Raw genomic sequence first — 115,343 nt, 5'->3', positions numbered from 1 at the left:
CGAGAATGCCTTCGGTCGGATCTGTCGACTCTGTACCGTCGTTCGACGTATCGTTCATCGTATCTCCCTGTCCGAAGACTCCGTCCACACCGTACGAATCTTCGGATCCTTGCATGGTCCGCGATGGACCGAAACCTGTGGATGGCACGTGAGGCTCGCGCTCAGCGCGTAGGCCCTCCGTGCTGCCTCATCTTGTTGTCGACCTGCGAGGTCATACCCTCGACTCGGTGGAGGCACTTCTCCTGTTCGGTGTGAGAACAGGTATCCGTCAGACCATTATGTCACAGAAGTGCTTCTGCGCTGAGGTTTCTCGTGGTACGGGGTTTGCTGCGCTGGACACGGCGAGGCATTCTTGAGGGGTGAACACCACATTGACTCCTCCCGATGATCGTCAGACCGCCGGCACCACCTCGTCGTGGGTGGTCAGATCCGCTCCGTTCGGGATCTTCCTCATCATCGCCTCGGTCATCGGCTTCCTCGCCTCGTTCTCGCTGTCGGCGGAGAAATACGACAAGCTCGCGAATCCCGACGTCGTGCTCTCCTGCGACCTCAACCCCTTCTTCTCGTGCGGTTCGGTCATGGAACATGCCGAAGCAGAGCTTCTGGGCTTTCCCAATCAGCTCATGGGCATCGCGGCCTTCGTCATCCCACTGCTGCTCGGAGTGCTCATTCTGTCCGGGACCCGCCTGCCCCGGTGGGTGATGATGGGGCTGAACATCGGGCTGGGCTGCGGCGTGGCGCTGGTGATGTTCCTCTTCTATGTCTCGATATACAAGATCGGAGTCGGCTGCCCGTGGTGCATCATCGTGTGGACCGTGACGATCCCGATGTTCATGGCCGTCACTGCCCGCAATCTCCTCACCGGAGTCTTCGGCCGCCGGACAGCCGACAATGCGGTGCTGAGGGTCCTGGCCAAGGAGAACATCGCCCTGTCCGTGCTGTGGATGCTCATCATCTTCGCGTGCATCGTCGTACAGTTCTGGGCGTTCTTCTCCAATCTGCTCTGATAAGACGCACGCAATCGGGATCCGAGCCGGCAGATGCCGGCGTGGTCTCGATGTGTGAAATCAGTGAGGGCGCCCTACCGACTGGTGGGGCGCCCTCACTGCATCCGACCGGCGCGGCTCGGATTTCGGCCGTGCGCGAACTTCGCCCGGCCGTCAGTCGTCGGCCGGGTACCAGATCCCGATCTCGCGTTCGGCCGATTCGGTCGAGTCGGAACCGTGGACGAGGTTCTTCTGCACGTTCTCACCCCAGTCGCGGCCGAGGTCGCCGCGGATCGTGCCGGGAGCCGCAGCCGTCGGGTCGGTGGCTCCTGCCAGCGACCGGAAGCCGGGGATGACACCGTGTCCGGAGGCGATGATCGAGACGATCGGTCCCTCGGACATGAAGTCGACCAGCGGCTGATAGAAGGGCTTGCCTTCGTGCTCGGCGTAATGGGCTGCCAGTTCGGCGGCGGTGGCCGAACGGAGATCCAAGGCGTCGATCGCATAGCCCTTGGCTTCGATGCGGGCCACGATCTGTCCGACGAGTCCGCGAGCGACTCCGTCGGGTTTGATGAGGATGAGCGTACGTTCCATTCCGGTCCTTCCGATTGCGTGTGGACGTCGGTGGACAGTCTACCCGGGCGCCCAGGCGGTGCTCGCCTCGGCGCCCTCACAGGTCAGCCCCGCGCTGCGACCTCACGATCGATGCGCGCCGACCAGTAGACGGCCACTGCCCACAGTGCGATGAAGAGAGCTGCGACGAAGAACATCGAGGTGAGCACGAAGCCGGAGGCCAGCAGCAGTCCCTGGACGACCCAGCCGATGATCACGCCGGGGCGTCTCTCACCGATCCGACGCGGCAACAGGATGACGGCGATGATCGCCAGCACAGCGACGATCGAGGCTCCGATGAGCAGCTGGGCCAGGGTCAGGGTCTGCGCAGACTTCACCGACAGGCCGAATGTCGTGAGCACGGCGAAGTAGACGACGACGAGTTCGCAGATGAGGATCGATCCGCACAGGACGGGATACTTCGATTTCACTGCTCCTCCCCCCGTCCGAGGAGCAGACGGGCCTCGGCCACTGTATAGATGGAACCTGTGACGACGATCCCGGGGCTCTTCGCGTCGACGCTGTTGGCCAAGTCGATGGCCTTCATCAGGGCGGCATTGAGATCGGAGGCGACGATGACCGAATCCTCGTCGACCCATTCCCTGACCGCCTCGGCGAGCTCGCCTGCCGGCAGCGACCGGGAGTTGAGATTCTCGCTGACGACGAACACATCGGCGCTGCGGTGAAGCTCTTCGATGACACCGTCGCTGTCCTTGTCGGCCAGCATCGCCAGCACTATGACGACGTAGTCGAAGTCGAACGCCTCGGTGAGGGTCTCAGCGAGCACATGGGCGGCATCCGGGTTGTGGGCGCCGTCGACGACGACGCTGGGCCCGGTGCGCACGAGCTCGGCACGGCCCGGCGAGGACACCCGGGCCAGCCCCTCGGCCACGGTCTCCTGGTCGAGCGGCTTGTCTTCGGCGCCGAGGAAGGCTTCGGCTGCGACGATCGCGACCGCGGCATTGTGAGCTTGGTGGATGCCGTGCAGGGGAAGGAACAGGTCGGAGTAGATGTCCCTGCGGCCCTGCACGGTGATGAGCTGACCGTCGACGGCTCGCTGCCGATCGAGGAGACGGAAGTCCCGGTCCTCTGCGGCCAACGGAGCCCCGCGACGAGCGGCTTCCTCATCGAGGACGGCCTGGGCGGCTTCGTCCTGGACGGCAGACACGGCGACGGGGTCCGGGGCCGGGCTGTCTGCGACGCTGCGATCGAGGATGCCGGCTTTGGTTGCGGCGATCTCCTCGATGGTGTCGCCGAGGAACGCCTGATGATCGAGTCCGATCTTCGTGAAGACGCACACCTGAGCATCGGCGACGTTCGTCGAATCCCAGGCTCCGCCCATGCCGACCTCGGTGACGACGACATCCACGGGGGCATCGGCGAACACAGCGAAGGCCAGGACGGTCAGCGCTTCGAAGTAGGTCAGCGTCGCACGGCCTTCGGCCTCGAGCTGGGCATCGACGATCTCGAGATACGGGGCGATCTCGTCATAGATGCGCACGAAGGTGTGAGCCGACACGGGGGCACCGTCCACGGAGATCCGTTCCGTCACCGAATGCAGGTGAGGGCTGGTGAACCGGCCGACTCGGAGCTCGTGAGCGGTGATGAGCGAATCGATCATCCGCGCCGTCGAGGTCTTCCCGTTGGTTCCCGTGATCGTGATCGTCGGGGCCGCGGTGTGGACATCGCCGAGGATCTCACATGCCCGCCGGGTCGCGTCGAGGCGCAGTTCGACCTGGGTCTCCCCCGCCCGGGCCAGCAGCAGAGCGTAGACGCGGGCGAGTTCGGCGCGAGTGGCCTCATCGACGACCGGCTCCGGGACGGGCTCCGGCTCCGTTTCGTCACCGGACTGCGGAGCTTCGACAGCGGCCAGCAGCTCCTCGGCTGCAGTCAGCGGATCCTCGGCTGAGGTGTCGTCGCTCATGCGCGCTTCACCGCCAGACGGGTGCCGCCGGGAAGCTCTTCGGGACTGAAGACCGCGGCGTCGGACTCGGCCGGGCCGAAGGCCAGCGACGTCGTCAGTGTCTCGCCGGCGATGAGGTCGGCGTGGGGTTCGAGGGCGGCGACCGCCTCGGGGCCGGCTTCGACGGTGACGGCGATCCGGTCGGAGATGTCGAGGTCGAGCTGCTTGCGGATGCCCTGGATGGCACGCACGGCATCTCGGGCCATGCCTTCGGCTTCGAGTTCCGGGGTGACTCGCGTATCGAGGGCGAGGAAGCCGGAGTCGAGAGCTGCGAGCTCCATGCCTTCGGTGCCGGACTCGGCGACCGATTCGAGGGTGTATTCGCCGTCGACGAGCTCGATTCCGCCGCTGATGACGGTGCCGTCGGCAACGGACCAGTCTCCGGTCTTCGAGGCCTTGATGACCTGCTGGACCTGCTTGCCCAGACGGGGCCCCGCGGCACGGGCGTTGACGACGAGATTCTGCGACAGGGAGAATCCGGCGGCCTCCGCCTCGGCGACGTCGAGGACCTCGACGGTTCGCACATTGAGCTCATCGGCGATGATCTCGGTGAAATCGGAGCTCAGGTCCGTGTCGGTGGCGACGGTCAGCTGCGACAGCGGCAGACGCACGCGCAGCTGATTGGCCTTGCGCACCGAGGAGGCCGTAGAGCAGATATCGCGGGTGAGATCCATGGCCGCGACGAGGTCGGCGTCAGCGGGGAAGACATCGGCATCCGGATAGTCGGCCAAGTGCACCGACCGTTGCCCGGTCAGACCCCGGTAGATCTCTTCGACCGTGAACGGCAGCAGGGGTGCAGCCACTCGGCAGAAGGCCTCCAGGCAGGTGTAGAACACGTCGAAGGACTCGTGCGTCTCGGCACCACCGTCCCAGAACCGGCGGCGCGAACGGCGCACGTACCAGTTCGTGAGCATGTCGAGGTAGCTGCGGACGAGTTCGCATGCCGCCCAGATGTCCAGGTTGTCCATCGCCTCGGCGAATTCGCTGATGAGGTCGTGCGTCTTGGCCAGCAGGTACCGGTCGAGGACCTGAGACGAGTCGTAGCGGGACTGTGCCTGGTAGCCGGTCTTCTCCCCCGCCGGACCGTCGGCCGCGTTGGAGTAGGTGGCGAAGAACTGCCATGTGTTCCACAGCGGGAGCACGACCTGGCGGACACCGTCGCGGATGCCCTGTTCGGTGACGACGAGGTTGCCGCCGCGCAGGATGGACGAAGCCATGAGGAACCAGCGCATGGCATCCGAGCCGTCGCGGTTGAAGACTTCGTTGACATCGGGGTAGTTGCGCAGAGACTTCGACATCTTCTGCCCGTCGGAGCCCAAGACGATGCCGTGGGAGATGCAGTTGGTGAATGCGGGCCGGTCGAAGATCGCTGTGGCCAGGACGTGCAGAAGGTAGAACCAGCCGCGGGTCTGTCCCACGTATTCGACGATGAAGTCGGCCGGGAAATGGTAGTCGAACCATTCGGAGTTCTCGAACGGGTAGTGCACCTGGGCGTAGCTCATCGAGCCGGAGTCGAACCAGACGTCGAAGATCTCCGGGATGCGCTGCATCACGGAATTGCCCGTGGGGTCGTCCGGGTTCGGGCGGGTGAGGTCGTCGACCCACGGGCGGTGGAGGTCGACCTCGCCGGAGTCGTTGCGCGGCAGACGTCCGAAATCGGCTTCGATCTCGGTCAGAGAACCGTAGACATCGGTGCGCGGGTAGGCCGGGTCGGAGGAGATCCACACCGGGATCGGCGAACCCCAGAAGCGGTTGCGGGAGATCGACCAGTCGCGGGCGTTTTCGAGCCATTTGCCGAACTGTCCGTGCTTGACGTTGTCGGGCACCCAGTTGATCTGCTCGTTGAGTTCGACCATGCGGTCCTTGAACTCGGTGACGCGGACGAACCAGGACGACACGGCACGGTAGATCAACGGATTCCGGCAGCGCCAGCAGTGGGGGTAGGAGTGTTCGTAGGACTCGTGGCGGACCAGCAGCGCATTCCGCGACTCCATCGGTCCTGTGTGGTTGCGCAGGTCCTTGATGATCGCCTTGTTCGCGTCGAAGACCTGCTGCCCGGCGTAGTCGGCAACGGTCGTGTCGAAGCGACCGGCGTCGTCGACCGGACGGGCGGCGGTGATTCCGAAGGAGTCGGTGAGCTCCTTGTCCTCTTCACCGAAGGCCGGCGACTGGTGGACGATTCCGGTGCCGTCGTCGACGGTGACGAAGTCCGCAGCAAGGATCGTGTGCATCCTCTCGCCGAATTCGTCCTGCCGGTCCTCGAAGTAGGGGAAGGCAGGTTCATAGGCGGCGCCGACGAGTTCGCTGCCGGGGAAGGTGCGCAGAACCTGGGGTTCGGCACCGAGCTCACGGGCGTAGGCGCCGAGCCGCGCCTCGGCGAGGATGAGCGTCTTGCCCTGGAGCTCTTCTGCTCCGTCTTCTCCGGGAACGACCGCGACGAGCGGGATCTCCGGGTTGACGGCCACTGCCTGGTTCGACGGAACCGTCCATGGCGTCGTGGTCCAGATCAGGACCCATTCGTCGGAGTCCTTGAGCTTGTAGCCGATGGTCACGGCCGGATCCTGACGCATCTTGTACACGTCATCGTCCATGCGCAGCTCATGGTTCGACAGCGGCGTCTCGTCCTTCCAGCAGTAGGGAAGCACGCGATAGCCCTCGTAGACGAGGCCCTTGTCCCACAGCTGTTTGAACGCCCAGATGACGCTTTCCATGTATTCGACATTGAGCGTCTTGTAGTCGTTGTCGAAATCGACCCACCGACCCTGACGGGTCACGTACTCTTCCCACTCCTGGGTGTAGCGCAGCACCGAGGAGCGGCAGGCGTCGTTGAAAGCGGCCAGACCCATGCGGCCGATCTCGGACTTGTCTGTGATGCCCAGCTGACGTTCGGCTTCGAGCTCGGCCGGCAGACCGTGGGTGTCCCAGCCGAACCGGCGGTCGACCTTCTTGCCCCGCATCGTCTGGAAGCGCGGGACGACGTCTTTGACGTAGCCGGTGAGCAGGTGGCCGTAGTGCGGCAGGCCGTTGGCGAAGGGCGGGCCGTCGTAGAAGACGAACTCGTTCTCGCCGTTGACACCGGCGTCGCGCTGGGCGATCGACTCCTTGAAAGTGTCGTCCTCCTGCCAATAGCGCAGCACAGCGTCTTCGATGGCAGGGAAGTTCGGGGACGACGAGAGGCCGAACGTCGAGGTCGACACCTTGGGATAGAGAGGCTGAGTCATGAGCGTCCTTCTGGGTCACTGCGGTCACTGTCACGAGGACGACAGTCTGCCGCGGTACCACCTCGCTTATCCGCAGGTCTGGCCGTTGAGGTCAGTCTGAGGATCGCTCATTGACTAAGACGATGACGGGTCCACCCGTCCGGGTCTACTGAGAACGCAGCGATCAGGACGCTGGTTCCGTTCTTCCGGATGCTCCCCGGTGATGGCCGGATCGACGCAAGACAATCGTATACCGTCGACTCCGCCCGAGACCACCCGGCGGGCTACTGCCGAAGTTCAACCCCGAGGCGGCCGCGGGCAGAAGCCGTGAGCGCTCACAGTCCCCGATTGCGGGCGACCTTGTGCTGGGCGGCCTGGGCGATGGGCCTGATGACCATGAGATCGACGTTGAAGTGGTGAGGCCGGGTGAGCGTATACACGATGGCATCGGCGACGTCGTCCGCGGTCAGCGGATTCACGACTCCTTCGTAGACCTTCGCGGCCTTCGCTTCGTCACCGCCGACACGTTTGTAGGTGAACTCATCGGTGGCGACCATTCCGGGGGCGATCTCGATGACGCGCACGGGTTCGCCGGCGAGTTCGAGTCGCAGGGTCGCCGCAACGGAGTGGGTGCCGTGCTTCGCAGCGACATAGCCTCCGCCTCCCTCGTAGGCCTGATGACCCGCGGTCGAGGACATGACCACGATGTCTCCGCGGCCGGAGTCGATGAGCGCCGGAAGCAGGGCCTTGACCACGCGCAGCACACCGAGGACGTTGATATCGAACATGTCGCGCCACCCGTCGACCGATGCCTCGGCGACGGTGTCTGTTCCGAAGGCGGCCCCGGCATTGGCCACGAGGGAGTGGACGACTCCCCCGGCGAGCACCTGCTCGGCCATGGACGCCACGGCGGCGTCATCGGTGAGGTCGGCGACGATGTAGTCGGCTCCGGTCTCCTCGGCGAGAGCCTTGAGCTTGTCCTCACGGCGGGCTACCGCCACGACGTCCCAGCCCTGATCTCGCAGCTGTCTGACCGCGGCGGCACCGATTCCGGAACTGGCTCCTGTGACGACTGCTCTGAGCGTTTCCATCTGAGTTCTCCTCTGTCGGGTCTGTCGGTGGGTGATGAGTCGGGATTCCGGTGACGGGATCTCCTGTCCGGATCTCAGTCTACGGAGTCGGCTCTCGTCCGGCATCGGTGTCGTCTGAGCCGAGATCGCTGTCGGCAGGTCGTCTCCGGGCAGGATCGGGCGAGTCGGGTGCGACCGGGGTCATCGGCGTGCTCGGTCGGGGGTGCGGATTGCGCGACCCGCCTTCGCCGAAGACGGCGCGCAGACCTGGGATCTTCACGGCCAGCCAGGTGAATGCGGCGCAGACGAGCGCGTAGGCGATCGGCATGATCACGGCGTGGAGGACGACGCCGGGCACGGTGTCCGGCAGGCCCATGGCGTTGCGCACCGGGTAGAGCAGGAGCGGATGGAGGAGGAACACTCCGAAGGAATACGGGTAGAACCGGTGCAGCGGTCCGAATCCAGTGCGCATATGGAAATGCAGAAGGAGATACGCAGCGATGGAGGCGATGACGACTCCGGGGGCGAGATATTCGTAGGGGAACATCCACGGCTTCTCCCCCGGTCCCAGACCGGCCCAGACGGCGGTTCCGGCGGCCGCGATGGTGAAGCTCGCCCAGGCCACGATGGCACCCCTGGCGGAGAGGACGATATCGCGCAGCACCCACCCGAGGATGTAGAAACCGGCCATCGGCAGGAACCGAGTCGCGATATTGGCTTCGCCGACGTCGAAGATCATCGACACCCACTGGTCGGTCATGCCGATGCCGAGGAAGATCAGCCCGGTCCCCCACTGCAGACGGCGGGAGCCGTGCACGCTCAGGAGGCGGAAGAACGGGGTGAGCAGGGTCAGTCCGCCGAGAACGTAGAGGAAATAGAGCTGGACGAAGGGTGAACCGGTGAGGATCGCGATGCCTGGATTCCATGCCTGGTCATCAGGCTGGAGGTAGAAACGGCGGAACAGAACATAGACGATGGTCCAGAACACGAGAGGGATGCCGATCCGCCAGACCCGCTTGGACAGGAACGTGCGCGGCTTGCCGCCCCGGTCAGGATCGAGGGCCAGCGCGCCGGAGATCATGATGAACACCGGCACCGACCACCGGCAGGCGGAGTCGACGGCGTTCGCCAGCCACCAGTCGGGGCCCATTCCTGCGAAGTTCTCTTCGACGACGGTTCCCAGGGAATGGATGGCCACGACGGCGATGATCGCGATCGAACGTGCCGGATTCATCCACGCGGTCGACGTGGGCGGCGGATTCTCTGTCGGAATTCGGTCCAGGGGCGCCATGCGTCCATCATGTCATTGCCTGCGGCGCAGTCGACTCACTGCGCTTTCAGGGTGTGAGCTCTCCCATGCCGCCGGCCGAGGCCCGGCTGCAGGCGAGAGTGCAGCGCTTGTGCTCCGGTGAGGCTTCGCCCGGCTGCAGGCGCGAACCGGTTTGGCCGATCGCGGACCGAGTGAGAAAATCAGCAATTATGAACACACCTGCCTTTTCGGACTCGACGCACGAGTCAGTGAACCTGCCTGACAAACCGGCCCTCGAGGGCCTGCGGGACAAATGGGACGCCGCGTGGAGCGAGCAGAACGTCTACGCCTTCGACGTCGACACCGATCGCGAGCAGGTCTACTCGATCGACACTCCCCCGCCCACAGCATCGGGGTCGCTGCACGTGGGACACGTGTTCTCGTACACGCAGACCGACATCATCGCCCGCTATCAGCGGATGACCGGCAAGAACGTGTTCTACCCGCTGGGATGGGATGACAACGGCCTGCCCACCGAACGACGGGTGCAGAACTACTACGGAGTCACCTGCGATCCCAGCCGGCACTACGATCCGGACTTCCATCCGCCGGAGAAGGCACCGAAGAATTCGCGCGACTTCGTCAAGGTCTCTCGCCAGAACTTCATCGAGCTGTGCGAGAAGCTCTCGGCCGAGGATGAGAAGGTGTTCGAGGACCTCTTCCGCTCCACCGGGCTGTCGGTGGATTGGAAGTACACGTACCGCACTATCGATGACGATTCTCGTGCGGTGAGCCAGCGGGCGTTCCTCACCGACCTGCAGAACGGCCATGCCTATTCGCAGGACGCCCCGACCATGTGGGACGTGACCTTCGGAACCGCTGTCGCGCAGGCCGAACTCGAAGATCGTGAACGCGAGGGTGCCTATCACAAGGTGAAGTTCTTCCCCGAAGGCGCCGACGGCCTGGCCGACACCACGGCGGAGCCGATCATCATCCTCACCTCCCGCCCTGAGCTCATTCCCGCTGTCGTGGCGCTCGTCGCCCACCCCGACGACGAACGCTATGCCTCGCTGTTCGGCACCAATGTCGTCTCACCGCTCTTCGGCGTCAGCGTCGAGATCCGCTCCCATGAGCTCGCGAAGTCCGATAAGGGCACGGGCATCGCCATGGTCTGCACCTTCGGCGACCTCACCGACGTGACCTGGTGGCGAGAGCTGGATCTGCCGACCCGCGCGGTCATCAACCGCGGCGGCCGCCTCAACCTCGAGGTGCCCGAGTGGATTGCTCAGTCGCCGAAGCCCGACGCTGTGGCCAACTATGAGGCACTGGCCGGAAAGACCACCTTCTCCGCCCGCAAGGACATTGCGCAGATGCTCGTCGACTCCGGTGACCTCATCGGTGAGATCGAGCCGATCACTCATCCGGTCCCGTTCTATGAGAAGGGCGACAAGCCCCTCGAGGTCGTCACCAGCCGTCAGTGGTACATCCGCAACGGCGGCCGTTCGGCCGAGCTGCGGGATGCGCTCATCGCCCGCGGCCGCGAGATCGAATGGCACCCGGCGTACATGCGCTCCCGCTACGAGAACTGGGTGGAGAACCTCAACGGCGATTGGCTGGTCTCCCGGCAGCGCTTCTTCGGCGTCCCGATCCCCCTGTGGTACCGACTCGATGCCGACGGCCAGCCCGACTACGAGAACCCGATCGTTCCGGAATCGCTGCCCTGCGACCCCATCGCCGAGGCTCCTGCCGGGTTCACGGAAGACCAACGCGATGTGCCCGGCGGGTTCACCGCAGATCCGGACGTGCTCGACACCTGGGCGACGTCGTCGCTGACCCCGCAGCTGCTCGGCGGCTGGTCGCGGGACGAAGAGTTCTTCGACAAGGTCTTCCCGTTCGACCTGCGCCCACAGGGCCACGACATCATCCGCACGTGGCTGTTCTCGACCGTCGTCCGGGCGAACTCGCTCAATGATGCGGCACCGTGGAGACATGCCGGTCTCTCGGGCTGGATCCTCGATCCGGACCGGAAGAAGATGTCGAAGTCGAAGGGCAATGTGGTCGTGCCCTCCGACATCCTCGCCGAGGCGAAGCCCGGCTTCGGCCCGGATGCCGTGCGCTACTGGGCCGCCAGTGCGAAGCTCGGCGCTGATACCGCCTATGACGTCACGCAGATGCAGATCGGACGCCGTCTGGCCATGAAGCTGCTGAATGCGTCGAAGTTCGCTCTCGCACAGGGCGTGCACGCCGGTCTCATCGGTCAGCTCGGGGCTGTCACCCACGACCTCGATCGGGCCCTGCTGGCGAAGCTGTCCGGTGTCGTCGCACAGGCGGGAACGCATATGGCCGCCTATGACTACGCTCACGCTCTGCGTGTGACCGAGAGCTTCTTCTGGGAGTTCACCGACGACTACGTCGAACTCGTCAAGGATCGCTCGTATGGCTCATCGGGCACCGACGATCAGCTGTCCGCCCACGTCACCCTGGCTACGGCCCTGGACGTGCTGCTCCGTCTCTTCGCACCCTTCACACCGTTCGTCACCGAAGAGGTCTGGTCCTGGTGGCGCACCGGTTCGGTCCACCGTGCACAGTGGCCGGCCGATGAGGCTCTGAGCCACCCGGGCTCGACCGTCGATCCCGAGCTCCTGGCTGCGGTGGCTGCGGCACTGACCGAGATCCGCCGCACGAAGACCGAGGCCAAGGTCTCACAGAAGACCGAGGTCGCTTCCGTGACCATTCAGGCGCCGGCCTCCGTCGTCTCCGCGATCAAGTCGGCAGAAGGCGACCTCAGGGCCGCGGGCCGTATCAAGTCCCTGAGCACCGAGGAAGCCGGCGAGGAGATCACCATCGCCGCGATCAGCTTCGTCGAACAGAACTGAGCCGAGGACGAGCCGGACCTCCGAGCCGGTCTGAGTCCCGGTCGGGTCGTACAGAGCCCCACGACAGCCGCTCCTCCGCAGAGTCGGAGCAGCGGGTGCCGTGGGGCTCGTCGCATGTTCCGGAACGGACACACGAACGGAAGGGGTTCTGCGGTCTCTGCCCAGTAATATGGTTCTCGACCACCGACGCACCACCGCAGTCCTCCTTGAACGAAAGGCTCCCAGAACCGTGAGAAGCGAACTGTTTTCCAAGCGCAACGCCGAGATCCAGAACCAGGAGCGGTGGACGCTCCAGTCGAACAAGATGCTGCGTTCGGTGGTCACGCCGAACGCTCCGATGATCGCCACCAAGGGCGCCATGGTCGCCTACCAGGGAGATGTCCACTTCACCCACCAGGGGTCGAAGTCGGTCGGCCAGTTCATGAAGAAGGCGGCCACCGGGGAGGGCGGCAATGTCATGCGCGTCGAGGGACACGGTGAAGTGTTCTTCGCCCGGGAGGCGTCGAACATCTTCATGATGGCGCTCGAAGGACCACAGGACGCGCTGACCGTCAACACCGCTAATCTGCTCGCCTTCGACGACGCTCTCAATTGGGAGATCAAGCGCATCAAGGGCGGAGTCGGTGCCATGGTCAGCGGGTCCGGACTGTTCAACCTCGAACTTGCCGGGCAGGGCACCGCCGCCATCTGCTGCAAGGGCGAGCCCATGGTCCTCGACTGCTCGCAGCAGCCGACCTTCGTCGACCCGCAAGCCGCTGTGTGCTGGTCCTCGGCACTGGCCCCGCAGATCAAGACCGACGTCAGCGTCGGCACCTTCTTCGGTCGCGGTTCCGGTGAGTCCGTGCAGCTGGCCTTCCACGGGCCCGGCTTCGTCGTCGTCCAGCCCGCGGAGAACGCCGTCTACTCGGCTGCCACCAGCTGACACGCCAGGCGGCCGTCCGCGGCCTGACCACGCACCCTCGACCTGCTGCTTCGGCAGCGGGTCGGGGGTGTCGTCGTCTCTCCCGCGCAGCTCCCCGTGTCGCCGCATCGCTCACCCCTCACCCGTCGTCTCTGAACCCACCGGTGCAATAGGGTGTTTTGTCAGGACGGGTGAGGGATACGGTAGCACCGGGAGGTTCTACCGCTGTCAGTGTGGCGTGAGAGCAGCGGTGGGTGTTGCTGTGGCAGATGTGCTCCCGCCTGGACATCACGGCAGAAGATCAGGCGGTGGGGACAGTGTGTTCGCGGCCGCCGCGTTCGACCCGATACTTTCGGAATGTCGGAAAGATCGCCGCGCAGGCGAGCACGAGAACGATGACGGCAATGCCGCCGCCCGCCGAGGCGACCGTGGTGTCGGTGACGGCCGCGACGGAGCCGTGGAGGACGTCAGCAATACGAGGTCCGCCGGCGACGACGACGATGAACACTCCCTGCATCCGACCGCGCATCGCATCGGTGGCGGCCTCCTGGAGCATCGTCTGCCGAAAAGCACCGGAGACGATATCGGCTCCTCCGCCGACCGCCATCGCAGCCAATGCGACGACGAGCGCGGTCAGCCAGAACCCCGCCGCCAGCTCAAGCGACAGCCCGAAGACCGTCATGGCCGCGCCCCAGACGACGATGGCGACGATGACGGCGAGCCCCTGACGCTGCACGCGGGAGACCCATCCGGAGAAGATCCCGGCCAAGGCGCTGCCGCCGGCCAGAGCGGCGAAGAGCAGCGAGAACACGATGCCGCCTTCGGGTGGGCCGTCGAAGGTCTCGGCCGCGATCTGCGGGAACAGTGCCCGCGGCATTCCGAAGACCATCGCAATGATGTCGACCAGCAGAGAGACCATGACGACGGTGTTCGTCCGCAGGTACCGGAATCCATCGACGATGCCTTTGAGTCCCGACCGTGTATCGGGCTGCTTCTGCGGCAGCAGCGACGGCAGTCGGACCACCGCATAGAGCGTGGCGAAGAGGAACACGGCATCGATGACGTAGAGCAGCTGGTACCCGAACAGCGGAATCAGCGCTCCGCCGACGACAGGGCCGACGACGGCGCCCACAGTCATCACGGTCATATTCAGAGAATTCGCCGCCGGCAGCAGATCGAGCGGGATGATCGAGGGCAGCAGAGCACCCCTCGCCGGCTGGTTCAGCCCGAAGAATGCCTGCTGCATTGAAAACACCGACAGCAGCAGCCAGACGTTGTCGACGCTGAGCACCGCGATGAGTGCGAGTATCGCGCTCGTGACGATCAGCCCGACGGTCGAGATGACGAGCAGCCTGCGACGGTCGATGACATCGGCCAGGGACCCGCCCCACAGCCCGAAGACGATGAGCGGCACCAGACCGAACGCACCGGCGAGCCCGACGTAGCCGGACGATCCGGTGATATGGAAGATCTGCGCGGGAATCGCCACCACCGTCATCTGCGCACCGATGACGGTGACGATATTGGCCGACCACAGCCGTCGAAAGGACGCGTACCGCAGCGGGCGCGTGTCAGCCAGGAGTCTCATGCGTTGAGAGACTCAGGCAGACTTCTTATTCGTCCTGTTCCGTGACTTCGGCACGAGGGTCGGGGCGACGTTCGATTCGACGACGTCCTTGGTCACGACCACCTCGGCGATGTCCTCGCGCGAGGGCACATCGAACATGACCGGCTGCAGGACCTCCTCCATGATGGAGCGCAGTCCGCGCGCACCGGTACCGCGCAGAAGAGCGAGGTCGGCGATGGCCTCGAGCGCCTCGGTCTCGAAGGTCAGGGACACATTGTCGAACTCGAACATCCGCTGATACTGCTTGACCAGCGCGTTCTTCGGCTCGGTGAGAATCGACATCAATGCGGCACGATCGAGGTTCGACACGGTGGCCAGCACCGGGAGGCGACCGATGAATTCGGGGATGAGTCCGAACTTGAGCAGATCCTCCGGGAGGATGTCCGCGTAGAGGTCCTCTTCGTCGTTCTTCGACTGCAGAAGGGCACCGAAGCCGATCCCGTGCTTGCCCTTGCGGCCGGCCACGATCTCTTCCATTCCGGCGAACGCGCCCGCGACGATGAAGAGCACGTTGGTCGTGTCGATCTGCAGGAAGTCCTGATGCGGGTGCTTGCGTCCGCCCTGCGGCGGAACCGACGCCTGGGTGCCTTCGAGGATCTTCAGCAGCGCCTGCTGCACGCCCTCGCCGGACACATCACGAGTGATCGACGGATTCTCCGACTTGCGGGCGATCTTATCGATCTCGTCGATGTAGATGATGCCGTGCTCGGCGCGCTGGATGTCGAAGTCCGCGGCCTGGATGAGCTTGAGCAGGATGTTCTCGACGTCTTCGCCGACGTAGCCGGCCTCGGTCAGCGCGGTGGCGTCGGCGACCGCGAAGGGGACGTTGAGACGTTTGGCCAGCGACTGGGCGAGGTAGGTCTTTCCCGACCCGGTGGGTCCGACGAGCAGAATGTTCGACTTCGCGATCTCAACCTCGGAGTCGCTGGAGCCGAGGGTCTTCTCGTCACCCGACTGCAGCGATCGGATGCGCTTGTAGTGGTTGTAGACGGCTACTGACAATGCCTTCTTCGCCGGTTCCTGACCGACGACGTATTCCTGGAGGAAGTCGAAGATCTCGCGGGGTTTGGGCAGTTCGAGCTCGGCCTGCTCCGGGCTGGATTCGCTGAGTTCCTCTTCGATGATCTCATTGCACAATCCGATGCATTCATCGCAGATGTAAACACCAGGTCCGGCGATGAGTTTCCGAACCTGCTTCTGAGACTTCCCACAGAAGTTGCATTTGAGCAGGTCTGCTCCGTCCGCACTGCGAGCCACTGTCACAACCTTTCGCCAGGACGCTTGGTCCCAACTCTACCGCTCGTGTTTCCTGTACCTCAATAGCTTCCCATACGTGGCGGACACGAGCCCCCAGCCACGTCTCGGTGTGTCGGCGGGCAGAACCGGGAACGGGTCCGCACGATCGCAATCGCACGGACCCGTTCTCAGCGCTGATCAGCGCTGACAGCGGTGATCAGTTCGCGTCCTTGCGCGAAGAGAGCACCTGATCGACGAGACCGTAGTCCTTGGCCTGAGCGGCCGTGAGGAAGAGGTCGCGTTCGATGTCGTTCGAGATCTGCGTGGCTTCCTTGTTCGAGTGCTTGGCCAGAGTTGCCTCGAGCCATTCGCGCATCCGCAGCACCTCCGCGGCCTGGATCTCGAGGTCGGAGGCCTGCCCCTGCCCCTGGCCCTGCATCGCGGGCTGGTGGATGAGCACACGCGCATTCGGCAGTGCGAGTCGCTTACCAGGAGTTCCTGCGGCCAGCAGCACGGCGGCGGCGGAGGCGGCCTGCCCGAGGCAGACGGTCTGGATCTCGGGCTTGACGTACTGCATCGTGTCGTAGATGGCCGTCATCGCGGTGAACGAACCACCGGGCGAGTTGATGTAGAGAGTGATGTCGCGGTCCGGATCCTGCGATTCGAGCACCAGCAGCTGAGCCATGACATCGTCGGCGGACGTGTCATCGACTTGGGCGCCCAGGAACACCACACGATCGTCGAAGAGCTTGGTGTAGGGATCCTGGCGCTTGAAGCCATAGGGTGTGCGCTCTTCGAACTGCGGCATGACGTAGCGCGACTGGGGCATGTTCGACGCCGTCGAACCCGGCATAAAGTTCATTGCATTCATTCTTCCCTCACTCCTGCTCAGTTGTTCTCGACGTCGGACGCGCGGGTGACCATCTTGTCGATGAAGCCGTATTCGAGCGCTTCCTCAGCGGTGAACCAGTGGTCACGATCGTTGTCCTTGAGGATCTGCTCGAGCGACTTGCCGGTCTGCTGAGCGGTCAGTTCCGCCATCTGCTTCTTCATGTGCAGGATCAGTTCGGCCTGGATCTTGATGTCGGTGGCCGTTCCGCCGATGCCGCCCAGCGGCTGGTGCATGAGGATACGGGCATGCGGGGTGGCGTAGCGCTTTCCCGGCGTGCCCGAGGACAGCAGGAACTGTCCCATCGAGGCGGCCATGCCCATGGCCACGGTGGAGACATCGGGCTTGATGTACTGCATCGTGTCGTAGATGGCCATACCCGCGGTGACGGAACCGCCGGGCGAGTTGATGTAGAGCGAGATGTCCGCGTCAGGATCTTCGGCGGCAAGCAGCATCATCTGCGCACAGATGGCGTTGGCGTTGTCGTCACGCACCTCCGAACCGAGCCAGATGATGCGCTCCTTGAGAAGGCGATTGAAGATGTGGTCGTCCAGACCCATTCCCCCACCGGCGTCGAGGCCGACGGGAGCTGTCGTGTCGTATGCGCTCACGTTTCACTCCTGTGTTCTGTGGATGGCTTGATATGGACTCTAACCGCTCGCCCCCGGGTTTTAGTCCGCGGCGAGGCCAGTGTTCGCCCTCAGCGTGATCGGGACCTGGGCAGATGCAGAGACGGTGGGTACGGATCGCGATCCGTACCCACCGTCTCATCAGGATTCCATCGCCGAGGCGGCTGACCCTCAGTTCTCTTCGGCGGCCTCTGCAGGTGCTTCGGCGTCAGCTTCCGCGCTCTGCGCATCAGCGTCTGTGTCCTCGGCATCGTCTCCGGCGGAGGTGAAGGCCTCCATGTCGACGACGTTTCCAGCGGTGTCCTTGACCGTGGCACCGGCGAGGACGGCGGCCAGAGCCTTACGGCGCGAGACCTCGCCGACGAGGGCGTTGACCTGGCCGGAGCTGTCGAGCATCTGGGCGAACTCGTTCGGGTTCATTCCGTACTGCTGCGACGCGGAGATCAGGTACTCGATGAGTTCGGGCTGGCTGACCTCGACATTCTCGGCTTCGGAGACGGCGTCGAGGATGAACTGGGTGCGCAGGTTGCGCTCGGTCTCCTCGGTGACCTCCTTGCGGTGCTCGTCATCGTCCGAACGGTTCTCGGACTCGAGGTGACGCTCGACCTCGTCGGTGACGATCTTGGCCGGGACCGGGACTTCGAGGGTCTCGATGAGGTGTTCGAGGACCTTGTCGCGTGCCTGCACGCCCTGCTCGGTCTCCTTGGCCTTGCCGGCCTGGACGCGCAGGTCCTCGCGCAGTTCGGCGATCGTGTCGAACTCGCTGGCCAGCTGAGCGAAGTCGTCATCGGCCTCGGGCAGTTCGCGTTCCTTCACAGCGCTCAGGGTGATCTTCACGGTGCCCTGTTCGCCGGCGTGCTCGCCGCCTGCGAAGGTGGTCTCGAAGGTCGTGGTCTCTCCGGCAGAGAGTCCGTCGAGGGCCTCGTCCATGCCTTCGAGCATCGTTCCGGCACCGACCTGGTAGGAGATGTCGGAAGCGGTGTCGATCTCCTCGTCACCGATGGTGGCAACGAGGTCGAGGGTGACGAAGTCGTCCTTGGCCGCGGGGCGGTCCACGGCGACGAGGGTTCCGAAGCGGGTGCGCAGCTGCTCGAGCTCGGCATCCACATCGGCATCGGTGACGTCGATCGGGTCGACCTCGATGGTGATTGAGTCGTAGGCAGGCAGTTCGACTTCGGGACGCACGTCGACCTCGACGGTGAAGCCGAGTTCGCCGTCTTCGGTTCCGTCGAGACCGGGAACCTCGGAGATCTCGACCTCGGGCTGGCCCATCGGCTTGAGGTCATGCTCGTCGACCGCGTTGCGGTAGAACTCGTCAAGACCGTTGTTGATGGCTTCCTGGATCACGGCAGGACGACCGATGCGCTGATCGATGATGCGCGCGGGGACCTTGCCCTTGCGGAAACCGGGGACGGTGACCTGGCCACCGATGGTCTTGTATGCCTCGTCGACGCTCGGTTTGAGTTCGGCGTATGGGACTTCCACGCTGATCTTGACCCGGGTGGGGTCGAGTTGCTCGACGGAGCTCTTCACAGTGTGACCTTTCAGATTCGACAGTCATGCATTTTCGGTCATCTCCGACCTGATCATCCGGGTTCGTGACCGCTGGCGGCCATCTCACAGCCTGATCGGTCATCTCGTGACCTTAGAGGGAGCGAAAGTCCACGAATAGTTCGCGCACGTCCGCAAGACGCAATCACCTATGTTACGCGAAACCCCGCCCGTTACGCGAAACCGGGGTGATTTCACGGGGCCGCTCCACCTCGGTGCCCGTAGAGCTCGTCGAGGGTGATGATGACGTTGGCCGCCGTCCATGACAGCGGGGCCACGGAGACCGGGTTGCCGTCCGCGCTGATCTTCTCCGGCAGAGACCCTGCGCTGGTGCGGTGTTCCGTCAGCCAATCGAGGACCGATTCGGCCCGGTCACTGAGCCCGAGGCGCGCGAAGCCGAGGCCCATGAGGGACGTCGACGGCGTCCAGCTTGAGCGGTCGATGATCCACCCGTGACCGGGCTTGATCCCGCCGGCCGGCTGCTCGAGACGATCCCAGACCCCGGCGAGGAGCTCGGGGTCGAGTGCGTAGATCCCGTCCGCCGTGTCCGGCACGAGTCCGGCGGCGGGCAGGTAGGCGATGGCCGAATCGGATCCGCCCGAGGTGGGATACCGCTGCATCCCGTTGGCGCCGAAGGTCCGAGCGAAGGTGGCACGATAGTCCTCGACGGCGCGCCAGACATCAGCCTCTCCCCCGCCGAGGCGGCTCCACAGCCCCGGATCCGCCTTCGTCAGTGCGGTCAGTGAGTTCATCCCGACCAAAGTAGGTCCGGCCAAGCCGAGTGTGACCTGTGATTCTCCGACCTCCCAATAGTCGGGTCCGACCGGAGGCAGGCGGCGACCGCGGGCGGTGAGGTCGATCAGGCGCGAACTGGTCCGCCGCAGCAGGTCATCGAATCCCCCGAGACCGGAGCGGCCGGTCGTCACCGTGGAGACGGCATGCACCTCGGAGACCGCCCAGAGGACGAGGCCGAGAGAGTCGAACTGCGACTCACGATCATCCGGTGCCAGTCCGGACACCGGGTCGACGCGAGCGGCGAACGACCCATCGGGCGCCTGCACGGACTGAAGGTAGTGCAGATGGCTCCACGCCAGGTCCGAGAGCCCGACTCGCGCCAGAGCCACTGCACAGAAGGCGGTATCCCGCGGCCAGACATAGCGCCACGCACCCGCCCACCCGGCGACCGGGGCGGGCAGCTCGTCACTGAGCACCCACAGGTCGAGCAGAGCCGAGACCGCGAGTTCTCGGCGGTCGGCGGGCAGGGACCCCAGCCACGGTTCGCAGCCGTCGAGGAACTCCTGCTGCCTCCGCGCCGGGCCCGGACCGGCACGAGTCGGCATGACTCGCGACTGCGCGGGCAGGATCTGCGCGGATTCGGCGTTGAGAGCCTCCCGCAGACCCGAACGAGTGTAGGCGGCGGTGACCGAGCGGACGGGATCCGGTTGGGCCGCCTCGGCGAGGGCTGCGGTGATCGCCGAACCGAGACCGATCGCACCGATCCCGGCGACCGCTCCGGTGAGCATCGCTCGCCGGCTGGGCCGGGCTGTGGCACGCTCACCGCGCGGGAGCGTGCCGCGTGGCGTCCGAACGGCAGTGGTCATGAGGAGGATCCTACCCGCCCGGGCATGAGAAAACCGGCCTGACCATCTGGTCAGACCGGCTCGTGGAGGGGATGACGGGAATCGAACCCGCACCATCAGTTTGGAAGACTGAGGCTCTACCATTGAGCTACATCCCCGTGTTGCGAGTTCGACTATAGTCGAGAACTTCCTCGACCGCCAAATCGACATTCGGTGACCTGCGTCACCTGCCCGGTCACCCACCTGACGGAACTGTGAGGTGTGTCGCATTGACGGGTTTGCCTGATTCGCAAGGTGCGAGTCGCGACCCGCCTGTGGTTAGATAGGAGCCGTCGCGGGATGTGGCGCAGCTTGGTAGCGCATCTGTTTTGGGAACAGAGGGTCGCAGGTTCAAATCCTGTCATCCCGACAGACTCCAGCCGCCCGGACCAATCGGTCCGGGCGGCTTCTTCATGCCCTGTTTCGTCTGAGGGTCGTAGACCGAAGGTGCGCGTCAGCACTCGCGGGTTCAAAATTCATACGCCTTGACCAGAATCACCTCATATGAATTCTGAAGCCGCTCGTGCAGACCATTCGGCCGCTTGCCTAGGCTCCGAAGTCGATGACCTGTCGGACTACGGTTCCGTCGGAGAGCGCGTCGAAGGCCTCGTTGAGCTCGCTGAGCTCGATCGTATCGGAGATGAGTTCCTCGACGGGCAGCTTGCCCTCCCGCCACAGCTGGGCGTAGACGGGGATATCGCGACTCGGCACCGCCGACCCCAGATAGGAGCCGATCACGGTCCGGGCCTCAGCGGTCAGGGTCACCGGGGTGATGTGGGACTGCGCATCCGGGGCAGGCAGACCCACGGTCACGGTCGTCCCGCCGACTGCGGTGGCAGAGAACGCCGTCTCAAAGGCACGCGCATGTCCCACGCACTCGATGACGATCGGAGCCTTCCTCTCCCCCAGCTGTTCGGGGGTGAAGACCTCAACGGCACCGAGTTCCTTCGCCCGCACGAGCTTGTCAGGATTCGCGTCGACGCCGATGACTCCGGCGGTCTCAATGGACAGCGCCGTGATGAGTGCGGCCATACCGACCCCGCCGAGACCGACGATCATCACCTCGTCGTCCGGTCCCGGCCGTCCCGCGTTGAGCACCGCTCCCCCGCCGGTGAGCACGGCACAGCCGAGCACCGCGGCGATCGAGGCGGGAACATCCTCGTCGACGGGGACGACGGATGCTCGGTTGACCACCGCGTGAGTGGCGAACACGGAGGCACCGAGGTGGTGGAGCACCTCGGCGCCGGTGTCGTCGTGGAGTCGCACCTTGTGACCGTCGAACGGCAAGGTTCCGGCCCCGTTCGTCGCGCTGCCGGGGGTGCAGGGAAGTTTGCCGTCGGTGCGGCAGTTCGGGCAGTCCCCGCAGCGGGGCAGGAACACTGTGACGACCTGTTGGCCGATCTCGAGGTCATCGACGCCGTCGCCGAGCTTCTCGACGATTCCGGCTCCTTCGTGCCCGAGCAGCATCGGCAGCGGGCGGGGACGGTTGCCGTCGACGACGGACAGATCCGAGTGGCAGACCCCGGCGGCCGTCATCCGGATGCGAATCTCCCCGGGACCCGGCTCATCGAGTTCGAGCGTCTCAATCGTGATCGGCTGCGACTGAGCGAAGGGCCGAGGCCGTTTCATCTCCCGCAGCACAGCACCGTCGATCTTCACAGCCTCAGCCCTTTCCGTCCTCGGCAGGTCACAGAGCCTGCTGGCCCTGTTCCTCGTATTTCGCCATGATGTCGATGCGGCGTTCGTGACGCTCATCGCCGGAGAACGGCTCGGCAAGGAAGGCGTCGACGATCGCGATCGCTTCGGCTTCGGGATGCTGACGGGCACCGACGGCGACGATCTGCGCGTTGTTGTGCGCACGAGCCAGTTTGGAGATCTCCGGATTCCAGGCCAAAGCAGTGCGGGCGCCCTTGACGAGGTTCGCAGCCATCTGTTCGCCGTTTCCCGAGCCGCCGATCACGACGCCGAGGGCATCGACGCCGGCGGTCTGATCATCGACGACGGCCTGGGCCGCGGCGATGCAGAACGCTGGGTAGTCATCGAGGGCGTCGAATTCGTGAGCGCCGTGGTCGACGATGTCGTGCCCAGCCGCCTCGAGGTGAGCCTTGAGGATCTCTTTGAATTCGAATCCGGCGTGGTCGGTGCCGAGGTGAACCTTCATGTGTCTGCCTTTCGGTGGGATCTGTAGTTCGGTTGCGCCCGCTGCGCGAACGGGTTGCTGAGTCGAAGCCGCTGATTCGGCCCGACTGACTCAGTCGAAGATCGGGCCCTGGTCGCGCGTGCGCTTGAGCTCGAAGAAGCCCGGCGTCGAGGCGACCGCGAGGACTCCGTCGAAGAGCCGTCCGGCGTCCTCTCCCTTCGGAGCGGGGGTGACGACAGGACCGAAGAACGCGGTTCCGGCGACACGGCAGATCGGTGTGCCGACGTCGTCGCCGACCAAGCTCAGTGCCTCATCGTGGGAAGCCTGGAGCCGTGCGTCATAGTCCTCGGTCTCGCCGTACTTCATGAGATCCGCCGGCAGGTCGAGCTCGGCCAGCGCCTCGGAGACAGCCTTGTCGAAGTCCTTCTCCCCACCCGGGTGGATGCGATTGCCGATCGCGGTGTACAGCGGTTCGGCGATCTCGTCTCCGTGTTCGGCGATCGCGGCGGTGACGATGCGCATCGGGGCCAGTGCCCGGTTCATCAGTGCCCGGTAGTCGTCCGAGATGTCCTTGTCACGGTTGAGGAAGTTCAGGCTCATCGGGTGGAACTTCACCTCGACGTCGCGGACCTTCGCCACTTCGAGTCCCCACCGTGAGGTCATCCATGCCCACGGGCAGGCCGTGTCGAACCACAGATCGAGTGTTTCTCTGCTCACTGTCTCTCCTCTGTCATAGGCGTGCGGGCCCCATGCCGGGTACCCATCGTGTCGGTGTTCAATCTATCAAGAGCGGCCGAGAGCGGGGAGAGCGGTCGAATCCCGATCAGTGGTGCCGATATCGCACGAGGAGCGAATGTCCATGAAAGAATGACCGAGTACACCCGGTTCCCGAAGCAAAGGTCGCCTCACAGTGCCGCAACACAACCTCACCCGCGACGAAGCACGCGAACGCTCCGCCATCGTGGACGTTTCGAGCTACGAGCACACCCTGATCCTCACAGGAGTTGGTGAGAGCTTCCGCGTCCGCTCACGTATCCGCTTCACTGCAGCACCGGATTCGACGACGTTCATCGATGCCATCACCGCCAGTGTCGAGCGTGTCCGCCTCAACGGCACCGACCTCGACCTCGCCGAGGTGGTCGCACCGGCCCGTATCACCCTTCCCGGCCTCGCCGCTGAGAACGAACTCATCGTCGACGCCCACTTCACCTATATGAACACCGGAGAGGGCCTGCACCGGTTCGTCGACCCGATCGATGACGAGGTCTACCTCTACTCCCAGTTCGAGGTCCCCGACGCTCGCCGTGTCTTCCCCGTCTTCGAACAGCCCGATATCAAGTCTCCGTACTCCTTCACCGTCGTCGCACCGGAGAAGTGGACCGTCGTCTCGAACTCGCCCACTCCGACACCCAGCGACCCGAAGGAGACCTTCACCGAACTCGGAGAGGCCCAGCAGGACGGCATGGCGGTGTGGCAGTTCGCCCCCACCACACCGATCTCGTCATATATCACCGCGATCATCGCCGGCCCGTACGAGTCCGTGCATTCGCAGCTGACATCCTCCGACGGGTCGATTGTGCCGCTGGGCCTCTACTGCCGCGCATCCCTGCTCGAACACCTCGATGCGACGAAGCTGTTCCGGATCACGAAGGCCGGCTTCGAGTTCTTCGAACGCGAATTCGGCGTCTCCTACCCGTTTGAGAAGTACGATCAGCTCTTCGTGCCCGAGTTCAATGCCGGAGCCATGGAGAATGCCGGTGCCGTGACGATCCTCGAGAACTACGTGTTCCGCTCCCGCCCCACAGAAGCACTGGTCGAACGCCGCACGGTCACAATCCTCCACGAACTCGCTCATATGTGGTTCGGCGACCTGGTGACCATGCGCTGGTGGAACGATCTGTGGCTCAACGAATCCTTCGCCGAGTTCATGTCGACCCTGGCCACGGCCGAAGCCACCGAGTTCGCCGATGCGTGGACGACCTTCGCCACGATCGAGAAGTCCTGGGCCTACCGACAGGATCAGCTGCCGAGCACACACCCCATCGTCGCCCCGATCGAGGACCTCGCCGACGTCGAGGTCAACTTCGACGGGATCACCTATGCCAAGGGCGCATCGGTGCTCAAGCAGCTCGTGGCCTGGGTCGGTCCGGACGAATTCTTCGCCGGACTGAGGAGCTACTTCGACAAGCATGCGTGGTCGAACACCGAGCTCTCCGATCTCCTCACCGAGCTCGAGGCCACCTCGGGCCGGGATCTGGAGCGCTGGTCGAAGCTGTGGCTCGAAGAATCCGGGGTCAACCTCCTCGAGGCCGTGATCACCACCGCGGACGGTGAGCCGGCAGCAGAGGAATCGGGGGCGGACGAACAGACGATCGCGACCCTCCAGGTGACTCAGCGGCCCTGGTCGATTCCGGGACAGCCCACCCCGTCCCTGCGACCTCACCGGCTGGCCGTCGGCTTCTATTCGGACAACGGGCAGGGACGTCTCGAGCGCACCCATTCGTTCCCCCTCGACATCGATGGGGAATCCGCCGACGTGGACGAGGCCCGAGGCCTGCCCCGGCCGGATGTCATCGTCGTCAACGACGCGGACCTCAGCTATGCGAAGGTCCGCTTCGACTCCCGCAGCATGGATACGGCGGCTCGCAGGCTGGGCGACTTCGACGATTCGCTCACCCAGCTGCTCGTTCTGGCCACCCTGTGGGATGAGGTCCGTGACGGTGAACGTCCTGTTCAGGATTACATCGACACGGTGCTCACCCACCTTCGAGCCATCACCCATTCGTCCGGACTGCTCACGCAGATGCGACAGCTCGACACTGCGGTCGCCTCCTATCTGCCGCCACAGGAGCGGGAGACGATGCACGCCGAGGTGGCTGACCGTTTCATCGAGGTGCTCGAGACGAGCGAAGAGGGAACGGATCAGGCCTTTCAGCTCGTACGCGGGTTCATTCGCCATGCGACCACACCCGGTCAACTGGACCGTCTGAAGTCCTGGCTGCGGCCGGAGACGGAACGCGTCTGTGGGATCGCTCTGGACACCGACCTGACGTGGGAGATCATCATCGGGCTGTGCTCGAACGACGCAGTCGACGATTCCGCAGTCGAAGAGATGAGCCGGAAGGACCCCAGCGCCACCGGTGTGCGCCACGCCGCGACCGCACGGGCCAGTCGCCCCACCTCGTCGTCGAAATCGCGAACCTTCACCCGCATCGTCGACGATGCCGACCTGCCGAACTCCGAACTCGGGGCACTCGCACTCGGCTTCGGAACCGGCCTGCAGACGGCCTCCGGCGAGCTCATCGCCGCCGAGGCACCGCTGAGGACCTTCACCGAGGAGTACTTCGCCCGGGTGGCCGGCTGGTGGGAGACGCGCACGCTGGAGATGGCGCAGACGATGACTCTGCGGCTGTACCCGCCGGTGAGTTCTGCCACAGTCGACGCCACCTCCCTGTGGCTCGACGATCATCCTTCCGCGCCGAAGGGCCTGGTGCGGCTGATGCGGGAGAACCTCGCCGACGCCCAGCGCGCACTGGAAGTTCAGCGTGTGTCCAGCACTTCCAAGCGATCATTGAACCTTCACAGCTAGTCTCGAAAAATCATGACAACCGATGCAATAGATTCCACTGTTCAGAATGCAAGTGACTTCGACTGGGGAACCTTCCTCCTCGGCGCGCCGCTGAAGATCACCGTCATCATCATCGGCGCCATCGTCGTCAACCTCATCATCCGACTCTTCATCCGCCGGTTCACCACCGCGGTGGCCAAGGGCACCGTCGGCAGCGAGAAGGCCGAAAGCGCCGGCCGGACGAAATTCTCGGCCACAGCGCTCGAGGCGCAACGGACCGGGATCGACGAGCAGACGATCAAGCAGCGCCGAGCTCAGCGGGCGAAGACCGTGGGTCGGATGCTCTCATCGGTGACGACGATCCTCGTCAGTGTCATCGCGATCCTCATGATCCTCGATGCGCTGAGCTTCAACATCGCCCCGATCCTCGCATCCGCCGGCATCGCCGGTGTGGCCATCGCCTTCGGTGCTCAGGAGCTCGTCCGCGACTACCTGTCCGGATTCTTCATCGTCATCGAAGACCAGTACGGAATCGGTGACACCGTGGACCTCGGCGAAGCCGTCGGCGAAGTCGAGGACGTCGGCCTGCGTCGCACTCAGATCCGTGACCTCACCGGCACCCTGTGGCATGTGCGCAACGGTGAGATCCTGCGTGTGGGCAATCTGTCCCAGGGGTGGGCTCGCGCCGTCCTCGACATCCCCATCGACTACCGGACCTCGATGGATGAGTACCGTACGATGACCGCTGACATCACCCGCTCTCTGCGGAAGGATCCCGAGCTGTCCAATGCGATGCTCGAGGATCCGGAGATCGCCGGAGTCCAGTCGCTGTCGGGCTCCCACCGAGTCATCCGCACCATGGTCAAGACCAAACCGAACCTGCAGTGGATGGTCGAGCGTGCCTTCCGCGCCGAGCTGATGACCCAGCTGGCCAAGCGCGGCGGACAGATCGGTATGGTGCAGGAGACGGTTCTGCGCACTCTGCCCTCCGAGGAGAAGACGATGGGTCCCGCGGTCGCCACCGACTCCGAGAATCCTTCGCCGCTGCCGGGTGACCAGGAGATCCGCAGCACCGTCCAGGAAGACTCCCCCAGTGAAGGATCGAGTGATGTCGCAGACAACTGACGGTTCCATCTTCGAAGCCGTCGGCGGGCATGACACGTTCACCCGCCTCGTCGACGTGTTCTACCAGCACGTCGACGCGGATGCCGAGCTCATTGCGATGTATCCGGACGGCCATGAGCTGGAGGGAGCCAAGCATCGTCTGCAGATGTTCCTCGAACAGTATTTCGGCGGTCCGTCGACCTATCAGGAGCAACGAGGTCACCCGAGACTGCGGATGCGGCATTTCGACTATCCGATCGATTTCGATGCCCGGGACCGCTGGCTGCGCTGCATGCGCGCAGCCCTCGACGATGTGAGCCTGCCGCCGCTGTACGACGAGATGTTCTGGGACTACTTCCAGCGGGCGGCGACCGCGATGGTCAACACGAATCCGAACATCCGCTGATCACCGGCTCCGAGCGCGTGTGAGCAGATGACCGCCCGGGGCGACGAGGCGCAGCCAGCCTCCGGACTCCATGATGCGCAGCTGCCGATCGTCATCGCGACCAGCGGGCGGGATGAAGCGCAGAGCAGCGGCGGCGAAGGCCAATCCACCGGGCATCGCGGTGGACTGCTCACCGAGCATCTCGCGTGACCACACTCGAGAGCGCAGGGCCTTGACCGCGTGCCCTCCGGATCCCTCGGGCGCACCGGTGCTGATCTCTGCGATCCCTGCCTCCGCCGTCTCGTGGAGCCGTCCGACCGTGGTCGTGTCGTATTCGCCCCAGCCTCCGCGCGGAGGTGCGATCCCCGTCCACGACACGAGGACGGAGTTCGGCGGCACCGGCAGAGTGGTTCCGTTCTCGTCGCGTGCAAAGCGATCGAGGAGATTCGACAGCGGCACCGCCTCGTCGAAGCCGTCCTGTTCGTGGTCGTCCAGGCGCAGCATCCGCATGGCCAGCACCAGCGGCGTCGAGTCGCCGAGCCCATGTGGGTAGAGCGGGGCCACCGTGGCGGCAAGGACGTCGGAGACGACCTGCAGGCGCATCGCGCCGTCGGCATCCGCCCGGTGCGCCAGCGAAGCGAACGCGGAGAGATCTCGCATCGCCAGCGGGTCGTTGATGTGCAGATCAGTCATCGGCCTGCCCTCCGCAGCGGCGCGGGCGTGCCGAGCACCGACTCCATGGCCGCGGTCTCGACATCGCTGAGTCGTCGGGGCCGGCCGCTGCTGATATCGATGAAGACGATGACGGTTTCCGCGACCGTGTAGGTGCGCGAACCGTCCGGTTCGCAGATGACATAGCCCACCGTCACCGAGGCGGGTCGCACATCGCTGATGACGAGATCGACGGCGATGGGTCCGGTGCGATAGGGAATCGGAGCGCGGTATTCGATCGCATGGGACGCGACGAGCAGTTCGGTCGTGGCCGAGGCGGCGGCGAAGATCGTCGGGATCTCGACTCCGCTGACCGTCGCGGACACCCCGTGCTGCCCCGGCGTGGTCGGCGCGTCGGAGCTGTGGGTGGGAGAGCCGAGGGCCCGGACTCTCGCCTCCTCCAATAATTTGAGCTGAGTGACGTTGTTCACGTGGCCGTAGGCATCCATATCACCCCATCTCAGTTCCAGCAGAACGCGGGTGAATTCGTCGAGAAGGGGGTTGGTGGCGCCGGAATGCATGCAACCCATCATGCCACCTTCATCACGCCGATGCCGCACGCGATAGGATCGTGACTCGTACGCACGATTGGCCCAGTCATCCGAGGGAGAAGCCCATGACCGACGAAGCATCCACCGAAGCGGAGGCGAACGTAGCGACCTTGCACGAGATCCTCGCCTTGCGCAGGCTCGAGTTCACCGCGGCCTCCAGCGAAACGGATTTCTTCATCGGTCACAGCCAATACAAACCAGACGGTCGGGTCTTCGGCGGGCAGGTGCTCGCACAGTGTGTCGTGGCGGCCGCTGCCACGCTTCCCAGCGACCGCCTGATCCATTCGCTCCACGGATATTTCCTGCGCGCCGGCGATGTCAGCGAACCCATCGAGTTCGGAGTCGAGCGGCTGCGCGACGGCCGTTCGTTCTCGGCCCGCCGAGTCCACGCGTATCAGAAGGGTGCGCCGATCCTGTCGCTGAGCGCGTCTTTCCAGGACGAGCAGCCCGGCCTCAGCCATGCCGAGCAGATGCCGACCGATCTGCCGGCTCCCGAGGACTGCTTGGAACTGCTCGACTACCTCGGCGACGAGGATTCTCCGCTCGTCAGCGATTGGCTGAAGAAGCGTCCTTTCGAAGTCCGTCCGATCGAGCCGTCCCTGCACACGTCGGGCGTGTCCGATCCCTCCATCACCGAACAGCATTCCTGGTTCCGGGCCGGCGCGAATTTCGGAGACGATCCCGTGCTCAATGCCGCCGCTCTGGCCTATGCCAGTGACTTCAATCTGCTCGAGCCGGTGCTGCGTCACCACGAACTGACCTGGCGGACCCCGGGTCTGCGCGTGGCCAGTCTCGACCATGCCATGTGGTGGCACCACCGAGTGCGCGTCGACGAATGGATGCTCTATGTGCAGGAGTCTCCTGCTGCGCAGGGCGGACGCGGGCTCGGCTACGGGCGCATCTTCGCTCAGGACGGAACCCTGCTGGCCACCGTGGCACAGGAGGGCATGGTCCGGGTCAAGGACGTTCCGTGACGCGTCAGGAGCCGACGATGATGGATATCATCGGCACCATCCTCAGCCGACTGGTCAACGTGGCGCTGTTTCTCGTCATCGGGCTGCTCAGCCTCGTGGCGTTCATGGGACGCACGGATCTGCATGTGGCGATCTGCGGGCTGCTCGCCGTTCTGTGCGGAGTCATCGGCACGATCCTCCTGCGTCTCCTGTTCAGAGGGATCGCGCGCCTCGGCGGACTCACCAGCCGCTCGCAGGACTGACTCACAGCCCGGCTCACCCACACGGCCTCATCGAACCCGGACGCACAGACGGGTCGGCCTGGTTCGGGACTCAGGTTCCGCGGACAGACCCAGAGTTTGTGGACAGCCCCAGTGTACGCAGAGAATCGAATCAGCACAGGCACAGTGATGCCCCGGTCGGATCGGCGGGTTCTAGCGATCCCCGCAACACCTTGAACTTCAAGGAGTTGCGGGGATCGTGTCGTTCAATGAGTTGAAAGAGAAGTTTCTCGAGACGCTGAGGCGTTCGGACATCGGGATCTCAGCCGCCGCTCGCGAGGTCGGTGTCAACCGGAACACCGCGTACGGGTGGGCACGGCGGGTCGGGATCCGTGGACGTGGGGTCAGGGGAAACGGTCCTCACCCTCGTAAGTCTGAGTACATGCAATTACGCGCCGATGGCATGTCGCAATCAGAAGCAGCGGCCAGAGTTGGCGTCAACGTGCGCTCAGCGCGGGACTGGGACCAGGGTGTCCGGCATGTGAGTAACTCGCGTATCTATCCCGATGGCACCGTAATCGATTACAACACCGGTATGACTATGCAGGTAGAAGTTCCCGCCCTGCCGGCGGTGGAGGCCGTGCTCCATCCCCGGTATCTCTCGCTCGAGGAGCGGGAGACGATCGCTGACCTGTATCGCAGTGGCATGAGTCTGCGCGCGATCGGTCGCGTGCTGGGAAGACCTGCCTCGACGATCAAGCGTGAGCTCGATGCTCGTTCTGAGGAAGGCCGCTATCAGCCCTACGTCGCCCATCGTGCCTGGGCAGCGTCGAGGTCCAGGCCGAAGTCCTCGAAGCTCGTCACCCACGTGTCGTTGCGGGAGTACGTGCAGGAGAAGCTGTCGGTACGGTGGTCGCCGGAGCAGATCAGCCACACTCTAAGGAAGGAATTTCCCGACGACGAGAGTATGAGAGTGAGCCCGGAGACGATCTATCAGGCGTTGTACATCCAGGCCCGCGGTGGGCTCAAGCGCGAGGTCGCGGAGGCACTGCGGACCGGGAGGACACGCCGGAAGCCGCGCAAGCATCCCGGCCAGCGCACGCCCAGATTCATCGACGAGATGGTGATGATTTCGGAGCGGCCGCCCGAGATCGAGGACCGCGCGGTGCCTGGCCATTGGGAAGGCGATCTGATCGTCGGGCCAGGCAGTGCTTCGGCGATCGTGACGCTGGTGGAGCGAACGACTCGATACGTGCTCCTGGGGCATCTACCCGGCGGGCACACCGCCGGGGAAGTCCGTGACGTGCTCACCGGGTTGATCGGTACGCTGCCAGAGCATCTGCGGGGGTCACTGACCTGGGACCAGGGCACCGAGATGGCAGCGCATAAGCAGTTCAGCATCGCGACTGGGGTTCCGGTCTATTTCTGTGATCCGCACTCACCCTGGCAGCGGGGCAGCAACGAGAACACAAACGGGCTTCTGCGCCAGTACTTCCCGAAGAGCACGGACCTGCGGCCGTACGGGCCTGAAGACCTTGAGCACGTCGCTCAAGAGCTCAATGGTCGTCCACGCAAGACGCTCGACTGGGATACCCCAGCCGAGCGTCTTCGTGATTTACTGATGATGTCTTAACCATCAGGTGTTGCGAGGACCCCTAGAAACTGCCATCGACCGGGGCATCACTGTGCCTGCGAAGGACGAGTCGGAACCCAAGCGGCTCAGACCGGACTGAGATCAGTCTCGGGTGAGACGGCGGTGGGTGACTCGATGCGGACGGGCCGCGTCTTCGCCGAGACGTTCGACCTTGTTCTTCTCGTAGGCTTCGAAGTTGCCTTCGAACCAATACCAGTTCGCCGGGCTCTCCTCAGTGCCTTCCCACGCGAGGATGTGGGTGGCGACGCGGTCGAGGAACCAGCGATCGTGCGAGACGACCACGGCACAGCCGGGGAACTCGAGGAGTGCGTTCTCCAGAGAGCCGAGGGTTTCGACGTCGAGATCGTTCGTCGGCTCATCGAGCAGGAGCAGGTTTCCGCCCTGTTTGAGTGTGAGCGCGAGGTTGAGGCGGTTGCGCTCACCGCCCGAGAGGACTCCCGCCTTCTTCTGCTGGTCCGGGCCTTTGAATCCGAACGCGGAGACATAGGCGCGGGAGGGCATCTCCACCTTGCCGACCTGGATGAAGTCGAGTCCGTCGGAGACGACTTCCCACAGGTTCTTGTCCGGATCGATTCCGCCGCGGGACTGATCGACGTAGGAGATCTTCACAGTCTCTCCGACCTTGAGGTTTCCTCCGTCGAGCTCTTCCATACCGACGATCGTCTTGAATAGCGTCGACTTGCCGACGCCGTTGGGGCCGATGACACCGACGATGCCGTTGCGCGGCAGTGAGAAGCTGAGCCCGTCGATGAGTGTGCGCCCGTCAAAGCCCTTTTCGATCTTGTCCGCTTCGATGACGACATCACCGAGGCGGGGGCCGGCTGGAATCTGGATCTCTTCGAAATCGAGCTTCTGCGTCTTCTCCGCTTCGGCTGCCATCTCTTCGTAGCGCGCCAGACGGGCCTTCGACTTCGTCTGCTTCGCCTTCGGGTTCGAACGGACCCATTCGAGTTCGTCCTTGAGTCGCTTGGCGAGTTTCGCGTCCTTCTTGCCCTGGACCTGGAGGCGCTCCTGCTTCTTCTCGAGGTACGTCGAGTAGTTGCCCTCATATGGGTAGAGGTGTCCGCGGTCGACTTCGGCGATCCATTCGGCCACGTGGTCGAGGAAGTACCTATCGTGCGTGATCGCGATGACAGCGCCCGGGTAGGTCTTCAGGTGCTGCTCGAGCCAGAGCACCGATTCCGCGTCGAGGTGGTTGGTCGGCTCGTCGAGGAGCAGCAGGTCGGGCTTCTCGAGAAGCAGCTTGCACAGCGCCACCCGGCGGCGTTCGCCACCGGAGAGAACAGAGACGTCCGCGTCCGGCGGTGGGCACCGCAGAGCGTCCATCGCCTGTTCGAGCTGGGAGTCGAGATCCCAAGCATCTGCGGCGTCGATGGCCTCCTGCAGTTTGCCCATCTCTTCCATGAGGGCGTCGAAGTCCGCATCGGGGTTGGACATCTCCTCGGAGATCGCGTTGAAGCGGTCGACTTTCGCCTTGATCTCGCCGACGCCTTCTTCGACGTTGCCGAGGACGGTCTTCTCCTCGTTCAGCGGCGGTTCCTGCATGAGGATGCCCACCGAATACCCGGGGCTGAGTCGAGCTTCACCGTTGGAGGGCTGCTCGATTCCCGCCATGATCTTGAGAATCGTTGATTTGCCGGCGCCGTTGGGGCCGACCATACCGATCTTCGCTCCGGGATAGAACGACATCGATACATCGTCGAGGATGACTTTGTCACCGTGCGCTTTGCGCGCCTTGTGCATGGTGTAGATGAATTCGGCCATAGTGCACTCAGGCTATCGGTTCGGCGCACCCCAGCGCTACTTGGCGCTCGGCAGACCCCGGGGTTGTTCACCAGCCGCCGAGGCGGTGCATCGACCGTGTGGGACTGTTCAGCCGCCGCCGAGTGAGGGGGCTTCGCCGGAGGAGTCGCCCTCGTTCGAGGTCTCCCCGGATCCGCCTTCCCCGGATGTCCCGTCGGTGCCTTGGGAACTGTCCGAACCCTCGGCCCCTTCGGAGCCCGCAGTCCCTTCCGCTCCCCCGGTGCTCGCCGACTCAGAGTCGTCACCGCTCGGCGTTGGACTCTCGGTCTCACCATCTTCGCCGTTGATATCCTCGCCGGGCAGGTGGCCGGCACCGTTGGAGTCACCGTCTTCGTCGCGCTTCTCACCCTTCGGCGCTTTGACTCCCTTCGGCCGTTCGACCTCGCCGAACAGGCAGGAGCCGGTCGATTCGGTCGGCTGGACGAGGTCGGCGGTGGCTTTGCCCTTGCGTATCTCGCCGACGACACAGCCTTTGTCGGTCTTGACGCCGAACATCTTCGAAGGAACCTCATTGCCCAGGGGAGATTCGTCGATCGTCGCCTCGAGCTGCTCGGGGTCATATCCGGCGTCGAGCATCGTGGTGAAGAACTTCTTCGTCGACGGCACCGCTTCCTTGTCGCCCGTCAGCGGCTTGAGTGCCTTGAGCACCTTGTCGACTTCGGCAACGGGCTTCGCCTGGGTCTGTTTCGGCTGCGGCTGCGAGTCATCGGCGCCGAAGCCGAGAAGTGAACAGCCTGACAGTGCCAGAGTCAGTGCTGCGGCACCCAGCACAGGAACGAGACGCATCTGAATCCTCGGCGAGAGGGGACGATTGACAATCTCACTGTAGCGGATCGCGCGTACCGAGCGCGGCAGCAAGTCGACCTCGGACCGTCGAGTCCATGTGGTCAGAACGGCGCTGCGGCGTTCGCAGTCTCACGTGCGATCGGATCGTCTTCGTCTCCCGTCTTGCTGTCTGCCCCCACAGCTTCCGGGGAATCGATGGTGACGTCGCGTTCGGTCCCGCCATCGGCTTCGGTCCCGCGATCGTCCTCCCCGCCTGTCCCGGTCGCCCTGACCGGCCCCCGCGGGGCGAGGCTCTCGCTGTCTCCGGTGCCGGTGTCCGGCGGGGAGGGTTCCAAGACGTCCCAGACCGCACCGGGCGAGCCGGCCGACGCGGTGGTCGTCTGTGTGGCAGGCGGCTGAGAGCGATCGGTTGCCTTCGCCCGCTTGTAGTGAGCAGTTCCGTATCTCAGATCGGGGCCGATGTGCTCGGCAACCACAGTCGGCGAGATTCCGCTGCGCTCCTCGGTGGCCCATTCCCGGTTCCTCAGACTGCCCGTCACGATCACCGCAGCCCCGGTGGTCAGCGACATCGCGGAATTGCTGGCCAGCTCGCCGTAGCAGTCGACGCCGAACCACGAGGTTCCGTCGTCGATGAATTCGCCTGTGCTCTTATCGACTCTCCAATGATTGACGGCCAGCCTGAAGGAGGCGCAGGCACGTCCGGAGGGAAGTGTGCGTGCGGTCGGTTCTGTGGCGATGGTGCCGGTGACGGTGATCGGGATTGCGGACATCGGTGTCTCCAAATCGGTGTGATGAAACCATGCGGTCTGCGGTGTCCGCATGGATCTCCAGTCAGCCCGATCCTCCGGTCCGCTGTCCAGGGTCAGAAAATGCCCTGTGGACAGTGGTTCTGTGTCCACAGGGCATCAGGGTCGAAGTCGCACACGTTGTGAGTTCGAGTCGAAGGTGCGTGTCTGCGACTCAGTCGAGCATCTCGTAGGCCCGTCGATGCTCTCCGATGACGGTCTTCACCGGATTGAGATACGAGCTCTCAGCGACGCCACCGACCGCGTCTCGCAGCCTGCCGTCGACTTCGGCGGCGGCCTCTTCGGCACCTCTGGCCCGCGCGGACTTCGCCATCAGCGAAGTCACGAAGGAGCCGATGCAGCCGATCACGAACAGACCGCAGCTGACGATCCAGCACCATGCCGGCAGGGCACCCGACCCGATCGCGGCGACGAGTGCGGAGACGATGATGCCGAGGAGACCGATGAGCGAGGCGACGAAGAAGATGATCTGCAGGGTATGTGCCAGCGACCACCAACCGGGACTCTGCCGGGTGATCTCCACAGCTGTCACGGCCGAGTCGAGGTTCTGAGACAGTTCGTCCGTGCTCTTCTTCTCCGCCGCCGCGGCCTCGTTCTGCCAGGCCTGCGGCATGGTCGACACGGATTCTGCGATGAGTTCGTGAGCCATGAGACGGACATGGGAGCTCTGGGCCCTCGTCGTCGCCGGCACCGAGGCGCGGACGAGCTCGTCCCGGTCCTGACCGTGCTTGGCACCCAAAGGGTCGGGCGCGTTGCGCTGTGCCCATGCGAGGACAGGGTAGCCGGTCTTCCGATAGGCACGGCGGATGTAATCGTCGTGCACCGTCTGCGCCACAGCTTCGACACCGGCGGCTTCCGACATCGTCTCGACCAGTCGGGACGCGCCTGCCAATTCGTCCGGGGAGGAGACCGGTTCTCCGAGTTCCTTCCGGATCCGTTTGGCCATCGCCTGCATATCGGCCAGCAGCCTCTCGGCCGCGGCATCGTTGGAGTCGACGGTATCGGCGAGGATGCTGCGGATCTCCGGGATGCCTTCTCGGGACACTGCCGAGGAGATGCGCACGTTCGTCTCGCTCAGCCCATCTTCGTTGAGCAGCTGGCGCAGATGATCGGTTGCGGCTTTCTGCTCCTCCGGACTGAGTTTGTCGATCTGGTTGAGGACGACGACCATGTTCGCACTGTTTTCGGCGAGTTTGGTCAGGTACTCCGAATGCAGTGAGAAGTCGGCGTACTTCTGTGGGTCGACGACCCAGAACACGACGTCGACGAGTCCCACCAGGCGATCCGACTCGACACGGTGCTCGACAGCCGTGGAGTCGTGGTCCGGCAGGTCGAGCAGGATCAGTCCGTGCAGGCGTCTCTGATCGTCGCCATCGAGTGCCGATTCGCGCCAGGTGCGGCTGCGTTCGGGCACGTGCAGCCAGTCGAGGACATCGTTGCCGCCTTCGCCCCAGACGCATGCGGTCGGGCGTGAGGTCGTGGGTCGACGCACGCCGACACGGGCGATCTCGAGACCGGCCACCGCGTTGAACAGCGAGGACTTGCCGGAGCCTGTCGACCCGGCGAACGCCACGACCGTGAAGTCCTCGCCCAGACCCAGCCGGTCCTCGGCCCGGTCGAGCAGATTCTGGGCATCGGTGCGAACGTCCCCGGCCAGCTTGTCTTCACTCAGTGACAGCGCATGTCGGATTCCATCGGCGAGGCGCCGGATCTCGGTCTGTGCAGAACTGTTCACAATGCCACCTCAAGTCGTTCACCGGAGGCGCGCAGGGCGCCCGCTTGCCGCGCCGGTACCGCGGATAGTCTCAGTGCGTTGTCGAAGGGAGTCCGACAGCCCGTGACGATCCCGACAGCGGCATCGAGGAAGCGCTGACGGATCGATGCGATGAGTCCGGCGGCCTCGTCCGCTCCGAAGATCGTCTCTGCGAGATTGAATGCGACTCCGGCTCCCTGCCGAGTGGTCTGCCCGGCACCGTCGGTGCGCTGCGGATCCCAGAAGGCCGCGTATTCGACGACAGCGCACACGCCTGCAACGCCGAAGGAGAGGATTCGAGCCTTGGACTTCTTACCCTGACCGATATCGCGCACAAGCGCATTGACCTCGTCGGACCACGTGCTCACTGCCGACTTCACCGCATCTTCGAGTCCGGCACCGACCGTGCGCAGTTCAGGCTGGTCTTCGATGAGGGCCGCGCCCGCAGCCGTATTGCGCCACTCGGCATTGACCTGATCGACCGCGTCGATGGCCTGTTCCCGCAGGGAGACCGCCGCACTGCGCAGAATCGCCACGTGCAGAGGTGTGGCCGCGTCATGTTTGCCGGTCACCGCAGCGGAGATGCGATCGCGCATCCGAGCCATCGTCGGCTCCAGACCGCGGAACAGCTGTCCGGTGCCCACGAAGTCCTGCCAGCGGGCATTGACTTCTCCGTGCAGGACGCGTCCGTCGGAGAAGACGTCGACGAGTCCCGATTGCGCGGCTCGGAAGCTCTTCTCCAATGAACCGGCCAGAGCGTTGTGGGCCGATTCCTGATTCTCAGCGAAATCGGCGAGTTCGCGAACTCGTGCGGGCAGGGCAGAGATCGCGCCTGTGAGCGTGCGATTGCGGATGCGCTCGAGGGAGGTGCCCTCCGTTCCGACCTGAGAGATCCACGAGCGAATCGGATAGATCGCCGCATGAGGGAGCAGCCCCTCTTCGAGTTCGAGCTCGGCGACGGAGAAGATCGGTGAGTTCGCCAGTCCCGCATCAGAGAGCAGACTGGACAGATGATGCCTGACTTCGCGGTTGGCTTCGGGCGGAACCCGATCGAGGACGATGGCGACCGAGGTGCTTCGCGCCGCGGCTGTCTTCAGCAGAGCCCACGGGGCGGCATCGGCGTACCGGTTCGCCGTCGTCACGAACAGCCACAGATCTGCGCTGAGCAGCACCCTGCGCGAGAGTGCACGGTTCGTCTCCGAAACGGAGTCGATATCGGGGCAGTCGAGGACGGCTGTGCCCGCTTCGATGTTCTCATCGGCGATGAGGACGACTCCGGGCACGCTCGACTGCGGATCGGAGCTGCGCGGCAGATCAGGCAGATAGTGCTCCGATTCGAAGAACTTGGCGTCGGCGGGATTGAAGATGACGACCGGGTTTCCCGTCGTCGGTCGACGCACTCCGGCGGGGCTGACGTTGCGGCCCACGAGGGAATTGACCAGAGTCGATTTGCCTGCGCCGGTCGAACCGCCCACTGCGATGAGGAACGGAGTCCGTGAACGGTTGATCCGCGGCAGCACGTAGTCGTTGAGTTCGGCGCTCAGTGTCGAGTGTGCTGTGCGAGCGTCGGCGAAGTCTTCGCTGCGCAGGGTGAAGCGCGTCTCCGACACTCGCTTGACGATATCGTTCAACGCTTGGCCGACCGGCGGCGTCACGGCGCTCTTGCTCTCAGTCATCACGCCTCCACTCTCTATGTTTTCCCAGCTCCGCACCAACTGCCACGCCGTATCGGCGCGGAATTGCTCAGCGGCTGAGCAGACCGGTCGAATCCGCCCGATAGCCGGCCGCGGGCATGAGAAGCGCCCCCGGCGGGGCTCGAACCCGCGACCTACCGCTTAGAAGGCGGTTGCTCTATCCGACTGAGCTACGGAGGCTCAAATATCGTAACCGATGCCCGGATGAGAACAGAAAGCGGCCCCGGCTCGGTGGGGACTGTCTCAGTCGCCGCCGCGAACCGGGGCCGGATCGCTGCCGTGGAAGCTCGGCAGGAGAACCTCAGTAATGACGGGCCGCGTTCTCCATCGATCTGCGCACTGTCACGAAGGACACGGCGACCACTCCCGTCATCGCCAGGATGACTGCTGCGGCTTCGATGCCGAACGCGAAGTCGACGATGATCGGAAAGAATCCCGCGAGCATGAAGCCCACCAACGCGACGAACGTGAGTGCCGTGGCAACAGAGAAGAGCTTTGCACCATTCATTGTCCATCTCCTTCGATCGATGCATCCGATGGAGAAAGACTAACGCCAGATGAGACTCACGTCACTGAGAATTTCGGAAGAATCGGACTCAGGATTCCCCGCGGGCGTCGATCGCCTTCTCCAGACGCTCGAGTTTGCCGTCGATCTCTCCGGAGTAGCCGGGTCTGATATCGGCCTTGACCACCAGCGACACCCGAGTGCCGAACTCACCGACCGCCTCGGCGGCGTCTTTGATGACCGCGAAGACTTCGTCCCATTCGCCTTCGATGGTCGTGAACATCGAGTCCGTGCGGTGCGGCAGTCCGGACTTGCGGACGATCTCGACGGCTGCGGCCACGGCGTCGTGGACCGACGCATCGGCCCCTTCTCCCCCGCTGGGCGCGACTGAGAATGCTGCGAGCATGGTGGTCCTTCCTATCCTGCGCGGCGGGGAGCAGATCGACTCCCCGCCACATCATGTCTCTGACTGCGAGTGAACGGTTCTGCTCAGGCCCGAGCAGGCACTGTGACGATGAGCGAATCACCCTGCCCACCGCCGCCGCAGAGCGCGGCGATACCGGTGCCGCCGCCTCGACGCTGGAGCTCGAGGGCAAGCGTGAGGACGACTCGGGCACCCGAGGCACCGATCGGGTGGCCCAGCGCAACGGCGCCTCCGTTGACATTGACCTTGTCCTCGTCGATGCCGAGATCCTTCGCGCTGGCCAGACCGACAGCGGCGAAGGCTTCGTTGATCTCGTAGAGATCGAAGGAGTCGGCCGCAACTCCCTCGCGTTCGGCGGCGGCCTTGATGGCCTGGGAGGGCTGATGCTGGAGAGTCGAGTCCGGTCCGGCGGTCCATGCATGCGACCGGATCTCTGCAAGGATCGGAGCGCCGAGCTCCTCGGCCTTCTCACGCGACATCACCACGACGGCGCAGGCTCCATCGGAGATCTGCGAGGCGTTGCCGGCGGTGATCGTTCCATCCTTGCGGAAGGACGGACGCAGCTTGGACAGGGACTCGACCGTCGTGTCCGGGCGCACCCCCTCATCGGCGGAGACGGTGACATCGCCCTTGCGCGAGCTGATGGTCACAGGAACGATCTCATCAGCGAAGGCACCGGTCTCCTGTGCCGCCGCAGCGCGCTGGTGCGAACGAGCGGAGAAGGCGTCCTGCTCGGCGCGGGAGAACTCGCGGTCACCGGCGTTGGCTTCTTCGGTCAAACCGCCCATGGCCTGATCGGTGAAGGCGTCCCAGAGACCGTCGTAGTCCATGTGGTCTTTGACGACGACATCGCCGTACTTATAGCCCGAACGGGACTTCATGAGCATGTGCGGGGCCTGGCTCATCGACTCCTGACCGCCCGCGACGACGACGTCGTACTCGCCGGCGCGGATCAGCTGAGCGGCCTGAGTGATCGTATTGATCCCCGACAGGCACAGCTTGTTCACCGACACGGCCGGAACAGACATGGGGATGCCGGCCTTGACTGCAGCCTGTCGACCGGGACCCTGACTGTCCCCGGCCTGAAGAACCTGACCCATGATCACGTAGCCGACGTCGGAGCCCTGGATGCCGGCGCGATCGAGAGCACCGGCGATGGCTTCGGCGCCGAGCTCGACGGCGCTGAGTTTCGACAGCTCGCCCTGCAGCCGCCCGAACGGTGTCCGTGCTCCGGCGACGATCACTGCATCAGCCATATTTCCTCCTCGGATTTCCGTGCTGGCGACTCGTGTCCGCAGCACGTATGCGTTTCGACGTCCTCCAGCCTAGTCGAGGCCCATGTGGCCTGCATCACTGGGTCCGCACAGCCCTGGCGGCGGCCCCTGTCCACACTCGCGCATTCGCACCCAACACTCATGGAGTCTCCGTTAGAGTAGGACGAGGACAGCCCAAGTACACCCCCTTTCCACGATGACAGGAGTTCGCTTCAGTGACGCCCACCGAAGAATTCCGCACAGCGATGCGCGGCTACGAGAAGAGTGAAGTCGATTCGCGTCTGCAGCAGCTGCGCACCGAGGTCGAATCGGTCCGCAAGGCTCTGGCCGATGCGCGCAGTCAGGTCATCAATGCAGATCGGGCGAAGCTGCAGATCGCCGGAGAGCTGTCCGAAGCCAAGGCACAGCTGAAGAAGGCTGCCAACGACAACGCGGAGGCCGCCGGCCCTCCCGGAAGCCGCATCGATCATCTGCTCAAGATCGCCGAATCACAGGCCCGTGAGACCCTCGCCCAGGCCAATTCCGACGCTGAGACGATCCGGAACAAGGCTCGCGCCGAGGCCGCCTCCGCACGTGCGCGCATGCACACCGAGAGCAACGACACTCTGTCCAATGCCCGTTCGGAAGCCGATGCGATCACGTCCTCGGCCGAGCTGCGCGCCGAAGAGACGATCAAGGCCGCTGAGAAGCGCGCTGCCGAGCTCAGCGCGACCACCGAACGCGAGACCAACCAGGCGAAGGAAGCGAATGCCGCTTCTGCGAAGGAAGCTCGCGAGAGTCTGGATCTCGAGCTCTCCGAGCTGCGAGCGACCGCCGAGAAGGAAGCTGCCGACCTGCGTGCCGAGGCCAAGACCGAGGCAGAAGAGACAGTGGCCGCTGCACAGGCACAGGCCGATGAGCTGCTCAAGGCCGCAAAGGCCCGTGACGAGGCGTCGAAGAAGGCCGGAAACGACTTCGACGTCGAACTCGCGAACAAGCGCAAAGAAGCCGAGTCCGAACGCAAGAAACGCTACGAAGAGGCACAGGCCGAGAACAAGAAGCTCGTCGAGGAGGCTCAGGCCCGTGCGGCGAAGGCCGACACCGAGGCCAAGGAAGCTGCCGAGCGTGCCGAGCAGACTCGCACCGACGCAGTGAAGAAGGCCGACGAGATCATCGCCGACGGAAAGTCCCGTGCGCAGACACTCATCGCCGAAGCTCGGGCCACCGCCGAGGCGACCATCGAGGAGTCCGCGGCAGAGGCCAAGCGCAATGTCGCCTCCGCCCAGTCGCAGGTCGATCTGCTCACGAAGCAGCGCAAGACGATCACCGCTCAGCTCGATCAGCTCCGTTCGCTGTTCGCAATGCCCGGGGTCATGGGCGGCGACTCAGTGGATCCGGCGAAGGCAGAATCGGCGTCTCACGCCACCGAGCAGATCGCCGACGGCCAGGAGCTCGAAGACCTGCTGGCCGACGACGACTCTTCGAATGCGACGACGGCCGACGAATCGGCGAAGTCGACCGGTGACGAGAAGTCCGGCGATTCCGCGAAATCGTCCGACGACGCATCGTCGACAGACACCACTGCCGAGTCTTCGAAGACCGAGTCCACGAGCTCGACCGGACCTGCGAAGAAGGGTCAGACGGGACCTCAGGACAGCAGCTCAGCGAAGACGTCCGCTCAGTCGGCCGAAGGGTCGAAGTCGACTCCTGATTCGAAGAACGCTTCGGGGGCGAACGCCGACTCCGCCGATGATGCCGAGGACACTGCGAGCGAGGACCTGCCCAACGGTGCCACCGACGAGGACACCATCTCGATCGATGCGCAGGTCTCCGGCTCGAAGAACAACAACTCGAAGACCTCACGCTCGCGCAACTCGCTGCGCTGAGGCCGACTGAGACGATCATGACGAAGGGACCCGCTGCTGCGGGTCCCTTCGACGTTTCCGGCGTGGCACCTCGGTCGCCGGCGACCGTTCGTCCGACCGACTGCAGGTGGCATGAGATCACCGGAAGCGGTCGAAGCAGTGCTGGTGCCAGTGGCGTCTGCTCTCGACCCCGATCTCGATTCCGTGCGGGGCGTCCTGCCGCCAGGCGACGATATGGCTCGAGGCGGCACTGACGTCGCGGCTGCAGCCGGGGCAGACATAGACCTTGCCGGATTCATTTCCCTTCACGGTCTGCACAGACCAGGTTCCGTCCGGCAGAGAACGGCTCGTCCTCATACCTGACACGGAGTCGGACAGATCGCGGGGTGCCTGCTGCCATTTGTTCTTGCGACGCGAGGATGAAGATCGTGGCATTGAGTCATTGTCTCACGTAGGCTGAAGCGCGTGCGTCTAGTCATAGCCCAATGCTCCGTTGATTATGCCGGTCGTCTGACCGCCCACCTTCCGATGGCCACCCGCCTCATCATGCTCAAGTCCGACGGCTCGGTGCTCATCCATTCCGACGGCGGTTCCTATAAGCCGCTGAACTGGATGACGCCCCCGTGCACGGTTCGTCATATCGAGCCCGATGCCGAGCAGGCAGAGGCCGGCCTGACCGAGCTGTGGGAGGTCTCTCAGACGAAGACCGGCGACCGCCTCGTCATCTCCATCGCCGAGGTCCTCGCAGACGACACCTATGAGTTCGGAGTCGACCCGGGACTGGTCAAGGACGGTGTCGAAGCACATCTGCAGGAGCTGCTCGCCGAGCACATCGAGACCCTCGGCGAGGGCTACAGTCTGGTTCGCCGCGAATACATGACGGCCATCGGTCCGGTGGACATCTTGGCTCGTGACGACGGGCAGAAGTCAGTGGCCGTGGAGATCAAACGCCGCGGCGACATCGACGGCGTCGAGCAGCTCACTCGCTATCTCGAACTGATGAATCGCGATCCCCTGCTCAGCCCCGTCCACGGTGTCTTCGCGGCTCAGGAGATCAGACCGCAGGCACGTACGCTCGCTGAGGATCGGGGCATCCGCTGCGTCGTCCTCGACTATGACGCACTGCGCGGAATGGACGACCCCGAGACACGCCTGTTCTGACCCAGGCCTGCCCTATGCGCAGGAAGAGATCGGCGAGAACAGATCCCTCACCGGGCACGGAAGGGCTCCACCGGACTCGGAAGCCGACGACTACTCGACGAGGAGCGTTGCGTGGGAAGCTCAGCCGAAGTTGAGAATGTCTCGCTTCTCGACCCGCTGGACGTCGACACCGAGGCTGCGCAGGTTATCGACGAAGTTCTCGTAACCGCGTTCGATGTGGTCGATTCCGGAGACTTCGGTGACTCCCCCGGCGCGCAGTGCGGCCATGACCAAGCCAGCTCCCGCCCGGATGTCGGAGGCCTCGACTTCGGCGCCGGAGAGGCTCTCGCTGCCGGTGACAAGCGCGTGGTTGCCGTCGATGCGGACCTTCGCACCGAGGCGGGCGATCTCCTGGACGAAGCGCCAGCGTGCTTCGAACAGGTTCTCCGAGAGCAGACCGATTCCGTCGGAGACCGAGTTCAATGCGATGACGAACGGCTGCAGGTCGGTCGGGAATCCGGGAAACGGCATGGTGGCGACCCGGATGGCGTGAGGACGCTGAGCGCCGATGACACGGAACCCCTTGCCTTCGGTCCCATCCCCGAGGATGATCTCGCCGAGGTCTTCGACCGTGGCGCCCGAATCGCGCAGCTTCATTCCGATGTTGGGCATGATGTCGAGCCCGACTCCGCGCACGGTCACGTCACCTGCGCTCAAGGCGGCGCCGAAGGCGAAAGTCCCGGCGACGATGCGATCGCCGACTGTGCGATGGGTCACCGGCTGCAGCGATTCGACACCGGTGATGGTGAGGTCGGACGTGCCCACTCCTTCGATCTGCGCACCCATCTCGACGAGCATCGTGCAGATGTCGACGATCTCGGGTTCGCGCGCCGCATTGGCGATGGTGGTGGTGCCCTGAGCGAGGGTTGCCGCCATGACGAGGTTCTCGGTGGCGCCGACGGAGGGGAACTCGAGGACGATCTCGGTGCCGCGCAGACCGTTCGGAGCCTCGGCGACGAAGTAACCGTGGTCAAGATGGACGACTGCTCCCAGAGCCTCGAGCCCGGCCTGGTGCATATCGAGTCCGCGGGAGCCGATGGCATCTCCGCCGGGAAGTGCCACATGCGCGGCGCGCATCCGTGCGGTCAGCGGCCCGAGGACGGAGATCGACGCCCGCATCGCACGGACGAGTTCGTAGTCGGCCTGGATGCCGACTTCGGCAGGGACGTCGATGCTGACAACGCCGTCTTCAGCGTCATAGTCGACCGTGCAGCCGAGGCGGACGAGCAGTTCGACCATGATTCGCACGTCGAGGATGGCCGGGACGTTGGTGATGGTGGTGCGTCCCACCGCGAGGAGGCTCGCGGCCATGAGCTTGAGGACGCTGTTCTTGGCGCCCCTGACATCGATGGTTCCCGCCAACTGTGCGGGCCCGGTCAGGCGGAAGACATCCATTAGGTGAACCGTCCCATCGTCGGATTGAAGCCAGGGGGTGATGATTCGAGCCACGAAGCCATCGTGGACAGAGATTCGGTGTCCATTGCCAGGGACACCGAACGCGGACGACCGTCCGCCTTGCCGTACGAGCAGTCGACGACGACCGCTTCGGGCAGAACCGAGTACTGCTCACCGGAGGTGGGCTTGCGCCGGACGAGGATATCCAGATCCGCGCGCGGCAGTCGGAATGCGGCACGGCGCGTCAGTGCGAAGACCGGATACCAGTCCAGGGACGTGACCGAGAACACCGCCACACCCAAACGCCAACGTGGGCGAGAAGAGTACTCCTCGCCCACGTTGATGGAACAGTCAAAGGCACCCGAGAGCTTCGAGATCGACCTGCGTCGGATCGTGACGACCACGATCAGAGCAAGCGCGAGTCCTACCAACGAGAGCAGAACGATCAGCAGGACAGAAGGGTTCACGGTTGCCAGTGTAACGCGCAGATCAGAGAAGTTCGGCCTGATCAGCGGCAATGATCACACGGTTGTTCTCCACCGAGAGGAATCCACCATCGGCTTTGACCCTGATGGTGTCCTCTCCCGGGGTGAGAATCCGTGCCTCGCCGTCGGCGACGACACCCAGCACGGGCTCGTGACCCGGCAGGATGCCGATCTCGCCGTCGAGGGTACGGGCGATGACGCGCTTGGCCTCACCCGCCCATACCTCGCGATCAGCAGCCACGACATTCACTTCGAGTGTCGCCATGGCTTACTTCTGCATCTCTTCGTAGTTGCGCATGACATCGTCAAGGCCACCGACGTTGAAGAATGCCTGCTCAGGGATGTGGTCGACTTCGCCGGAGCAGATCTTCGAGAAGCCTTCGATCGTGTCGGCCAGCGGCACGGTCGAACCGGGAACCTGCGTGAACTTCTCCGCGGTGTAGGTGTTCTGCGAGAGGAACTGCTCGATGCGACGTGCACGGTGAACGACGAGCTTGTCCTCTTCACCGAGTTCATCGACACCGAGGATGGCGATGATGTCCTGCAGTTCCTTGTTCTTCTGCAGAATCGCCTTGACCTCATTGGCCACGCGGTAGTGCTCGTCACCGACGATCAGCGGATCGAGGATGCGCGAGGACGATGCGAGCGGGTCGATCGCCGGGTACAGACCGCGCGAGGCGATGTCACGGCTGAGTTCCGTGGTCGCGTCGAGGTGGGCGAATGTCGTCGCCGGAGCCGGGTCGGTGTAGTCATCGGCGGGAACGTAGATCGCCTGCATCGACGTGATCGAGTGACCACGCGTCGAGGTGATGCGCTCCTGCAGCAGACCCATCTCGTCAGCCAGGTTGGGCTGGTAGCCCACGGCAGAGGGCATGCGACCCAGCAGGGTCGAGACCTCGGAGCCGGCCTGGGTGAAGCGGAAGATGTTGTCGATGAACAGCAGCACGTCCTGGTTCTGCACATCGCGGAAGTACTCCGCCATGGTCAGCGCCGACAGCGCCACGCGCAGACGGGTGCCTGGGGGCTCATCCATCTGGCCGAACACCAGCGCGGTGTCCTTGAAGACTCCTGCCTCATCCATTTCCATGATGAGGTCGTTGCCCTCACGGGTACGCTCGCCCACACCGGCGAACACCGAGGTGCCAGAGTGGTTGTGCGCGATGCGGAAGATCATCTCCTGGATGAGCACGGTCTTGCCGACGCCGGCGCCGCCGAACAGACCGATCTTTCCACCCTGGACATAGGGGGTCAGGAGGTCGATGCTCTTGATGCCGACTTCGAGGATCTCGGTCTTCGACTCGAGTTCGTCGAAGGACGGTGCCGGACGGTGGATGGGCCACCGTTCGGAGATCTCCAGCTCCTCGCCGTCGGCGAGGTTGAGGCAGTCACCGGTGGTGTTCCACACGTGGTGCTTGGTCACGTCTCCGACGGGAACGGAGATCGGTGCGCCGGTGTCGACGACTTCCTGTCCGCGGACGAGGCCGTCGGTCGGCTGCAGCGACACGGCGCGGACGAGTCCGTTGCCCAGGTGAAGCGCGACCTCGAAGGTCAGCTTCCGGGTGCCTTCGGACAGTTCCACCGACGCGGTCAGTGCATTGTAGATCTCGGGCACGGAGTCGAGCGGGAACTCGATGTCGACAACCGGGCCGATGACTCGGGAAATCCGGCCGAGGGCAGTGCCCTGTGCCGGAGAGGTTTCCGTTGCTGTGGCAGTCATGGTCTCTTTCTCTCTGCTCTCGCCGGTCAGTCGCCGGCTGCCGATGCCGCGAGGGCATCCGCCCCACCGACGATCTCGGTGAGTTCCTGGGTGATTTCCGCCTGGCGAGCCGTATTGGCCAACCGGGTGTAGGTCTTGATGAGATCATCCGCGTTGTCCGTGGCTGTCTTCATCGCCGCCTGTCGCGATGCCTGCTCGGATGCTGCTGCACTGAGCAGCGCCGACAGAATGCGCGAATCGATGTATCGCGGCAACAGAGCGTCGAGTACAGCCTCCGCACTCGGTTCGAACTCGTAGAGTGGGAACGCGGGGGCGTCGGACGATCCGCCGGCCTGTCCGCCGGCCGATGCCTCTTCGGCGTCGACGACCTCCAGCGGAAGCAGACGCCGGTATTCCGGGTCGTGCGTGACGCTGGAGACGAAACGGGTGAAGACGATGTAGATCTCGTCGATCCCGGAGTCGTCCGACTCCGGATCGAAGTTCTCCAACAGCGCCTCACCGATCTCGCGGGCGTGCTCGGCCAACGGGTTCTCGGAGATGCCTGTCCAGGACTTCTCGATCTTGCGATCGCGGAAGGTGTAGTAGTTCTTGGCCTTGCTGCCGACCGTGAACAGATCCACACTCTTGCCCTCGTTGCGCAGCAGCCGAATGAGTTCCTCGGCCTCGCGCAGCAGGTTCGCCGAATAGGCCCCGGCGAATCCGCGGTCGGGACCGATCACCAGGACGGCAGCACGCTTGACGTTGTCCGATTCCGTGGTGAGAACGTGGTCGACGTTCGACTCGCTGGCCACTGCCGACACGGCCCGGGTCAGGGCGTTCGCGTACGGGCTTGCCGCCTGCGAGCGGGCAATGGCCTTCTGGATCCGCGAAGCAGCGATGAGCTCCATCGCCTTGAAGATCTTCCTCAAGGACTGAGTCGAGCGGATCTTCTGTTTGAAGACCCTCTGCTGGGCTCCCATCAGTTCTTCCTTTCGCCGTTACGGAACAGGTTCAACGCTTCTGCCGAACGATCTGCTCCTGCTCGACCTCGTCAGAGGAAGCGGCTGCGGTGTCTTCGCTTCCGGCCTTCGATCCGCTCTGGTCAGAGCTGGCGAAGTTCTGGGTGAACTCGGCCAGGACGTTCTTCAGCTCTTCGGTCGTGTCGTCGTCGAGCTTCAGCGTCTCACGGATGGTCGTGAAGATGCCGGTCTTGCGCTCGATGTGATCGTGCAGTTCGGTCTCGAACCGGAGCACGTCGCCGACCGGGATCTCGTCGAGGTAGCCGTTGGTTCCGGCGAAGATCGACACTGTCTGCTTCTCGAACGGCATCGGAGCGTACTGACCCTGCTTGAGCAGTTCGGTCAGTCGCGCACCGCGAGCCAGGTCACGCTTGGTCGCATCGTCGAGGTCGGATGCGAACATCGCGAACGCCTCGAGCGAACGGTACTGAGCCAGCGAGATCTTCAGTGTGCCTGAGACGCCCTTGAGGGCCTTCGTCTGAGCGGCACCACCGACTCGAGACACGGACACACCGACGTCGACAGCGGGACGCTGACCGGCGTTGAACAGATCGGACTGCAGGAAGATCTGTCCGTCGGTGATCGAGATGACGTTGGTCGGAATGAACGCACCGACGTCGTTGGCCTTCGTCTCGATGATCGGCAGACCGGTCATCGAACCGCCGCCGAGGTCATCGGAGAGCTTCGCGCAGCGTTCCAGCAGACGCGAGTGCAGGTAGAAGACGTCACCGGGGTAGGCTTCACGGCCCGGCGGACGACGCAGCAGCAGGGACACGGCGCGGTAGGCCTCGGCCTGCTTCGACAGGTCGTCGAACACGATGAGGACGTGCTTGCCGTCGTACATCCAGTGCTGACCGATTGCCGAGCCGGAGTAGGGGGCCAGGTACTTGAAGCCGGCAGGGTCCGAGGCGGGCGAGGACACGATGGTCGTGTACTCGAGCGCTCCGGCTTCTTCCAGCGAACGGCGGACGCCGGCGATGGTCGAGCCCTTCTGGCCGACGGCCACGTAGATGCAGCGGACCTGCTTCTTGGGGTCTCCGGTCTCCCAGTTGGCCTTCTGGTTGATGATCGTGTCGATCGCCAGAGCGGTCTTGCCGGTCTTGCGGTCGCCGATGACCAGCTGACGCTGGCCACGGCCGACGGGGATCATCGCGTCGATGCTCTTGTAGCCGGTCTGGAGAGGCTCACGCACTTCCTGGCGGTCCATGACGCCGGCGGCCTGGAGCTCGAGCTCGCGGCGGCCGACGGTCTCGATATCGCCGAGTCCGTCGACGGGACGACCCAGCGGATCGACCACACGGCCGAGGTAGCCGTCGCCGACCGGGATCGAGAGGACCTCTCCGGTGCGGTAGACGTTCTGCTCTTCGGCGATGCCGGAGAACTCGCCGAGGATGACGACACCGATCTCGCGTTCGTCGAGGTTCTGTGCCAGGCCCAGGGTGCCGTCTTCGAACCGCAGGAGTTCGTTGGCCATGGTGCCGGGCAGACCCGAGACGTGAGCGATACCGTCACCAGCGGTGACGACCTTGCCGACTTCGGTCTTTTCCGAGCTCTCCGGGTTGTACGAGTCAACGAACTTCCCGAGAGCGTCCCGGATCTCTTCCGGGCGAATTGTCAGTTCCGCCATCTGGTTTCCCTGCTTCCTTTACTCAAATCTTGCGTCCGGCGACCGGTGGGCCGCCGATGCCGGAGAAGCCGGCCACTAGTGTCAACCTGCGAGCTTGCGCTGCACATCGGCCAGTCGATCGGCCACGGTCGAGTTCATCATCTCGTCGCCGACCTGCACCCGGACTCCCCCGAGCACTTCGGGGTCGACCTGCACATTGAGGACGAGTTCGCGACCATAGCTGGCCGACAATGCCGCCTGCAGCCGTTCGGTCTGCGACTCGCTCAGAGGCTTGGCGACGGTGACGTCCGCAACCGACCGCTGCTGCCGGGCGGCGAGGATATCGCTGTACTGGTCGAGCGCCTTCGCCACGCGGAGACCCCGCGGGTGCTGAGCAGCTTGTTCGACCAGCTTGATGGTGTCGGGCTGTGCCTTGCCGGCGAGCAGGTCCGTCACGAGAGCGCGTTTGCTCTCATCGGTGGCCTGCGAATCGAGCGCGCGGGACAGCTCGTGGTTGGATTCCAGCAGACGCGCGAAGCGGAAGATCTCCTCTTCGACCTGTCCCAGCTTCGCGTCGGCCTGTGCGGCAGCGGCGATCGCTGTCACCCCGGCGACTTCGAGGCTGGTGACGAGGTCCTGGGTCCGCGCCCAACGACGGCCGACTGCCTGATCGCTGATGCGCAGAACCGCATCCGTGATCCGAGTCGAGAACAGAGTCCGCAGCAGCTGCTGCTTCCTCTCGGCCGACTCGGAGGAGTCTGCCAGAGCCTTGCGCAGTCCGACATTCTCGGCGAGGAGGCCGACGACTGCCAGAGTCTCCTCTCCGATCTGTCGGGGGTCTCCCCCGGAGATCTCGGAGTTCGCGGTCTCGAGGACGGCCTGCAGGGACAATCTGCTCGACTGGAGCATCACGCCCCCTTGACCGGCTGCGCGGACGAGTCGGACTCGAGATCGGAGATGAAGCGATCGACCACATTGGCCGAACGCTGGTCATCGGTGAGGGACTCACCGACGATGCGCGAAGCCAGGTCTGTCGCGAGAGTGCCGACCTCGGAACGCAGCTGCACCATGGCGGACTGACGTTCGGCGTCGATCTGAGTCTGTGCCTGAGCGATGATGCGATCAGCCTCGGTGTGAGCCTGGGCCTTCATCTCGGCGATGATCTGGGCGCCCTCTTCCTGAGCCTCGGCGCGCAGTCGTGCAGCTTCGGCACGACCGTCGGCGAGCTGCTTCTGATACTCGGCCAGAGCCTGATCGGCTTCGGCCTGCACCTTCTCGGCCTTCTCAATTCCACCCTGGATGCGCTCAGCACGCTCGTCGAGGGTCTTGTTGAAGGCGGGAAGGACGTACTTCCAGACAACCAGGAAGACGATCAGCAGACAGACGGCACTCCAGAGGATGTCGTAGGCCGCCGGGAGAAGCGGGTTCTCCGCGGAGGCGACGATGTTTACCGGAGTCATCTTTCAGTCCTCTTCGAGATCAGGGCAGGAAGAACGGGGTGGCGATACCGATGAGGGCCAGGGCCTCGATCAGAGCGATACCGAGGAACATGTTTCCGCGCAGGGCGCCGGCCATCTCGGGCTGACGAGCGGTTCCTTCGATGGTCTTGCCGATGACGATTCCGACACCGATACCGGGACCGATTGCGGCGAGGCCGTAACCGATCGTCGAAACGCTACCTTCAACTGCGGCGAGCATATCCATAGGATGCTTTTCCTTTCATAATGAAGCCGGGTGGTTGGCCCGACCGTGCAACTCGTGAGTTACGGATCTGGGGGTGCGAACTCAGTGGTCGTCCGAGATCGCGGCATTGATGTACACACAGGACAGTAGAGCGAAGATATATGCCTGCAGCACGACGATGAGCATCTCCAGGACGAAGACGAACATGCCGCCGGCGAAGGTGACGATGCCGAAGAACTGGAATCCGTTGGCAGCGTCGAAGAGGAAGAAGCTCGTGGCGGAGAAGCAGAGGACGAGCAGGAGGTGGCCGACCATCATGTTCGCGAAGAGTCGGATCGCCAGAGTGAACGGCTGAGTGACGAACTTCGTGATGAACTCGATCGGGATGAGCAGGATGTGCATCGCCGGCGGAACGCCGGGCAGGATGAGCGCGTCCTTGAGGTAGCGGCCGAGGCCCTTCTCTGCGATGCCGGCCCAGTGGTAGGTCACATAGACCACGAGGGTCAGCACGATCGGCATGCCGATGACGCCGGTGCCCGGCATGTTGAGGAACGGAATGAGCTTCGTGACGTTCCAGAAGAGGATGCCGAAGAAGATCGCCACGATGAGCGGCATGAACTTCTTGGCCTTCTCCTTGCCCATCGTGTCTTCGGCGATGCCGACCGTGACGAATTCCATGGCGAGCTCCATGCTCGACTGGAACCGGGACGGGATGAGCTTCATGCGCTTGGCCCAGACGGCCAGAAGCACAACGACGGCGACGGTGGCGATGATGCGGATGAGCATCACACGGTTCATTTCGAACGGTGTGCCCTCAAAAAGGAACGAGGCTGGAAAGAACTCAGCCATCGACGGTGCGTGGAAGCCGCCTTCTGCAGCACTGACTGTTGTGTTCGCGGCGTTGAGTGTTCCCACGTTTTTACTACTCTCCCATGGTCAAGGGCCCTGATGGCCTGGCCTTGGCCTCGCACTGATGGCGAGGCTTGAGGTTCAGGAGCGACAAAGGGCGAAGATCCGCCCAAGCACCGGGTCTACTCTACCAACTGTAGAGAGTGACCGACAAATTCATCAGGCTTCTCTGTGCAATTTCTGTCAACGATTTTATACGACACGTCATTCGTCTCTGGCCCCACCTCTCGACGTGTCTCCGAACTGCGCGGCGACGAGGCTTCCAGCGCCTATTTCGCCTCCGGATCGACATAGGGAACGCGTCCCCTGACCACGGTGATCGCTTCGACGAGCGAGGAGCCGATCACCGCGACGACGATCGTGAAGAAGGCGACCGTGCCGTCGAGCCAGGTCGCATCCTTGATGCGCCAGATGACGATCATGAAGATGAAGGCCTTGAACAGGAATCCGATGCCGAGGAACCCGGCGATCGCGGTCAGTCCCATATTCCGTCCCACGTACATGACGACGAGGGTGATGATGATGAAGACCGCGGCCAGTCCCCCGCCGACGGCTCCGCCGACGAGTCCCGTCATCCCCGAGACCAGCCAGCCGATGCCCATTCCGAGGGCCGCGACGACGAGGACGAGGATGATGCCGCGGATGAGCAGCGTCCTCCACACGCGGGTCCAGGCTGCTTCGACTTCGGTCTCTTGGCGCGGTGTCGGGTCGGTCACGGGATTTCCTCTCTGGCTTTCTGACGCATGCGAAGGGGATAGAAGGTGACGATGAGGGTGACAGCCACCAGTGCGCCGATGACACAGGCGGAGAACAGCCAGCCCTTGAAGAGGAGCAGCACAGATCCGAAGGCGATGAGCGCCGTCCAAGTGTAGAGGATGAGCACCGCACGCGCATGGGAATGTCCCAGACGCAGCATCCGGTGGTGGAGGTGTTTGGCATCGGCGGAGAACGGAGACTGTCCGGCTCGCAGTCGACGCACCACAGCGAGTCCGAGGTCGAGCAGCGGCAGGAACATCACCGCGACCGGCAGGATGATCGGCATGAAGGTGGCGAACGCTCGCTCCTGCCCGATCAGTGCCGGGTCGACCTGACCGGTGACTCGGATCGTCGAAGCGGCCAGCAGCAGGCCGATGAGCATCGACCCGGAGTCGCCCATGAAGATCCGGGCCGGATTGAAGTTGTGCGGCAGGAAGCCGAGACAGGCGCCGACGAGGATCGCGATGATGAGCGAGGCGAGGTTCGCATACGACTCCGGTGAGGCGTCACGAGCCAACCAGTAGGAGTAGATGAAGAAGGCGCTGCCGCCGATGGCGACGACTCCCGCGGCGAGGCCGTCGAGCCCGTCGACGAAGTTCACCGCGTTGATGGTCACGAGGACGACGAGGACTGTGACGATGATCGACATCCGCGGAGAGCCGATGATGACCCCTCCGAAGGGTATGGACAGCAGCGCCACTCCCTTGATCGCCATGAAGCCTGCGGCGAGTGCCTGGCCGGCGAGCTTCGCCATCCAATGCAGGTCCCAGATGTCATCGATGACTCCGAGCAGACACAGCAGGCCGGCGGCTCCGGCGATGCCGACGATCGGTCCCGGTTCGACGAAGATCCGATTGAGGAAGGGCATCTGGGAGGCGAAGATGAGACCGGCCAGCAGCCCGCCGAACATCGCCACTCCGCCCAGCCTCGGCGTCGGAACGGAATGGACGTCGCGGGCACGCAGCGGTGAGAAGATCTTTCCTCGTTCGGCCACCCGTTTGACCATGGGCGTCAGCAGGTACGCCACGAGGGCGGAGACGATGAGGATGAAGAGGTAGGCGCGCACTCAGCCGTCCAGGTCGATGAGCTCGGGGACGATCTCGCGCAGCTCCTCGGCGGTGATCGGCCCACGGCGCAGGATGCGGGGCACGTCACCGCTGAGGTCGATGATGGTCGAGGACATCCCCGATTCCCGCACTCCACCGTCGACATAGATGTCGACGTCGTCGCCGAGCATCTCCTGCGCTTCATCGGCGGTCCGAGCTGCGGGCTGTCCGGAGATATTCGCGCTCGACACGGCCAGCGGTCCGGTGCGGGCGAGCAGAGCCAGGGCCGATTCGTCGTCGGGCATGCGCACGGCCACGGTTCCGTGGGTGTCGCCGAGGTCCCAATCGAGAGAGGGCTGGGCATCGGCGATGATCGTCAGCGGTCCGGGCCAGAACTTCGCCGTCAGCGCCAGCACGGTCTCATCGACCCCATCGACGAGACCGAAGATGGTCTCTGCGCGTGGGACGAGAACCGGAGGTGGCATGTCCCGGCCGCGGCCCTTGGCAGCGAGCAGTGCCGCGACCGCCGAAGCACTGAAGGCATCGGCGGCGATCCCGTAGACGGTATCGGTGGGAATGACGAGCAGGTTGCCCGTGTCGACGACTCGCGCGCACTCGTCGAAGACGAGCTCACGGATTTCGGCTTGGCTGACGTCGAATCGTCTCGACACGAGTTCTCCGTTTCGAATGTTCGGTGTGGTCGCGGTGCAGGGCCGTGCATGACACGGATTCGTCCCCGCGCCTCCTACGCCTGGCGGCGTGCCACGGTATAGCGGTCGCGTCCAGTGTAGTCCTGGAAGGTGGCGGCGTGTCTCAGACTGGCCGTGGCCTCCAGCAGTTCCCGTGCCCCGGCGCCCTGTTCCTCGCTGTGTTCCATGAGGAAGAGCCCACCGGGTCGCAGCAGCTGCTCGGCCTCGCTGATGATGCGCCCCGGTATCTCCAGACCTGTGTCTCCGCCGAAGAGCGCGGCCGCCGGGTCATGGTCGGCCACCTCGGGATCCCGCGGCACCGCTGCATCAGGGACATAGGGTGGGTTCGTCACCACGATGTCGGCACGCCCGCGCAGATCGGGCCGCGCCTGGGTGATCCTCGTCGCGTCTGCGCCGATGAACTCGACTCTCGACTCGCCGAGGCGGCTGTGCTCGAGGTTCGTCAGTGACCAGTCGAGGGCGGCGGATTCGCGTTCGACGCCGAGGACGTCGACGCCATCGAATTCGGTGGCCACGGACAGTGAGATCGCGCCTGACCCGGAGCAGAGATCGATCACGATCGGACGTCGAACCTCCTCGGTCTCGGTCGTCGAGTCAGGCGTGGAGAATTCGGACAGTTCGGCGAGGACGCTGCCGACGAGGAGTTCGGTCTCCGGACGGGGGACGAAGACCCCGGGACCGACCTGCAGCTGCAGGTGACGGAAGTAGGCGATGCCGGTGAGGTGCTGCAGCGGTGTCCGCTGCCGGCGCCGGTCACAGAGTTCGGCGAATCGTGCACTCACGGATCCCGGCACCGGGTCGTCGAAGAGACGGTGGCGGTTCAGCGCTGCCCGGTCGATCTCCCATGCGTGGGCGAGCAGCTCGAGCGCATCGGCTTCGGGACTTGCGATTCCCGCCTCGGTGAAGAGTGTAGTGGCCCCGCGCAGGAGATCGGAGACGATCCTCGGCCTGTCGGTGTCCAGGTCAGTCCCCCAGTGCGTCGAGACGAGCGGCCTTGTCGGCGTCGCGGCAGGACCCGATGACGGGATCGAGTTCGCCTGCCAGCACCTGATCGAGGTTGTAGGCCTTGTATCCGGTGCGATGATCGGTGATCCGGTTCTCCGGAAAGTTATAGGTGCGGATGCGTTCGGAGCGATCGACGGTGCGCACCTGAGACCGACGGATGTCCGCAGCCTCCGCCGCGGCCTCTTCGGCCTGCTTGGCCAGAATCCGGGCCCGAAGCATGCGCATCGCTGCCTCTTTGTTCTGCAGCTGCGACTTCTCGTTCTGACAGCTTGCGGTGATTCCGGTCGGCAGGTGGGTGATGCGCACAGCGGAGTCGGTGGTGTTCACGGACTGGCCGCCGGGGCCGGACGACCGGTAGACGTCGATGCGCAGATCGTGTTCGTCCAGCTGCACCTCTTCGGGCTCGTCGACTTCGGGGAAGACGAGCACGCCGGCTGCGGAGGTGTGGATGCGCCCCTGCGACTCGGTGACCGGGACCCTTTGGACCCGGTGCACTCCGCCTTCGAACTTCACCCAGCCGTAGGCGCCGTCGTTCTTCGCCTTGACTGCCATGGTGACGTCTTTGTATCCGCCGAGATCCGAATGCGTGGCGTCGAGAATCTGGCTCGACCAGCCCCGCGAGTCGATCCACCGCTGATACATCCGCAGCAGATCGCCGGCGAACAGTGCGGATTCGTCTCCGCCTTCGCCGGCTTTGATCTCGATGATCGCGTCTCGGGAGTCGTCAGGGTCGCTGGGAACCAGGAGATCCTTGAGCTCACCCTCGGCCGTGTCCATCTCCGCCGACAGCCGCTTGGCCTCGGAGGCGAAATCGGCGTCGTCCGCGGCCAGTTCCACCGCGGCGGCGTGGTCGGCCTCGAGTTGGGCGAAGTGCCGGGCGGCCGCGGCGACCTTGTCGAGTTCCGCGTACCGCCTGGTCAGCTTCTTGGCCCGGCCGGCGTCAGCGTGGACCGCGGGGTCGGAGAGTTCCTCCTGCACCCGCGCATGCTCATCGAGCAGTGCACTGACGCTGGCCGTGAGGGTGTCGTCGACCATCTCAGCTGTTGTCGGTCGACGACTTCGGCAGCGGAGTCGTCTTCTGCACCTGCATGAGGAACTCGACGTTCGAGCCGGTCTCCTTGAGCTTCGACATGAGCAGCTCGACTGCCTGCTGCTGCTCGAGTCCCGAGAGCAGTCGGCGCAGCTGCCACATGACCTTCGTCTCTTCCGTGGTCATGAGCATCTCTTCGCGACGCGTGCTCGACGAGTTGACGTCGATGGCCGGGAAGATGCGCTTGTCGGCGAGCTGACGGCTCAGACGCAGCTCCATGTTGCCGGTGCCCTTGAACTCCTCGAAGATGACTTCGTCCATCTTCGAACCGGTCTCGACGAGAGCCGTAGCCAGGATGGTCAGCGAGCCGCCGCCTTCGATGTTGCGTGCGGCACCGAAGAACTTCTTCGGCGGGTAGAGCGCATTGGCGTCGACACCGCCGGAGAGGATCCGACCGGATGCCGGCTGCGCGATGTTGTAGGCACGTCCCAGGCGAGTGATGTTGTCGAGAAGCACGACCACGTCGGAGCCCATCTCGACGAGACGCTTGGCCCGTTCGATGGCGAGCTCGGCGATCGTGGTGTGGTCATCGGCCGGACGGTCGAAGGTCGAGGCGATGACTTCGCCCTTGACCGCGCGCTGCATGTCCGTGACTTCCTCGGGACGTTCGTCGACGAGGACGACCATGAGATGTGCTTCGGGATTGTTCTCGGTGATCGCGTTGGCGATCTGCTGCATGATCGTCGTCTTGCCCGCCTTCGGAGGCGCGACGATGAGTCCGCGCTGTCCCTTGCCGATGGGGGTGATGAGATCGATGAGGCGGGTCGAGTGCAGCTTCGAGGTGGTCTCGAGACGCAGACGCTCCTGCGGGTAGAGCGGAGTCAGCTTCGAGAACTCGACGCGGCTGCGCGCATCGTCGACGGTGAGTCCGTTGACGGAGTCGAGACGGACGAGGGCGTCGAACTTCTCACGCTTGTTGCCCCGCTGTTCGTTCTCACGCGGCTGACGGATCGCGCCGGCGACGGCGTCGCCCTTGCGCAGACCGTTCTTGCGCACCATGGAGGCCGAGAGATAGACGTCGTTCGGCCCCGGCAGGTAGCCGGACGTGCGGAGGAAAGCGTAGTTGTCGTGGACGTCGAGGATGCCGCCGACGGGAATGAGCACATCGTCGTTGCGGATCTCCGGCTCGTCGTTGCCGCGGCCGCGACGCTTCCGGTCCCGACCCCGTCCGCGACGGTTGCCGCCGCGGTCGTCATCGTCGTTGTTGCGGTTGCGACGATCGTTGCGGTCGTTGTTGCCGCCGCGGTCGTTGCGGTTCCCGCGGTCGTTTCCGCCGTCCCGGTCGTTGTTGCCCCGGCCGTTGCCGCCGTTACGGTCGTTGCGGTCGCTGCCGCCTCGATTGTCGTCGGAACGGTCGTTGTTCTTGCTGCGACGATCGTTGTCGCGTCCTCCGCGGGATTCACGGTCGGAGCGATCCTGGTTCCCGGAACGCTCCTGGTTCCCGGAACGATCCTGGCCGCCGTTGCGGTCGGAGGCGTCCTCGCCGCTGCCGTCGCGCTCTTCGGCGCGGGATTCCGCGGCCTGGGGCTCGGAGCCCCGGGAACGCGAACGGCTCCGGCGCGAGCGCTGACGGTCCTGGTCGCCGTTCGATTCGTCGGAGGATGCTCCCCCGGTCTGCTGCGCACCGGACTCGTTCGTCGACGAGTCGTCGGAGTTCGGTTCGATGATGAGCGCCGGAGCATCCTCGGATGCGGAAGCGGCGGAGCGACGCGAGGAGCGACGGTTCGCCGACTCCTGCTTCTCGGCCTGCTTCTCGGCCTTGGCGGCCGGTTCTGCGGCGGGCTTCTTCTCGGTGGGCTTCTTCTCGGTGGCGGCGGACTTCTGCTCAGCGGATCCGCCCGAGTGGCTGTTGATGGCGTCGATCAGTTCGCTCTTGCGAAGGCGACGGTAACCCTTGATTCCCAGCCCGGCAGCCATTTCCTGGAGCTGAGGCAGCCGCAGCGCTGTGAGGCTGCCGGTGCGCGGGGTGGAATCCTGAGTGGTGGTTTCAGACACGAAGGTCCTTCTCCCTCTTTCGGCCGTGCGGCATGTGCCGTTTGCTCACGGCGACGGAAACACCATTGACGGTGCGTTGTGAAAGAAAACCTGCTAAAGAATGAGCAGGAGATGTTCCAGAATCTATGACATCGGCGACGGATCTGTGAAGAACAGCGGGAAGCCGTGCCCTGTCGGAACACCCACAGTCTACTTGTTCGGAGACGATCTGGCGAATCGTTTCCTCAATTTTCTCGGCTCACCCGATAACCGCCGAGGTCAATCGCGGTGCGCCGAGCGACGATGCCTGCCGGCACGAGGGTGTCGGGCACCGCCTCGGCGAGGACGAGCACCGTCGGCCCGGCTCCGGAGATGACGGCCGGGAATCCCTCGGCACGCAGGGAGTCGACAAGCGCCATCGACTCCGGATAGGCGCTGCGGCGGAATTCCTGATGGAGCTGGTCACGAGTGGCGTCGAAGAGCACCTGCGCGTCGTTGCTCAGTCCGTGGACGAGCAGTCCGGCCCGAGCCGAGTTGTCCGCCGCGATCGCGTGATCGATGCCTGCGGGAATGAGTCCACGGGCGACCTCGGTGTCGAGGCGGGCGGAGGGAACGAGCACGGTGACGTACTCGAGCGTGCGCACGGGCACCTGCCACGACTTGACCGGCGCAGACAGGGAGACGGTGAGACCGCCGTAGATCGCGGGCGCGGCATTGTCCGGATGGCCTTCGATTGCGGTGGCGATCTCGAGGATCCGGTCGCGACTCATCTTCGCTCCGGTCGACCAGGCTCCGAGTTCCGCCGCGAGGCCGATCCCTGCCACGACTGCGGCCGCCGAGGAGCCCATCCCGCGGGAATGAGGGATCCGGTTGACGCACTCGAGCGACAGACGCGGACACAGATCGGCCGCGACGTCGGGGAATTCGGCCTCGAGCACCTCACCGATGATCCGCATGATCAGGTGCGAACGGTCCCGCGGCAGCACCTCGGCGCCCTCCCCCGTCACCTCGACGCAGCGGTCAGCGTCGACCGCTGCGTCTTCGACGGTGAGAGTGAGGGTGTCGACGATGTCGAGCGCCAGCCCGTACGAGTCGTAGCCGGGCCCCAGATTCGCCGAGGTGGCCGGGACCTCGAGTCTCACGCGCACGCTCAGCTGTCCTCGAGTCCCAGCGCGCGTGCGGCGCTGACGGCGTCGACGGAGACCCGCTGGGTCTCGATATCGGATCCGTCTGCGGTGTGCAGGGCCCAGCTGGGGTCCTTGAGACCGTGACCGGTCACGGTCACCGCGATCGTCGCATCAGCAGGGACACGACCGGCGTCGGCCATCTTCAGCAGACCCGCCACCGAGGCGGCCGAACCGGGTTCGACGAAGATGCCCTCTTCGCTGGACAGGATCTTGTGGGCGGCGAGGATCTCGTCGTCGGTGACCGAATCGATGAGACCGCCCGAGTCGTCACGCGCCGTTTCGGCCTGCGTCCAGCTGGCGGGATTGCCGATGCGGATGGCGGTTGCCACCGTGTCCGGTTCGTCGACCGGATGCCCCAGGACCAGCGGTGCGGCACCGGCGGCCTGGAAGCCCCACATCTGCGGAAGCTGCGTGGAGACCCCATGTTCGCGGTATTCGTTGTAGCCCTTCCAGTACGCCGTGATGTTGCCGGCGTTGCCGACGGGCAGAACATGGATGTCGGGGGCGTCGCCGAGGACATCGACGACTTCGAAGGCCGCGGTCTTCTGACCCTCGATGCGATCGGGGTTGACCGAGTTGACGAGGTGGACCGGGTAGGATTCGGAGAGCTTGCGGCACAGCGTCAGACAGTCGTCGAAGTTTCCGTCGACTTCGAGCAGAGTCGCTCCATGCGCGATGGCCTGGCTCATCTTCCCAGGCGCGATCTTGCCGGTGGGCACGAGCACAGCACAGGTGAGTCCGGCCTTCGTGGCATAGGCAGCTGCCGAGGCCGAGGTGTTGCCCGTCGACGCGCAGATGACGGCCTTGGCGCCATGGGCGACGGCCTTCGTGATCGCCATCGTCATGCCCCGGTCCTTGAAGGACGCGGTCGGGTTGAGACCTTCGTACTTCACCCATACCTGGGCACCGGTGCGCGCGCTGAGCTTCTCCGCCCGGATCAGCGGGGTCCCGCCTTCGCCGAGGGTGACTGCAGGCGTGTCGGCGGAGATGTCGAGGAGGCTGCGGTATTCCTCGACGACGCCCTGCCACTGGTGTCTGGGGTAGTTCATTGTCACTGTCCTTCTACGCGGATCACGGATTTGACGGTGTGGACGACTGGCAGATCGATGAGGCGATCGACCGTCTTCTGCAGAGTCGAGTCGGTGTTCGAGTGGGTGGCGAGCACGAGCTTCGCGTGCTGGACGCCGTCGTCGTCGATGTCTCCGATCGTCTGTCGCATGAGTTCGATGGATGCTCCTTCGTCGGCGAAGACCTCGGAGACCGCGGCGAGCACACCGGGACGATCGACCACGTCGAGGGTGATGTGGTACCTGGTCGTGATCGCCGAGATCGGCAGGATCGGGTAGTCGTCGTGGAAGGGACGTTCGTACTGTCCGCGTCCGCCGAGCACCTTGCGCCTGGCCACGGACACGAGGTCTCCGAGCACTGCCGACGCCGTCGGCGCTCCGCCGGCTCCCTGCCCGTAGAACATCAGCTCGCCGGCGGCTTCGGCTTCGATGAACACGGCATTGAAAACACCCCGCACTGATGCCAGGGCGTGGCCCCGGTCGAGCAGTGCCGGGTACACACGTGCAGAGAGACCGGCTCCGGCCGGTGAGGAGGCGACGCGTTCGCACACGGCCAGGAGTTTGATCACGAAGCCCTGGTCCCGGGCTGTCTCGACCATCTCGGCCGTGATGCCTTCAATGCCTTCGACATGGACATCATCGATCGACACCGGGGCGTGGAAGGCCAGGGAGGACAGGATCGCAGCCTTCGCAGCCGCATCGTGTCCGCCGATGTCGGCGGTCGGATCGGCCTCGGCGTATCCGAGCTCCTGTGCGGTGGCCAGCGCGTGGCCGAAGTCCCAGCCTTCGGAGTCCATCTGGTCGAGGATGAAGTTCGTCGTGCCGTTGACGATGCCGATGATGCGTTCGATCCGGTCACCGGCCAGCGAATCGCCGACGGGGCGGATGATCGGAATCGCGCCGGCCACAGCCGCTTCGTGTTCGAGCCGGACGCCGGCGGCATCGGCTGCGGACATGAGTTCGCCGTAGCTGGCGGCCAGCAGCGCCTTGTTCGCGGTCACGACCGACGATCCCTGTCTCAGAGCCGCGGTGATGAGCGAGCGGGCGGGTTCGATCCCGCCCATCAGCTCGACGACGATATCGGCTCCGGCGATGGCCGCCTCGGCGTCGGTCGTCAGCAGCTTCTCATCGATTCCCGGGCGGGACTTCGAGGCATCGCGGACGACGATCGCGCTCAGCTCCAGCGGAGCGCCGATGCGTTCGGCCAGGCCCTCTGCGCGGTTCTGAATCCTCGCGGCGACCTCCGTGCCGACGACTCCGCATCCGAGCATGGCTACCTTCAGTGCCTGCATTTCCTCACCTTTCCGCTCTTGTCTCTCACGCTCATCAGTGTGGCGTTTCTCCCCCGACCATCCCCGGGTCGGTGGCGAACATCTGCGTGTGGTCCTCGGGGGTCACGATCCACTCAACTCTATCGGCCTCGACGCCGAGGACTCCCGGCCGGGGCAGGTGATTGTAGTTGTTGGCCAGCGACCGGCAGTACGCTCCGGTGGTCGGTACTGCGACGAGGTCGCCCGCGGTCACATCGGCGCCCATGTATTCGTCGCGGACGATGATGTCGCCGGATTCGCAGTGCTTGCCGACGACCCGCACGATCGCCGGCTCCGCGGAAGAATTCCGGTTGGCCAGAGTGCATGAGTAATCCGCGTCGTAGAGTGCGGTGCGGATGTTGTCGCTCATGCCCCCGTCGACGGCGACATAGGTGCGGGTGCCGCTGTCGGTGCTCACCTGCTTGACGGTGCCGACCTCGTAGAGCGTGAATACCGCTGGCGAGACGATGGCACGTCCGGGCTCGATGGAGATCCGCGGGACGCTCGTGCCCAGCCCCCGGCATTCCTTGGCCACGACGGAGGCGAGTTCCTCGGCCATCTCCGTGACCGGGATCGGGGTGTCCTGGGAGGTGTAGCGGATGCCGAAGCCGCCGCCGAGGTCGACATCGGGCAGGTCGATGCCGTGTTCGCCCATGATCTCGGCACGGAAGGCGAGCACGCGGGAGGCGGCGACCTGGAATCCGGAGATGTCGAAGATCTGCGAGCCGATATGCGAATGGAGGCCGTCGAGACGCAGGTGGTCGGATTCCGCGACCAGACGCGCGGCCCGGGCAGCGGTGCCGTCAGCGAGAGAGAGCCCGAACTTCTGGTCCTCGTGGGCCGTGGCGATGAAGTCATGGGTGTGCGCTTCGACGCCGACCGTGACCCGCAGCATGACCGGTGCGACGGTTCGTCTGGCCGCGGCGATGGATTCGAGGCGAGCAACCTCATCGAGGCTGTCGACGAAGATCCTGGACACGCCGTAGTCGAGGGCGTATTCGAGTTCGGCCGCGGATTTGTTGTTCCCGTGCAGGCCGACGCGGTCGCCGGGGACACCTGCGGCGCGGGCGATCATCATCTCCCCCAGCGAGCAGGTGTCGAGGCCGAGACCGGCCTCATGCACCCACCGGGCCACGGCCGTGCACAGGAAGGCCTTCCCGGCGTAGAAGACGTCGGCTCCGGCCAGTCCCTTCCCGACGGAGAACGCGTTGGAGAACGTGCTCAGGTAGGCCTCGGCGCGACTGCGGAAGTCAGCGACGTCCATGACGAGGGTGGGGGTGCCGTACTTCTCGGCCAGGTCCGTCACGGTGTGACCGGCGATGGTGAGCACGCCCTCGGCGGTCTTCGTGACATTGTCCGACCACAGACTCGGCAGCAGCGCATTGACGTCGTCGGGATAGGGCAGCCACACCGGGGCCGGGGTCGCGTGCAGTGTCCCTGCGATATGTGCGGGCATCAGATCCTCTCCGGGGCCGAAGCACCCAATTGTCGTAGTCCTGCGGCGAGGACGGTGATGACGGCTCTCAGAGCGAGGAGCCTCGAGGTATGGGTGACGGTGATGTCCTCATCGACCGTCGGAGTGGCCGGGCAGCGACGAAGCCACTCCTCGACGGCTGCGCCGAGCTCGAGCAGCGCCGTGAGCAGCGGTTCGGCCTCGCCGAGGCGGCGCGAACGTTCCAGCGCGGACGGCAGCCCCGCCATGATGGTGAGCATCCGGGTCTCGCTCGGCTGCGCAAGCGTCGCCAGGTCGATGTCCGCGGTCGGGATTCCCGCTCTGTGTGCCCGCCGCAGTTCACGGCAGGCCGCGGCATGGCCGCGCTGGAGATCATGCACTGCGACCGGATCGACATCGGTGCCGCGGCCGCCGGCGCGGAGACCCGGTGCGGGCTGCCGGTCGGACGCGGAGACCAGCGTTCGGAACGGCGTCCGGTCCTGTCCCGCTCCGCTGCGGGCGTCGGCTCCCCTCTCTGCGCTGACGATGTCGCAGATCACCCGCGCACGGGCGGCCGGGGTGAGGGTCACGTTGACGAATCCGGGTCCGGCGAAGACGGCGTCAGCCACCTCGGGGTGGGTGCGCAGCTCGGTGCACAGATGTGCCGCGAGTGCGATTCGCTGCTCGGGTTCGGCGGAGGCGCGCAGCGCCACCGGGGTCGTCCAGTCGCCGAGGTCGGGACGGGTCGGGGGCCGAACGTCGATGGCTGCGGCGGATCCCGGTGCCACGAGATCTGCCGGCGCTGTCATCAAGGCGCGCGCGAGTGCAGTCTGCAGGTCTTCCGGGGTCACTCGAACAGAGTACTCGGGGCCGGACTGCGGGGACGAATCCGGCGTCATCTTCGCTCTCATGACGAGACGGCTGCCCAGACGGCCTCAGATGGCGCCGGGTCGGCAGGCGGCGTGGCTGACGAAGAATTTGACCACCACTGAGGCCAGCACCACGGCGAATGCCGGCCACATGCTGTCGAAGCTCTGGATGAGAAACGCGAAGATCAGGGGTCCCGTGGCCGCCAGGAGGTAACCGCCGCCCTGGACGAAGCCGGACAGGGAGGCCGCCGCTTCGGCGTCACGGGCGCGCAGAGTGATCAGTGTCAGCGCGAGCGGGAACGTGGAGATGCCGATCCCCAGCAGCACGGTCCACAGGACGGGGGCCGCCGTCGGCAGCAGCCACAGCCCCAGGTAGCCCACGGCCAGGCTGAGGCAGAAGCCGACGACGATGAGATACGCCGATCTCATCCTCTGCGCGAGGGTCGGCAGGACGAAGCCGAGGACGAGCGGGATGGCAGTGACCAGCGCCAGCATCGCTCCGCCGAAGGCAGCATCGAATCCGGAGCGGGTGAGCAGGCTCGGCAGCCAGGTGAAGAGGATGAAGTTGTTGAACGACGTCAGTCCCGTCATCGTCATCAGTGCCCATGCCCGCGGGCTGCGCAGAAGGCGGGAGAGCTCGCTGCCTCCGACGACGGCGGCGGCCACCTCGTCGGCGGGTGCGGGCCTGACGATGGCGATGACGATCCAGGCGATCGCGCCCAGAGCCGCGAATGCGGCCCAGACGAGCAGGGATCCCCTCCATCCGGCACCGGTGGCGAGGGGAACCGCGACGAGCGGCGGGATGAACGTGCCGAATTGGAGCAGCCCGACGTGGACGGTCGACATCAGCGCCACCTTGTCGGGGAAGTACGACTTCACCAGGGGTGGGAGGACGACGTTGCCGATGCCCATCCCCAGCAGGGCGAGCACGCTCAGCGCCAGGAACAGGCCCGGCGATTCGACGAGTGCGCGGATTCCCAGTCCGATCATGACCATGACCATTGCAGCCAGGGTCAGACCGAGCCCGGAGAAGCGGGCGTAGAGCCGTGGTGTGAGGAAACCGCTGAGGCCGTAGAGCAGCGGAGGCAGCATGCCGATGAGCGCCAGAAATATCGCACTCAGTTCGATCTCTTCGCCCATGGCATCGAGCAGCGGTGAGAGCCCGGTGACTCCGGGCCGCAGATTGAAGGCGGCGAAGACGATTCCGAAGACGATCAGAATACGGATGCGCGCGGGGTTCATGAGGTCTTTCCTATCAGACGCCGACATCACAACCGATGGCCGGCCCGCTTCAGAAGTCGAGTTTGAGCCCTTCGACAGGTGAGAGCCGTGACGCCCGCCTGGCCGGTGCCAGAGCGGAGAGGATCCCGGCGATGACCGCCACCCCGAGGATGCCGAGGAAGGACATGACGGAGACGTCGACGATGAGGTCGGTGGAGTAGTCATGAGTGACCAAGCGTGTGCCGACGATGCCCAGGGCGCTGCCGAGGACGAGCCCGAGCAGCGCAGCCACCGATGAGATGAGCACCGCTTCGAGCGCCAGGAGGGTCCGCAGCTGCGAGATGCTCAGGCCCAGCGCGCGCATGAGCGCGTTCTCCCTCTGGCGTTCGATGACGGAGAGACTGACCGTGTTCGAGACGCCGATGAGCGCGATGACCACGGAGACGAAGAGGAGGGCCACGGCACCGGCGAGCATGACGTCGATGAGTTCGGAATAGGTGCCCCGAGCGACGGCGGAGCCGCCGACCTCCTCGCTGGAGACGTCGAGTGCCTCGGCCACGGACTGGCGGATGCGTGCGATCTCGTCGACGTCGACGTCCTCGTCGAGGCGGACGAGCACAGCCGTCGTCGTCGCCGAGATCCCGAGGTCGTTGCCGACCTCGGGAGTGGTGAAGAACGCCAGGCTGGAGAGACCCTCCCTGTGCACGGGCACGCTCATCTCGGTGAGCCCTTTCACCCGCACGGTGGCAGAGCTGTAGTCCTCGGGAACGGTGACCCGTCCGGACACGATGTCGGCCGCCGCGTCGCCGAGCACGGTGTCGGCGCTGTCCGGGTCGAGGACGAAGATCTCCGGACGGGAGCCCTTGAAATCCTCGACCGCCTCGGCGCGGTGGGCGATGACCGCTGTGGACACGCCCGGGATCTCGCGCACCTCGTCGAGCTCATCATCGTCGACGAGGCCGGACAGCGGCACGGAGATGTCGACGGGATAGCGCTGGTCGAGTCCGTGGCTGAGCGTCGCCTTCGTCGACATGCCGCCGACGAGGATCGTCGCCACCAGGGTCACACCGATGATGAGCGCCGTGGCCGTGGCCGCGGTGCGGCGCGGATTGCGCAGCGTGTTCAAGGTCGCCAGCTGCCCGGGCACGCCCCAGGGGCTGAACAGCACCTCCCCCGCCCACGCGACGACCGGCGGGATGATCTTCGCGGAGCTGATGACCAGTCCGGTGACCACGAGGCCCCCGCCCAGCGCACCTCCGAGGATCCAGAACTCGGTGGTCGACACGGCGTAGACGGAGACGATGACGAGAAGTGCGCCCAGGCCGATGAGGCCGAAGCCGACGAGGTGGCGGGGTCGGGCGCGAGTTCTCGGCGAGATGGAGACATCGAAGGGCTGGAGTGCTTCGAGCGGTGTCACTGCGATGGCGCTGCGAGCCGGGCGGATGGTGGCCACGATCGTCAGCACGGCACCCACGACGATGCCGCTGATCAGAGCGGAGACGGGGATCGTGAGCGTGTCGTAGGGGAATTCCGCCGGCCAGTACCGCACCGCGGCGGCCATGAGTCCGCGACTGACGAGGATCCCCGCGAGGACACCGAAGATCGATCCGAGCAATCCGACGAAGAGCCCTTCGGCCACGACGGAGGCGTACATCTGCACGCGGGTGGCGCCGAGGCAACGCAGCAGTGCGAATTCGCGACGACGCCCGGCGACGATGACCGAGAAGGTGTTGGAGACGACGAGGATGGCGACGATGACGGAGATTCCAGCGAATACGAGCAGGAAACCGGTCACGACGACATTGCCGCCGGAGAGCCGATCCGTCTTCGCGCTCACGGCGTCGTCCACGGTGAGCGCCTCGAGACTGCCGTCCAGCTCCGATTCGTCGATGGCCCTCTGCAGCTGTGATCGCACCGTCTCCGGGTCCGCACCGTCTTCAAGGGCGATCTGAATGGCGATGACATCACCCTGCTGGGCGAAGTACTCCTGGTAGCCCGCGGCGGTCGTCAGTGCCCGAGTGGCTCCGGGCAGCGCCGGATCCTGCCTCAGCTCGGCGATGCCGACGACGGAGAAGGTGACGCTGCTCTGGCTCGGCCCCCGATAGACGGGCATGTCATCGTCTCCGCTGCCCACCGGGACGGCGTCGACGGTGAACCGGATCTCATCACCGATGCCGACGTCGAGGTCGCGTGCCGTGCGGGTGTCGAGCACGAGGTCCGTTCTGGCGTCCGGTCGCTGGCCCGAGACCATGTCGAAGGTGTCCAGACGTTCTTCGGCAGGCACCGGGGACAGCGCAAAGGAGCTTTCGGAGAATGCAGCGCCTCTGCCGGTCGTCACTGTGCGGGCCGACAGAGACGCAGTGCTCACCCCGTCGACTTCCGACAGGGGTCCCAACAGCGGGGATGCCTCGTCTCCCCCGACGAAGACGTCTCTGTCCGGGATGACGGCGAGGTCGGCGTTCTCGAACGAACGACCGACGGCATGTTCGAGGCTGTCCTGCAGCGAGGAGTTGATGATCAGGGTCGTCGCCACGAATCCTGCGGCCAGGGCGATGCCGAGACCGATTGCGAGGAACCGGGCCCAGTGGATCCGGATCTGCGCGAGAGCGACTGCGATCACAGAGAGCTCAGTTCGCTCAGCGCCGTGACCACGCTCTCCCGCGTCGGCTGTCGGACTTCACCCGTGGCCCGGCCGTCCTTGAGGAGGACGACCCGACCGGCATGGGATGCCGCCACGGGATCGTGGGTGACCATGATGATCGTCTGCCCGTACAGGGTAGTGGCCCGGCCGAGCAGGGACAGGACCTCCGCTCCGGCGTGGGAGTCGAGGTTTCCCGTGGGCTCATCGGCGAAGATGACGTCCGGCCGGGTCAGCAGGGCGCGGGCCACGGCGACTCGCTGCTGCTGACCGCCGGAGAGCTCGTGCGGACGATGCTGGAGGCGATCGCCGAGTTCGAGTCGTTCGACGACTTCGGCTTTCCACTCGCGATCGATCTTCTTCCTGGCCAGTGACACCGGCAGTTCGATGTTCTGTTCTGCGCTCAGCGTCGGGACGAGGTTGAAGGCTTGGAAGATGAAGCCGACGCGGTCGCGACGCAGCTGGGTCAGCTGCCGGTCGTTGAGACGAGTGATGTCTTGGCCGCGCATGATGATCGAGCCCGAATCGACGCGATCGAGACCGGCGAGGACATGCATGAATGTCGACTTTCCCGATCCGGACGGTCCCATGATGGCGGTGAAGCGACCGGATTCGAAGTCGACGCTGATGTCGTCGAGCGCCTCGACCGCCGTATCGCCGCGGCCGAAGCTCTTGCGCAGACTCTGCGCACGGAGGACGATGTCGTCCTCCCCCGTGCTGGTCTCGACGGGCTCATCAGCAGGTTCCGACATCGCATGCCTCACATCACGGTCCGGGTCTCGTCTCCGACTACCTTAGATCCTGTCTGCACCACCGACCGTTCGGACCGCGTATGCAGAACCGCCCACCTCAGCAGTTGAGATGGGCGGTGTTGTGGTGCCCGCGACAGGATTCGAACCTACGACCTTCTGCTCCGGAGGCAGACGCTCTATCCACTGAGCTACGCGGGCAACGGATGCCACTCTATCACCGTTGGGCACCACCTCCCAAAACGACACCGCGTGCAGTCCTGCCAGGACTGCACGCGGTGTCATGGGGCTGTGATCAGCGATATCAGTGCAGATCAGGCGCCCTTCATGGCCTTGCGGCCGGGAACGTATTCCCAGTGCCAGAGTTCATAGGAATTGCGCTTGGCCCAGTCAGGGTTCTCCCACCCGAACTTCTCGGCGTTCGCGACGAGCCATTCGTACTGCTCACCGGTGCCGTTCTGCGTTCCCGCACCGAGGTCGAGGGCCAGGCCCCAACCGTGGTTGGAGGTTCCGGGGCGGGCCGCGAACCCGGGCTTGCGTGCGGCCACGGAGACCTGGGACTCCAGCGACCGGTAGGAATCGGTGACCGCGAGGTCTTTGCCGGTGTCCTTCTTGAAGGCTGCGTTCATCTTCGCAAACGATACGGCGGCATCGGAGCGCAGCTTGTGGTTGCCCACACCGATCTCGCACAGCCACTCGTCGGGCAGTTCGCCGTTGCTCGCGTCGCCCTTCGGCGCGGCTTCGTCGCAGCCGGGCAGAACGGTCTTCGTGATCGCCCTGGACGCGGCGTCGACCTTCGTCTGCTTGGCGCTGGGGGCGCCGATGGTCATCGAAGTCTTGTCGTCCCGGTCGACCTTGATGTCGGCGGAGACCGATTCGGCGTTGATCGCACGCGGCTGGGACTGCGCGGCGGAGTCATCGACCTTGACCTCCTGGCTGCCGCTCATGTTGCCGGCCACCATCACAGCGGCGATGGCGGTGCCGGTCACCGAGACCGTGGCCAGAGCAGAGAAGGTCGTGACCTGGCGACGGCGGACCGAGCGCAGCAGCGAACCGTCGGAACCGCGCCTGCCCAGCTGAGTCGCAGCCAGCGTCGAGGTATGGCCCGCGGGTGTCAGCGGCTGCGCAGCCTCCTTGGCCATCGCAGCACGTCGGGGTGAGCCCGCTGCGGCGCGGGCCTCGGCGGCCATGGCCGCACGACGGGGAGAGAGGGCTGCGGATGCGCTGCTCCGCGACTGCGATGTCACGGAAGGCGAAGAGTTGATCGTCGAAACCTGCGTGGAGGCGTTCTGCTTGCGCAGATCACGTCGGCGGACCGACGGCGCCTCGACGGTCGAGAGCTCACTCGACATAGTGCTCCATACTGTTGGTGAAGATTGTGCGGTGGAGGCCCTCTGCCGGGCACCCGAAAGCTTATGTCACAACACTATAACGACATCGTTACAGAATGTCACCTTCAGTTCATACACAGCGTGTGACCAGGTCATTCGCTGACGATAAGTCATCGCGAACCACTACAGGCGCTCTACTCCAGGTGTCCTGAATCACTGTTTCGTTACGAACCGTTATACAGTCGGTCACGAATGGGACTCCGCGCCCAACGCCTTCTCCGGGACCGTCCGCACCACACGTCGACGGCGGCCTCCGTACTGCCGGAGACCGCCGTCGAGGCGAGTGGTGAAGCGAACCGCTCCGTCGCTGCGGAATGCTCAGCTGCGGAAGTCGAATCGTCCCCGCTGCATCGCGTCCTGGACCTCGCCGACGAGCTCTTCGAGCACGTCCTCGAGGAACAGCAGGCCGAGCACCTGCGCCTGCGCGTCGATGACGCGGGCGACGTGGATTCCCGCCTTCTGCATCTGCGCCAGAGCCTCCTCGACCTCGTCATCGGCCGTGACCGTGAACAGAGGACGGAAGCGCTTGCTCTGCACAGGAGAGTCGAAGGCCTCTTCTGTGTCCGCGTAGAGGACGTCCTTGATGTGGAGGTAGTCCTGCGGATAACCGTCGTCACCGACGACGAAGTACCGAGAGAAGCCGGTCCTTCCGACCAGGGTCACAAGCTCGTTCGGGGTCACCTTGTCCGAGATCGTGATGAGCTCGGACATCGGGACCATGATGTCGGACGCAGTCTTGTCGCTGAACTCGATGGCGCCCTTGAGCAGCCCGGTGTCATCACTGAGCAGTCCCTCGCGCTTCGACTCGGCCACGATCGATTCGACCTGCTCGATCGTGTAGGCCTCATTGACCTCGTCGCGGGCCTCGATCTTGAACAGGTGCAGGACCCCGTTGGCCAGGCCGTTGAGGGGCCGGATGACGAACCCGAAGACCCGGGCCAGGAACACCAGCGGAGTCGCCAGCAGCATCACAGCCTGGCCGGATGCCGCCAGAGCCAAGTTCTTCGGCACCATCTCGCCGATGACCACGTGCAGGTAGGTCACGACTCCGAGTGCCAGAACGAACGAGATCGTCGACGACAGCCCTGCAGGAATGCCCAAGCCTTCGAGCGGACCGGCGAGCAGATGGTGGATGGCCGGTTCGGCCACGTTGCCCAGAAGCAGAGAGCAGACGGTGATCCCGAGCTGGCAGATCGCCAGCATCAATGACACATGCTCCATCGCATAGAGAGCTGTCTTCGCCGCTGCAGAGCCTTCGTCCGCTCGCGGTTCGATCTGTGAGCGTTTGGCCGCGACCACAGCGAATTCCGCGGCGACGAAGAAGGAGTTGCCCAGCAGCAGAACAACCAGCCAGACCAGTCCGAACCAATCGGCGCTCATCGGGCCTCACCTCCGGTTTCGAATGCTCCTGCGTCGGCGGCGCGCAGCACCACCCGGAGGCGTTCGATGCGTCGACCGTGCATCCTTTCGACAACGATTCGCGCGTCCTCGGTGCGGACCTCGTCACCCGGTTCGGGGATCCGTCCGAGCTCCTTGAGGACGAATCCGGCCAGAGTCTCGTAGTCCGAGTCCTCAGGAATGGTCACACCGATCGTCGACGAGATCTCATCGGGTCGCAGCTGACCGGGCACGATCCAGGAGCCGTCGCGAGCCGGTCGTGCCGCGACGCGCATCCGATCATGCTCATCGGCGACCTCGCCCACGAGTTCTTCGACGACGTCTTCGAGGGTGACGACTCCGGCAGTGCCGCCGAACTCATCGACGACCACGGCCATCTGCAGGCCCGTCGCCCGCAGCTCCAAGAGCAGCGGATCGAGACGCTGAGTCTCCGGAATCTCCCGGACCTCGGTCATCAGCCCTCCTGCATAGGCGTCGTCGCGGTTGCCCGGAGGCACCGCGAAGGCCTGTTTGACATGGACGACGCCGACGATGTGGTCTTTGTCCTCGTCTGCCACGGGGAAGCGGGAGAATCCGGTGTCCCGAGCCTGCTCGATGATCTGTCGGGCCGTGGTGTCCTTGTCCACCGTGGACATGCGTGTGCGCGGGGTCATCACGTCTTCAGCGGTCCGCTCGGAGAAGCTCAGCGTCCTCTCCAGCAGGCCCGCCGTCTGCTCGTCGAGGACGCCCTCTTCGGCGGAGTGACGCACGAGGGAGGTCAGCTCCTCCGGAGAACGACCCACCGACCCCTCTTCCTGCGGCTCGATGCCCATCGACATGAGGATCTTGTTCGCCGTGCCGTTGAGGACCGCGATGACCGGTTTGAAGACGATCGAGAAGACGTACTGCATCGGTGCGGCGATGCGGCCGGTCGCCAGCGGCACGGCGATGGCGAGGTTCTTCGGCACGAGCTCTCCGAAGATCATCGATCCCACGGTGGAGACGATGAGCGCGATGGTCAGCGCCAGCGGTGCCGCGAGTCCGGGACCGACGCCCCAGGCCTCGAACAGCGGCGCCAGCAGCCTGCCCAAGGACGGTTCCATGAGGTAACCGGTGAGCAGGGTGGTGATTGTGATGCCCACCTGCGCCGCCGAGAGCTGGGTGGACAGGTGGGTCATCGAGCGCCGCAGCGTCTTCGCGCCGACGACGCCGTTCTCGACCGCCTGATCGGCCGTATGGCGGTCGAGGGTCAGCAGAGAGAACTCGGCTGCGACGAAGACGCCGGTGCCGAGGATGAGCAGCAGCGCGAGGGCGAGGAGTATCCATTCCATCAGTGACTGTCCCCGCCGTTGACGATCTGCTGAGCAGACCGGAAGAAGTGTGGGACCCTCGCGGGGTGAGGATCGTCATCTGGGGCGCCGGCTTCCCGCCGGCCGGGACTGTCACTGTGCATGAGGAGATCTTACCAACTTCCGGACACAGGTCGGCCCTCTTCGTAACCGGCGGCGCTCTGGACTCCGACCGCGGCCAGACGCGCGAATTCCCGGAGGTCACCGGCCCCGGCGTAGGTGCAGGAGCTGCGCACGCCCGACGTGATTGAGTCGAGCAGGTCCTCGACTCCCGGAGATGCGGGGTCGATGTACATCGTCGACGACGAGATGCCCTCTTCGAACAGCCCCTTCCGCGCCCGAGCGAAGGCCGACTCCGTGCGGGTGCGGTTGGCCACGGCGCGCGCCGAAGCCATTCCGAAGCTCTCCTTGTACTTCCGGCCCTCGCCGTCGACGAGCAGGTCGCCAGGGGATTCGTGGGTGCCGGCGAACCAGGACCCGACCATCACCTGCGAGGCTCCGGCCGCCAGTGCCAGGGCGACGTCGCGGGGGTAGCGGACTCCGCCGTCTGCCCACACATGCGCACCCAACTCGCGAGCCGCCTCGGCGCATTCGAGCACTGCACTGAACTGCGGACGACCGACGGCGGTCATCATCCGGGTTGTGCACATGGCTCCCGGGCCGACCCCGACCTTGATGATGTCGGCACCGGCGGCGACGAGGTCACGGACCCCCTCGGCGGTGACGACGTTGCCGGCCACGATCGGCACCCCGAGCTCGGCATCGGCGATCGCCGACAGCGTGTCGAGCATCTTCACCTGATGGCCGTGTGCGGTGTCGACGACGAGGACATCGGCGCCGGCTTCGACCAGGGCCGCGGCACGTTCGACCGCGGCGCCGTTGACTCCGATGGCCACGGCGATCTTCAGCCGCCCCTGGTCATCGACGTTGGGGGTGTAGATCGAGGAGCGCAGCAGCGACTTCGGAGTGAGGCTGCCGAGCACGGTGTTCTCGTCGTCGACGACAGCGGCGAACTCCGCCCGGGACTCCGTCATCGATTCGAAGAGGGACTCCAGCTGTGCGGAGTCCTCCCAGTCGACTTCGGAGGCGCGGATGACATGGGGTGAGGAGTCCAACAGATCCGACACCGAGGTGAAGCGGTCGACCCCGCGCAGATCCGCGGCATTGATGATGCCTTCGAGCCTGCCCGCGGAGTCGACGACGACGCCGAAGCCGTGCGGACGCTTGGCCAGCACGTGCAGGGCATTGAGGACAGTGTCCTCCGGGGCGAAGCGCAGAGCGGATTCGAAGATCCGGTCACGGCTCTTCACCCAGGCGATGGTCTCCTGCGCAGCGGTCAGCGGAATGTCCTGCGGCAGCACCGCCAGTCCCCCGCGCCGGGCCATCGTCTCCGCCATCCGCCGACCGGACACAGCCGTCATATTCGCTGCGACGAGCGGCGTCGTCGACCCGGTCGGATCGGCTGTCGTGAGGTCGACGTCGAAGCGCGAAGTCAGGGCCGAGGAGTTCGGGACGAGGAACACATCGGAGTAGGTGAGATCGGTGTTCGGGTCATTTGAGATGAAACGCATAACACTATTGTCCCTTAACTGCACATTCGATGGCACATCACGTTAGGCTTGGAGATGTCGTTAAGCAGCAAGTCTTGAATCAGGAAGTAGGCGATCAACGCCGTGTCCGTCAATACTCCGAACCGCACCGTTGAAGACTTCGGGTCGAATGAGTGGCTGGTCGAGGAATTGTATGAGCAGTACAAGTCAGATAAGAATTCGGTCGACCAGTCCTGGTGGCCCTTCTTCGACAAGTACGAGAAGAACGGCGGAGGCGCTCAGTCCGCTGCCGAGCCCGCCGCCAAGCAGGAGGCGAAGCCGGCCGCGAAGAAGTCGGATGCCAAGTCCCCTGCTCCTGCCGCAGCGCCGGCGACATCCCGCGGAGTCACCCCGTCCTCGGCCGAGTCCGAGACGCTGAAGGCCGAGACCAAGTCCGTGCCGCAGGTCACCCCGAAGGAGACTGCACCGAAGCCCGCCCCTGAAGAGACGATCACTCCCCTGCGCGGCCCAGCGAAGCTCATCGCGAAGAACATGGATGAGTCGCTCGAAGTCCCGACCGCCACGTCGGTCAGGGCACTGCCTGCCAAGGCGCTCATCGACAACCGGATCGTCATCAATTCGCACCTCAAGCGGACCCGCGGTGGAAAGGTCTCGTTCACCCACCTCATCGGCTTCGCCGTGATCCGGGCGCTGCAGAACTTCCCCTCGCAGAACGTCTCCTACGATGTCCGCGACGGCAAGCCCGTGATGATCTCCCCCGCTCACATCAACTTCGGCCTCGCCATCGACGTGCCGAAGAAGGACGGGTCTCGCACCCTGCTGGTGCCCAACGTCAAAAAGGCCGAGACGCTGACCTTCCGCCAGTTCGTCGACGCCTACGACGGCCTCGTCGACAAGGCACGCCAGGGCAAGCTCACCGCCGACGACTTCGCCGGCACCACGGTCTCGCTGACCAACCCCGGCGGAATCGGCACCGTCCACTCCGTGCCGCGCCTGACGAAGGGCCAGGGCTGCATCATCGGCGTCGGAGCGCTCGACTACCCCGCCGAATTCCAGGGTGCCAGCCAGCAGACCATCAACTCCCTGGCCGTGTCCAAGGTGCTGACCATGACCTCGACCTACGATCACCGTGTGATCCAGGGCGCCGGTTCGGGCGAGTTCCTCAAGCTCGTCCACAGCTACCTGCTGGGTGAAGACGGCTTCTACGACGATGTCTTCGAATCCCTGCGCCTGCCCTATGAGCCGGTCCGCTGGGTTCCCGACGTCTCGGCCGAGGACCAGGACGATGTCAACAAGACCGCCCGCGTCATCGAGCTCATCGATGCCTACCGCACGCGCGGACACCTCATGGCCAACATCGATCCCCTGGTCTACCGTCAGCGCTCCCACCCCGACCTCGACATCAATCAGCACGGGCTGACACTGTGGGATCTCGAACGCGAATTCCCCACCGGCGGCTTCGGTGCGAAGCCGATGATGCCCTTCCGCAACATCCTCGGTCTGCTGCGCGAGAGCTACTGCCGGACCACGGGCTTCGAGTACATGCACATCGCCGACCCGGTCCAGCGCCGCTGGTTCCAGTCGAAGATCGAAGTCCCGCATCAGGAGCTCACCCGCTCGGAGCAGGGCCACATCCTCGGTCGCCTCAACGCTGCTGAGGCCTTCGAGACCTTCCTGCAGACGAAGTACATCGGGCAGAAGCGCTTCAGCCTCGAAGGCGGAGAGTCCGCGATCGTCCTGCTCGACGAGATCCTCAATCAGTCCGCCGACACCGGCCTCGACGAGGTCGCCATCGGCATGGCTCACCGCGGCCGTCTCAATGTGCTCACGAACATCGCCGGCAAGTCCTATGCGCAGATCTTCCGCGAGTTCGACGGAACCATGTCCCCGGACAGCGTCCAGGGCTCGGGCGATGTGAAGTACCACCTGGGCACCCAGGGTTCGTTCACCTCGCCGGCGGGCAACACGACCGGAGTCTACGTCGCGGCCAACCCCAGCCACCTCGAGACCGTCGATCCGGTCCTCGAAGGAATCGTCCGCGCCAAGCAGGACCTCGTCGACCAGGGTGAGGCGGGCTTCACCGTCCTGCCGGTCCTCGTCCACGGAGATGCCGCATTCGCCGGCCAGGGTGTGGTCACCGAAACGCTCAACCTCTCGGAGCTGCGCGGCTACCGCACCGGCGGAACGGTCCACGTCATCATCAACAACCAGGTCGGGTTCACCACTCCCCCCGCCTCGGCGCGTTCCTCGTTCTACTGCACCGACGTGGCCAAGTCGATCAACGCCCCGATCTTCCACGTCAACGGCGATGACCCCGAGGCCGTCGTCCGGGCCGCACGCCTGGCTTTCGAATACCGCCAGGAATTCAACCGCGACGTCGTCATCGACCTCGTGTGCTACCGCCGTCGCGGCCACAACGAGGGCGACGATCCGTCGATGACCCAGCCGACGATGTACTCGCTCATCGAGAAGAAGGGTTCGGTGCGCAAGCTCTACACCGAATCGCTCGTGGGCAGGAAGTGCATCACCGACGAAGAGGCCGCCGAGGCGCTCAAGGACTACCAGTCGAAGCTGGAATCGGCCTTCGCCGAGACCAAGGAGGCCGAGACCGGGCCTTACGACGGAGAGGCGTTCAACGCTCCCTACGAGCCCAGCGATATCGAGACCTTCAACGATGTCGAGACGGCCATCAGCCCCGAGACGCTCCAGCGCATCGGCGAGGCCTTCACGGAGATCCCCGAGGGCTTCACTGTTCACAAGAAGCTGCGCGCTCTGCTCGAGAAGCGCAAGGAGATGTCGGTCTCGGGCGGAATCGACTGGGGCTTCGCCGAGCTGCTGGCCTTCGGCTCACTGCTCATGGACGGTGTGCCGGTGCGCCTGGCCGGCCAGGACTCCCGTCGCGGCACGTTCGTCCAGCGCCACTCCGTGCTCATCGATTCGGTCAACGGCAACGAGTGGACGCCGCTGCAGAACCTCACCGAGGATCAGGCCCGCTTCTGGGTCTACGACTCCCTGCTGAGCGAATATGCGGCCGTCGGCTTCGAATACGGCTACTCCGTCGAACGCAAGGATGCTCTCGTGGCGTGGGAGGCTCAGTTCGGTGACTTCGCACAGGGTGCGCAGACCGTCATCGACGAGTTCATCTCCTCCTCCGAACAGAAGTGGCAGCAGAACTCCGGTGTCGTCATGCTCCTGCCCCACGGCTATGAGGGACAGGGACCTGACCACTCCTCGGGTCGAATCGAGCGTTACCTCCAGCTGTGCGCTGAGAACAATATGACGGTGGCTTACCCGTCTTCGGGCGCCTCGTACTTCCACCTGCTGCGTCGCCACGCCTCGACGACGAACAAGCGTCCGCTCATCGTCTTCACCCCGAAGTCGATGCTGCGCCTCAAGGCTGCGGCGAACTCGCCGGAGGAATTCACCTCGGGCAAGTTCGAAGCCGTCATCGACGATACGGACGTCGATGCCTCGCAGGTCGAGCGCGTCGTCCTCGTCTCCGGCAAGCTCTACTGGGAGCTCAAGGCCAAGCGCGAAAAGGACAACGACCAGAAGATGGCACTCGTCCGCCTCGAGCAGCTCTACCCGCTCGACGAGGCTGCCATCACCGCCGTGCTCGATCGGTTCCCGGCCGGCGCGGAGATCGTCTGGGCTCAGGAAGAACCGGAGAACCAGGGCGCCTGGCCGTTCATGGCACTGCACCTGCCCGAGCTCCTCGGCGGCCGTGAGGTCAAGGTCATCTCCCGTGCGGCCTCGGCGGCCACCTCGACCGGGCTCAAGCACTTCCACGAGGCTCAGCAGAAGGAACTCGTCGACCGGATCTTCAGCCGGTGAGCAGCGACATCACCACAACCATCGCCGTGGTCGGCGGCCCTTTGGTCGCCGGCCACGGCGATGGTCGTGGCCTCGGGTGGGTCGGTCGAGTCACGGCGAGGACTCTGCCGAGCGTGCCGGAACTCAAGGTGTATCCGCTGGCGGTGCCCACCGAGGATTCGGCCGGTCTCCATGCGCGCACGATCGCCGAGGCGTCTCTGCGTTTCACGCCCGACGGTGACAACCGTCTGGTGCTGGCGCTGGGCTCCGGTGACCTCGACTCGGGTCGTTCGGTGGCCAGGGCTCGCCTCGACGTCGCGAATATCCTCGACGAGGCTCTGGCCCGGAAGGTCTCGACCTTCGTGCTCGGTCCGCCGCCGGAACACGATGGGGATCGCAATCGTCGCATCGCCGAGCTCAACACCAGCTTCTCGGACGTGGCCAAGAGGCGCGGCATCACCTACGTCGACACCTTCACTCCCCTCCTCGGCCATCCTGTATGGCAGCGCGAGGTCGCTTCGTCACGGGACCATCTGCCGGCGCAGGAAGGCTATGGCCTGCTGGCCTGGCTGGTTCTGCATCGCGGCTGGTTCAACTGGCTGGGGGTCCAGGACGTCCTCGGCGACAGCTGAGCCTGCGGACTGTGTGACCTGGCCCGACTTTGCTCTGCTCGGACGATCATGAGACAATTAACCGTCTATCAAAGGAGGGCACAATGAGCAAGCGTGGCCGTAAGCGTCGCGATCGCCGCCGTAAGAAAGCCAACCACGGCAAGCGTCCAAACGCATGATTCGCTGATTCGTTCGGCGAAAGACGAAGGCGGGGAGAGATTCGATTCTCTTCCCGCCTTCGTTGTTCCCGGAGCTCTCAGGCTCTGGTCGAGACTTGAGTCAGGAGTTCTGCTCCAATGCGATCCGTTGGCGGATCTTCTCACGCAGTCCCATCGGGGCTCGGTCGTGGCTGCATGAACGACGCACAAGCTCTTTCAGCAGCGCTTCGATCTCGTACTCGTCGTGACACGACGGGCACTGTTCGAGGTGGATCGAGATCTCACGGATCTCCGTCGTCGTCAGCTCTCCGTCGAGATAATGGTAGATGCGCATCAGAGACTCGGCCCTGACGCTTTCGCAGCATCCCTCGTTGCTCAATTCGCACCTCCCTCATGACTCACGAAACCGCGTTCGGCGGCATAGTCGGCCAGCATCTCCCGCAGCTGTCGGCGCCCGCGGTGGAGCCGCGACATCACTGTGCCGATCGGCGTCTCCATGATCTCGGCGATCTCCTTGTACGGCAGGCCTTCGACATCGGCGTAGTAGACGACCATGCGGAAGTCTTCGGGCAGAGCCGACAGCGCTTCCTTGACGTCTGAGTCGGGAAGGTGGTCGAGGGCTTCGAGTTCGGCCGACCGCCCTCCGGAGGACGAATGGCTGTTCGCCTGCGCGATCTGCCAGTCCTCGATGTCCTCGCTGCCGTGCTCCTGGGGCTGGCGCTGCTTCTTGCGGTAGTTGTTGATGAAGGTGTTCGTCAGGATCCGGTACAGCCAGGCCTTGAGATTGGTGCCGGGTTTGTATTGGTGGAAGGCCGCGTAAGCCTTCGCATAGGCTTCCTGGACGAGATCCTCCGCATCTGCCGGGTTGCGCGTCATACGCAGGGCGGCAGCGTAGAGCTGGTTGACATATTCCAGAGCATCCCGCTCGAAACGCTCCGACCTCTCGGCGGCGGTTTCGGGGGCATCTTTGACTGATTCGGTCATCGCAGTCAATGGTACGCCCGTTCTCTCCAGGACGGCAGTGGCGCTCATAGACTTCTCCTTCTGCCTGTCGACTTCGCGACGGTCCACCCGTCGAATGGCTTCGCCCTGTACAACATCGGGTCGGCGTCCCACTATTCCCACCTCAGCAGTTATGCTTGCCAGTGAGATGACCGCCACGTAGGAAGGACCACTGTGTCTCCCATTCGCCTGATCGCACGGCCCATGCTGGCCGCCGGCTACATCCTCAACGGCGTCGAACGACTGCGCAAGCCGGAAGCGGCTGCCGCATCGGTCGGCCCGCTTCTCAACCAGGCCCGCAAGCAGGCCGACGTCCCCGTCGACGCAGTGACTCTCGCCCGCGCCACCGGTGTTGCGCAGGTCGCAGCAGGTTCGCTGCTGGCCATCGGGCGATTCCCCCGCCTCAGCGCTTCGATCCTCGTCGGCACCTATCTGCTCGACACCGTCGGTGAACGTCTGTCTGCCGACAAGACGACGTCGAAAGAGGAGAAGAAGGTGCGCAACGAACGCACTCTGCTGCGCACCTCGATGCTCGGCGGCGCTCTGCTCGCCGCAGTCGACACCGCCGGACGACCCGGCCTGTGGTGGCGCACCCAGCACGCGGCCGAAGACCTGTGGTCGAGCGTCGAAGACACCTCGAAGCAGGCCCTGAACGCACTCGGAGTTGACTGACATCTCCACGCACACTCCCCCGGTGACCGGCGACTGGCAGCCGCCGGTCGCCGGTTCCGCCGTCTCTGCCGCTGTCTCCGTTCCCGGTTCCAAGTCTCTGACGAACCGCTATCTCATCCTCGCGGCCCTGGCCCGTTCCGGCTCCGACCTGACAGGGTGGCTGCGCAGCCGGGATACGCTGCTGATGGTCGAAGCCCTGCGCCGCCTCGGTGCCGTGATCGACGAAGACGGCGATGAGCTCCACGTCGAGCCGATTCCCTTCGCCGGTTCGGATGCGCACGCGCGCGATGGTGGGCCGGATTCTCCGATCACCATCGACTGCGGTCTCGCCGGAACCGTCATGCGCTTCATCCCTCCGCTCGCGGCGCTGACGGGACGTGAGATCGTCCTCGACGGTGACGAGCAGGCCCGGGTGCGGCCGATGTCCGTGACGATCGACTCGCTGCGGGAGCTCGGTGCTTCGATCACCTCCGCCGCCGGCACCCTGCCGATGACGATCCATGCCGACTCGCAGCTGCGCGGCGGCCACCTCGGCATCGATGCCAGCGCTTCGAGCCAGTTCGTCTCCGGTCTGCTGCTCGCCGCGCCTGTCATGCCCCTCGGCCTCGAACTGACCAACACTGCTGACACAGTGCCCAGTCGGACGCATGTGGACATGACGATCGAGGTCCTCCGCGATGCCGGCGTCGACATCAGCGAACCCGAACCCGAACGCTGGATCGTCGAACCCGGACTGCCGCGCGGCCTCGACGTCCAGGTCGAACCCGACCTCTCCAATGCCGCCGCCTTCGCCGCCGCAGCCGTTGCCACCGGCGGTTCCGTGACCATCGCCGCATGGCCCGCGCACACGACGCAGGCCGGAGACGGCTTCCGCGAGATCGCCGAAGCCTTCGGTGCGACGGTGCGCCTCGACCGAGACGGACTGCATGTGCAGGGCCCGGAGACTCTCACCGCCGTCGACCTCGACCTGTCGGCGGTCGGCGAGCTCACCCCGGTGGTCTCGGCCCTCGCGGCACTGGCCGAAGGCACGTCGCAGCTGCGCGGGATCGGACATCTGCGCGGACACGAGACCGATCGCCTGGCCGCTCTGACTCGGGAGTACGGTTCCATCGGCGTCGACGTCGTCGAGCACGCCGATTCGCTGACGATCACCGGCGCCACGCAGCTGCGCCCAGCACTGTGGCACACCTACCACGACCACCGCATGGTCATGGCCGGCGCCGTCCTCGCCCTGCGCAACGACGGAATGGTCATCGAGAACGCGGGCACTGTGGCAAAGACCCTCCCGGCCTTCACCCAGCTGTGGGAAGCCATGCTCACCGCCGGAGCCTGAGATGGCGAAGATCTTCCGCGATGAGGACTATCGTCCCCGACCGAACCGACGCGGCTCACGCCCCCGGACGAAGAACCGTCCGGATCACAAGGATGCAGTCTCCGGTCTGGTCACTGCCGTCGATCGGGGCAGGTACCGCGTCATCCTCGCTGACGACGACGGGAACTTCCCCTCGGCTCCCCCGTCCCGGAAGAAGGGGAAGCGATCTCGGCGGGTCGCCTCGGTGACGGCCGTGCGCGCCTCCCACCTGCGCAAGCAGGCGATCGTTCCCGGCGACATCGTCCGCCTCGTCGGCGACACCTCGGGGGCCGAGGGAACGCTGGCCAGGCTGGTGGAGGTCACCGAGCGGCAGACCCTGCTGCGCCGCAGCGCCGATGACACCGACCCGACCGAGCGCGTCCTCGTGGCCAATGTCGATGTCATGGGCATCGTCACCGCCACGGTGGACCCCGAACCCTCGTTCGGTCTCATCGACCGGGCCCTCGTCGCGGCCTTCGACGCGGGGATCACTCCCCTGCTCATCGTCACGAAGACCGATCTGCACCCGGCCACGGAACTGAGGCAACGGTTGTCTGCTGCCGGAGTCGACATCGTCGAATCCTCCATCGACCCCGATGCCGCGCCGAGCGATGACGCCGTCGCTCGGTCGAGCGCCGAAGATTCGGTTGGGGCCGCGGCCGATCCCCACGCCGAGGTGGCCGAACACCTCCGCGGACGCATCAGCGTCCTCGTCGGCCATTCCGGGGTGGGCAAATCCACCCTGACCAACATCCTCGTGCCCGCCGCCGACCGGGCGACGGGCCATGTCAATGATGTCACCGGACGAGGCAGGCACACCTCGTCGTCGGCCGTGTGCCTGCCGTTGGAACGCGGCGGATGGCTCATCGACACCCCCGGAGTGCGCAGCTTCGGACTGGCCCATGTCGACCGGGAGACCCTGCTCTCCGCGTTCCCGGAACTCGTCGACGCCACGGCCGAATGCCCCCGCGGCTGCACTCACCTCGCCGATTCACCCGGTTGTCGCCTCGATGACTGGGTGGCCGACGGCAAAGCCGGCCCGGGAGGAGTCTCACGGCTGGAGTCCCTGCGCCGGCTCCTGCCGTCGACTGGATAGGCTGGAGGCATGAACGACCTCGACCTGGCGATCGACCTCGCCGACCTCGCCGATGCCATCAGCCACCCGCACTTCCGGGCACAGGACTTCGCTGTCGAAACCAAACCCGACCTGACTCCGGTCACCGAGTGCGACCGTGCGGTGGAGAAGACGATCATGGATCGCCTCACCGAAGTTCGACCCGCCGACAGCGTACTCGGTGAGGAATTCGGCGCGCACGGGCAGTCATCGCGACGGTGGATCATCGATCCCATCGACGGAACGAAGAACTTCGTGCGCGGGGTTCCTGTCTGGGCGACGCTCATCTCGCTCTACGACGGTGACCAGCCGCTGCTGGGAGTGGTCTCCGCTCCCGCCCTCGGACGCCGGTGGTGGGCGGAAGCGGGCCACGGCGCCTATGCGACCGAGCTCGGGTCCCCGGCCGAGCGCATCAGCGTGTCTTCGGTCGACTCTCTCGCCGATGCGTCCCTGTCGTATTCGTCGCTGTCGGGCTGGAAGGAGCTCGGCATCCTCGATGAGTTCCTCGGCCTCTGCGATTCGCTGTGGCGCACTCGCGGATACGGCGACTTCTACTCCTATATGCTGCTGGCCGAGGGTGCTGTCGACCTCGCCTGCGAACCCGAACTCGCGCTCTACGATATGGGCGCGCTCGTGCCCATCGTCCTCGAGGCCGGAGGCACCTTCACGAACACGGCTGGTGTGCCAGGGCCGTTCGGCGGCAATGCGCTGGCCAGCAATTCTCGCCTCCATGAAGCCGCACTCGATCGGCTCGGGCGTGTCGCCCCGGCTGAGGTGTCGTGATGCCGGACATCATGAGGGCCCCGCTGTGGCATTCGATGGCCGATTCTGCAGGTCTGACGAATCCTGACGGGTCGATCGGTGAGACCATCTACGGCCAGATGACGAAGTTCGCCGCTGAGGTCGGCGCCGTCAATCTCGGGCAGGGCGCTCCGGGCACGGACCCTCCGGATGCGCTCATCGCCGCCACGGCCGAGGCGATGCGAGCCGGATTCAATCAGTACGCCCCCGGTCAGGGCTTCCCACAGCTGCTCGAGGCGGTGGCCGCTCAGCGCGGTCGTGATTTCGGTCAGCGGGTGGATCCGGGCGAGGTGCTCTACACTGCGGGTGCCACGGAAGGCCTGACAGCTGCGATCCTCGCGCTGCTGCCGCGGGGCGGCTCCCTCGTCGCCTTCGAACCGTTCTACGACTCCTATCCGGCAGCGATCGCTGCCGCCGGCGGAACTCTGCACACGGTGCCGATCCTGCCGGATGGCCATGGCGGGTTCGCCCCTGATTGGGATGTCTTCGATTCCGTCATCGCCGAGGTCGCGCCTGAGATCATCCTCGTCAACACTCCGCACAATCCCACGGGGTTCATCTTCTCCGCTGCAGATCTCGCCCGGATCGGTCGAGCAGCCGCGGCGGTCGACGCCTGGGTGGTCTCCGACGAGGTCTACGAACAGCTCGTCCTCACCGATCAGGGGCATGTTCCTCCCGCCGTTGCCATCGAGGATTCTGCACGGGTCGTCACGGTCTCCTCGGCGGGCAAATCCTGGAACACCACGGGATGGAAGATCGGCTGGGTCATCGCTCCCCCCGAGGTTCGTCAGGCCATCCAGACGGTCAAGCAGTTCCTGTCGTTCACGGCCGGCGGCCCGATGCAGATCGGGATGGCCGACATGCTCACCGGTGATTCGCTGTTCGTCGCCGAGAACCGTGCTTCGCTGCGGGCACGCGCCGAAGTTCTCGTGCCCGCCTGTCGCACCGTGCCGGGTGCCGACGTGTCCATTCCGCGGGCCGGGTATTTCACGGTGGTGGACTTCTCTGCGCTGACGGACCTCGATGCGTTCGAGCTCAACGATCTGCTGGCCAGGGAATACTCCTTGGTCGGGATTCCCGTGCCTGCTCTGTGCAGGCCAGGCAGCCCGGCTTATGAGGCGTATCGGTCATCGATCCGGTATTCCTTCTGCAAGTCCGTCGCAGACGTCGACAAGGGCGCCCAGCTGTTCATCGCCCTCGGCGGGCATCTGCGGGAGCACCCGGAGGCTCTGCGGCAGAGACGATGAGCATCACCCGCTTTCGTGGTCGAGGCAGAATGAGTTCCTGATACGAGGAAGGCACAGGAGTCGCCGCGCCGAAAGACGCCAGGAGGGGCGAACCGCCGACGCGGTTCGCCCCTTCTGTATCGGGCGGCGGCGCTGCCCGCTGAGTCTTGCTCCGTGTCGGCGCACGCGCCGATCAGCAGCCCAGCTCAGGTCAGATCAGGCCTTCACGAGCTCGAGCTCGAGTTCGATCTTGATCTTGTCGGAGACGAGGAGCTCGCCGCCTCCGAGGACAGCCTCGAAGGACATGCCGAAGTCCTTGCGGTTGACGGTGGCGGTGGCCGAGAGACCGGCGACCTGGTTGCCGTTCGGGTCGGTCGCAACGCCGGCGAACTCGGTGGCGAAGGTGACTTCCTTGGTCACGCCGCGCATCGTCAGCTCACCGACGGTCTCGAACTCATCAGCGGCGTCGGCCTTGATCGCGGTCGACGTGAAGCTCAGCTTCGGGTGTTCTTCGGCCAGGAAGAAGTCGCCGCTTTTGAGGTGACCGTCGCGCTGTTCGTTGCGGGTGTTGATCGAGTCCGCAGAGGCCTCTGCGGAGACGATGCTGTCTTCGAGTGTCTCCCCGACATTCACGCTGCCGGCGATCTCTTCGAAGTGGCCGCGGACCTTCGACACGCCTGCGTGGCGAGCAGTGAAGGTGAACTCCGAGTGGATGGGGTCGATGTTCCAGGTTCCGGCGGCGAGTCCCTGAGGCAGAGCAGTCATGATTTCTCCTTTTGGTTGAAATTTGAAGTACAAGAATGACTATAGTTCAACTTTCAATCATGTGCAAGCCCCTCGGACTCGCCCTCCGGAAGTACTGCAATGCAGCCTCAGGCCTTGCAGGTGAACGGCAAGTGACCATGTGGCGGAGGTCACCTGTCTTCGGTTTGGCCGCCAGGTGACCCCTCGTGTAGAGTTAAGAACACGCCGCGGGGTGGAGCAGTTCGGTAGCTCGCCGGGCTCATAACCCGGAGGTCGGGGGTTCAAATCCCTCCCCCGCCACGATAGCGGCAGAACCCCCAGTCAGTTCTCTGACTGGGGGTTCTTCTCATTCACCGCACGCGTGCCCCGATTCCCCGCCGACCGCTCGACTCAGCACCGACCGCTCACCTCATAACGCGGTACAGCGACGACAACTCGAGCGCTCGGCGATTCGGCAGTAGGCCCCAGCCGATTCTGCTTGTGTGAGAACGACGAACGCCCCTGGGATGTCCCAGGGGCGTTCGTCGCAGAAAGCCCGAACTCGGTCGGCACGGCCTCTCAGCGCCGTACCGGTTCGCCTCAGACTCAGTTGCCCGAGTCGCCGCCTTCGTCAGCTGGCTCCGAGGCGGGAGCGGAGGACCCCTCGCCCGCCGCGTCCTCGGCCAGTGACGGATCAGCGGCCACGGCATCCTCAAGCGCGTTCTTCAGCCGATCCTGAGCCTTTCCGTACTCCGCGAAGTCGCCGTCCTTCAGTGCGGCATCGGAATCCTCCATGGCCTTCTTCGCTTCCTGCAGAGCGTCATTGAGGGCCTTGTCCGGAGAACCGGAGTTCGAATCCGCGTCCTCGCCGCCGGAGGTGGATCCGGATTCGCCGTCCCCGCTGTCCTCGGTGCCGGCATCGCCGGCCGAGGCACCGGAGTCTCCCCCGAACACCTGGTCGAGCGCCTCGTCGAGGGTCGGAGCGAATCCGATGTCCTCGCCGAAGGCCACGAGCACGTGCTGCAGCAGCGGATATGAGGTCTCGCCCGCAGACCGGACGTAGACCGGCTGGACATAGAGCAGGCCGCCGCCGATCGGCAGAGTCAGCAGGTTGCCGTTCTCGACTTCGGACTCACCCTGACGCAGCAGGTTGAGGCTGCGCTGCACATCGGGTGCGGTGTTGAAGTTGTTCTGCGCCTGGCCCGGTCCGGGGACTGTCGTGTTGCGCGGAAGCTGCAGCAGTCGCAGCTTGCCGTAGCCTTCGGCGGTCTCACCCTTCTTGTTTCCGGCATCGGCATCTGCCGAGAGGAAGCCGGTGAGGTTGTTCCGCGACTGTCCCTCGGACGAACGAGCAGGAATGTACGAGCTCGTCAGCGAGAACGACGGAGACTGCTGGCCGGGCATCTGCAGGGTCATGTAGAACGGCGGCTGCGTGAGTCCGCTGCTGGCCTTCGTCGTCGGATCCGTCGGCAGAGTCCAGAAGTCCTGACCGGAGTAGAACTCACTGGCGGAGGTGACGTGGTACTTCGTGAGCAGATCGCGCTGGACCTTGAACATGTCCTCCGGATACCGGACGTGGCTCATCAGATCACCGGACATCTCCGAGGAGGACTTGATGAGTCCGGGGAACACCTTCATCCAGGTCTTGAGAACCGGATCGTCCTTGTCCCACTGGTACATGTCGACGGAGCCGTCATAGGCGTCGACGGTGATCTTCACCGAGTTCCTGATGTAGTTGACCTCATCGTCCGGCAGAGTCGCCACCGAATTCGGAGCCGATGCCGTGGTCGAATCCTCGGTGGCCTGCTGAAGCGGCTGCGGTGTCGAATACGGGTAGTCCTCGGCAGTGGTGTAGCCATCGAGGATCCACTTGATCTTCCCGTCCACGACGGCCGGGTACGGATCGCCGTCGACCTTGAGGAAGGGAGCGAGCTTCTCCACGCGTTCACGCGGATGACGGTCGTAGAGGATCTGAGATTCGTCGTTGAGAGCGTCCGAGAGAAGGATCTGCTCGTCCTGGAACTTCAGAGCGTAGGCGAGACGGTTGAACACGTTGCCCACCGACGGTCCGCCGTCTCCGGCGAAGGTGCTGTTCACCTGACCGGAGCCGCTCTTCTCATCGGAGGGATAGTCGAGCTCGCGTGGAGTCGCACCCTTCGGCGCACCGACGATCGAGTAGTCCGGCGACGACTCGCCGAAGTACACACGCGGCTCGTATTCGGGGAAGTCGCCCTTCGGCGGGATGTCCGATTCCATGAACAGCGGTTCGCCGTCCGGGTTGCGCTGGTTGCCGTTGGCCGCGACCACTCCGAAACCGTGGGTGTAGACGATGGCCCGGTTGAACCAGCTCTGGTTGTTCACCGAGCTCGGAGCCAGCTCACGCACGGAGATGACGGTATCTCGCATCTCTCCGTCGATGTCGTAGCGGTCGACATCGAGCTTCTGCGGGAACGAATAGTACGGGCGCACCTGCTGCAGCTGGCGGAAGGTGTCGGAGACGAGATTCGGGTCCAGCAGACGGATCGAGGCCGCGGTCTCGGCGTCCTTGCGCAGGTCCCCCTTCTTGCCGCTGGTGCTCGGTTCGTAAGGTGTCACATCGATGTCATCGAAGTCGAATGCTTCACGAGTGGCATCGATGTTGTGCTGGATGTACTCCGACTCTTTGCTCTGCTGTGAGGGGTTGACCTGGAACTGCTGGAGCAGCGCCGGGTACGCGATGATCGAGACGCCGCCGAGCACGATGAGAGTGAGCGTGGCGATGATCGAGATCCGCCAGTTTCCCTTCCACGCGGTGTAGACGAACAGCAGTGCCACCAGGACGGCCGCGATGGCGACGATCGCCATCGCCGGCAGGGCGGCATGGTCGTCGACGTAGGTGACGCCGGGGACGATTCCGCCGGCAGCAGTCATCCTGTCGTAGCGGGAGAGCCACAGCCGACCGGCCTGAACGATGATGAGGACGGCCACGGTGATGCCCAGCTGCCACTGAGCGGCCTTCGTCAGGATGACGCCCTTCTGCTCCCCGGGACGGATTCCGCCGAAGAGGTAGTGGGCGACGAGGGCCGCGATGAGGGCCATGAGCAGAGCCATGCCCAGCTGATTGCCGATGAGTCGCAGCCCGGGCAGGACGAAGACGAAGAACGACTTGTCAAGGCCGAACTGAGCATCCTTCGAACCGAATGACGTCGAGTTGATCCATTCGAGGACCGTGTTCCAGTTCGCCGAGGCGGTGATGCCAGCGAGGACGCCGATGACCGCGGGAATCGCGAGCGTCGCAACCCGACGCAGCGGTTCGATGGCCTCGCGATAACGGTCGAGATTCTCCTGTCGCGGAGTCGTCGGCGCATAGACGGGACGATGCCGGTAGGCCAAGTGCAGGCTGAGCCAGACCGGAACTGCCATGAGGATGAAACCGCCGAGGAACGTCAGCCCGCGGGTGAGCCACATGGTGCGGAAGACCTCCGCAGCGTCGATCTGGCGGAACCACAGCACCTCGGTGTAGACCTGGGTGAAGGCGATGAAGGCGATCAGCAGGATCGCCACAGACACGAGGGTGAGCAGCAGCGGCGAACGTCTTGGCCGATTCGCCGGCATGCGTGCGGAGGTGGGTGAGGACGAGGTGCTCACTACTGCCCTTTCTCATTGTTGTCGGCACCGTCGGCGGGACACTTCGGCAGATCCGAAGCGTTGCCGGCGGCGTACTGCTCCACGGTGGTCTGCGCGTCATCGAGCGTGTCGATGCGCGCCACCGTGATCTTGGATTGGTCTGCGGCGGCCATGACCTCCGCACAGTTGTCGGCCGGTGAGAGGAACAGCGTCGCCCCCTTCGCGGTGGCCGCGGACACCTTCTGCCGAGCACCGCCGATCGGCCCGACCGCGCCGTCGGGGGTGATCTCCCCGGTGCCGGCCACATGCTTGCCGCCGGTCATCGCACCTGGGGTGAGCTCATCGATGATGGCCAGAGCGAACATCGTTCCGGCGGAGGGCCCTCCGACTCCGTCGACATTGAATCTCACGTCGACGGGGAACTCGAAGTCCTGCTTCATCGTGATGCCGATCGCCTTGCGGTCGTCGACCGTTCCGGGAGTCAGACTGATCGTCTTCGTCTTCCCGTCGCGTTCGATGCCGAGCTCGACGGAATCAGATTCCTGTACGGTCCTGCTCATGATCTGCGCAGCTTCGGGGTCGGAGTCCAGCTTCTTTCCGTTGACCGACATGAGTCGGTCTCCCTTGCGCAGCTTGCCCTGCGCCGGAGCATCGGCGACGACCTCATCGACCGACAGATGCACGGTATACGCCTTGCCCATCTGCTCCATCGCGGCTGCGACAGCGACGTCTTGGCTCGAGGACATCTCGACCGCATTCGATTCGGTCACGTCCTCACGCGTGGTGTCCAGCGGGTAATACGCCTCCGTGGGCACCACGGTCTGGTCGTCGCTGATGAGTGCGCCGAGCGCCTGAGAGGCAAAGACGTCACGACCGGGACCGCCGCTGACGGCGACCGTGAGCATGTCGATGCGACCTGCCGTCGGATAGGTCTTGGCTCCCGAGACGCTGATCATCGGATCGCCCTGGTAGTCGCCGAGGGTGTTGAAGACCGGCCCCGGCAGCTGAAGCATATACGGAACCGGAAGGAGCACGGCCAGCGCGATGAAGACGTAGGTCAGGACGCCCGAAGTCGTGGCCAGACGTGGGTTCCGTCGTCGTCTGGTGCCGCGTGTCGGTGCCGGTGACGCCGGCACGGCCCGAGGGGCGTTCTCTGTCATGTAGTCCTTTCGCTGCACCGCCCCACCAGTCTAGTTGAAACCTCAGCATGAGTTTCACAGACTCCTTTCGCCCGGTGCGAACATCCTGCGAAACCTCCCGGAATTGGGAAGCTTCGCACATTCGGAACCGTTAACGTTGATGTCAAACCGATTCTTAGGGGCTGTAGAACAATGACCGATGACAACAACAACGAGCAGAATCCGTTCGAGCAGATCTTCGGAATGCTCTTCGGCGCCAATGGTCCCGGATCCGGTCAGGGAGACGACAAGAACAGCTCGGGCATGCCGCAGGGCTTCTCGATCGATCCGGCGATGATGTCCACGATCATGAGCCAGATGCAGGGGCTCTTCGGCCAGGGCGCCGATCCGCAGGCCCAGGCCGTCTCGATCGCCGAGAAGGCCGTGCCGACCCCCGATCCCTCGATATCCGAAGAAGCCGAGCGGGCGACGACCGATGCGTTCCGTCTGGCTGAACTCTGGCTCGCCGAGGCGACCGACTTCTCCGTCGCCAATCGTTCAGCCCGTCCCCTGCGCCGCACCGATTGGGTCAAGGAGACGATGCCCGGCTGGCAGAAGTTCGTGCTGCCCATCAAGGAGAACATGTCCTCGGCCCTGACCGATACGCTCGAGTCCCAGGTTCCGGCCGAGATGAAGGGCATCCTTGCGGGTGCTTCGTCGATGTTCGGATCGATGAGCGATTCGATGTTCGCCATGCAGATCGGTCAGGCCGTCGGAGCGCTGTCCGAAAGCGTGCTGACCGGCACCGAGGTGGGACTGCCGCTGCTCCCCCACGACACCGCTGTGGTCATCGAGAAGAACGTCGAGTCGTTCGCGTCCGAGATCGACGTCGATGCTTCCGAGGTCCGCATCTACCTTGCGGCTCAGGAGCTCGCCCACCTCGCGCTGTTCGAGCGCGCCCCGTGGCTGAGTGCCCAGGTCGAGACTGCCCTGACCCGTTATGCCCAGGGTCTGAAGGTCGACACTTCGCAGATCGAGGACATGGCGTCGAACATCGACCCGTCGAACATCTCCGACCTCAGCGACAACATCCGCCAGGGACTGTTCAACCCGCCGACGACCGATGACCAGAAGAAGGCCCTGACGTCATTGGAGAATCTCCTCGCCGTCATTGCCGGGTGGGTCGATGTCGTCGTCTATGAGGCCTGCAAGCATCTGCCCGGTCGCGACCAGATCCGCGAGGCTCTGCGCCGTCGCCGGGCGACCGCGGGGCCGGCCGAGAAGACTTTCTCAACCCTTGTGGGCCTCGAGTTCAACCCCCGTCGCCTCCGCGATGCTGCCGCGCTCTTCGCGTACCTCGAGACGCAGGGCGGCGCCGAAGCCCGCGATCGCGTGTTCTCTCATCCGGATCTGCTGCCGACCACGCAGGATCTGGACGACCCACTGGGATATTCCGAACGTCGCCATGCCGAATGGACCAACGAATCGAGCATCGATGAGGCCCTGTCCCGCATCCTTGCCGAGGGACTCGAGGGAACCGGCGGCAATGACGCACAGGCGGCCGAGGGGTCGGAGGATTCGGATTCCGATGCTTCCGAGTCGACCGACGATGATGGTTCCGACGATCCCGACGGTCGCTGAATGATCGACCTCGACACCGCCCGGCAGGAAGTCGATAGTGGGCCTCGGAATTCGTTCTCCGCGGCCTTCACGGAGCTCTTCGACCTGCAGGGCTCCGCGTCCCTGCGCCGTTCCGGCGGTGAGCACCACGTCACAGCCAGCTGCCTGGTCGTCGACCCGACTGCCGAGGCAGTCCTGCTCAACCACCACCGGAAGGCCGGGCTGTGGGGGCAGTTCGGCGGCCATCTCGAGTCCGACGATGCCTCACTCCGTGGTGCTGCGCGCAGGGAAGCGGAAGAGGAGAGCGGTCTGTACCCGCTCGATCGAGTCACGGCCGCACCGATCGATCTGCATGTGCACGACCTGTCGGCCGCATTCGGGGCCTGTACCCGACATTTCGACGTCGTCTATGCGGCCCAGGCGTCGACAGACGATTCGCCACATGTCTCGGACGAGTCCTTCGACGTTGCATGGTTCCCGTTGGGCCGCCTGCCCGAGAACCTCATGCCCGATCTGCCGAAACGACTGCCCGGCCTCTTCCGCTCCGCCGCGGCAGCGCTCATCTCCCGCGGCTGAATCGCTCCCCGTCGCTGAAGCCCTCGAGGTAGAGTTTCGCCTCCGACTGCCGCGGATGCCGATCTGCCAGCTCGTGGAATTCCTTCGAATGCGGGCCGATCTGCAGGTGGACGAGCTCATGGACCACCACGGTCTCCAACACCCAGCGCGGCACCGCCTGCAGTCGATGCGAGACGCGGATGTCACCCGTCGAGGTCGTCGTCGACGCCCATCTGCTGACATTCTGATTTCTCACCCAGCGGATCGACGCCGGCCGCAGTCGGCCGCCGAAATAGCGTCGATTCATCTCATCAGCCAGATCGACGAGGTCGGCATCCGACGAATGGTCGCGAGCGGAGAGGCGATTGAACAGGTCCGTCAGCGACCGGATGTTGTGCTCGACGCTGTAGCGCACGGGAGTGCGCAGAACGTAGGTCTCGATCTCCTTTGAGACGGCGACGGTCTTCTTCCGCCTCGGCGATCGGCGCACTTCGATCTCGCCGCGCGCGATCGCTCGCAACACCTCTTCTTCGCTCCACCGCTGTGCTCTGCTCACTGGACCATCATAGGAAACGTCACTGACACGGTGACAGCGTCGCTGGAATGGCTCTCAACACGGACGAGCTTCCGACCCTCGAGTTTGTGAGTTTCCTGAGTCTGTCGAAATCTCGGGGTCGAATCCCCCGTCCACAGGCGCCTCGGCGATCGCCTGCCCCGCAGAACAGGAGCTGATCCGACCCCGGCGCCTGGTTATCAACAGCTATGCCGGCATTCAAGGCGCCTTTCCTCCACAGACCGCGCGGCGATTCCCACAGCTTATCCACAAGCTGTTGACGTATCTGTGCATGACGATGCATTGACGCGGCGGCGTTTGCGGAATAAATTCTATGCTTGACCCCGGAAAACCCGAGGATGCGTGCGGAAGGGGAAGCCGCACGAGTCCTCGCGAGCGCCTGGGGCACTATGCGGCTGAGGGCATGTCGGGACACGTTTCCCGGCCTGTCCTCAGCCGTTTTTCCACAAGGTTATCCACAACTCGTGCCCTGCCGTGGCTATTCCGTCTCGCGTTCACTACCGTGGAAGTCTCCACGATGCCGAGGCGAAAGGGCCGAGATGTTCAGGATCTTTCCGAGTGTTCCCATCACATGGCGGTCGTCCTCATGCATCCAGTTCGGTGCCGAGGATCCTGTGCTCATCGATGGTCTGCTGCCTGGCGACGCCGGTCTCATCGAAGATCTCCGCCTCGGCATCGGCTCGGCTCAGTTCTATGCGCGCGCTCAAGAGCTCGGGGTCGACCTCAGTCGGGCAAGCTCTCTCATCACGCTGCTCGGTGAGGCGAAGGTGCTCGTCCCCGACGATGCGGACACGGGTTCGGTGCCGAAGGGATCACCGGTGTTCGCCGCTGCGCGTACATTCGATCTGTCGCCGGATCGCGTCTCACAGGTCCTCGGATCCCGGCCGGTGCTGGTCACCGGTCCACTGCGTTCCCATGTCGACGGTCAGCTGGCCGCACTCGGATTCGCCGTCGCCACGGCCCACCGTGTCGAAGAACTCGACCTCATGACAGCTCCGCTGGTGGTCACGAGTTCGCATCTGGTTCCCGATCTCAATTCCGCTATGTGGCTCAGTGATCGCGAGGTCGATCACTGCCAGGTCGTCCTCGGCGAGCAGTCTGTGGAGATCACGGGACTCATCCGTCCCGGGTCGACGCCGTGCTCGGTCTGCTCCTGCCTGCACAGGAAGGACCGCGATGCCGGTTGGCTCGCTCAGCATCCGCGTCTGCGCGCCCTGCCCGATCGGGAGAGCCTGAGCGATCCCGCAGCCCGGATCCTCGGCGCGGCTCATGTCGTCCAGATGCTTCGTCACGCTCTGCTGCGACCCGAATCGGCACCGATCCGTCGGGTGGTCACCTTGGACATGGGAGAGGTCACAGACACCGGACTGAGCTTCCACGATCGCTGCCAGTGCCGCACACCGGTCCCCGACTTCGGGTCAGTCGCCGAGCAGGCTCAGTAGGGTGGTTCCGTAGAGTTCGAGCTTGGTGGCGCCGATGCCGGGGACTCGAGCAAGTTCGTCGAGATTTCGGGGACGGACCTCCGCGATAACAGACAGCGAGGTGTCCGTGAGCACGAGGTACGGCGGCAGTCCCTGCTCCATCCCGATGCGCACCCTCCACCGGCGCAGACGGTCCAGCAGCTCGAGGTCGATGTCAGCGGGACAGTCGGAGCACCGTCCGACGGCACGATCGATCTGCGAGACCAACGCCCTGTTGCATCCGCGACAGCGGTTGAGCGCCGCCGAGCTCGACGCCGCGCGGCCGTCTCCCAGCGACGGTCCGGTCTGACCGAGTTCGCCGAGGAACCGGGAGGACCTCCGCGGTTTCTGTTTGGAATCGAATCTGGCCAGTGACCAACTCATCCGCAGGTCTGTGCCGGCGCGAGTCAGTGCCACATAGAACAGGCGCCGTTCTTCGGCGATGGCTTTCGGTGTCTGGGCGTAGCTGATCGGCAGCAGACCCTCGCTGAGGCCGACCAGGTGCACGCTGTCCCACTCGAGGCCCTTCGCAGCGTGGAAGGACGCCAGAGTGACCCCTTCGATGTCCGGAGCGAATTGGTGCTCGGCACGGTCCGACAGGTCACTGAGGAAGACCTCCATGGGCACGGGGAGCTCCTGCCCGCGCTGGTGTTCCTCGGCGAGGTCGACGAGGGCTTTGAGCGACTCCCAGCGCTGTCTGCCGGCTCCGGCCGCGGGCGGCTCCCGAGTGAACCCGAGCGAACCGAGAACCTCCATCACGGCCTCGGGCAGACGCTGCCCACTTGAGGTCGCACGTGCGGCTTTGAGCATGAGCACGGCTTCTTTGACCTCTTTGCGTGCGAAGAAGCGTTCTCCGCCACGCAGCACATAGGGAATTCCGGCCGCGGCCAGCGCCTGCTCATAGGCGGGACTCTGACCGTTCGTACGGAAGAGGACCGCAATGTTGCGAGGACGACGTCCGGCTTCGATCTCTGCAGAGATCGATCGCACGACACCGGCGGCCTCGGCTTCGTCGGTGGGATACTCCACCATGCGCGGCTGCCGGCCCATCGGGTTGTCGGTCCGCAGCGTCAGTGCGGTCCGGGAGGTGTGCCGCAGCAGATTGTTCGCCGTGGACACGATGGCCTGGGACGAGCGGTAGTTGCGCACCAGACGAATAGTTCTGGCGTCGGGCATCGCCGTGCTCAGTGTTCCGAGCAGGCTCGCGTCGGCTCCCGCGAAAGTATAGATGGTCTGGGCGGGGTCGCCGACGACACAGAGATTGTCGCGGGGCCCCAACCATCGGGAGAGCACATCGAATTGAAGCGGCGAGACGTCCTGGAACTCATCGACGACGAAGTGCCTGTACTGGTCGCGGATCTCGGCTGCGATCGCCGGGTGCTCTGCCAGGACACCCGAGAGTACGAGGAGCACGTCGTCGAAGTCGAGCAGCCGTCCTCGGGTCTTCGCCTCTCCGTAGGCCTCGAAGATCCGCACCATGTCCTCGACGCCCAGCTGACCAGGGAGTTCGCGGGCCGCCGCCTTCGTCGCATAGTCGTCGACGCCCAACAGGGAAGAAGCTGCGTATTCGATCTCCGAGGCGACGTCTCTGGTCAGTTCCCGACTGGTCTCCATGCCGAGACTCTGCATGACCGAGCCGATGATGCCCGCCTTGTTCTCGATGATCCGCGGAAAGTCTCCTTCGGCGAACCGGTCCCAGAAGAAGCGCAGCTGGCGCAGTGCCGCGGAGTGGAACGTGCGGGCCTGAACCGCGGGGACGCCGAGGCCGCGCAGTCGTGAGCGCATCTCCCCCGCCGCCTTCGCGGTGAAGGTCAGAGCCAGGACGTGGTTGGCCGGAAACACCTCGGACGCGATTCCATAGGCGATCCGGTGAGTCATCGCGCGGGTCTTGCCTGTGCCGGCACCGGCGAGGACGATCACCGGTGAGTCGAAGTGGGTCGCGACTGCGCGCTGTTCGGAATCCAGGGCCTCGAGCAGGGCCGTGGCCGAGGCGTTCATTCGTTGTCCAACCAGCTGTACAGGAGCTGCCCGGCGATGGAGATCGTCGACGGAGCGCGCACTTGACCGTCCGCGATGGCACTGTGCAGCTCCGCTCGAGTGAACCAGCGCAGGGAGGCGATCTCCGCCTGGTCTGCGGCGAAGTCCCGGCGGGGAGCCGCTGCCGAGAACCCGAGCATGAGCGAACACGGAAACGGCCACGGCTGGGAACCCAGATACCGGGGATCGGTGACCTCGAGATGGGCCTCTTCCCAGATCTCCCTGACCACGGCGTGTTCGAGGGTCTCACCGGGTTCGACGAATCCGGCCAAGAGCGAGTACCGGTCGGATTCCCAGGCGGCGTTGTTGCCCAACAGGACGCGTTCGACGCCGTCCTCATCGGTGTTGACGATGACGACGATGACGGCTGGATCGGTGCGGGGGAAGTGTTCGCTTCCGGTCTCCAGGTCCCGGCGGACCCATCCGCCCATGACTGGGCTCGTCGGAGTGCCGGTGCGTGGAGAGAACCGGTGTGCGCGATGCCAGTTTCCGAGACCCACGATCTCGCAGGCCAGGGACACCTGCACATCGTCGAGGGTTTCGGCCAGGTGGCGCAGGGGCAGCCAGATGGGTTCGGAACTGTCGATGCCCTCTCCCGGTGCGGTCAGCTGATCGGTGGCGTCCCGGGCGCGCGAGGCCTCCAGTCGGGCGTCGATATGGCTGCGACCGTCATCGTCCAAGGACACTCCGATATACCGAGTGCCGCGTGGATCACGGCCGAGGTAGACCTCCGTCTGTCCCTCCGGCACCAGTTCCCGATCCGTCAGGAAGAGTCCCCCGCCGGCGACGAGCAGGGTCCCGCGGTGTTCGAAGACGGCTCGGGCTCCCGAGGCCCAGATATCACTGAGATCGCCGTCCTGGCCCCGAGTCAGATGGTCGCGATCGATTCCGTGACGGGCGAGGCTGATCGGCTGCACCGGAGGCAATGGCTTCATATCCTCCACGATATCCCAGCGTCCTGACTCAGCGCCCGCGAGCGCAGGTACCCGACAGGTCGGCGAATGTCGCCTCGACAGACACGCTCGACGGCGAGTCCCGTGTCTCAGCCGAACCCAGGCGGTAGATTGGGGAAGGTGGATACCAAGGCGCTCAAGTTGACTGCGATCGCGGCGACGATGCTCGACGGCTTCGTCCCGACGACATGGACACCCCTGCCGCCGCTCGACGCCGGAGTCAGAGTCCTCCTCGGCGACGACGATCAGCAGCTCGTCGCAGCGGCCCAGACACGACTCGATCGCTCCGCGGACATCGGTTCGGCCGCAGAGGCCGGACGAATCTATGAGACCTTGTATCCGCACGCAGACTTCACCTGGCCGCGCCTGCGGGCCATCACCGAGGTGGACTCCGATTACTTCGACACTGCCACGCCGACGACGGTGACATTGGCCGATCCGCTCCCGGGCGCACCCCTCGGTGATGTTCCCATCGCCGATACGGCACGGGCCAGTTCGTTTGCGCAGGCTCTGGCGACTCTGCATTCGGCCGCGCCCGAGCCCGTCTCCGATGCGGGATTCCCTGTGGAGGATCCCTCGCGGTCGCAGTTCCTCATCCTCGAACGACTCGATCAGGCGGCGAGCACCGGTCGAGTGCCGTCGTCTCTGCTCCAGCATTGGGAGGAGGAGTTCGAAAAGGTCGCACTGTGGCATTTCCTCGCCACACCCATCCACGGCTGTCTCGATGAGACGAGTGTCTACACCGATCAGGAACGGGTGCTCGCTCTTGCTGAGATCGGCCGTCTGCGCGTCGCCGACCCGGCCATCGATCTGGCCGCGGCATCGGCACTGATCGATCCTGCCGCCCTGCCGACCTTCTACGAGGAATACCGCAGCTCCCGGCCCCGCGCCGATGAGCACGTCATCTCCCGTGCCGAGCTGTTGGCCGAATTCGCGGTGGTCGACTGGCTGCTCGAAGCAGTCGACTCCGGGGATGAGACGGCCGTCGAGGACGCCGCAGCGCTCCTCACGTCATTCGATGAAGTCCTGTTCGGCAGCGCATCCGATGGACCCACCTCTGCTCACGGACCTGCCACGGACTCCGCTTCCGGGCCCGTCGACGAAGCAGACGACGCAGCAACTCGCAGTTCGGCATCAGCGACTGCAGCAGCGGGTGCCGATGCCCCTGATGTCGAAGCCGCGATCACGGAGACCGAGTCCGCCGATGTGTTCATTCCACGAGCTCAACCGACGGCCACATCGTCCGAAGATGATTCGGAGTTCGATTCCGAACCGGGCTCGCAGGTGAGGACCGAACCGACTCGGGACTCCGACGACCCGGAAATCGGCGACGACACCGGCAGCAGCCGCTGATCTCAGTCGACGTCGTTGGCTTCGAGCCATTCGACGACGTCGTCCTCATCAGGCAGATCGGTGAACCGCACAACCTCATCACTGCCGACGAAGTAGAACGTTCCCGTCACCTCGGCGATCTCCGGATGGACGCGCAGAATCGCGAACCGGTAGAGCGCGAGCTGCCATTTCATCACCTCGAGCACCGCGGCATCGGGTTTCTTCGAGGTCTTCCAGTCCACGACCTCGGCGTGGTCCCCGGTGATGAAGACAGCATCGATCTTCCCCGGTACCCGGAATCTGCCGAGGACGAGTTCGAAGGACATCTCCACATGATCGGCTCGACGAGTCGCGAACTCGGAGGCTGAGAACGTCGCTTGCAGCCGTTCGACCGTCGCGGCGTCGATCGGTCGCACCGATTCGTCCTCTACGACGTCGATGCTCGACTGACCGAAGTGCTGTTCAACCCAGGAATGGAAGGTCGTTCCGATCTCGGCTGCCCGACTCGGCGGGGTCGGTATCGGGCGCAGGGTCTGCGTCCGGAAGCCCTGCGGGTCTCGTCGCCATGCGACCAGAGCCGTGGCAGACAGGCGGTCGGGCATCGCGGCCGCGGATACGGCTTCGGGGCGGTCACCGATGCGCAGGGCCTGAGCAGCGTAGCGTCCGATCACGCCTGGAACCTCGGCCAAGGACTCCAAGCTGACTTCGGGGCTTGCTTCCACCCAGTCCGCGGCTCGCTGTGCGGCGGCGACCTGCCTCGTGCGCGGTACCGGCCAGGGAGTGGTCTCGATCCGGTCCTCTGCCGATTCGTCTGCAGGTTCCGGAGTCTCCACCTCCTGCCCTGAGGCTTCGATCGCTTCGGTGAGGAAGGGCGACGGGGCATCGGGCACGGTTCGCGAACCCATCAGCTCCGCCCCGAGCCACAGATGCCTCTTCGCACGGGTGAACGCCACATAGGCCAGTCGCCGCTCCTCCCCCACGTGCGCGTCGGCGATCCGAGGCCGAATGAAGTCTCCGATCCACTCGTCCAGCTCCTTCTTCGTCTCGAATTCGGCTTCCCGCAGATCGAAATCGACGAGGTGGGCGCGATCGCCGCGCAGCGGGTACGGCAGCGCAGTGCGGTCCATCCACCCCTCTTTGTCCCGCGGTTCGGTCGGAAAGTCCTTGACCACCAGGGAGGGAACGGCCACGGCGTCGAACTCCAGCCCCTTCGAGGCGTGGACGGTCATGATGTTGATCGCGTCGGCTGCCGTCGTCGGTTCGGCGACGCTCAGCGCATCATGGGATTCCATGAGGCTGAGCCAGGACAGGAAGCCCGAGATCGAGGGCTTGTCATCGGTGGCCGAGTACTGACTGGCAGCGGAGAGGAACGCGTCGACGGAGGCTCGGTGCAGATTGCGCAGCGAGCCGCTGAGTCCCCAGATGTCAGAGTCGATTCCGGTCTCGGACATCGCGGTGCGGATGATCGAGCTGACCGTGCCCGTGCCGGATCGGGTGGCGCGCAGCGCGCGAGCCAGACGGACCAGACGATGCAGCCCCTCGGTGCTCAGACCGGACCGCTGATAGTCGGCGACGAGACCCTTGTCCGCCCCCGTCCGAGCCCCCTGATCGAGGGCTCGCTGCACGTCGATGAGTTCATCGACGCCTTCGACGATCGTCGCCTGGTCGATGGCTTCGGCGACGACCTCCTCGGTGTCCGGCTCGGCTCGCTCCGACGCTCGTCTCTCGGTCTGGCGACGAGTGAAGGTCTGCAGCCCCGCGATGTCACCCGCACCGAGGCCGAGCATTCGGCCGCTGATGAGCCTCATGATCTCGTCGCCGGCCATCGGATCGACCGCGGCCGTGAGCACCGCACGCAGATCGGCGACGAAAGGGTCGGTGAGCAGCCCGGAGGACCCGTGCACATGAACCGCGAATCCGGCCGCTTCCAGCGCCGCCGCCACCGGTGCGAAGTGGGCGCGTTTGCGACACAGCACGGCTTTCGACGATCCGGCGGGGATGGTGCCGAACCATTCCGTCAGGGCGCGCAGCCCGGTGGTGAGGAATTCGGGATCGTGGGCACCCGAGCTGATCTCGACGCTGACTTCGCCGTCGCCGGCACCGTCGCGGGCCGACAGCGGAGTCTCATCGCTGTCGTCGAGGCCGGCGGCGATGCGGTTGGCCACCTGGAGGATCGAGCGGTCGTTGCGCCAGCTTGTGCTCAGCGACAGAGACTCGACATCGCGGAAGTCCGCGGAGAACCGGACCATGTTGTCGGCACTGGCGCCTCGCCAACCGTAGATGGCTTGGCGGGGATCGCCGACCGCGGTGACGGCGGTGGAGGCGAAGAGGTCGCGCAGGAGCGTCAGCTGAGCCACCGACGTGTCTTGGAATTCGTCGAGGAGGACGATCTTCCACCGGGCTCTCTCGGCCTCCGCTGCCGCCGGCACCTCGTCGATGATGCGCTGAGCGAAACGCACCTGGTCCGAGAAGTCCATGGCCAGATTGCGTCGCTTCGCACGCATATAGGCGTCGGCCAGTCGAGCCGTTCGGATCTTCGCTTCGAGTTTCGCCCGTCGTCCGTTGGGATCGATGGGCTTTCCTTTGCTCGACACCAGAGCGGCCAGGCACTGTTCGAGATAGTCGGTGACCTCATCGACGTCTCTTCCGTGATCATTCATCTGCCCGGCCAGCGCGATGATGTCGGCGATCATCGTCTCGCGGGAGAAGTCTCCGGGGATCTCCTCCGGTGGAGTCGCATCGATGAGATTCCCGGCGATGGTGTGTGCCGCAGCGTCGTCGAGAAGGACCGTCTCGGGTTCGATGCCGATGCTCACACCGTGTTCGCTGACGATCGATGCGGCATAGGAGTTGTACGTCGACACCGTGGGGTTGTCGAGGCCGGGCAGGGACAGGTCCTGTCCGTGTCCGAGATTGTGCCGCAGACGGGAGAGGAGCACGCGAATGCGCCCGCCGAGTTCTCCGACGGCTTTGCGGGTGAAGGTCAGGCCGAGGATCTCTTCGGCAGAGACGAACTCGTTGGCGACCAGCCACACCACGCGCTGCGAGATGACGGTGGTCTTTCCTGAGCCCGCCCCGGCGGTGACCTTCATCGACTGTGCGGGGTCGGCTTCGATGATCACCTTCTGCTCCGGACTGGGTGGGAAGGCCTGGGCAGGATCGGCTGCCGTGAGTTCGGCGAGCTGCTCGGCGGTGAAGCGCATCAGTTCTCCTCCAACATCTTCGGACCGATCGCGGGGCACGACGAGCGGACGGGACAGGACTGACATTTCTGCGGCTCCACCCGGGCGGGGAAGCTCGCGGCACGCATCCTGCCGGACACGTCGTCGATGAGTTCAAGTGCCCAGTCAGGATTCTCATCGACGTCGAGCGCCGACTGCTCCCGGACTGTGCGGGCGGACTTGCGCAGGAACACGAGTTCGGCCCCGAAGGCGTGTGCATCGATCTCCTGGTCCTCACCGATGCGGATGGTGCCGGAGTTGATCGCTTCCTGGTACACACCCAGCTGAGCGTGCCGGTCCATCTCCTTGCCCGGGACGACGTTCCGTCCTGTCTTGAAGTCGACGATGCGCAGCCCGCCCTCGACTTCCTCGACCCGGTCGAGTCGACCGGTGACCTTCCATTCGCGACCGTCGGCGTCGACGCCTGCTGCATAGACCTGTGCTTCGACGCCGACCAGACGACCGGGGGTCGTCTTGATGTACTCGCCGAGGCGGTCGGCCATGCTCATCGCCACATCGAATTCCCGCTCACGCTCCCACTCGGCATCGAAGTCCAGAGACGCGAACTCCCCTTCCACGAAGCTGCGGATCGCGGAGGTCGGTCCTTCCGGATAGTTCTCGGCTGCGGCGTGGATGATGGTTCCCAGGCTCTGCGCTGTCGACATCGGGCGGTCCCCGCCGTGGCGGGTGAGGAACCAGCGCAGGGAGCAGTCGGTGAATGCTTCGACCTGGGACGGTGAGACGCGGACCGTATCGGAGTCGGTGAACAGCGGCTCGTTCGTGGTGATGTCCTCTGCCTCGCGCCACTGCGACGGTGGCTCGACCACTCCACCGGCATTCGACAGCGCCCGCATCAGGGCGGCCCAAGACTGTGTCTCGGAGTCCTGAGTCTCAGAGTCTCTCTGGTCTTCGGCAGTGCCGAGGGGCGAATCCGCCGATGCCGAACCCGAGGACTCGCCATCGGCTGCTGCGGCCGAATGCAGCAGTTGGGCGCGGGCATGGGCGGCCATCTCCGGCAGCGTCAGCGGCGGAAGCTCATCCTCGTGGGTGATCGCATAGCCGTCACCCGCATCGGTGCCCTCGGCCGAGCCTGCGGCGAGCACGTCGAAGAACGGGGACGGTTCGGTCTCCGCATCGGTGACTGCGGTGACGATCGCTCGCTGCTGGGCCCGGCTGAGCGCGGTGTAGAACAGCTCACCCTCTTCGCGCAGGTTCGTCCTTTTCGCATGTGCGTGGTAGCCGGGATCGCCGGTGACCGTCTCACCCGAGTCGAGCACCGCCGTGAGATCGGTGAGACCGAGGATTCCGCCGCGCAGCTTAGGATTCGGCCAGACGCCGTCGTTGACCTCGGCGATGATCACCAGAGGCACACGCATATGGGCCAGCGACGACGGAGTTCCCACCAGGACGTGATCGGCGAACCCGGCGGTATCGGCCAGGGAGTCCTGGGCGATGTCCTGTTCGGCGACGATGCCGGCGAAGGAGCGCGCAGTGAATCCACCGCGGTCAGCGATCTTCTCGGCCAAGGCGAACAGTCGCAGCACCGAGTCGAGATAGCCGTCGACTGCCGATTCCGGGTCGCGCAGCGCTTCGGTCTGCCATCTTTCCGCGACGCCGGCTGCATCCCAGATGGTCCACAGCGCCTGGTGGGGGTCGCTCGTGCCGACCTCCGCCGCGGCGTGGAGCATTCGTGAGATCGTGGCGAGTCCCTGAGGGGACGATTCATCTATGGGGCTGCGCAGTGCCTGCGCCAGCGAAGCCGTGCTGCTGGGCGCAGGGAACCGCCTGCGGACGGCTCGACGGAAGCGGCGGATCTGCACGGGATCGAGGCGGACGTAGATGCTGCCGGCCAGCGTCAGCGCGAGTTCCGCGATCGACTCGTCATCATCGAAATCCGGAGTGGCCGACAGCAGGTCCAACAGCGGTGCGGTCGCCGGGTCGACGTTGAGCGGCTGCATCAGGGTGGCGATCGAGACCCCTGCGGCTCGCAGCTCGTTGGCGATCACACGTGCGCTCGAGGAATTGCGGCAGATCAAAGCGACATCAGACCACGCGTGGCCCTGTTCGACGAAGTTCGTGATCCGCCGGGCCAGATACCGATGTCCGGAGGCGCTGCCTTCGAACACGTGCGTCTCCACGGGCGCCTCGGCCGCAGCCGCAGGTGAGGTCTCGTCCTCCTCCGGACGCGGGCGCGGCATGTGACCGGTCGACCAGCGAGTGGTGATCCTGGCCCCGAAGCCGTCGATGACCTTCGCCAACGCAGTCTCGACATCCCACTGACGGTCGAGGACGACCGTCTCGAACGCCGCATCGTCCGAGGCTCGGTCGATGATCGACGCGTCCGCACCATGGAATCGCCCGGTCACCGTCTCGGGAGAGCCGAACAGAGCGATCGCACTCCCCCTCGCCCGCAGCTGTTCGAGGATTCCCCAACTGGCGGCGGGGAAGTCCTGAACACCGTCGGCCAGGACCACGGTGGGCACCCGATCGGGAGCAAAGGTCCACGATCGGCCCGCGGTCACCTCGGCGGGTTCACGGAAGATCTCGAAGGCGGCCAGCGCCAGCACGGTCGCGGAGTCGATGCCCCCGTAGCCGGGCATGGACATGATGCCCAGGTATTCATCGAGGATCTCGGCCACGGCCTGCCACCGCGGATCGGGGTTGTCTGCCAGGGCACGGTCGAGGGCTCCGCGACCGAAGTCGAAGACATGCTCGGAAGTCTCGGACGACGCCTCCGGCATACGTATTCCGAAGTCGAATTCCATCACGCGGTTGAGCGCGTCGCGGACCTCGGTGCGGAAGGCAGAGGTCGACCGCACCTCGGCCGTGATCTCCGACGGCCACGCCGGGCCGCGGGAGCGACCGAGTTCGTGACCGGCGAGGAGGTCGGCGAGGAACACATCCTGATCGGCCCCTGAGATGAATTCGAGGTCGTCCCCGGTCCGCGTCGTATGTGCGGCACGGGCGATCCCGTACGCGAATGAGGCCAGGCTGCGGGCCGGAGCCGAGGACAGGACAGCATCGGAGGGCAGCGGGAGACGATTGCGCAGCACATCTGCGTGGTCACGATCGGGAGTGAGCACGAGGACGGATGCCGGCTCGACCGTCGCCACCAGCTGTGCATAGACCGACTCCAGCAGAGTCGTCTTCCCGGTTCCCGGTCGCCCGATGATATTCAGGCAGCCACCGGAGAGCAGAGTGCTGCCCATTCGCTGCGTCATCTCATCCATACTCGTATTCCATCACGGCCGACTGACATGAGAATTCCGAGACCGGAACCGGCGCGTCGTCGAAGTCAGCGCGGATGCCCGGAGCACGGCCCGACTTCGCGTAGCATTGAAGAATGTCGAGTCCACAACAGAGATTGCCCCGTGACCAGCGCCGCGACCAATTGGTGGGTGTCGCACGCTCCGTTTTCGCCACCCGTGGATATCGGACGACTTCGATGGACATGATCGCCGAGGCTGCCGGTGTGTCCAAGCCCGTGCTCTATCAGCACTTCGATTCCAAGCAGGACCTCTACCTGGCTCTCATCGATTCCTCGGCGGCGCACCTCGACTCCCGTCTGGCCGAGGCTCTGGGGTCGACCACCGATCCGCATGAGCAGATCCACGCGACCTACCGTGCCTATTTCGACTTCGTGGTCTCACACCGCGAGGAGTTCGTCATCATCTTCAATTCGGATGTCTACGAGCCGAAGGCCGAGCAGAAGCTGCGCGCGCTGCGTGAGAGTTCGGCGACACGCGTCGTCTCGGCGCTGAAGAACTTCGCCCGCCTCAGCGACGATGAGGCGCAGCTGCTGTGTCGGGCTCTCATCGGCACCGCTGAGGTCGTCGTCAAGCAGATCGACTCACAGCGCGGTATCGACGTCGACACGGCCGTCGAACTGCTCACCCAGATGAGTTGGGGCGGTCTGCGGTCGTTCGCCGAACGCTGAGTTCCCACCCGCCCCTCAGCCCTCAGCGGAATCCGCAGGGAAGAAACCCCTGCCTGCGGACGTTAAGCTGAACACAGTCCAATCCGTCATCGGTCACCGAGCATCGGCACAAGGAGCACCATGGAAATCAAGATCGGCGTCAAGCAGACCCAGCGTGAGATCATCGTCGAAACGGATGAGGATGCGAAGGCACTCGTCGCCCGCATCGAAGAGAAGATCCAGTCCGAGGGACTGCTGACCTTCACCGACACGAAGGGCCGTCAGGTCTTCGTTCCCTCCGCTTCGCTCGGCTACCTCGAGATCGGTGCCGAGACGTCGCGTCGCGTGGGCTTCAGCGCCTGAGTTGCACGCCTGAACAGCAGCAGGGCCCCGGTCATCCTGGCCGGGGTCCTGCTGCGTCCGCCGTGGAAGCCGGTGTCGGAATGTGGAGTCAGGCGACGAGGCCGAGCGCCGACATCCGCTTCGAATGGTTCGACGTCACCGCCGGGATCAGTTCGACGACGAGATCTTCGTCGAGCCCGAGGAACGGGTCGGTGAGCAGACTGCGGGCCCGGCCCAGGGTCTCAGCGACGAGCTTGCGCCCCCACAGCGCCAATCGTGAGGCCAACTGTGTGTCGACGGCCACTTCGGTGGTCAGACGATTGCGCGCATATTCGCTGGCACGTGTATCATCGAGAATTGCAATAGCCAGGCTGTATCCGGGCTCCGCGAGTTCGTCCACCGCCGTGCGGTAGAAATCATTCATGATTCCGTCGAAGACGAAACCCTTCATGAGGCTTTCGTACCAGTCGCGAGGACGAGTCCTTTCAGCCAGAGTGCTGAAGGTCGGTTCGAAATGCTGACAGAGCTCGATCACATCCTGGCCCATCTGATCGATGTGCTGTGAGAGCTGTTCGAAGTTCGCGAATGACTGAGAGGCCAGCCGCGCCAGGATGACCTTGTCATCCAGATCCGCTGCGGTCGTCGCGTTTGTGGCCATACGTTCGAAACCGGTCAGCTCGCCGAACGCGACAAGCGCGAGCGTTGCAGCATCATTACCGGCCAATGGGACAGAATCGGGCATGGTTCAAGACTACCGGTTCGCACCATGACAAGCGCAGACGCGCTAAAAGGAGTTTGGAATATGGCGGAGACGGAAGCGGATTTCGCGGAACTGGGAGTCGCCGGACCGATCGTGGCCTCGCTGGCCTCGGCAGGAATCACCCACCCCTTCCCCATTCAGGCGCTGACGCTGCCCGTGGCACTGTCGGGAGCCGACATCATCGGGCAGGCGAAGACAGGCACCGGGAAGACCTTGGGATTCGGCATCCCCCTGCTCCAGCGCGTCGTCGGCAAGACTGAGGACTCGTCGGTCACCTCCGACCCCGACTCGACTCCCGACAGCGTGGGCGATGCCAAGGAGCCGCGGCTGCCGCAGGCCCTCGTCGTCGTCCCCACCCGTGAGTTGGCCAAGCAGGTCGCGGCCGATCTCGTCACCGCTTCGGTGCAGCGCGATATCGATATCATGACCATCTACGGCGGCATGGACTTCGATCCGCAGATCAACCGGCTGAAGTCCGGCGTCGACGTCGTCGTCGGCACCCCCGGCCGCCTCCTCGACCTCTATGGCCGCAGGATCCTCAAGCTCCACCGCGTCCGCACCGTCGTCCTCGACGAAGCCGATGAGATGCTCGACCTCGGCTTCCTGCCGGATGTGGAGAAGATCATCAACGCGGTGCCCGCGCACCGTCAGACGATGCTGTTCTCCGCCACCATGCCTGGCGCGGTCATCACCCTGGCCCGCCGCTATATGAATCAGCCCACCCATATCCGCGCTCAGGATCATGAGGATCTGTCGCTGACGGGCAAGAACACGACACAGTTCGTCTATCGTGCCCATTCGATGGACAAGTCCGAGCTCGTCGCCCGCATGCTCCAGGCCGAGGGCCGCGGTCGCACGATCATCTTCACCCGCACCAAACGCACCGCCGACAAGCTCGCCGCCGAGCTCGAAGATCGCGGCTTCGCGGTCAAGGCCCTCCACGGGGACCTCGGCCAGTCACAGCGCGAGAAGGCCCTGAAGTCCTTCCGCGAAGGAAAGGTCGACGTGCTCGTGGCCACGGATGTCGCCGCCCGCGGTATCGACATCGACGATGTGACCCATGTCGTGAACTACCAGTGCCCCGAGGATGAGAAGACCTACGTCCATCGCATCGGCCGCACCGGTCGGGCCGGCAATTCCGGTGTCGCCATGACTCTGGTCGACTGGGATGACATGCCCCGCTGGCGACTGATCAACAAGGCCCTCGGACTCGATTTCGACGAACCCGCCGAAACCTACTCGACGTCCCCGCATTTCTTCTCCGACTTCGGAATCCCGAAGGGCACCAAGGGCCGCCTGCCGCGCCAGCACTCCGATGCAGAGGACGAGAAGTCCACCGGAGAACGCAAGGGCCGCGGATCCGACCGTCGCGGATCCGGCCGCAGCCGTTCCGACTCTCGCCGAGGCGGCTCATCCGAACGTCGTGACGCCTCGTCGGCAGCTGGTGAGGACGGCCGCAAACCGCGTCGCCAGCGCAATCGTCGCCGCACCCGCGGCGGCAAGCCGGTCAACCGTGCGCAGGGCGGACAGTCGGGTCAGGGCGGCCCGGCGTCCGCCGACTCCAGCGAGGACTGAACTGTGCGCGGGCGAGACCGAGTCCCCGCACAACCCCGACGAGGGGCCCGACCGCGTGGTCGGGCCCCTCGTCGATGTCGATGCGGCGCCGGTCCTGCTCGTCTTCCAGTCTGTCGGACTTCTCGCGCTCGTGGCCGGTCTGTCGTATGGGCTCAGCCTTGGATGTAGTCGACCCCACCAGGCCGTGACGCGGCGCGTTCGAGCAGCTTTGCGAGCATATGGTCGGAGGTGACGTGCTCGCCGAGACGATTGGGTTTGCCCGTGCCGTGGTAGTCGCTCGAGCCGGTGATGATGAGGTCATGCTCATGCGCCAGCCGCCGCATCGCTTCGCGCTCCTGCGGAGGATTGTCCCGGTGGTCGACCTCGAGTCCGTCGAGGCCTGCGGCGATGAAATCGGTGATCGCCGAATCAGGGACCACCCGGCCGCGCATGGCCGCGCGCGGGTGAGCGAAGACCGAGACTCCCCCGGCTTCGCGAATGAGTCCGATCGCAGTGATCGGGTCGATCGTCGGCAGAGACACATGGTATTTTCCCTGGCTGGACAGAATCGACGAGAACGCTTCGGTGCGAGTTTCGACGACACCGGCTGCCACCAGCGCATCGGCGATATGCGGACGTCCGATCGTGGCGTCTTCGCCGGAGACCGAGAGCACCGCATCCATATCGATCGGATAGTCTTCGGCCAATCGTTCGATGATGAGGTGTGTGCGGTCGAGGCGGGCCCGCCTCGTCTCCTGCACGACTTCGGCCAGACCCGTGTCGTACGGGTCGTGCAGGTACGACAGAAGGTGCACGCTGATGCCCTCGTAGCGGCAGGAGATCTCCATTCCCCGCACCAGTCCGAGCCCGTAGACGCGGGCAGCATCTTCGGCAAGGGTCCAACCGGCGGTGGTGTCGTGGTCGGTGAGTCCGACGACGTCGATGCCCTCCATCGAGGCTTCTGAGATGAGTTCGGAAGGAGTCTGGGTCCCGTCCGAGAATGCGGTGTGCACATGGAGATCGATGACCATGGTCACAGTGTATCTGCATCTGTCGTTCCGACTTCCACATGTGCACTCCATGTCACTCCACCCGTCTAGACTGGCCGCATGACAGAGCACAATTCAGAACTCCCAGACTCGACACAGGACCTCGCAGACCGCGTGAACAATCGCTCGCATCGACCGAATTCCACCGCCTTCCGCGACTTCGTCGCCTCCGGTTGGGATCGCACACCTCTCAATGCCGAGGCTCTCGCCGCCGCCGGTTTCACCCCGGCACGCCGGGACGCCGTCTCGGCAGCCTTCCCCGGTGAGCGGCTCGTCGTCCCCGCCGGCGGACTCAAGGTCCGCTCGAACGACACCGACTACCGTTTCCGCGCCCATTCCGCGTTCATCCATCTCACCGGCCTGGAGGCCGATTCCGAGCCCGACGCCGTTCTCGTCTTCGAACCCGAGGGCGACGGCCACGACGTGACACTGTACTTCCGTCCTCGAGCCGGCGCCGACACCGAAGAGTTCTTCTCCGATTCCCGCTACGGCGAATATTGGGTCGGACCCCGTGCCGACCTCGAGGCCATGTCCCTCATGACCGGCATCGCCACGGCGAACTCCGCCACCGTCGATGACGCCATCACGAAAGACCTCGGTGCCATCTCCGTCCGCCTCGTCCGTCAGGCCGATGCTCGCATCGACGGAGTCATCGACCTCGCTCGCACCCAGGTCCAAGCCGATCTCGAGACGTCCGAGGCCGGAGATGCGGAACTGGCCCAGATGCTCTCCGAGCTGCGCCTGATCAAGGACGACCACGAGATCGCCCAGCTGCGCGAAGCCGTCGCCATCACCCGAGCCGGATTCGACAATGTGGTGGCATCGCTGCCGACCGCACTCGGACACCGCCGGGGAGAACGAATCGTCGAAACCGCGTTCGAAACCGCTGCCCGCTCCGACGGCAACGGGGTCGGCTATGACACGATCGCCGCCTCGGGCAACAATGCCTGCACACTGCACTGGATCCGCAACGACGGCCAGGTCCGGGACGGTGACCTCATCCTCGTCGACGCCGGAGCCGAAGCGGATTCGCTCTACACAGCGGACATCACACGCACCCTGCCCGTCTCAGGAACATTCAGTCAGGTGCAGGCGAAGATCTACGATGCCGTACTCGAAGCCTCCGACGCCGCCTTCGCCGTGGCCGCCGAACACACCGACCGTCCCGTGAAGTTCCGAGAGGTCCACGAGGCGGCCATGGAGGTCATCGCGACGCGTCTCGAAGAGTTCGGCGTGCTGCCGGTCTCCGCCGCCGTTTCGCTGTCGCCGGAAGGACAGCAGCACCGCCGGTGGATGGTCCACGGCACCAGCCACCACCTCGGCCTCGACGTCCATGACTGCGCGCAGGCGAGAGCGGAGATGTACCTGGACGCCACCATCGAGCCGGGAATGATCTTCACCATCGAACCCGGACTGTACTTCAAGTCCGACGACCTGCTGCTGCCCGAGGAGTTCCGCGGCAATGGTGTCCGCATCGAGGACGACGTGCTCGTCACCGCCGACGGAGTGGAGAATCTCTCCGCCGACTTCCCCCGCACCCGAACCGAGATCGAAGCCTGGGTGCAGGGACGGGACCGGGACCGCTGATGACCCCGGATGCCGCCAGCAGGCCGGGTTCGGACGCATGCTCCGGCCCGGTCCGCGGGCGCGGAATCCTCGAGATCCCCGGCATCCGCCTCGGTCATGCCGGTGAACTCACCGACACCCGTCTGACCGGGATCACCACTGTGCTGCCCCCACCAGGGTCGACCATCGGCGTCGATGTCCGCGGCGGCGGTCCCGCCACCCGTGAGACCGATGTCATCGCGCCGGGAACACACTCCTACGGTGCCGATGCCATCGTCCTCACCGGCGGATCCGCGTTCGGCTTGGGCGCCGTATCCGGTGTCGTCGACACCCTCGCCGAGGCGGGACTCGGGTTCCCCGCTCCCGGACTGGCCGATACGGTCATTCCGCTCGTTCCCGCGGCCGCGATCTACGATCTCGGCCGCGGGAAAGGTTCCGTGGCGCCGCCGAGACCGGACGAAGGCACCGAGGCGACACGAGCGGCACTGTCCGGACAGACGGGCGAGGTCCGAGGCAGCATCGGGGCAGGCACAGGAGCACGGTCCGGGCTTCAGACCCTGCGGGGTGGACTCGGATCCTTCGCCGTCCGTCTGCCCAGCGGGACCACTGTCGCGGCTCTTGTCGCGGCGAATTCGCTGGGGACGATCGGCACACCGTCAGGCGGTCTGTGGTTGGACCCGCTGCTGCGCTCAGTCGGCCTCGATCTGCCCACGGTCCACGGACTTCCCGCTGCACCGCCACCGAGCTCGGCTGCCTCGGCGAAGAACACGACGATCGCGATCATCGCCACCGACGCGCGACTCGATCCGGCCCAGACCACACGGATGGCCTCGGGAGCACACGCCGGCATCTCGCGAGCCGTGCAGCCTTCGCACACTCTCTTCGACGGCGATACGGTCTTCGGCATCGCCACCGGAGCCCAGGATCTGCCCTCCGATCGTGACGCCGCCACCCGAGAGCTCGTGATGATCTCCGCTGCGGCGGCCGATGCGCTGAGCTTGGCGATCCTCGACGCCCATGCTTCGGCGACCCCCGTCGACAGCGCCTGGGGACAGCCGCCGACGCTGAGCGAGATCGCACCGGGCTTCACCTCGAAGTTCACCGCGCTCTGATCACGGAGACGGGGCCCGCCGTTCGGCGGGCCCCGCTCCTCTCAGTTCTCCGCAGCTCGCAGACATCGTCATCCGTCTGCCGCGCTGAGCTGCAGCTCCTTCTTCAGCGCTCAGTCGTTGCGTGCCGACTGAGCCTCGTCGGAGTCGAGACCCGACGGATCCCGGACTTCCTTCTTCTGCTGAGCATCGAAGCCGTCCTGACGCAGCAGCTTCTGCGATTCGGTCTTCGCTGCGGCCTCATCCTCGACCACGGTGAACCGGACCGACTCGGTGAAGTCACGACCGTAGCGATCGGTTCCGGTCACCTCGGCGGTGTGAGTGCCCAGATCGAGGTCCGACGGGATCGCGGTCCGCCACAGATGCGAGCTCGACTGGCCCACATTGCCCGACGTCCGCAGGTTCTGCGAGGCCGTGTACGGGTCGGTGTACTCCCAGCCCTTGGCCAAGGCTTCACCCTTGCCCGGCTGAGTGTGCTCGGACCGCTTCGGCGCCTTGCCGTCGAAGCTGACCTCCACGCGGGCGTCTGAGGTTCCGGCGAGGAAGCTCGAGGTCAGCCAGGTCTCGCCCTGCTTGAGGTCATCGCGGGTGACGACGCGTTCGGACACCGCCTCCGGGGCATCGCCTTCCCTGTCCGCGTCCTGCCACTCCTGTGCCTTCTGCGCCCAGTCGCGCCACTCGGGCGAATTCACTCCGAGCAGCAGCTGGTGATCATCGGACTCGCCTCGCACGGTGTAGCGTTCGCTGCGCGAAGCACCGTCGTATTCGAGGGTGAGCACGCCCGGCTCCGAAGCATCTTGGGTGAATGCGTACGGCAGTCCGTCGGCATTGAGTCCGCCGGAGTACCAGTCTCCGGAGACGGCGCCGGCCACGATCTGTGTATTCGGCAGTTTCTCGATCCCGGCCGCGGCCCATTCCTTCCGCGTCTGACCTGCCACGAGGTTCTCCTGAGTATGCGTGTGCCCGCCGACAGTCACCGCGTTCGGGTAGTCGGCGATGACGTCGTAGAAGTCCTTCGCATTGTCGACGACGACGTCTTTGTGCGTGAGGATGGGCGCGTGGGTGGCGATGACGACCTGAGCGTTCTTCGGAACGTTCTTCAGATCGTTCTCCAGCCAGGTCAGCTGCTCCTGACTGATCTTCTCCTTGTACTTCTTCCGGTTCGCCTTGCCTTCGTACTCGATGCTGTCGAGCACGACGAAGTGGGTCTTGCCGACGTCATAGGAGAAATACGAGGGACCGAACTGGTCGCGGAAGGTATCGAGGGCGTGCGAATCGTCGACCGCGTCGTAGTCCTGATCGTGGTTGCCCGGTGCCACTCGCACGGGGCCGTTCATCTGCGAGTAGATATCTCGCAGTTCGTCATTGAGGCTGAGGTCGTCACCGACGTTGTCGCCGAGCAGAAGCACACCGCAGGCCCCGTAATCGCTGCGGTCGGCGAGGTCGCCGACGGCACCGTCGCGGGCGTAGCCCATCTCGGTCGTGTCATACGCCTGGGTATCGGAGGCGATCGGGCAGTTCTGGTCGTCCTGCGCCGAGGCCTGCGACTCGATCATCGGAAAGTTCACGGCCTTCGGTGTCTCACCGGTCGGTTCGATGCCTCCGAACTCGAGGTCTCCGGAGCCGTCCGGCAGATGGTTGTAGCTGAACTGTGCGATCTTGTCCTCGTCGACGGGCACCTGCCATCCTGAGGGCTGAGTGATCGAGACGGTCATGTTCTCTCGCACGGGCAGTTCGTAGCGTCCGCCTCCGTCCGTGAGGACGACGTCGACTCCATTGCTCACCGCGACGCCGGAGACGCC

General features: G+C 64.8%; 95 protein-coding genes and 5 tRNA genes (2 of these 100 cut by a window edge). 29 read left to right on the top strand and 71 right to left on the bottom strand.

The window, feature by feature from the left end:
* A protein-coding gene (locus HF684_RS08500; protein WP_248279177.1) for an Rne/Rng family ribonuclease crosses the window boundary here: on the bottom strand, positions 1-58 show its 5' end (the start). 2,924 nt of this gene lie to the left of the window's left edge; 58 of the gene's 2,982 nt are visible here — the first part of the coding sequence; it begins with the start codon at positions 56-58; its stop codon lies off the left edge, out of view.
* A gap of 301 nt (positions 59-359) precedes the next feature.
* On the opposite strand from HF684_RS08500, the gene HF684_RS08495 reads away from it, so the two are divergent.
* On the top strand, positions 360-1,007 hold the full coding sequence (locus HF684_RS08495; RefSeq protein WP_169252147.1) for a vitamin K epoxide reductase family protein: 648 nt from the start codon (positions 360-362) through the stop codon (positions 1,005-1,007).
* Between the two features lie 153 nt (positions 1,008-1,160).
* Here the strand turns inward: HF684_RS08495 and ndk are convergent, their stop codons facing one another.
* The 6 genes from ndk to HF684_RS08465 form a co-directional block, all read right to left on the bottom strand.
* Positions 1,161-1,580, bottom strand: a complete 420-nt coding sequence (ndk, locus tag HF684_RS08490) for a nucleoside-diphosphate kinase (RefSeq protein ID WP_169252146.1) — start codon at positions 1,578-1,580, stop codon at positions 1,161-1,163.
* 83 nt (positions 1,581-1,663) lie between these two features.
* Complete coding sequence (locus tag HF684_RS08485; RefSeq protein ID WP_025776799.1) at positions 1,664-2,029, bottom strand: DUF4233 domain-containing protein; 366 nt, start codon at positions 2,027-2,029, stop codon at positions 1,664-1,666.
* A complete protein-coding gene (locus HF684_RS08480; protein WP_169252145.1) occupies positions 2,026-3,522 on the bottom strand; it encodes a folylpolyglutamate synthase/dihydrofolate synthase family protein in 1,497 nt (498 codons plus the stop codon). Before HF684_RS08480 ends, HF684_RS08485 begins: the two co-directional genes overlap by 4 nt.
* A complete protein-coding gene (gene ileS, locus HF684_RS08475) occupies positions 3,519-6,782 on the bottom strand; it encodes an isoleucine--tRNA ligase (RefSeq protein WP_169252144.1) in 3,264 nt (1,087 codons plus the stop codon). Before ileS ends, HF684_RS08480 begins: the two co-directional genes overlap by 4 nt.
* A 314-nt stretch (positions 6,783-7,096) precedes the next feature.
* Entirely contained in the window at positions 7,097-7,852 is a 756-nt protein-coding gene (locus HF684_RS08470; protein WP_169252143.1) for an SDR family oxidoreductase, read from the bottom strand.
* Positions 7,853-7,931: 79 nt separating this feature from the next.
* Positions 7,932-9,122, bottom strand: a complete 1,191-nt coding sequence (locus tag HF684_RS08465) for an acyltransferase family protein (protein ID WP_169252142.1) — start codon at positions 9,120-9,122, stop codon at positions 7,932-7,934.
* A 188-nt stretch (positions 9,123-9,310) separates the two neighbouring features.
* On the opposite strand from HF684_RS08465, the gene valS reads away from it, so the two are divergent.
* Both valS and HF684_RS08455 read left to right on the top strand, forming a co-directional pair.
* Positions 9,311-11,956 (top strand): valine--tRNA ligase, encoded by a 2,646-nt coding sequence (gene valS, locus HF684_RS08460; protein WP_169252141.1) that lies wholly within the window; start codon positions 9,311-9,313, stop codon positions 11,954-11,956.
* 229 nt (positions 11,957-12,185) lie between these two features.
* Positions 12,186-12,878, top strand: coding sequence for an AIM24 family protein (locus HF684_RS08455; RefSeq protein WP_025776805.1), 693 nt, complete (start codon positions 12,186-12,188; stop codon positions 12,876-12,878).
* Positions 12,879-13,158: 280 nt separating this feature from the next.
* Here the strand turns inward: HF684_RS08455 and HF684_RS08450 are convergent, their stop codons facing one another.
* The 7 genes from HF684_RS08450 to HF684_RS08420 all read right to left on the bottom strand — a co-directional run bounded on the left by HF684_RS08450 (position 13,159) and on the right by HF684_RS08420 (position 20,527).
* On the bottom strand, positions 13,159-14,445 hold the full coding sequence (locus HF684_RS08450) for an MFS transporter (RefSeq protein ID WP_169252139.1): 1,287 nt from the start codon (positions 14,443-14,445) through the stop codon (positions 13,159-13,161).
* A 12-nt stretch (positions 14,446-14,457) separates the two neighbouring features.
* A complete protein-coding gene (gene clpX / locus HF684_RS08445; protein ID WP_169252138.1) occupies positions 14,458-15,741 on the bottom strand; it encodes an ATP-dependent Clp protease ATP-binding subunit ClpX in 1,284 nt (427 codons plus the stop codon).
* 196 nt (positions 15,742-15,937) lie between these two features.
* Positions 15,938-16,582, bottom strand: coding sequence for an ATP-dependent Clp protease proteolytic subunit (locus tag HF684_RS08440; protein ID WP_169252137.1), 645 nt, complete (start codon positions 16,580-16,582; stop codon positions 15,938-15,940).
* A gap of 26 nt (positions 16,583-16,608) precedes the next feature.
* Positions 16,609-17,169 carry an ATP-dependent Clp protease proteolytic subunit gene (locus tag HF684_RS08435; RefSeq protein WP_169253834.1) on the bottom strand — a complete coding sequence of 187 codons (561 nt, stop codon included), beginning with the start codon at positions 17,167-17,169 and terminating at the stop codon, positions 16,609-16,611.
* A 240-nt stretch (positions 17,170-17,409) separates the two neighbouring features.
* Positions 17,410-18,771 (bottom strand): trigger factor, encoded by a 1,362-nt coding sequence (tig, locus tag HF684_RS08430; protein ID WP_169252136.1) that lies wholly within the window; start codon positions 18,769-18,771, stop codon positions 17,410-17,412.
* Positions 18,772-18,983: 212 nt separating this feature from the next.
* A complete protein-coding gene (locus HF684_RS08425; RefSeq protein WP_169252135.1) occupies positions 18,984-20,390 on the bottom strand; it encodes a hypothetical protein in 1,407 nt (468 codons plus the stop codon).
* 63 nt (positions 20,391-20,453) lie between these two features.
* Positions 20,454-20,527: transfer RNA gene (locus HF684_RS08420), tRNA-Gly, on the bottom strand.
* A gap of 177 nt (positions 20,528-20,704) precedes the next feature.
* Here HF684_RS08420 and HF684_RS08415 point away from each other — a divergent pair.
* Positions 20,705-20,778, top strand: a tRNA-Pro gene (locus tag HF684_RS08415).
* Between the two features lie 176 nt (positions 20,779-20,954).
* On the opposite strand, the gene HF684_RS08410 is transcribed toward HF684_RS08415, so the two are convergent.
* The 3 genes from HF684_RS08410 to HF684_RS08400 all read right to left on the bottom strand — a co-directional run bounded on the left by HF684_RS08410 (position 20,955) and on the right by HF684_RS08400 (position 23,265).
* Positions 20,955-22,067: an alcohol dehydrogenase catalytic domain-containing protein gene (locus HF684_RS08410; RefSeq protein WP_169252134.1), complete on the bottom strand. Its 1,113-nt coding sequence runs from the start codon at positions 22,065-22,067 to the stop codon at positions 20,955-20,957.
* 28 nt (positions 22,068-22,095) lie between these two features.
* Complete coding sequence (locus HF684_RS08405; RefSeq protein ID WP_169252133.1) at positions 22,096-22,569, bottom strand: ribose-5-phosphate isomerase; 474 nt, start codon at positions 22,567-22,569, stop codon at positions 22,096-22,098.
* Between the two features lie 90 nt (positions 22,570-22,659).
* Positions 22,660-23,265, bottom strand: a complete 606-nt coding sequence (locus tag HF684_RS08400; RefSeq protein ID WP_169252132.1) for a disulfide bond formation protein DsbA — start codon at positions 23,263-23,265, stop codon at positions 22,660-22,662.
* 193 nt (positions 23,266-23,458) lie between these two features.
* On the opposite strand from HF684_RS08400, the gene pepN reads away from it, so the two are divergent.
* From pepN to HF684_RS08385, 3 genes are read left to right on the top strand one after another with little or no spacing between them, the layout of a single operon-like run.
* On the top strand, positions 23,459-26,137 hold the full coding sequence (gene pepN / locus HF684_RS08395; RefSeq protein WP_169252131.1) for an aminopeptidase N: 2,679 nt from the start codon (positions 23,459-23,461) through the stop codon (positions 26,135-26,137).
* A gap of 12 nt (positions 26,138-26,149) precedes the next feature.
* Complete coding sequence (locus tag HF684_RS08390) at positions 26,150-27,241, top strand: mechanosensitive ion channel family protein (RefSeq protein WP_169252130.1); 1,092 nt, start codon at positions 26,150-26,152, stop codon at positions 27,239-27,241.
* Positions 27,225-27,626, top strand: coding sequence for a globin (locus HF684_RS08385; RefSeq protein ID WP_169252129.1), 402 nt, complete (start codon positions 27,225-27,227; stop codon positions 27,624-27,626). The genes HF684_RS08390 and HF684_RS08385 overlap by 17 nt, the downstream gene beginning before the upstream one ends.
* On the opposite strand, the gene HF684_RS08380 is transcribed toward HF684_RS08385, so the two are convergent.
* Together HF684_RS08380 and HF684_RS08375 are read right to left on the bottom strand one after the other, a co-directional pair.
* A complete protein-coding gene (locus HF684_RS08380) occupies positions 27,627-28,298 on the bottom strand; it encodes a hypothetical protein (RefSeq protein WP_169252128.1) in 672 nt (223 codons plus the stop codon).
* Positions 28,295-28,846 (bottom strand): acyl-CoA thioesterase, encoded by a 552-nt coding sequence (locus HF684_RS08375; protein WP_248279176.1) that lies wholly within the window; start codon positions 28,844-28,846, stop codon positions 28,295-28,297. The genes HF684_RS08380 and HF684_RS08375 overlap by 4 nt, the downstream gene beginning before the upstream one ends.
* An 86-nt stretch (positions 28,847-28,932) precedes the next feature.
* Here HF684_RS08375 and HF684_RS08370 point away from each other — a divergent pair, with 86 nt between their 5' ends.
* The 3 genes from HF684_RS08370 to HF684_RS08360 all read left to right on the top strand — a co-directional run bounded on the left by HF684_RS08370 (position 28,933) and on the right by HF684_RS08360 (position 31,674).
* Positions 28,933-29,841, top strand: a complete 909-nt coding sequence (locus HF684_RS08370; protein WP_169252127.1) for an acyl-CoA thioesterase II — start codon at positions 28,933-28,935, stop codon at positions 29,839-29,841.
* The gene (locus HF684_RS08365) at positions 29,838-30,083 is read left to right on the top strand and encodes a hypothetical protein (RefSeq protein ID WP_169252126.1); all 246 of its coding nucleotides are present in this window, start codon (positions 29,838-29,840) and stop codon (positions 30,081-30,083) included. The genes HF684_RS08370 and HF684_RS08365 overlap by 4 nt, the downstream gene beginning before the upstream one ends.
* 421 nt (positions 30,084-30,504) lie before the next feature.
* A complete protein-coding gene (locus HF684_RS08360) occupies positions 30,505-31,674 on the top strand; it encodes an IS30 family transposase (RefSeq protein ID WP_169253832.1) in 1,170 nt (389 codons plus the stop codon).
* Between the two features lie 102 nt (positions 31,675-31,776).
* Here HF684_RS08360 and ettA read toward each other — a convergent pair whose 3' ends face one another.
* The 9 genes from ettA to HF684_RS08315 form a co-directional block, all read right to left on the bottom strand.
* Entirely contained in the window at positions 31,777-33,459 is a 1,683-nt protein-coding gene (gene ettA / locus HF684_RS08355) for an energy-dependent translational throttle protein EttA (protein ID WP_169252125.1), read from the bottom strand.
* A 108-nt stretch (positions 33,460-33,567) separates the two neighbouring features.
* Positions 33,568-34,284, bottom strand: a complete 717-nt coding sequence (locus tag HF684_RS08350) for a hypothetical protein (RefSeq protein ID WP_169252124.1) — start codon at positions 34,282-34,284, stop codon at positions 33,568-33,570.
* Between the two features lie 101 nt (positions 34,285-34,385).
* Entirely contained in the window at positions 34,386-35,054 is a 669-nt protein-coding gene (locus tag HF684_RS08345) for a single-stranded DNA-binding protein (protein ID WP_169252123.1), read from the bottom strand.
* 190 nt (positions 35,055-35,244) lie between these two features.
* Positions 35,245-36,825: a GTPase gene (locus tag HF684_RS08340; protein ID WP_169252122.1), complete on the bottom strand. Its 1,581-nt coding sequence runs from the start codon at positions 36,823-36,825 to the stop codon at positions 35,245-35,247.
* Complete coding sequence (locus HF684_RS08335; protein ID WP_169252121.1) at positions 36,822-38,519, bottom strand: dynamin family protein; 1,698 nt, start codon at positions 38,517-38,519, stop codon at positions 36,822-36,824. The genes HF684_RS08340 and HF684_RS08335 overlap by 4 nt, the downstream gene beginning before the upstream one ends.
* Positions 38,520-38,643: 124 nt before the next feature.
* Positions 38,644-38,717 (bottom strand) — tRNA-Arg (locus HF684_RS08330).
* 121 nt (positions 38,718-38,838) lie between these two features.
* Positions 38,839-39,045 carry a hypothetical protein gene (locus HF684_RS08325; RefSeq protein WP_169252120.1) on the bottom strand — a complete coding sequence of 69 codons (207 nt, stop codon included), beginning with the start codon at positions 39,043-39,045 and terminating at the stop codon, positions 38,839-38,841.
* A gap of 88 nt (positions 39,046-39,133) precedes the next feature.
* Complete coding sequence (locus tag HF684_RS08320) at positions 39,134-39,448, bottom strand: thiamine-binding protein (protein WP_169252119.1); 315 nt, start codon at positions 39,446-39,448, stop codon at positions 39,134-39,136.
* Positions 39,449-39,531: 83 nt separating this feature from the next.
* Positions 39,532-40,722, bottom strand: a complete 1,191-nt coding sequence (locus HF684_RS08315) for an acetyl-CoA C-acetyltransferase (protein ID WP_169252118.1) — start codon at positions 40,720-40,722, stop codon at positions 39,532-39,534.
* Positions 40,723-40,955: 233 nt separating this feature from the next.
* Between HF684_RS08315 and HF684_RS08310 the strand changes: the two genes are divergently transcribed.
* A complete protein-coding gene (locus HF684_RS08310) occupies positions 40,956-42,605 on the top strand; it encodes a cell division protein (RefSeq protein ID WP_169252117.1) in 1,650 nt (549 codons plus the stop codon).
* Between the two features lie 117 nt (positions 42,606-42,722).
* On the opposite strand, the gene HF684_RS08305 is transcribed toward HF684_RS08310, so the two are convergent.
* A complete protein-coding gene (locus tag HF684_RS08305; protein ID WP_169252116.1) occupies positions 42,723-43,019 on the bottom strand; it encodes a hypothetical protein in 297 nt (98 codons plus the stop codon).
* Between the two features lie 30 nt (positions 43,020-43,049).
* Between HF684_RS08305 and nucS the strand changes: the two genes are divergently transcribed.
* Positions 43,050-43,745, top strand: coding sequence for an endonuclease NucS (gene nucS / locus HF684_RS08300; RefSeq protein WP_169252115.1), 696 nt, complete (start codon positions 43,050-43,052; stop codon positions 43,743-43,745).
* Between the two features lie 120 nt (positions 43,746-43,865).
* On the opposite strand, the gene murA is transcribed toward nucS, so the two are convergent.
* From murA to HF684_RS08155, 29 genes are all read right to left on the bottom strand, one after another.
* On the bottom strand, positions 43,866-45,179 hold the full coding sequence (gene murA / locus HF684_RS08295) for a UDP-N-acetylglucosamine 1-carboxyvinyltransferase (RefSeq protein ID WP_169252114.1): 1,314 nt from the start codon (positions 45,177-45,179) through the stop codon (positions 43,866-43,868).
* Entirely contained in the window at positions 45,179-45,646 is a 468-nt protein-coding gene (locus HF684_RS08290) for a DUF2550 domain-containing protein (protein WP_025776910.1), read from the bottom strand. The genes murA and HF684_RS08290 overlap by 1 nt, the downstream gene beginning before the upstream one ends.
* A 22-nt stretch (positions 45,647-45,668) precedes the next feature.
* Entirely contained in the window at positions 45,669-45,929 is a 261-nt protein-coding gene (locus HF684_RS08285) for a F0F1 ATP synthase subunit epsilon (RefSeq protein ID WP_025776911.1), read from the bottom strand.
* 3 nt (positions 45,930-45,932) lie between these two features.
* The gene (gene atpD / locus HF684_RS08280; RefSeq protein ID WP_025776912.1) at positions 45,933-47,381 is read right to left on the bottom strand and encodes a F0F1 ATP synthase subunit beta; all 1,449 of its coding nucleotides are present in this window, start codon (positions 47,379-47,381) and stop codon (positions 45,933-45,935) included.
* A gap of 26 nt (positions 47,382-47,407) precedes the next feature.
* Complete coding sequence (locus tag HF684_RS08275; RefSeq protein ID WP_169252113.1) at positions 47,408-48,340, bottom strand: F0F1 ATP synthase subunit gamma; 933 nt, start codon at positions 48,338-48,340, stop codon at positions 47,408-47,410.
* Between the two features lie 31 nt (positions 48,341-48,371).
* Complete coding sequence (gene atpA / locus HF684_RS08270) at positions 48,372-50,006, bottom strand: F0F1 ATP synthase subunit alpha (protein ID WP_169252112.1); 1,635 nt, start codon at positions 50,004-50,006, stop codon at positions 48,372-48,374.
* Between the two features lie 81 nt (positions 50,007-50,087).
* Positions 50,088-50,894, bottom strand: a complete 807-nt coding sequence (locus tag HF684_RS08265) for a F0F1 ATP synthase subunit delta (RefSeq protein WP_169252111.1) — start codon at positions 50,892-50,894, stop codon at positions 50,088-50,090.
* The gene (locus HF684_RS08260) at positions 50,894-51,445 is read right to left on the bottom strand and encodes a F0F1 ATP synthase subunit B (protein WP_025776916.1); all 552 of its coding nucleotides are present in this window, start codon (positions 51,443-51,445) and stop codon (positions 50,894-50,896) included. Before HF684_RS08260 ends, HF684_RS08265 begins: the two co-directional genes overlap by 1 nt.
* Before the next feature lie 19 nt (positions 51,446-51,464).
* Entirely contained in the window at positions 51,465-51,689 is a 225-nt protein-coding gene (atpE, locus tag HF684_RS08255) for a F0F1 ATP synthase subunit C (protein WP_101572413.1), read from the bottom strand.
* Positions 51,690-51,770: 81 nt separating this feature from the next.
* Complete coding sequence (gene atpB, locus HF684_RS08250) at positions 51,771-52,517, bottom strand: F0F1 ATP synthase subunit A (RefSeq protein ID WP_169253831.1); 747 nt, start codon at positions 52,515-52,517, stop codon at positions 51,771-51,773.
* 329 nt (positions 52,518-52,846) lie between these two features.
* The gene (locus tag HF684_RS08245) at positions 52,847-53,293 is read right to left on the bottom strand and encodes a hypothetical protein (protein ID WP_169252110.1); all 447 of its coding nucleotides are present in this window, start codon (positions 53,291-53,293) and stop codon (positions 52,847-52,849) included.
* Entirely contained in the window at positions 53,290-54,399 is a 1,110-nt protein-coding gene (locus HF684_RS08240; RefSeq protein ID WP_169252109.1) for an MraY family glycosyltransferase, read from the bottom strand. The genes HF684_RS08245 and HF684_RS08240 overlap by 4 nt, the downstream gene beginning before the upstream one ends.
* The gene (locus HF684_RS08235; RefSeq protein ID WP_169252108.1) at positions 54,400-55,050 is read right to left on the bottom strand and encodes an L-threonylcarbamoyladenylate synthase; all 651 of its coding nucleotides are present in this window, start codon (positions 55,048-55,050) and stop codon (positions 54,400-54,402) included.
* Positions 55,051-55,124: 74 nt separating this feature from the next.
* Positions 55,125-56,015, bottom strand: a complete 891-nt coding sequence (prmC, locus tag HF684_RS08230; RefSeq protein WP_282433935.1) for a peptide chain release factor N(5)-glutamine methyltransferase — start codon at positions 56,013-56,015, stop codon at positions 55,125-55,127.
* A gap of 37 nt (positions 56,016-56,052) precedes the next feature.
* Positions 56,053-57,129, bottom strand: a complete 1,077-nt coding sequence (gene prfA, locus HF684_RS08225) for a peptide chain release factor 1 (RefSeq protein ID WP_169252107.1) — start codon at positions 57,127-57,129, stop codon at positions 56,053-56,055.
* A 1-nt stretch (position 57,130) separates the two neighbouring features.
* Positions 57,131-59,179, bottom strand: coding sequence for a transcription termination factor Rho (gene rho / locus HF684_RS08220; protein WP_169252106.1), 2,049 nt, complete (start codon positions 59,177-59,179; stop codon positions 57,131-57,133).
* A 224-nt stretch (positions 59,180-59,403) separates the two neighbouring features.
* Positions 59,404-60,306, bottom strand: a complete 903-nt coding sequence (thrB, locus tag HF684_RS08215) for a homoserine kinase (RefSeq protein ID WP_169252105.1) — start codon at positions 60,304-60,306, stop codon at positions 59,404-59,406.
* Between the two features lie 2 nt (positions 60,307-60,308).
* Positions 60,309-61,394, bottom strand: coding sequence for a threonine synthase (gene thrC, locus HF684_RS08210; RefSeq protein WP_169252104.1), 1,086 nt, complete (start codon positions 61,392-61,394; stop codon positions 60,309-60,311).
* A 2-nt stretch (positions 61,395-61,396) separates the two neighbouring features.
* Complete coding sequence (locus HF684_RS08205; RefSeq protein WP_169252103.1) at positions 61,397-62,704, bottom strand: homoserine dehydrogenase; 1,308 nt, start codon at positions 62,702-62,704, stop codon at positions 61,397-61,399.
* Positions 62,705-62,738: 34 nt separating this feature from the next.
* The gene (gene lysA, locus HF684_RS08200) at positions 62,739-64,178 is read right to left on the bottom strand and encodes a diaminopimelate decarboxylase (RefSeq protein WP_169252102.1); all 1,440 of its coding nucleotides are present in this window, start codon (positions 64,176-64,178) and stop codon (positions 62,739-62,741) included.
* On the bottom strand, positions 64,178-65,005 hold the full coding sequence (locus HF684_RS08195) for a DALR anticodon-binding domain-containing protein (RefSeq protein WP_169252101.1): 828 nt from the start codon (positions 65,003-65,005) through the stop codon (positions 64,178-64,180). The genes lysA and HF684_RS08195 overlap by 1 nt, the downstream gene beginning before the upstream one ends.
* An 84-nt stretch (positions 65,006-65,089) precedes the next feature.
* Positions 65,090-66,265 (bottom strand): MFS transporter, encoded by a 1,176-nt coding sequence (locus tag HF684_RS08190; protein ID WP_169252100.1) that lies wholly within the window; start codon positions 66,263-66,265, stop codon positions 65,090-65,092.
* A 49-nt stretch (positions 66,266-66,314) separates the two neighbouring features.
* Positions 66,315-68,864 carry an FtsX-like permease family protein gene (locus HF684_RS08185; protein WP_169252099.1) on the bottom strand — a complete coding sequence of 850 codons (2,550 nt, stop codon included), beginning with the start codon at positions 68,862-68,864 and terminating at the stop codon, positions 66,315-66,317.
* Positions 68,861-69,634, bottom strand: a complete 774-nt coding sequence (locus tag HF684_RS08180) for an ABC transporter ATP-binding protein (protein WP_169252098.1) — start codon at positions 69,632-69,634, stop codon at positions 68,861-68,863. The genes HF684_RS08185 and HF684_RS08180 overlap by 4 nt, the downstream gene beginning before the upstream one ends.
* Positions 69,635-69,756: 122 nt before the next feature.
* A tRNA-Arg gene (locus HF684_RS08175) sits at positions 69,757-69,832 on the bottom strand.
* Between the two features lie 113 nt (positions 69,833-69,945).
* Positions 69,946-70,983: a M15 family metallopeptidase gene (locus HF684_RS08170; protein ID WP_169252097.1), complete on the bottom strand. Its 1,038-nt coding sequence runs from the start codon at positions 70,981-70,983 to the stop codon at positions 69,946-69,948.
* A gap of 357 nt (positions 70,984-71,340) precedes the next feature.
* Entirely contained in the window at positions 71,341-72,402 is a 1,062-nt protein-coding gene (locus HF684_RS08165; protein ID WP_169252096.1) for a hemolysin family protein, read from the bottom strand.
* Positions 72,399-73,730, bottom strand: coding sequence for a hemolysin family protein (locus tag HF684_RS08160; protein WP_169252095.1), 1,332 nt, complete (start codon positions 73,728-73,730; stop codon positions 72,399-72,401). The genes HF684_RS08165 and HF684_RS08160 overlap by 4 nt, the downstream gene beginning before the upstream one ends.
* A 131-nt stretch (positions 73,731-73,861) precedes the next feature.
* Positions 73,862-75,319, bottom strand: coding sequence for a GuaB1 family IMP dehydrogenase-related protein (locus tag HF684_RS08155; protein ID WP_169252094.1), 1,458 nt, complete (start codon positions 75,317-75,319; stop codon positions 73,862-73,864).
* Positions 75,320-75,421: 102 nt separating this feature from the next.
* On the opposite strand from HF684_RS08155, the gene HF684_RS08150 reads away from it, so the two are divergent.
* Together HF684_RS08150 and HF684_RS08145 are read left to right on the top strand one after the other, a co-directional pair.
* Complete coding sequence (locus HF684_RS08150; protein ID WP_169252093.1) at positions 75,422-79,132, top strand: multifunctional oxoglutarate decarboxylase/oxoglutarate dehydrogenase thiamine pyrophosphate-binding subunit/dihydrolipoyllysine-residue succinyltransferase subunit; 3,711 nt, start codon at positions 75,422-75,424, stop codon at positions 79,130-79,132.
* Entirely contained in the window at positions 79,129-79,743 is a 615-nt protein-coding gene (locus HF684_RS08145) for a GDSL-type esterase/lipase family protein (protein WP_169252092.1), read from the top strand. Before HF684_RS08150 ends, HF684_RS08145 begins: the two co-directional genes overlap by 4 nt.
* Before the next feature lie 258 nt (positions 79,744-80,001).
* On the opposite strand, the gene rsrA is transcribed toward HF684_RS08145, so the two are convergent.
* Positions 80,002-80,259 (bottom strand): mycothiol system anti-sigma-R factor, encoded by a 258-nt coding sequence (gene rsrA / locus HF684_RS08140; RefSeq protein WP_025776939.1) that lies wholly within the window; start codon positions 80,257-80,259, stop codon positions 80,002-80,004.
* Complete coding sequence (locus tag HF684_RS08135) at positions 80,256-80,912, bottom strand: sigma-70 family RNA polymerase sigma factor (RefSeq protein ID WP_348981444.1); 657 nt, start codon at positions 80,910-80,912, stop codon at positions 80,256-80,258. Before HF684_RS08135 ends, rsrA begins: the two co-directional genes overlap by 4 nt.
* A gap of 144 nt (positions 80,913-81,056) precedes the next feature.
* Here HF684_RS08135 and HF684_RS08130 point away from each other — a divergent pair, with 144 nt between their 5' ends.
* The 5 genes from HF684_RS08130 to HF684_RS08110 are packed head-to-tail and all read left to right on the top strand — an operon-like array spanning position 81,057 to position 86,067.
* Complete coding sequence (locus tag HF684_RS08130; RefSeq protein WP_169252090.1) at positions 81,057-81,554, top strand: DoxX family protein; 498 nt, start codon at positions 81,057-81,059, stop codon at positions 81,552-81,554.
* A complete protein-coding gene (aroA, locus tag HF684_RS08125) occupies positions 81,547-82,887 on the top strand; it encodes a 3-phosphoshikimate 1-carboxyvinyltransferase (protein WP_348981443.1) in 1,341 nt (446 codons plus the stop codon). The genes HF684_RS08130 and aroA overlap by 8 nt, the downstream gene beginning before the upstream one ends.
* Before the next feature lies 1 nt (position 82,888).
* Positions 82,889-84,001 (top strand): ribosome small subunit-dependent GTPase A, encoded by a 1,113-nt coding sequence (locus HF684_RS08120; RefSeq protein WP_211168094.1) that lies wholly within the window; start codon positions 82,889-82,891, stop codon positions 83,999-84,001.
* Positions 84,002-84,010: 9 nt separating this feature from the next.
* Positions 84,011-84,802, top strand: coding sequence for a histidinol-phosphatase (hisN, locus tag HF684_RS08115; protein WP_169252089.1), 792 nt, complete (start codon positions 84,011-84,013; stop codon positions 84,800-84,802).
* Complete coding sequence (locus HF684_RS08110) at positions 84,802-86,067, top strand: aminotransferase class I/II-fold pyridoxal phosphate-dependent enzyme (protein WP_169252088.1); 1,266 nt, start codon at positions 84,802-84,804, stop codon at positions 86,065-86,067. Before hisN ends, HF684_RS08110 begins: the two co-directional genes overlap by 1 nt.
* Before the next feature lie 195 nt (positions 86,068-86,262).
* Here HF684_RS08110 and HF684_RS08105 read toward each other — a convergent pair whose 3' ends face one another.
* On the bottom strand, positions 86,263-86,811 hold the full coding sequence (locus tag HF684_RS08105; protein WP_169252087.1) for a YceI family protein: 549 nt from the start codon (positions 86,809-86,811) through the stop codon (positions 86,263-86,265).
* A 205-nt stretch (positions 86,812-87,016) separates the two neighbouring features.
* Here HF684_RS08105 and HF684_RS08100 point away from each other — a divergent pair.
* Positions 87,017-87,090, top strand: a tRNA-Met gene (locus HF684_RS08100).
* Between the two features lie 285 nt (positions 87,091-87,375).
* Here HF684_RS08100 and HF684_RS08095 read toward each other — a convergent pair.
* Together HF684_RS08095 and HF684_RS08090 are read right to left on the bottom strand one after the other, a co-directional pair.
* Positions 87,376-90,396: a UPF0182 family protein gene (locus tag HF684_RS08095; RefSeq protein WP_248279174.1), complete on the bottom strand. Its 3,021-nt coding sequence runs from the start codon at positions 90,394-90,396 to the stop codon at positions 87,376-87,378.
* Entirely contained in the window at positions 90,396-91,535 is a 1,140-nt protein-coding gene (locus tag HF684_RS08090; protein WP_169252086.1) for a S16 family serine protease, read from the bottom strand. The genes HF684_RS08095 and HF684_RS08090 overlap by 1 nt, the downstream gene beginning before the upstream one ends.
* 171 nt (positions 91,536-91,706) lie before the next feature.
* On the opposite strand from HF684_RS08090, the gene HF684_RS08085 reads away from it, so the two are divergent.
* Together HF684_RS08085 and HF684_RS08080 are read left to right on the top strand one after the other, a co-directional pair.
* On the top strand, positions 91,707-93,134 hold the full coding sequence (locus HF684_RS08085) for a zinc-dependent metalloprotease (protein WP_169252085.1): 1,428 nt from the start codon (positions 91,707-91,709) through the stop codon (positions 93,132-93,134).
* Positions 93,135-93,689, top strand: a complete 555-nt coding sequence (locus HF684_RS08080; RefSeq protein WP_169252084.1) for an NUDIX domain-containing protein — start codon at positions 93,135-93,137, stop codon at positions 93,687-93,689.
* Here HF684_RS08080 and HF684_RS08075 read toward each other — a convergent pair.
* Complete coding sequence (locus HF684_RS08075; protein ID WP_248279173.1) at positions 93,673-94,224, bottom strand: M48 family metallopeptidase; 552 nt, start codon at positions 94,222-94,224, stop codon at positions 93,673-93,675. The two genes, HF684_RS08080 and HF684_RS08075, sit on opposite strands and share 17 nt — an antisense overlap.
* A gap of 557 nt (positions 94,225-94,781) precedes the next feature.
* On the opposite strand from HF684_RS08075, the gene HF684_RS08070 reads away from it, so the two are divergent.
* A complete protein-coding gene (locus HF684_RS08070) occupies positions 94,782-95,684 on the top strand; it encodes a hypothetical protein (protein WP_169252083.1) in 903 nt (300 codons plus the stop codon).
* On the opposite strand, the gene HF684_RS08065 is transcribed toward HF684_RS08070, so the two are convergent.
* A complete protein-coding gene (locus tag HF684_RS08065) occupies positions 95,661-97,700 on the bottom strand; it encodes an ATP-dependent DNA helicase UvrD2 (RefSeq protein ID WP_169252082.1) in 2,040 nt (679 codons plus the stop codon). The two genes, HF684_RS08070 and HF684_RS08065, sit on opposite strands and share 24 nt — an antisense overlap.
* Positions 97,697-98,674: an NAD(+) diphosphatase gene (gene nudC / locus HF684_RS08060; RefSeq protein ID WP_169252081.1), complete on the bottom strand. Its 978-nt coding sequence runs from the start codon at positions 98,672-98,674 to the stop codon at positions 97,697-97,699. Before nudC ends, HF684_RS08065 begins: the two co-directional genes overlap by 4 nt.
* Positions 98,675-98,812: 138 nt before the next feature.
* On the opposite strand from nudC, the gene HF684_RS08055 reads away from it, so the two are divergent.
* Complete coding sequence (locus tag HF684_RS08055; RefSeq protein ID WP_248279172.1) at positions 98,813-100,045, top strand: aminoglycoside phosphotransferase; 1,233 nt, start codon at positions 98,813-98,815, stop codon at positions 100,043-100,045.
* A 2-nt stretch (positions 100,046-100,047) separates the two neighbouring features.
* Here the strand turns inward: HF684_RS08055 and HF684_RS08050 are convergent, their stop codons facing one another.
* Together HF684_RS08050 and HF684_RS08045 are read right to left on the bottom strand one after the other, a co-directional pair.
* Positions 100,048-103,227, bottom strand: a complete 3,180-nt coding sequence (locus HF684_RS08050) for an ATP-dependent DNA helicase (RefSeq protein WP_169252080.1) — start codon at positions 103,225-103,227, stop codon at positions 100,048-100,050.
* Positions 103,227-106,475, bottom strand: a complete 3,249-nt coding sequence (locus tag HF684_RS08045) for a PD-(D/E)XK nuclease family protein (RefSeq protein WP_169252079.1) — start codon at positions 106,473-106,475, stop codon at positions 103,227-103,229. The genes HF684_RS08050 and HF684_RS08045 overlap by 1 nt, the downstream gene beginning before the upstream one ends.
* Before the next feature lie 113 nt (positions 106,476-106,588).
* On the opposite strand from HF684_RS08045, the gene HF684_RS08040 reads away from it, so the two are divergent.
* Positions 106,589-107,182, top strand: a complete 594-nt coding sequence (locus HF684_RS08040) for a TetR/AcrR family transcriptional regulator (RefSeq protein WP_035319664.1) — start codon at positions 106,589-106,591, stop codon at positions 107,180-107,182.
* Positions 107,183-107,302: 120 nt separating this feature from the next.
* The gene (locus tag HF684_RS08035; RefSeq protein WP_169252078.1) at positions 107,303-107,524 is read left to right on the top strand and encodes a DUF3107 domain-containing protein; all 222 of its coding nucleotides are present in this window, start codon (positions 107,303-107,305) and stop codon (positions 107,522-107,524) included.
* A gap of 88 nt (positions 107,525-107,612) precedes the next feature.
* Here the strand turns inward: HF684_RS08035 and HF684_RS08030 are convergent, their stop codons facing one another.
* A complete protein-coding gene (locus tag HF684_RS08030) occupies positions 107,613-108,245 on the bottom strand; it encodes a ferritin-like fold-containing protein (protein ID WP_169252077.1) in 633 nt (210 codons plus the stop codon).
* 60 nt (positions 108,246-108,305) lie between these two features.
* On the opposite strand from HF684_RS08030, the gene HF684_RS08025 reads away from it, so the two are divergent.
* The gene (locus tag HF684_RS08025; protein ID WP_169252076.1) at positions 108,306-109,838 is read left to right on the top strand and encodes a DEAD/DEAH box helicase; all 1,533 of its coding nucleotides are present in this window, start codon (positions 108,306-108,308) and stop codon (positions 109,836-109,838) included.
* 152 nt (positions 109,839-109,990) lie between these two features.
* Here the strand turns inward: HF684_RS08025 and HF684_RS08020 are convergent, their stop codons facing one another.
* Positions 109,991-110,848: a PHP domain-containing protein gene (locus tag HF684_RS08020; protein WP_169252075.1), complete on the bottom strand. Its 858-nt coding sequence runs from the start codon at positions 110,846-110,848 to the stop codon at positions 109,991-109,993.
* 78 nt (positions 110,849-110,926) lie between these two features.
* On the opposite strand from HF684_RS08020, the gene HF684_RS08015 reads away from it, so the two are divergent.
* Together HF684_RS08015 and HF684_RS08010 are read left to right on the top strand one after the other, a co-directional pair.
* Positions 110,927-112,453: an aminopeptidase P family protein gene (locus HF684_RS08015; protein WP_169252074.1), complete on the top strand. Its 1,527-nt coding sequence runs from the start codon at positions 110,927-110,929 to the stop codon at positions 112,451-112,453.
* Positions 112,453-113,544, top strand: a complete 1,092-nt coding sequence (locus tag HF684_RS08010) for a P1 family peptidase (protein ID WP_169252073.1) — start codon at positions 112,453-112,455, stop codon at positions 113,542-113,544. Before HF684_RS08015 ends, HF684_RS08010 begins: the two co-directional genes overlap by 1 nt.
* Before the next feature lie 110 nt (positions 113,545-113,654).
* Here HF684_RS08010 and HF684_RS08005 read toward each other — a convergent pair whose 3' ends face one another.
* On the bottom strand, positions 113,655-115,343 hold the 3' portion of the coding sequence (locus HF684_RS08005) for a calcineurin-like phosphoesterase family protein (protein WP_169252072.1). Its footprint extends 237 nt past the window's final position; the window shows 1,689 of its 1,926 coding nt (coding positions 238-1,926); its start codon lies off the right edge, out of view; it ends in the stop codon at positions 113,655-113,657.

It is taken from the genome of Brevibacterium sp. 'Marine' (assembly GCF_012844365.1).
Taxonomy (GTDB): Bacteria; Actinomycetota; Actinomycetes; order Actinomycetales; family Brevibacteriaceae; genus Brevibacterium.
The sequence above is the reverse complement of the archived record's forward strand: the minus strand, read 5'-3'. Positions and strand labels throughout refer to the sequence as shown.

Bases quoted from the DNA above. Each gene is read 5' to 3' on its own strand.
- ndk (WP_169252146.1), bottom strand. From the start codon at position 1,580: ATGGAACGTACGCTCATCCTCATCAAACCCGACGGAGTCGCTCGCGGA.
- HF684_RS08480 (WP_169252145.1), bottom strand. From the start codon at position 3,522: ATGAGCGACGACACCTCAGCCGAGGATCCGCTGACTGCAGCCGAGGAG.
- ileS (WP_169252144.1), bottom strand. From the start codon at position 6,782: ATGACTCAGCCTCTCTATCCCAAGGTGTCGACCTCGACGTTCGGCCTC.
- HF684_RS08470 (WP_169252143.1), bottom strand. From the start codon at position 7,852: ATGGAAACGCTCAGAGCAGTCGTCACAGGAGCCAGTTCCGGAATCGGT.
- HF684_RS08465 (WP_169252142.1), bottom strand. From the start codon at position 9,122: ATGGCGCCCCTGGACCGAATTCCGACAGAGAATCCGCCGCCCACGTCG.
- valS (WP_169252141.1), top strand. From the start codon at position 9,311: ATGAACACACCTGCCTTTTCGGACTCGACGCACGAGTCAGTGAACCTG.
- HF684_RS08450 (WP_169252139.1), bottom strand. From the start codon at position 14,445: ATGAGACTCCTGGCTGACACGCGCCCGCTGCGGTACGCGTCCTTTCGA.
- HF684_RS08440 (WP_169252137.1), bottom strand. From the start codon at position 16,582: ATGAACTTTATGCCGGGTTCGACGGCGTCGAACATGCCCCAGTCGCGC.
- HF684_RS08435 (WP_169253834.1), bottom strand. From the start codon at position 17,169: ATGGGTCTGGACGACCACATCTTCAATCGCCTTCTCAAGGAGCGCATC.
- HF684_RS08425 (WP_169252135.1), bottom strand. From the start codon at position 20,390: ATGACCACTGCCGTTCGGACGCCACGCGGCACGCTCCCGCGCGGTGAG.
- HF684_RS08405 (WP_169252133.1), bottom strand. From the start codon at position 22,569: ATGAAGGTTCACCTCGGCACCGACCACGCCGGATTCGAATTCAAAGAG.
- HF684_RS08390 (WP_169252130.1), top strand. From the start codon at position 26,150: ATGACAACCGATGCAATAGATTCCACTGTTCAGAATGCAAGTGACTTC.
- HF684_RS08385 (WP_169252129.1), top strand. From the start codon at position 27,225: ATGTCGCAGACAACTGACGGTTCCATCTTCGAAGCCGTCGGCGGGCAT.
- HF684_RS08380 (WP_169252128.1), bottom strand. From the start codon at position 28,298: ATGACTGATCTGCACATCAACGACCCGCTGGCGATGCGAGATCTCTCC.
- HF684_RS08375 (WP_248279176.1), bottom strand. From the start codon at position 28,846: ATGGGTTGCATGCATTCCGGCGCCACCAACCCCCTTCTCGACGAATTC.
- HF684_RS08370 (WP_169252127.1), top strand. From the start codon at position 28,933: ATGACCGACGAAGCATCCACCGAAGCGGAGGCGAACGTAGCGACCTTG.
- HF684_RS08360 (WP_169253832.1), top strand. From the start codon at position 30,505: ATGTCGCAATCAGAAGCAGCGGCCAGAGTTGGCGTCAACGTGCGCTCA.
- ettA (WP_169252125.1), bottom strand. From the start codon at position 33,459: ATGGCCGAATTCATCTACACCATGCACAAGGCGCGCAAAGCGCACGGT.
- HF684_RS08350 (WP_169252124.1), bottom strand. From the start codon at position 34,284: ATGCGTCTCGTTCCTGTGCTGGGTGCCGCAGCACTGACTCTGGCACTG.
- HF684_RS08345 (WP_169252123.1), bottom strand. From the start codon at position 35,054: ATGTCCGCAATCCCGATCACCGTCACCGGCACCATCGCCACAGAACCG.
- HF684_RS08335 (WP_169252121.1), bottom strand. From the start codon at position 38,519: ATGACTGAGAGCAAGAGCGCCGTGACGCCGCCGGTCGGCCAAGCGTTG.
- HF684_RS08325 (WP_169252120.1), bottom strand. From the start codon at position 39,045: ATGAATGGTGCAAAGCTCTTCTCTGTTGCCACGGCACTCACGTTCGTC.
- HF684_RS08320 (WP_169252119.1), bottom strand. From the start codon at position 39,448: ATGCTCGCAGCATTCTCAGTCGCGCCCAGCGGGGGAGAAGGGGCCGAT.
- HF684_RS08315 (WP_169252118.1), bottom strand. From the start codon at position 40,722: ATGGCTGATGCAGTGATCGTCGCCGGAGCACGGACACCGTTCGGGCGG.
- HF684_RS08305 (WP_169252116.1), bottom strand. From the start codon at position 43,019: ATGCCACGATCTTCATCCTCGCGTCGCAAGAACAAATGGCAGCAGGCA.
- murA (WP_169252114.1), bottom strand. From the start codon at position 45,179: ATGGATGTCTTCCGCCTGACCGGGCCCGCACAGTTGGCGGGAACCATC.
- HF684_RS08285 (WP_025776911.1), bottom strand. From the start codon at position 45,929: ATGGCGACACTCGAAGTGAATGTCGTGGCTGCTGATCGCGAGGTATGG.
- atpD (WP_025776912.1), bottom strand. From the start codon at position 47,381: ATGACTGCCACAGCAACGGAAACCTCTCCGGCACAGGGCACTGCCCTC.
- HF684_RS08275 (WP_169252113.1), bottom strand. From the start codon at position 48,340: ATGGGAGCCCAGCAGAGGGTCTTCAAACAGAAGATCCGCTCGACTCAG.
- atpA (WP_169252112.1), bottom strand. From the start codon at position 50,006: ATGGCGGAACTGACAATTCGCCCGGAAGAGATCCGGGACGCTCTCGGG.
- HF684_RS08265 (WP_169252111.1), bottom strand. From the start codon at position 50,894: ATGCTCCAGTCGAGCAGATTGTCCCTGCAGGCCGTCCTCGAGACCGCG.
- HF684_RS08260 (WP_025776916.1), bottom strand. From the start codon at position 51,445: ATGACTCCGGTAAACATCGTCGCCTCCGCGGAGAACCCGCTTCTCCCG.
- atpE (WP_101572413.1), bottom strand. From the start codon at position 51,689: ATGGATATGCTCGCCGCAGTTGAAGGTAGCGTTTCGACGATCGGTTAC.
- atpB (WP_169253831.1), bottom strand. From the start codon at position 52,517: ATGGCTGAGTTCTTTCCAGCCTCGTTCCTTTTTGAGGGCACACCGTTC.
- prfA (WP_169252107.1), bottom strand. From the start codon at position 57,129: ATGGTCGACGACACCCTCACGGCCAGCGTCAGTGCACTGCTCGATGAG.
- thrC (WP_169252104.1), bottom strand. From the start codon at position 61,394: ATGAACTACCCCAGACACCAGTGGCAGGGCGTCGTCGAGGAATACCGC.
- HF684_RS08205 (WP_169252103.1), bottom strand. From the start codon at position 62,704: ATGCAGGCACTGAAGGTAGCCATGCTCGGATGCGGAGTCGTCGGCACG.
- lysA (WP_169252102.1), bottom strand. From the start codon at position 64,178: ATGCCCGCACATATCGCAGGGACACTGCACGCGACCCCGGCCCCGGTG.
- HF684_RS08190 (WP_169252100.1), bottom strand. From the start codon at position 66,265: ATGAACCCCGCGCGCATCCGTATTCTGATCGTCTTCGGAATCGTCTTC.
- HF684_RS08180 (WP_169252098.1), bottom strand. From the start codon at position 69,634: ATGTCGGAACCTGCTGATGAGCCCGTCGAGACCAGCACGGGGGAGGAC.
- HF684_RS08170 (WP_169252097.1), bottom strand. From the start codon at position 70,983: ATGTCGAGTGAGCTCTCGACCGTCGAGGCGCCGTCGGTCCGCCGACGT.
- HF684_RS08165 (WP_169252096.1), bottom strand. From the start codon at position 72,402: ATGAGCGCCGATTGGTTCGGACTGGTCTGGCTGGTTGTTCTGCTGCTG.
- HF684_RS08160 (WP_169252095.1), bottom strand. From the start codon at position 73,730: ATGGAATGGATACTCCTCGCCCTCGCGCTGCTGCTCATCCTCGGCACC.
- HF684_RS08155 (WP_169252094.1), bottom strand. From the start codon at position 75,319: ATGCGTTTCATCTCAAATGACCCGAACACCGATCTCACCTACTCCGAT.
- HF684_RS08135 (WP_348981444.1), bottom strand. From the start codon at position 80,912: ATGAGCGCCACTGCCGTCCTGGAGAGAACGGGCGTACCATTGACTGCG.
- HF684_RS08120 (WP_211168094.1), top strand. From the start codon at position 82,889: ATGGCGAAGATCTTCCGCGATGAGGACTATCGTCCCCGACCGAACCGA.
- hisN (WP_169252089.1), top strand. From the start codon at position 84,011: ATGAACGACCTCGACCTGGCGATCGACCTCGCCGACCTCGCCGATGCC.
- HF684_RS08110 (WP_169252088.1), top strand. From the start codon at position 84,802: ATGCCGGACATCATGAGGGCCCCGCTGTGGCATTCGATGGCCGATTCT.
- HF684_RS08105 (WP_169252087.1), bottom strand. From the start codon at position 86,811: ATGACTGCTCTGCCTCAGGGACTCGCCGCCGGAACCTGGAACATCGAC.
- HF684_RS08090 (WP_169252086.1), bottom strand. From the start codon at position 91,535: ATGACAGAGAACGCCCCTCGGGCCGTGCCGGCGTCACCGGCACCGACA.
- HF684_RS08085 (WP_169252085.1), top strand. From the start codon at position 91,707: ATGACCGATGACAACAACAACGAGCAGAATCCGTTCGAGCAGATCTTC.
- HF684_RS08080 (WP_169252084.1), top strand. From the start codon at position 93,135: ATGATCGACCTCGACACCGCCCGGCAGGAAGTCGATAGTGGGCCTCGG.
- HF684_RS08070 (WP_169252083.1), top strand. From the start codon at position 94,782: ATGTTCAGGATCTTTCCGAGTGTTCCCATCACATGGCGGTCGTCCTCA.
- HF684_RS08065 (WP_169252082.1), bottom strand. From the start codon at position 97,700: ATGAACGCCTCGGCCACGGCCCTGCTCGAGGCCCTGGATTCCGAACAG.
- nudC (WP_169252081.1), bottom strand. From the start codon at position 98,674: ATGAAGCCATTGCCTCCGGTGCAGCCGATCAGCCTCGCCCGTCACGGA.
- HF684_RS08050 (WP_169252080.1), bottom strand. From the start codon at position 103,227: ATGCGCTTCACCGCCGAGCAGCTCGCCGAACTCACGGCAGCCGATCCT.
- HF684_RS08045 (WP_169252079.1), bottom strand. From the start codon at position 106,475: ATGGATGAGATGACGCAGCGAATGGGCAGCACTCTGCTCTCCGGTGGC.
- HF684_RS08040 (WP_035319664.1), top strand. From the start codon at position 106,589: ATGTCGAGTCCACAACAGAGATTGCCCCGTGACCAGCGCCGCGACCAA.
- HF684_RS08035 (WP_169252078.1), top strand. From the start codon at position 107,303: ATGGAAATCAAGATCGGCGTCAAGCAGACCCAGCGTGAGATCATCGTC.
- HF684_RS08030 (WP_169252077.1), bottom strand. From the start codon at position 108,245: ATGCCCGATTCTGTCCCATTGGCCGGTAATGATGCTGCAACGCTCGCG.
- HF684_RS08025 (WP_169252076.1), top strand. From the start codon at position 108,306: ATGGCGGAGACGGAAGCGGATTTCGCGGAACTGGGAGTCGCCGGACCG.
- HF684_RS08020 (WP_169252075.1), bottom strand. From the start codon at position 110,848: ATGGTCATCGATCTCCATGTGCACACCGCATTCTCGGACGGGACCCAG.
- HF684_RS08015 (WP_169252074.1), top strand. From the start codon at position 110,927: ATGACAGAGCACAATTCAGAACTCCCAGACTCGACACAGGACCTCGCA.
- HF684_RS08010 (WP_169252073.1), top strand. From the start codon at position 112,453: ATGACCCCGGATGCCGCCAGCAGGCCGGGTTCGGACGCATGCTCCGGC.